At 72.3% G+C, this 110557-nt stretch carries 113 protein-coding genes, 2 tRNA genes, 2 pseudogenes and 1 riboswitch (2 of these 118 cut by a window edge); of the genes and pseudogenes, 57 read left to right on the top strand and 60 right to left on the bottom strand.

Features of this window, described 5'->3' with window-relative positions:
• Window positions 1–1555: the 3' portion of a DNA repair helicase XPB gene (locus EES41_RS16865; protein ID WP_073775117.1), read on the top strand. It extends 89 nt beyond the left edge of the window; only the last 1555 of its 1644 coding nucleotides appear in the window; its start codon lies off the left edge, out of view; it ends in the stop codon at window positions 1553–1555.
• On the opposite strand, the gene EES41_RS16870 is transcribed toward EES41_RS16865, so the two are convergent.
• Entirely contained in the window at window positions 1513–2496 is a 984-nt protein-coding gene (locus tag EES41_RS16870) for a glycosyltransferase 87 family protein (RefSeq protein WP_254211474.1), read from the bottom strand. The two genes, EES41_RS16865 and EES41_RS16870, sit on opposite strands and share 43 nt — an antisense overlap.
• 134 nt (window positions 2497–2630) lie before the next feature.
• A complete protein-coding gene (locus tag EES41_RS16875; protein ID WP_008743812.1) occupies window positions 2631–2819 on the bottom strand; it encodes a hypothetical protein in 189 nt (62 codons plus the stop codon).
• Between the two features lie 400 nt (window positions 2820–3219).
• Here EES41_RS16875 and EES41_RS16880 point away from each other — a divergent pair, with 400 nt between their 5' ends.
• Window positions 3220–5244 (top strand): AAA family ATPase, encoded by a 2025-nt coding sequence (locus EES41_RS16880; RefSeq protein ID WP_123082523.1) that lies wholly within the window; start codon window positions 3220–3222, stop codon window positions 5242–5244.
• A 46-nt stretch (window positions 5245–5290) separates the two neighbouring features.
• Here the strand turns inward: EES41_RS16880 and EES41_RS16885 are convergent, their stop codons facing one another.
• Window positions 5291–5725, bottom strand: coding sequence for a VOC family protein (locus tag EES41_RS16885; RefSeq protein WP_123079304.1), 435 nt, complete (start codon window positions 5723–5725; stop codon window positions 5291–5293).
• A 207-nt stretch (window positions 5726–5932) separates the two neighbouring features.
• Entirely contained in the window at window positions 5933–6619 is a 687-nt protein-coding gene (locus EES41_RS16890; RefSeq protein WP_123079306.1) for a copper homeostasis protein CutC, read from the bottom strand.
• A gap of 96 nt (window positions 6620–6715) precedes the next feature.
• Here EES41_RS16890 and EES41_RS16895 point away from each other — a divergent pair, with 96 nt between their 5' ends.
• The 3 genes from EES41_RS16895 (at window position 6716) to EES41_RS16905 (ending at window position 10058) form a co-directional block, all read left to right on the top strand.
• The gene (locus EES41_RS16895) at window positions 6716–7375 is read left to right on the top strand and encodes a hypothetical protein (RefSeq protein ID WP_037795366.1); all 660 of its coding nucleotides are present in this window, start codon (window positions 6716–6718) and stop codon (window positions 7373–7375) included.
• Window positions 7376–7503: 128 nt separating this feature from the next.
• Window positions 7504–8724, top strand: a complete 1221-nt coding sequence (locus EES41_RS16900) for a Cmx/CmrA family chloramphenicol efflux MFS transporter (RefSeq protein WP_123079308.1) — start codon at window positions 7504–7506, stop codon at window positions 8722–8724.
• A 101-nt stretch (window positions 8725–8825) separates the two neighbouring features.
• Window positions 8826–10058: a serine hydrolase gene (locus EES41_RS16905; protein WP_123079310.1), complete on the top strand. Its 1233-nt coding sequence runs from the start codon at window positions 8826–8828 to the stop codon at window positions 10056–10058.
• A gap of 83 nt (window positions 10059–10141) precedes the next feature.
• Here EES41_RS16905 and EES41_RS16910 read toward each other — a convergent pair whose 3' ends face one another.
• Both EES41_RS16910 and EES41_RS16915 read right to left on the bottom strand, forming a co-directional pair.
• Window positions 10142–10408: a DUF4031 domain-containing protein gene (locus tag EES41_RS16910; protein ID WP_073775285.1), complete on the bottom strand. Its 267-nt coding sequence runs from the start codon at window positions 10406–10408 to the stop codon at window positions 10142–10144.
• Between the two features lie 7 nt (window positions 10409–10415).
• Entirely contained in the window at window positions 10416–10799 is a 384-nt protein-coding gene (locus tag EES41_RS16915) for a hypothetical protein (protein ID WP_073775131.1), read from the bottom strand.
• 248 nt (window positions 10800–11047) lie between these two features.
• Here EES41_RS16915 and murQ point away from each other — a divergent pair, with 248 nt between their 5' ends.
• A complete protein-coding gene (murQ, locus tag EES41_RS16920) occupies window positions 11048–11989 on the top strand; it encodes an N-acetylmuramic acid 6-phosphate etherase (protein WP_123079312.1) in 942 nt (313 codons plus the stop codon).
• 71 nt (window positions 11990–12060) lie between these two features.
• Entirely contained in the window at window positions 12061–13554 is a 1494-nt protein-coding gene (locus tag EES41_RS16925) for a PTS transporter subunit EIIC (RefSeq protein WP_123079314.1), read from the top strand.
• A gap of 9 nt (window positions 13555–13563) precedes the next feature.
• On the opposite strand, the gene EES41_RS16930 is transcribed toward EES41_RS16925, so the two are convergent.
• Window positions 13564–14181 (bottom strand): phosphoribosylanthranilate isomerase, encoded by a 618-nt coding sequence (locus EES41_RS16930; RefSeq protein WP_123079316.1) that lies wholly within the window; start codon window positions 14179–14181, stop codon window positions 13564–13566.
• A 117-nt stretch (window positions 14182–14298) separates the two neighbouring features.
• Between EES41_RS16930 and EES41_RS16935 the strand changes: the two are divergent.
• Window positions 14299–14496, top strand: a pseudogene (locus tag EES41_RS16935) (helix-turn-helix domain-containing protein); the annotation flags it as partial.
• Between the two features lie 85 nt (window positions 14497–14581).
• Here EES41_RS16935 and groL read toward each other — a convergent pair.
• The 4 genes from groL to thrC all read right to left on the bottom strand — a co-directional run bounded on the left by groL (window position 14582) and on the right by thrC (window position 18831).
• Window positions 14582–16204 carry a chaperonin GroEL gene (gene groL / locus EES41_RS16940; protein WP_008743605.1) on the bottom strand — a complete coding sequence of 541 codons (1623 nt, stop codon included), beginning with the start codon at window positions 16202–16204 and terminating at the stop codon, window positions 14582–14584.
• A gap of 390 nt (window positions 16205–16594) precedes the next feature.
• Window positions 16595–16801, bottom strand: coding sequence for a cold-shock protein (locus EES41_RS16945; RefSeq protein ID WP_008743607.1), 207 nt, complete (start codon window positions 16799–16801; stop codon window positions 16595–16597).
• Window positions 16802–17217: 416 nt separating this feature from the next.
• Window positions 17218–17496 carry a MoaD/ThiS family protein gene (locus EES41_RS16950; protein WP_123079320.1) on the bottom strand — a complete coding sequence of 93 codons (279 nt, stop codon included), beginning with the start codon at window positions 17494–17496 and terminating at the stop codon, window positions 17218–17220.
• Between the two features lie 36 nt (window positions 17497–17532).
• Window positions 17533–18831 (bottom strand): threonine synthase, encoded by a 1299-nt coding sequence (thrC, locus tag EES41_RS16955; RefSeq protein ID WP_123079322.1) that lies wholly within the window; start codon window positions 18829–18831, stop codon window positions 17533–17535.
• A riboswitch (SAM riboswitch) is annotated at window positions 18825–18982 on the bottom strand. It overlaps the preceding gene by 7 nt.
• A gap of 186 nt (window positions 18983–19168) precedes the next feature.
• Between thrC and EES41_RS16960 the strand changes: the two genes are divergently transcribed.
• The gene (locus tag EES41_RS16960) at window positions 19169–20119 is read left to right on the top strand and encodes a glucosyl-3-phosphoglycerate synthase (protein WP_123082524.1); all 951 of its coding nucleotides are present in this window, start codon (window positions 19169–19171) and stop codon (window positions 20117–20119) included.
• A gap of 47 nt (window positions 20120–20166) precedes the next feature.
• Window positions 20167–21537 (top strand): trehalose-6-phosphate synthase, encoded by a 1371-nt coding sequence (locus tag EES41_RS16965; protein WP_123079324.1) that lies wholly within the window; start codon window positions 20167–20169, stop codon window positions 21535–21537.
• Window positions 21538–21549: 12 nt separating this feature from the next.
• Here EES41_RS16965 and otsB read toward each other — a convergent pair whose 3' ends face one another.
• The 3 genes from otsB to EES41_RS16980 form a co-directional block, all read right to left on the bottom strand.
• Window positions 21550–22398: a trehalose-phosphatase gene (otsB, locus tag EES41_RS16970; protein ID WP_037795216.1), complete on the bottom strand. Its 849-nt coding sequence runs from the start codon at window positions 22396–22398 to the stop codon at window positions 21550–21552.
• 73 nt (window positions 22399–22471) lie between these two features.
• Window positions 22472–22708, bottom strand: coding sequence for a DUF3263 domain-containing protein (locus tag EES41_RS16975; RefSeq protein ID WP_123079326.1), 237 nt, complete (start codon window positions 22706–22708; stop codon window positions 22472–22474).
• Window positions 22709–22751: 43 nt separating this feature from the next.
• A complete protein-coding gene (locus tag EES41_RS16980) occupies window positions 22752–23996 on the bottom strand; it encodes an extracellular solute-binding protein (protein ID WP_174261818.1) in 1245 nt (414 codons plus the stop codon).
• A 237-nt stretch (window positions 23997–24233) separates the two neighbouring features.
• On the opposite strand from EES41_RS16980, the gene EES41_RS16985 reads away from it, so the two are divergent.
• From EES41_RS16985 to EES41_RS16995, 3 genes are all read left to right on the top strand, one after another.
• A complete protein-coding gene (locus EES41_RS16985; RefSeq protein ID WP_123082526.1) occupies window positions 24234–25166 on the top strand; it encodes an ROK family protein in 933 nt (310 codons plus the stop codon).
• Window positions 25166–26317: an N-acetylglucosamine-6-phosphate deacetylase gene (gene nagA, locus EES41_RS16990; RefSeq protein ID WP_123079328.1), complete on the top strand. Its 1152-nt coding sequence runs from the start codon at window positions 25166–25168 to the stop codon at window positions 26315–26317. Before EES41_RS16985 ends, nagA begins: the two co-directional genes overlap by 1 nt.
• Window positions 26318–26442: 125 nt before the next feature.
• A complete protein-coding gene (locus EES41_RS16995) occupies window positions 26443–27372 on the top strand; it encodes a 1-phosphofructokinase family hexose kinase (RefSeq protein WP_123079329.1) in 930 nt (309 codons plus the stop codon).
• Window positions 27373–27394: 22 nt separating this feature from the next.
• Here EES41_RS16995 and EES41_RS17000 read toward each other — a convergent pair whose 3' ends face one another.
• Window positions 27395–28414, bottom strand: coding sequence for a carbohydrate-binding protein (locus EES41_RS17000; protein WP_123079331.1), 1020 nt, complete (start codon window positions 28412–28414; stop codon window positions 27395–27397).
• Window positions 28415–28482: 68 nt separating this feature from the next.
• A complete protein-coding gene (gene cdgB, locus EES41_RS17005) occupies window positions 28483–30213 on the bottom strand; it encodes a diguanylate cyclase CdgB (RefSeq protein ID WP_123079333.1) in 1731 nt (576 codons plus the stop codon).
• A gap of 265 nt (window positions 30214–30478) precedes the next feature.
• Between cdgB and EES41_RS17010 the strand changes: the two genes are divergently transcribed.
• On the top strand, window positions 30479–31078 hold the full coding sequence (locus tag EES41_RS17010) for a flavin reductase family protein (RefSeq protein ID WP_123079335.1): 600 nt from the start codon (window positions 30479–30481) through the stop codon (window positions 31076–31078).
• Between the two features lie 90 nt (window positions 31079–31168).
• Here EES41_RS17010 and arfB read toward each other — a convergent pair whose 3' ends face one another.
• A complete protein-coding gene (gene arfB / locus EES41_RS17015; protein WP_008743623.1) occupies window positions 31169–31594 on the bottom strand; it encodes an alternative ribosome rescue aminoacyl-tRNA hydrolase ArfB in 426 nt (141 codons plus the stop codon).
• A gap of 147 nt (window positions 31595–31741) precedes the next feature.
• Between arfB and EES41_RS17020 the strand changes: the two genes are divergently transcribed.
• Together EES41_RS17020 and EES41_RS17025 are read left to right on the top strand one after the other, a co-directional pair.
• Window positions 31742–32317, top strand: coding sequence for a TerD family protein (locus EES41_RS17020; RefSeq protein ID WP_008743624.1), 576 nt, complete (start codon window positions 31742–31744; stop codon window positions 32315–32317).
• 59 nt (window positions 32318–32376) lie between these two features.
• A complete protein-coding gene (locus EES41_RS17025; protein WP_123079337.1) occupies window positions 32377–32886 on the top strand; it encodes an N-acetyltransferase in 510 nt (169 codons plus the stop codon).
• Window positions 32887–32945: 59 nt separating this feature from the next.
• Here the strand turns inward: EES41_RS17025 and EES41_RS17030 are convergent, their stop codons facing one another.
• Both EES41_RS17030 and EES41_RS17035 read right to left on the bottom strand, forming a co-directional pair.
• Window positions 32946–34376 carry a M1 family metallopeptidase gene (locus EES41_RS17030; protein ID WP_254211475.1) on the bottom strand — a complete coding sequence of 477 codons (1431 nt, stop codon included), beginning with the start codon at window positions 34374–34376 and terminating at the stop codon, window positions 32946–32948.
• Between the two features lie 94 nt (window positions 34377–34470).
• Complete coding sequence (locus EES41_RS17035) at window positions 34471–35028, bottom strand: heme-binding protein (RefSeq protein ID WP_123079339.1); 558 nt, start codon at window positions 35026–35028, stop codon at window positions 34471–34473.
• A gap of 273 nt (window positions 35029–35301) precedes the next feature.
• On the opposite strand from EES41_RS17035, the gene EES41_RS17040 reads away from it, so the two are divergent.
• The 3 genes from EES41_RS17040 (at window position 35302) to EES41_RS17050 (ending at window position 38077) form a co-directional block, all read left to right on the top strand.
• On the top strand, window positions 35302–36471 hold the full coding sequence (locus tag EES41_RS17040) for a sensor histidine kinase (RefSeq protein ID WP_037797819.1): 1170 nt from the start codon (window positions 35302–35304) through the stop codon (window positions 36469–36471).
• The gene (locus tag EES41_RS17045) at window positions 36468–37088 is read left to right on the top strand and encodes a response regulator transcription factor (RefSeq protein ID WP_037797821.1); all 621 of its coding nucleotides are present in this window, start codon (window positions 36468–36470) and stop codon (window positions 37086–37088) included. Before EES41_RS17040 ends, EES41_RS17045 begins: the two co-directional genes overlap by 4 nt.
• A 485-nt stretch (window positions 37089–37573) precedes the next feature.
• A complete protein-coding gene (locus EES41_RS17050) occupies window positions 37574–38077 on the top strand; it encodes a hypothetical protein (RefSeq protein WP_037797822.1) in 504 nt (167 codons plus the stop codon).
• A 58-nt stretch (window positions 38078–38135) separates the two neighbouring features.
• Here the strand turns inward: EES41_RS17050 and EES41_RS17055 are convergent, their stop codons facing one another.
• Window positions 38136–38810 (bottom strand): pentapeptide repeat-containing protein, encoded by a 675-nt coding sequence (locus EES41_RS17055; RefSeq protein ID WP_123082528.1) that lies wholly within the window; start codon window positions 38808–38810, stop codon window positions 38136–38138.
• 105 nt (window positions 38811–38915) lie between these two features.
• Between EES41_RS17055 and EES41_RS17060 the strand changes: the two genes are divergently transcribed.
• From EES41_RS17060 to EES41_RS41450, 3 genes are all read left to right on the top strand, one after another.
• On the top strand, window positions 38916–39908 hold the full coding sequence (locus EES41_RS17060; RefSeq protein ID WP_123082529.1) for a zinc-binding dehydrogenase: 993 nt from the start codon (window positions 38916–38918) through the stop codon (window positions 39906–39908).
• A gap of 99 nt (window positions 39909–40007) precedes the next feature.
• Window positions 40008–41387: an FAD-binding oxidoreductase gene (locus EES41_RS17065; protein WP_123079343.1), complete on the top strand. Its 1380-nt coding sequence runs from the start codon at window positions 40008–40010 to the stop codon at window positions 41385–41387.
• A 363-nt stretch (window positions 41388–41750) separates the two neighbouring features.
• Window positions 41751–42872 (top strand): DUF5677 domain-containing protein, encoded by a 1122-nt coding sequence (locus tag EES41_RS41450; RefSeq protein ID WP_164495866.1) that lies wholly within the window; start codon window positions 41751–41753, stop codon window positions 42870–42872.
• A 114-nt stretch (window positions 42873–42986) separates the two neighbouring features.
• On the opposite strand, the gene EES41_RS17070 is transcribed toward EES41_RS41450, so the two are convergent.
• On the bottom strand, window positions 42987–43430 hold the full coding sequence (locus EES41_RS17070) for an NUDIX domain-containing protein (protein ID WP_254211476.1): 444 nt from the start codon (window positions 43428–43430) through the stop codon (window positions 42987–42989).
• A 29-nt stretch (window positions 43431–43459) separates the two neighbouring features.
• Between EES41_RS17070 and EES41_RS17075 the strand changes: the two genes are divergently transcribed.
• The 9 genes from EES41_RS17075 to EES41_RS17115 all read left to right on the top strand — a co-directional run bounded on the left by EES41_RS17075 (window position 43460) and on the right by EES41_RS17115 (window position 50694).
• Complete coding sequence (locus EES41_RS17075) at window positions 43460–44257, top strand: GntR family transcriptional regulator (protein WP_123079347.1); 798 nt, start codon at window positions 43460–43462, stop codon at window positions 44255–44257.
• 605 nt (window positions 44258–44862) lie between these two features.
• On the top strand, window positions 44863–45132 hold the full coding sequence (locus tag EES41_RS17080) for a DUF6284 family protein (protein WP_123079349.1): 270 nt from the start codon (window positions 44863–44865) through the stop codon (window positions 45130–45132).
• Window positions 45129–45455 (top strand): DUF6303 family protein, encoded by a 327-nt coding sequence (locus tag EES41_RS17085; protein ID WP_123079351.1) that lies wholly within the window; start codon window positions 45129–45131, stop codon window positions 45453–45455. Before EES41_RS17080 ends, EES41_RS17085 begins: the two co-directional genes overlap by 4 nt.
• Window positions 45452–46483 (top strand): DUF2637 domain-containing protein, encoded by a 1032-nt coding sequence (locus tag EES41_RS17090; protein ID WP_123079353.1) that lies wholly within the window; start codon window positions 45452–45454, stop codon window positions 46481–46483. Before EES41_RS17085 ends, EES41_RS17090 begins: the two co-directional genes overlap by 4 nt.
• Window positions 46480–46815 carry an RRQRL motif-containing zinc-binding protein gene (locus EES41_RS17095; protein ID WP_123079355.1) on the top strand — a complete coding sequence of 112 codons (336 nt, stop codon included), beginning with the start codon at window positions 46480–46482 and terminating at the stop codon, window positions 46813–46815. The genes EES41_RS17090 and EES41_RS17095 overlap by 4 nt, the downstream gene beginning before the upstream one ends.
• 16 nt (window positions 46816–46831) lie before the next feature.
• Window positions 46832–47224: a DUF3307 domain-containing protein gene (locus EES41_RS17100; RefSeq protein WP_123079357.1), complete on the top strand. Its 393-nt coding sequence runs from the start codon at window positions 46832–46834 to the stop codon at window positions 47222–47224.
• A 14-nt stretch (window positions 47225–47238) separates the two neighbouring features.
• Window positions 47239–47835, top strand: a complete 597-nt coding sequence (gene traA / locus EES41_RS17105) for a plasmid transfer protein TraA (RefSeq protein ID WP_123079359.1) — start codon at window positions 47239–47241, stop codon at window positions 47833–47835.
• 41 nt (window positions 47836–47876) lie between these two features.
• Entirely contained in the window at window positions 47877–49895 is a 2019-nt protein-coding gene (gene traB / locus EES41_RS17110; RefSeq protein WP_123082530.1) for a plasmid transfer protein TraB, read from the top strand.
• A 316-nt stretch (window positions 49896–50211) separates the two neighbouring features.
• Entirely contained in the window at window positions 50212–50694 is a 483-nt protein-coding gene (locus tag EES41_RS17115) for a hypothetical protein (protein ID WP_254211477.1), read from the top strand.
• A gap of 75 nt (window positions 50695–50769) precedes the next feature.
• On the opposite strand, the gene EES41_RS17120 is transcribed toward EES41_RS17115, so the two are convergent.
• Window positions 50770–51753: an HNH endonuclease gene (locus EES41_RS17120; protein ID WP_123079361.1), complete on the bottom strand. Its 984-nt coding sequence runs from the start codon at window positions 51751–51753 to the stop codon at window positions 50770–50772.
• Window positions 51754–51886: 133 nt separating this feature from the next.
• Between EES41_RS17120 and EES41_RS17125 the strand changes: the two genes are divergently transcribed.
• The 6 genes from EES41_RS17125 (at window position 51887) to EES41_RS17150 (ending at window position 56980) form a co-directional block, all read left to right on the top strand.
• Entirely contained in the window at window positions 51887–52546 is a 660-nt protein-coding gene (locus EES41_RS17125) for a DNA cytosine methyltransferase (protein ID WP_123079363.1), read from the top strand.
• A gap of 89 nt (window positions 52547–52635) precedes the next feature.
• Complete coding sequence (locus EES41_RS17130; protein WP_123079365.1) at window positions 52636–53541, top strand: bifunctional DNA primase/polymerase; 906 nt, start codon at window positions 52636–52638, stop codon at window positions 53539–53541.
• Window positions 53538–53897, top strand: a complete 360-nt coding sequence (locus EES41_RS43015; RefSeq protein WP_254211478.1) for a hypothetical protein — start codon at window positions 53538–53540, stop codon at window positions 53895–53897. Before EES41_RS17130 ends, EES41_RS43015 begins: the two co-directional genes overlap by 4 nt.
• Before the next feature lie 554 nt (window positions 53898–54451).
• The gene (locus EES41_RS43020) at window positions 54452–55033 is read left to right on the top strand and encodes a DUF3631 domain-containing protein (protein WP_254211767.1); all 582 of its coding nucleotides are present in this window, start codon (window positions 54452–54454) and stop codon (window positions 55031–55033) included.
• Between the two features lie 274 nt (window positions 55034–55307).
• On the top strand, window positions 55308–55508 hold the full coding sequence (locus EES41_RS17145; protein ID WP_123079369.1) for a helix-turn-helix domain-containing protein: 201 nt from the start codon (window positions 55308–55310) through the stop codon (window positions 55506–55508).
• 74 nt (window positions 55509–55582) lie between these two features.
• Window positions 55583–56980 (top strand): tyrosine-type recombinase/integrase, encoded by a 1398-nt coding sequence (locus EES41_RS17150; protein ID WP_123079371.1) that lies wholly within the window; start codon window positions 55583–55585, stop codon window positions 56978–56980.
• A gap of 48 nt (window positions 56981–57028) precedes the next feature.
• On the opposite strand, the gene EES41_RS17155 is transcribed toward EES41_RS17150, so the two are convergent.
• A tRNA-Thr gene (locus EES41_RS17155) sits at window positions 57029–57103 on the bottom strand.
• A 203-nt stretch (window positions 57104–57306) separates the two neighbouring features.
• On the opposite strand from EES41_RS17155, the gene EES41_RS17160 reads away from it, so the two are divergent.
• The 3 genes from EES41_RS17160 (at window position 57307) to EES41_RS17170 (ending at window position 59879) form a co-directional block, all read left to right on the top strand.
• A complete protein-coding gene (locus EES41_RS17160) occupies window positions 57307–58395 on the top strand; it encodes an ABC transporter ATP-binding protein (RefSeq protein WP_037797828.1) in 1089 nt (362 codons plus the stop codon).
• Between the two features lie 182 nt (window positions 58396–58577).
• Window positions 58578–58991, top strand: a complete 414-nt coding sequence (locus tag EES41_RS17165; protein ID WP_123079373.1) for a hypothetical protein — start codon at window positions 58578–58580, stop codon at window positions 58989–58991.
• A gap of 72 nt (window positions 58992–59063) precedes the next feature.
• A complete protein-coding gene (locus EES41_RS17170; protein WP_254211479.1) occupies window positions 59064–59879 on the top strand; it encodes a nucleotidyltransferase family protein in 816 nt (271 codons plus the stop codon).
• A 111-nt stretch (window positions 59880–59990) separates the two neighbouring features.
• Here the strand turns inward: EES41_RS17170 and EES41_RS17175 are convergent, their stop codons facing one another.
• From EES41_RS17175 to EES41_RS17200, 6 genes are all read right to left on the bottom strand, one after another.
• Entirely contained in the window at window positions 59991–61562 is a 1572-nt protein-coding gene (locus tag EES41_RS17175) for a DoxX family protein (protein WP_123079375.1), read from the bottom strand.
• Between the two features lie 144 nt (window positions 61563–61706).
• Window positions 61707–62678: a 23S rRNA (guanosine(2251)-2'-O)-methyltransferase RlmB gene (rlmB, locus tag EES41_RS17180; RefSeq protein ID WP_008743941.1), complete on the bottom strand. Its 972-nt coding sequence runs from the start codon at window positions 62676–62678 to the stop codon at window positions 61707–61709.
• Between the two features lie 124 nt (window positions 62679–62802).
• Window positions 62803–64203, bottom strand: coding sequence for a cysteine--tRNA ligase (gene cysS / locus EES41_RS17185; RefSeq protein WP_008743940.1), 1401 nt, complete (start codon window positions 64201–64203; stop codon window positions 62803–62805).
• 128 nt (window positions 64204–64331) lie between these two features.
• Entirely contained in the window at window positions 64332–64838 is a 507-nt protein-coding gene (ispF, locus tag EES41_RS17190; RefSeq protein WP_123079377.1) for a 2-C-methyl-D-erythritol 2,4-cyclodiphosphate synthase, read from the bottom strand.
• Entirely contained in the window at window positions 64828–65583 is a 756-nt protein-coding gene (ispD, locus tag EES41_RS17195; protein WP_123079379.1) for a 2-C-methyl-D-erythritol 4-phosphate cytidylyltransferase, read from the bottom strand. The genes ispF and ispD overlap by 11 nt, the downstream gene beginning before the upstream one ends.
• Window positions 65584–65896: 313 nt before the next feature.
• Window positions 65897–66379, bottom strand: coding sequence for a CarD family transcriptional regulator (locus EES41_RS17200; protein ID WP_003953493.1), 483 nt, complete (start codon window positions 66377–66379; stop codon window positions 65897–65899).
• Window positions 66380–66955: 576 nt separating this feature from the next.
• On the opposite strand from EES41_RS17200, the gene EES41_RS42150 reads away from it, so the two are divergent.
• The gene (locus EES41_RS42150) at window positions 66956–67651 is read left to right on the top strand and encodes a DUF461 domain-containing protein (protein ID WP_174261696.1); all 696 of its coding nucleotides are present in this window, start codon (window positions 66956–66958) and stop codon (window positions 67649–67651) included.
• 93 nt (window positions 67652–67744) lie between these two features.
• Here EES41_RS42150 and EES41_RS17215 read toward each other — a convergent pair.
• The 3 genes and pseudogenes from EES41_RS17215 to EES41_RS17225 all read right to left on the bottom strand — a co-directional run.
• A pseudogene (locus EES41_RS17215) lies at window positions 67745–67816 on the bottom strand (DNA-binding response regulator); the annotation flags it as partial.
• Window positions 67817–67926: 110 nt separating this feature from the next.
• Window positions 67927–68607 (bottom strand): response regulator transcription factor, encoded by a 681-nt coding sequence (locus EES41_RS17220; protein ID WP_037795450.1) that lies wholly within the window; start codon window positions 68605–68607, stop codon window positions 67927–67929.
• On the bottom strand, window positions 68604–69842 hold the full coding sequence (locus EES41_RS17225) for a cell wall metabolism sensor histidine kinase WalK (protein ID WP_008743934.1): 1239 nt from the start codon (window positions 69840–69842) through the stop codon (window positions 68604–68606). Before EES41_RS17225 ends, EES41_RS17220 begins: the two co-directional genes overlap by 4 nt.
• A gap of 217 nt (window positions 69843–70059) precedes the next feature.
• On the opposite strand from EES41_RS17225, the gene phoU reads away from it, so the two are divergent.
• The 3 genes from phoU (at window position 70060) to EES41_RS17235 (ending at window position 71213) form a co-directional block, all read left to right on the top strand.
• Window positions 70060–70737 (top strand): phosphate signaling complex protein PhoU, encoded by a 678-nt coding sequence (gene phoU / locus EES41_RS17230; RefSeq protein WP_008743932.1) that lies wholly within the window; start codon window positions 70060–70062, stop codon window positions 70735–70737.
• A 157-nt stretch (window positions 70738–70894) separates the two neighbouring features.
• The gene (locus tag EES41_RS41455) at window positions 70895–71044 is read left to right on the top strand and encodes a hypothetical protein (RefSeq protein ID WP_008743931.1); all 150 of its coding nucleotides are present in this window, start codon (window positions 70895–70897) and stop codon (window positions 71042–71044) included.
• 94 nt (window positions 71045–71138) lie between these two features.
• Window positions 71139–71213, top strand: a tRNA-Trp gene (locus tag EES41_RS17235).
• Between the two features lie 9 nt (window positions 71214–71222).
• Here EES41_RS17235 and EES41_RS17240 read toward each other — a convergent pair.
• Window positions 71223–71960 carry a VOC family protein gene (locus EES41_RS17240; RefSeq protein ID WP_123079381.1) on the bottom strand — a complete coding sequence of 246 codons (738 nt, stop codon included), beginning with the start codon at window positions 71958–71960 and terminating at the stop codon, window positions 71223–71225.
• A gap of 106 nt (window positions 71961–72066) precedes the next feature.
• Window positions 72067–72828 (bottom strand): phosphoglyceromutase, encoded by a 762-nt coding sequence (locus EES41_RS17245; RefSeq protein WP_123079383.1) that lies wholly within the window; start codon window positions 72826–72828, stop codon window positions 72067–72069.
• A 177-nt stretch (window positions 72829–73005) separates the two neighbouring features.
• Between EES41_RS17245 and EES41_RS17250 the strand changes: the two genes are divergently transcribed.
• A complete protein-coding gene (locus EES41_RS17250) occupies window positions 73006–74349 on the top strand; it encodes an MFS transporter (RefSeq protein WP_254211480.1) in 1344 nt (447 codons plus the stop codon).
• A gap of 137 nt (window positions 74350–74486) precedes the next feature.
• Here EES41_RS17250 and EES41_RS17255 read toward each other — a convergent pair whose 3' ends face one another.
• On the bottom strand, window positions 74487–74987 hold the full coding sequence (locus EES41_RS17255) for a YbjN domain-containing protein (RefSeq protein WP_008742417.1): 501 nt from the start codon (window positions 74985–74987) through the stop codon (window positions 74487–74489).
• Window positions 74980–76317: a D-inositol-3-phosphate glycosyltransferase gene (gene mshA / locus EES41_RS17260; RefSeq protein ID WP_214348299.1), complete on the bottom strand. Its 1338-nt coding sequence runs from the start codon at window positions 76315–76317 to the stop codon at window positions 74980–74982. The genes EES41_RS17255 and mshA overlap by 8 nt, the downstream gene beginning before the upstream one ends.
• 276 nt (window positions 76318–76593) lie before the next feature.
• Between mshA and EES41_RS17265 the strand changes: the two genes are divergently transcribed.
• From EES41_RS17265 to EES41_RS17275, 3 genes are all read left to right on the top strand, one after another.
• A complete protein-coding gene (locus tag EES41_RS17265) occupies window positions 76594–77418 on the top strand; it encodes a class I SAM-dependent methyltransferase (RefSeq protein WP_123079386.1) in 825 nt (274 codons plus the stop codon).
• Window positions 77419–77632: 214 nt separating this feature from the next.
• Window positions 77633–78694 carry a C40 family peptidase gene (locus EES41_RS17270; protein ID WP_164495867.1) on the top strand — a complete coding sequence of 354 codons (1062 nt, stop codon included), beginning with the start codon at window positions 77633–77635 and terminating at the stop codon, window positions 78692–78694.
• Between the two features lie 327 nt (window positions 78695–79021).
• A complete protein-coding gene (locus tag EES41_RS17275; RefSeq protein ID WP_123079388.1) occupies window positions 79022–80323 on the top strand; it encodes a PP2C family protein-serine/threonine phosphatase in 1302 nt (433 codons plus the stop codon).
• 17 nt (window positions 80324–80340) lie between these two features.
• On the opposite strand, the gene EES41_RS17280 is transcribed toward EES41_RS17275, so the two are convergent.
• The 8 genes from EES41_RS17280 to EES41_RS17315 all read right to left on the bottom strand — a co-directional run bounded on the left by EES41_RS17280 (window position 80341) and on the right by EES41_RS17315 (window position 87141).
• Complete coding sequence (locus EES41_RS17280) at window positions 80341–80679, bottom strand: DUF2516 family protein (protein ID WP_073775190.1); 339 nt, start codon at window positions 80677–80679, stop codon at window positions 80341–80343.
• Window positions 80680–80793: 114 nt separating this feature from the next.
• On the bottom strand, window positions 80794–81375 hold the full coding sequence (locus tag EES41_RS17285; RefSeq protein ID WP_123082533.1) for a hypothetical protein: 582 nt from the start codon (window positions 81373–81375) through the stop codon (window positions 80794–80796).
• Window positions 81376–81399: 24 nt separating this feature from the next.
• Complete coding sequence (locus tag EES41_RS17290; RefSeq protein ID WP_073775192.1) at window positions 81400–81792, bottom strand: helix-turn-helix domain-containing protein; 393 nt, start codon at window positions 81790–81792, stop codon at window positions 81400–81402.
• A 22-nt stretch (window positions 81793–81814) separates the two neighbouring features.
• The gene (rox, locus tag EES41_RS17295; RefSeq protein WP_123079389.1) at window positions 81815–83275 is read right to left on the bottom strand and encodes a rifampin monooxygenase; all 1461 of its coding nucleotides are present in this window, start codon (window positions 83273–83275) and stop codon (window positions 81815–81817) included.
• Between the two features lie 159 nt (window positions 83276–83434).
• Window positions 83435–84208: a putative protein N(5)-glutamine methyltransferase gene (locus EES41_RS17300; protein WP_123079390.1), complete on the bottom strand. Its 774-nt coding sequence runs from the start codon at window positions 84206–84208 to the stop codon at window positions 83435–83437.
• A complete protein-coding gene (locus EES41_RS17305; RefSeq protein ID WP_123079391.1) occupies window positions 84202–85119 on the bottom strand; it encodes a sigma-70 family RNA polymerase sigma factor in 918 nt (305 codons plus the stop codon). The genes EES41_RS17300 and EES41_RS17305 overlap by 7 nt, the downstream gene beginning before the upstream one ends.
• A gap of 85 nt (window positions 85120–85204) precedes the next feature.
• Window positions 85205–86446, bottom strand: coding sequence for a GNAT family N-acetyltransferase (locus EES41_RS17310; protein WP_123079392.1), 1242 nt, complete (start codon window positions 86444–86446; stop codon window positions 85205–85207).
• A 74-nt stretch (window positions 86447–86520) separates the two neighbouring features.
• A complete protein-coding gene (locus tag EES41_RS17315; RefSeq protein ID WP_123079393.1) occupies window positions 86521–87141 on the bottom strand; it encodes an AmfC protein in 621 nt (206 codons plus the stop codon).
• Between the two features lie 161 nt (window positions 87142–87302).
• Here EES41_RS17315 and dtd point away from each other — a divergent pair, with 161 nt between their 5' ends.
• Window positions 87303–87728 (top strand): D-aminoacyl-tRNA deacylase, encoded by a 426-nt coding sequence (gene dtd, locus EES41_RS17320; protein ID WP_037794041.1) that lies wholly within the window; start codon window positions 87303–87305, stop codon window positions 87726–87728.
• Between the two features lie 38 nt (window positions 87729–87766).
• On the opposite strand, the gene EES41_RS17325 is transcribed toward dtd, so the two are convergent.
• From EES41_RS17325 to EES41_RS17390, 13 genes are all read right to left on the bottom strand, one after another.
• On the bottom strand, window positions 87767–88735 hold the full coding sequence (locus EES41_RS17325; protein ID WP_123079394.1) for a folate-binding protein YgfZ: 969 nt from the start codon (window positions 88733–88735) through the stop codon (window positions 87767–87769).
• Window positions 88736–88768: 33 nt separating this feature from the next.
• Window positions 88769–89224, bottom strand: a complete 456-nt coding sequence (locus EES41_RS17330) for a Fur family transcriptional regulator (RefSeq protein ID WP_254211481.1) — start codon at window positions 89222–89224, stop codon at window positions 88769–88771.
• A gap of 96 nt (window positions 89225–89320) precedes the next feature.
• Entirely contained in the window at window positions 89321–89893 is a 573-nt protein-coding gene (locus EES41_RS17335) for an FABP family protein (RefSeq protein ID WP_008742399.1), read from the bottom strand.
• Window positions 89894–90169: 276 nt separating this feature from the next.
• Window positions 90170–91201: a hypothetical protein gene (locus tag EES41_RS17345; protein ID WP_254211482.1), complete on the bottom strand. Its 1032-nt coding sequence runs from the start codon at window positions 91199–91201 to the stop codon at window positions 90170–90172.
• The gene (locus EES41_RS17350) at window positions 91198–92049 is read right to left on the bottom strand and encodes a hypothetical protein (protein WP_254211483.1); all 852 of its coding nucleotides are present in this window, start codon (window positions 92047–92049) and stop codon (window positions 91198–91200) included. The genes EES41_RS17345 and EES41_RS17350 overlap by 4 nt, the downstream gene beginning before the upstream one ends.
• Window positions 92046–92837: a hypothetical protein gene (locus EES41_RS17355; protein WP_254211484.1), complete on the bottom strand. Its 792-nt coding sequence runs from the start codon at window positions 92835–92837 to the stop codon at window positions 92046–92048. The genes EES41_RS17350 and EES41_RS17355 overlap by 4 nt, the downstream gene beginning before the upstream one ends.
• 116 nt (window positions 92838–92953) lie before the next feature.
• Window positions 92954–93217 (bottom strand): DUF3099 domain-containing protein, encoded by a 264-nt coding sequence (locus tag EES41_RS17360; protein WP_250568668.1) that lies wholly within the window; start codon window positions 93215–93217, stop codon window positions 92954–92956.
• Between the two features lie 132 nt (window positions 93218–93349).
• On the bottom strand, window positions 93350–93640 hold the full coding sequence (locus EES41_RS17365) for a DUF1416 domain-containing protein (RefSeq protein WP_008742393.1): 291 nt from the start codon (window positions 93638–93640) through the stop codon (window positions 93350–93352).
• 58 nt (window positions 93641–93698) lie between these two features.
• Window positions 93699–94544, bottom strand: coding sequence for a sulfurtransferase (locus EES41_RS17370; RefSeq protein WP_008742392.1), 846 nt, complete (start codon window positions 94542–94544; stop codon window positions 93699–93701).
• 244 nt (window positions 94545–94788) lie between these two features.
• Window positions 94789–94878 (bottom strand): Ms5788A family Cys-rich leader peptide, encoded by a 90-nt coding sequence (locus EES41_RS44195; protein ID WP_350875872.1) that lies wholly within the window; start codon window positions 94876–94878, stop codon window positions 94789–94791.
• A gap of 156 nt (window positions 94879–95034) precedes the next feature.
• Window positions 95035–95763, bottom strand: coding sequence for a DUF2993 domain-containing protein (locus EES41_RS17380; RefSeq protein WP_123079398.1), 729 nt, complete (start codon window positions 95761–95763; stop codon window positions 95035–95037).
• A gap of 122 nt (window positions 95764–95885) precedes the next feature.
• Window positions 95886–97304, bottom strand: a complete 1419-nt coding sequence (locus EES41_RS17385) for a hypothetical protein (protein ID WP_164495868.1) — start codon at window positions 97302–97304, stop codon at window positions 95886–95888.
• A gap of 10 nt (window positions 97305–97314) precedes the next feature.
• The gene (locus EES41_RS17390; RefSeq protein ID WP_123079399.1) at window positions 97315–97569 is read right to left on the bottom strand and encodes a MoaD/ThiS family protein; all 255 of its coding nucleotides are present in this window, start codon (window positions 97567–97569) and stop codon (window positions 97315–97317) included.
• Window positions 97570–98061: 492 nt separating this feature from the next.
• Between EES41_RS17390 and EES41_RS17395 the strand changes: the two genes are divergently transcribed.
• The 5 genes from EES41_RS17395 (at window position 98062) to EES41_RS17420 (ending at window position 103498) form a co-directional block, all read left to right on the top strand.
• Complete coding sequence (locus EES41_RS17395; RefSeq protein WP_123079400.1) at window positions 98062–98877, top strand: response regulator transcription factor; 816 nt, start codon at window positions 98062–98064, stop codon at window positions 98875–98877.
• A gap of 24 nt (window positions 98878–98901) precedes the next feature.
• Complete coding sequence (locus EES41_RS17400; protein ID WP_123079401.1) at window positions 98902–99924, top strand: LacI family DNA-binding transcriptional regulator; 1023 nt, start codon at window positions 98902–98904, stop codon at window positions 99922–99924.
• Between the two features lie 244 nt (window positions 99925–100168).
• A complete protein-coding gene (locus EES41_RS17410; protein WP_123079402.1) occupies window positions 100169–101284 on the top strand; it encodes a S1C family serine protease in 1116 nt (371 codons plus the stop codon).
• 40 nt (window positions 101285–101324) lie between these two features.
• Complete coding sequence (locus EES41_RS17415) at window positions 101325–102056, top strand: response regulator transcription factor (RefSeq protein WP_123079403.1); 732 nt, start codon at window positions 101325–101327, stop codon at window positions 102054–102056.
• Window positions 102053–103498, top strand: a complete 1446-nt coding sequence (locus tag EES41_RS17420; RefSeq protein WP_123079404.1) for a cell wall metabolism sensor histidine kinase WalK — start codon at window positions 102053–102055, stop codon at window positions 103496–103498. Before EES41_RS17415 ends, EES41_RS17420 begins: the two co-directional genes overlap by 4 nt.
• On the opposite strand, the gene EES41_RS17425 is transcribed toward EES41_RS17420, so the two are convergent.
• Both EES41_RS17425 and EES41_RS17430 read right to left on the bottom strand, forming a co-directional pair.
• A complete protein-coding gene (locus tag EES41_RS17425) occupies window positions 103478–104353 on the bottom strand; it encodes a phosphatidylinositol-specific phospholipase C (protein ID WP_123079405.1) in 876 nt (291 codons plus the stop codon). The genes EES41_RS17420 and EES41_RS17425 overlap by 21 nt on opposite strands.
• Window positions 104354–104457: 104 nt before the next feature.
• Entirely contained in the window at window positions 104458–105027 is a 570-nt protein-coding gene (locus EES41_RS17430; protein ID WP_123079406.1) for a TetR/AcrR family transcriptional regulator, read from the bottom strand.
• Between the two features lie 136 nt (window positions 105028–105163).
• Between EES41_RS17430 and EES41_RS17435 the strand changes: the two genes are divergently transcribed.
• Window positions 105164–105946: an alpha/beta fold hydrolase gene (locus EES41_RS17435; protein ID WP_123079407.1), complete on the top strand. Its 783-nt coding sequence runs from the start codon at window positions 105164–105166 to the stop codon at window positions 105944–105946.
• 100 nt (window positions 105947–106046) lie between these two features.
• Here EES41_RS17435 and EES41_RS17440 read toward each other — a convergent pair whose 3' ends face one another.
• Window positions 106047–107861, bottom strand: a complete 1815-nt coding sequence (locus EES41_RS17440; RefSeq protein ID WP_123079408.1) for a bifunctional UDP-sugar hydrolase/5'-nucleotidase — start codon at window positions 107859–107861, stop codon at window positions 106047–106049.
• 196 nt (window positions 107862–108057) lie between these two features.
• Here EES41_RS17440 and mshD point away from each other — a divergent pair, with 196 nt between their 5' ends.
• Together mshD and EES41_RS17450 are read left to right on the top strand one after the other, a co-directional pair.
• On the top strand, window positions 108058–108987 hold the full coding sequence (gene mshD / locus EES41_RS17445; protein ID WP_123079409.1) for a mycothiol synthase: 930 nt from the start codon (window positions 108058–108060) through the stop codon (window positions 108985–108987).
• A 407-nt stretch (window positions 108988–109394) separates the two neighbouring features.
• Window positions 109395–110557 carry the 5' portion of an RNA degradosome polyphosphate kinase gene (locus EES41_RS17450; protein ID WP_174261697.1) on the top strand. The gene runs 1102 nt beyond the window's last position, so 1163 of the gene's 2265 nt are visible here — the first part of the coding sequence; the start codon lies at window positions 109395–109397; the stop codon falls past the right edge of the window.

Consider the following 110557-nt stretch of genomic DNA (forward strand, 5'->3'; position numbering starts at 1 on the left):
GCCCTTCGCCGAGCTGGAGCGGGCGCCCGAGCACATCCACACCTACCGGATCACCCCGCTCGGTCTGTGGAACGCCCGGGCGGCCGGGCACGACGCCGAGCAGGTCGTCGACGCGCTCGTCGAGTTCTCCCGCTACCCCGTCCCGCACGCGCTGCTCGTCGACGTCGCCGAGACCATGGCCCGCTACGGCCGGCTCACCCTCTCCAAGCACCCCGTGCACGGGCTGGTCCTGACCAGCACCGACCGGCCCGTGCTGGAGGAGATCCTGCGGTCGAAGAAGGTCGCCCCGCTGGTCGGGGCCCGGCTCGACCCCGACACCGTCGCCGTGCACCCCTCCGAGCGCGGACAGATCAAGCAGACCCTGCTCAAGCTGGGCTGGCCGGCCGAGGACCTCGCCGGGTACGTGGACGGCGAGGCGCACCCCATCGACCTCGTCGAGGACGGCTGGGCGCTGCGCCCGTACCAGCAGCAGGCCGTCGAGGGCTTCTGGCACGGCGGTTCGGGCGTGGTCGTCCTGCCCTGCGGCGCCGGCAAGACGCTGGTCGGCGCCGGCGCGATGGCGATGGCCAAGGCGACGACGCTGATCCTGGTCACGAACACCGTCTCGGCCCGCCAGTGGAAGCACGAGCTGGTCAAGCGGACCTCGCTGACGGAGGAGGAGATCGGCGAGTACTCCGGCACCCGCAAGGAGATCCGGCCCGTCACGATCGCCACGTACCAGGTCCTGACGACGAAGCGGAAGGGCGTCTACCCGCACCTGGAGCTCTTCGACTCCCGGGACTGGGGCCTGATCCTCTACGACGAGGTGCACCTGCTGCCGGCGCCGGTGTTCAAGTTCACCGCCGACCTCCAGGCGCGCCGGCGGCTCGGCCTGACGGCGACGCTGGTCCGCGAGGACGGCCGCGAGTCGGACGTGTTCTCCCTCATCGGCCCGAAGCGGTTCGACGCGCCGTGGAAGGAGATCGAGGCGCAGGGCTACATCGCCCCCGCCGACTGCGTCGAGGTCCGCGTGAACCTCACGGAGAGCGAGCGACTGGCGTACGCGACCGCCGAGACCGAGGAGAAGTACCGGTTCTGCGCGACCACCGCCACCAAGCGGAAGGTCACCGAGGCGCTGGTACGCAAGCACCAGGGCGAGCAGACCCTGGTCATCGGGCAGTACATCGACCAGCTCGACGAGCTCGGCGAGCACCTGGACGCACCGGTCATCAAGGGCGAGACCTCCAACGCGCAGCGGGAGAAGCTCTTCAACGCCTTCCGCGAGGGCGAGATCAGCGTGCTGGTCGTCTCGAAGGTCGCGAACTTCTCGATCGACCTGCCGGAGGCCACGGTCGCCATCCAGGTGTCGGGCACCTTCGGCTCGCGCCAGGAGGAGGCGCAGCGCCTCGGCCGCGTCCTGCGCCCGAAGGCCGACGGCCACGAGGCGCGGTTCTACTCGGTCGTCGCGCGCGACACCATCGACCAGGACTTCGCCGCGCACCGGCAGCGCTTCCTGGCCGAACAGGGCTACGCCTACCGGATCATGGACTCCGACGAGCTGCTGGCCGACGGCTGACCGGCGCCGGGGCCCGGGCGGCCGGCCCGGGCCGCCCGGGCCGCCCGGGTCAGGATCGCGAGGAGCGGTACGGACCAGACCCACAGGTGCGACCAGGGCCAGTCCAGCGGCAGGGCCCGGCCGGTCGCGGGCAGGTGCCGGGCCCAGAACTCGGCGGAGGCCTGCGGGAGCACGAGCAGGCCCAGCAGGGCGGTGCCGGTGAAGGCGGCGAGCGCCGTCAGCCCGGCCCGGGCCCGGCCGGTGAGCAGCAGGTACGGGACGAGGAGCGCCGGGGTCAGGGTGATCCCGGCGGCGGTACCCAGGGCGAACCCCTTGCCGAGGGCGGAGCGGGGCCGGCCCAGGTCCCAGACGGCGAGGCAGGCCAGCGCCAGGTTGATCTGACCGGTCAGCGGGGTCTGGAACAGGGGCTCCAGCCACAGTCCGGCGGTGGTGGCGGCCAGGACGGGTCCCGGCCGGGCCGGCAGCCCCGCGAGGCGGCAGGACAGCAGGACGAGCAGCGCGAGCAGACCGGCGCTGCCGAGGACGATGACGGCCTTGAGCACGGCCGCCGGCAGCCAGGCGGCCGGGGTGAACAGGATCGCCGCGAACGGCGGGTACGCGGTCGGCGGGTGCCACTCGGCGGCGCGGAATCCGCGGACGAGGGCGTCGGCCACCGGAATGCGCAGGGCGACGCAGAGCACGCCCAGCAGGAGCAGCGGGCCGGTGACCAGCCGGCCGGAGAACGACCCGGAGAACAGCCCCGTCGCGGCCCCGGACAACAAACCGGACGACGACTCGGGGGACAGCCCGGGCGATGACCCAGGCGACGGCCCGGACGACAGACCGGACGACGACTCGGGGGACAGCCCGGGCGATGACCCGGACGACAGCCCCGACGACAGCCCGGGGGAGGCGCCGAAAGGGGGCACCGGCGAGCGGTCGGGGGCGGGTCTGCGGGTCACGCGCGTGACCCTAGTGGATCACTGGCGGCGTACCGCCGGGTTCAGGCCACGGCTCGGCGCCGGCCCCTCGGGGCGGGGCGCGCGCGGGTGTCGCCGTACCGGAGGGCGGACCCCCGGATGGCCGAACCAGCAGGTCAGCGGCGTATGACTCCGGCTTCCTCAGCGTATTCGCCCATGACGACGACGCTGACGGCGGTGGCCGCGAAGACCTTCGCGGCATGCAGCAGGCCACCGACGCGGTGACGGGGACGGTAGTCGGGTGAAGTGGCGGTGGCGCCGCTCGGGCGGCCGCCCCGGATCGGGGTGAAGGTTGCGGTGCTCATACATCCATGGTGCGTTTCCGCGCCGGATTTCACATCGCTCTGGGGGCTGAACCCGGGGCCGCGCGGCGTCCTCCTCACGACCCATGGCGTCCCCTAGTGGCTCTGCCGCGGGTCTGACACTCCCGGGTATGACCCGTACGGCGCTCCTGCCCCGCAGGTATTCACCCGGGGAGGGAGCGGGCGGTAAAACCGTTCGCGCGAACCGGCCGCCCTGACTAGAATCTCCGCTCTTGCCGCCTCCCACCGCTCGCCGGGGAGTGCCGCCCGCCGGACGGAAACCGGCGGGCATCCACCACGCAGACCAGCAGCTGGAGGCAGTCCCGTGCCCGCGCACGCCCCCGAGTCCGACACCGCCACCGACACCGCTCCGTCCCCGGCCCTCCTCGACGGACCGGGCCCGCTGGCCCGCGAACGGTCGCACCTCACCGCCTCCCGCGCCGCGCTCCGCGCCATGCGCGAGGACGTCGAGGCGCTCGACATCCGCGACGTCACCGCGAACTGGGTCAACGCGATCGTCCTCCAGGCCCAGATCGACGACCGCATCAAGGCGCTGGCCGACCTGGCGCACACCCCGCTGTTCTTCGGCCGCCTGAACTACCTGCACGCCCCCGGCGCGGAACTGGCCGAGGGCGCCGAGGGCGAGCAGTTCTACATCGGCCGCCGCCACGTCCACGACGCCGACGGCGACCCGATGGTGATCGACTGGCGCGCGCCGGTCTCCCAGCCGTTCTACCGGGCCTCCAAGAACGACCCGCAGGACATCGCGCTGCGCCGCCGCTTCGGTTACACCGGCGGCGAGCTGACCGCCTACGAGGACGAGCACCTCTCCGACCCGGCAGAGGCCGCAGCCGTCAGCAAGCTGCTCCAGCAGGAGATCGAGCGCCCGCGCGTCGGCCCCATGCGGGACATCGTCGCGACGATCCAGCCCGAGCAGGACGAGATCGTCCGCTCCGGGCTGTCCGGCTCCGTCTGCGTCCAGGGCGGCCCCGGTACCGGCAAGACGGCGGTCGGCCTGCACCGGGTCGCGTACCTGCTGTACGCGCACCGCGACCGGCTCGCCCGCACCGGCACGCTCGTCATCGGGCCGAACCGTTCCTTCCTGCACTACATCGAGCAGGTGCTGCCGGCGCTGGGCGAGCTGGAGGTCAAGCAGGCCACCGTCGACGACCTCGTCGCCCGTGAGGGCCTGGAGGTACGCGGCGCCGACCAGGCCGAAACCGCCGTCATCAAGGGCGACGCCCGGATGGCGCAGGTGCTGCGGCGCGCGGTCCGCTCGCACGTCAGCCTGCCCGTCGAGCCGCTGATGGTGGTGCGCGGGTCGCGGCGGTGGCGGGTGCCGGCGTACGAGCTGGAGCAGATCGTCACGGAACTCCAGGGCCGGGACATCCGTTACGGCGCCGCCCGCGACGCGCTGCCGCAGCGCATCGCGCACGCGGTGCTGGTACGGATGGAGCAGGCGGGCGAGGCCCCGGACGACCGGGTCCAGGACGCGGTGGCGCGCAGCGCGGCCGTGAAGGCGGTGGTCAAGGCGGTGTGGCCGCCGGTGGAGCCGGCGAAGCTGGTGCTGCGGCTGCTGTCGGACCCGGAGTTCCTCGCGGCGCACGCGGAAGGCGTCCTCTCGGAGGAGGAGCAGGGGCTCCTCCTGTGGCCGAAGCCGCTGCGGAGCGTGAAGTCGGCGAAGTGGTCGGCGGCGGACCTGGTGCTGATCGACGAGGCGGCGGACCTGGTGGAGCGCACGCATTCGCTCGGCCACGTCGTGCTCGACGAGGCGCAGGACCTGTCGCCCATGCAGTACCGGGCGGTGGGGCGGCGCTGCACGACGGGCTCGGCGACGGTGCTGGGCGACCTCGCGCAGGGCACCACCCCGTGGGCCACCCGCAGCTGGGCCGAGGCCCTGACCCACCTGGGCAAGCCGGAGGCGGTGCTGGAGGAGCTGACGGCGGGCTTCCGCGTGCCGCGCGAGGTGATCGCGTACGCGTCGCGGCTGCTGCCGGCGATCTCCCCGGGGCTCGCCCCGGTCTCCTCGGTCCGCGAGACCCCGGGCTCGCTGATCGTCTCGCCGACGTCGGACCTGACGGCCTCGGTGATCGAGGCGTGCCGCGGCTCGCTCGGCCACGAGGGCTCGATCGGCCTGATCGCGGCGGACGCGCGGATCCCGGAGCTCGGGGAGGCGCTGGTGGCGGCGGGCCTGCCGTACCTGTCGCCGGGCGAGGAGACCACGGCGGAGTCCCGCCTGACGCTGGTCCCGGCCTCGCTGGCGAAGGGCCTGGAGTACGACTACGTCGTGCTGGACGAGCCGGCCGCCATCGTCTCGGGCGAACCGGACGAACGCACCGGCCTGCGCCGCCTCTACGTCTGCCTCACCCGGGCCGTCTCCGGCCTGACGGCCCTGCACGCGGCCCCGCTGCCGGCGGCCCTGGCCTGAGGGCCGCGGCCGCGACGGCGCGGCACCGCGTCGCGCCGTCGCGCCGTCAGTCGAGACAGAACTCGTTGCCCTCGACGTCCTGCATCAGGATGCAGGACTCGTTCTCCTCGTCGGCGAGCAGCGTGCGCACGTGCACGGCGCCGAGCGCGACCAGGCGTGCGCGTTCGGCGTCGAGCGTGGCCAGGCGCTCCTCGCCCACGAGGCCGGTGCCGGCCCGGACGTCGAGGTGCATCCGGTTCTTGGCGACCTTGCCTTCGGGGACGCGCTGGAAGTACATGCGCGGGCCCTCACCCGCCGGATCCATGCAGACGAACCACGCGTTCCGCCGCTCGGGCGGCAACGAGCCGTTGTAGTCGTCCCACGTGGCGAAGCCCTCCGGGGGCGGCGGCACGACGTACCCGAGCACCTCGCACCAGAAGCGGGCGACGCGCTCGGGTTCCGCGCAGTCGAAGGTCACCTGGAACTTCTTGATCATTGACATCGGCGCACCATAGCAGCGGCCCTGCCGCCCATCTCCCGCCAGGGAGCTACGTGTTGGCGGGGCTCCCAGCCCAGCCAGGCCCGGCCGCCGACGGCCGGGGCCGGGGCGCGGGTGCCCTGCGGGGCTGGTCCCCTGCCCGCCCTTCCACCGTTCCCCGGGCTCCGCCCGGACCCGCGCCTCAAACGCCGGCGGGGCTGAAGGCGGGGCCTAGGAGAGGGCTTCGCGCCAGGTGGCGACCGCCGTCGCGGAGACCGGGCCGGCCCACCCGGAGGGACGGGCCGCGCCGCCGATGTGGAACGCGTCGATGCCCGCCGCCCGCAGCTCGGGAAGGTGCGCCAGCGTCAGCCCGCCCCCGGCCAGGATCCGCGGCTCGTACCCCGGCTCCCCGCGCCGCGCCGCCTCCGCGACCAGCACCGGCAGGCCGTCGGACACCCCCGCCGCCGCCCCGGCCGTCAGGTACGTGTCCAGCCCCGGCAGCTCCGCCAGCGCCTTGCGCAGCCCGTCCCGGTCGGCGGCCCGGTCGATCGCCCGGTGGAACGTCCACCGGCAGCCGCCCAGCTCCGCGACGACCGCCCCGAGCGCCGCCAGGTCGGGCGTGCCGTCGGGGTTCAGGAACCCGAGGACGAACTCCCGCGCGCCCTCCGCCCGCAGCGCCCGCGCCTCCTCGACCAGCGGGGCCACCGCCCCCGCCGCGAACCCGTCCGTCCGGCGGAGCATCACGCGCAGCGGGATGTCCACGGCCGCCCTGATCGCCGCGAAGGTCTCGCGCGCCGGGGTGAGCCCGTCGGCGGCCATGTCGGTGACCAGTTCAAGGCGGTCCGCCCCGCCGGCCCGGGCCGCGACCGCGTCCTCCACGTCGAGGGCGATCACCTCCAGGAGCGCACGGTTGCTCATTCGATCCCATCCTTAGGAAGACTGCTCGTACGAAATAGGTCTAGTCCAATATCAGGGTACGGGTCCACGGCCGCACACCACCAGCACAATGAGCCCATGGACACCGACTCGCCCGACGCGCCCCGCCACGACACCGCGCCGCTCCTCGCCCGCTGGCACGCCACCGCCGCCGCCGCGGGCGCCGACCGGGACCCCGCGCCCTACGCCGACCGGCTCCTCGCCGCCTGGGCCGAGCCCCAGCGCCGCTACCACACCACCGCGCACCTGGCCGACGTACTCGCGCGGATCGACGTACTCGCCGGCCACGCCGAGGACCCCGCCGCCGTCGAGCTCGCCGCCTGGTTCCACGACGCCGTCTACCGCCCCGACCGCTCCGAGAACGAGGAGCGCAGCGCCGCCCTCGCCGAGCGCGCCCTGCCCGAACTCGGCATCGGCCCCGCCCGTACCGCCGAGGTCGCGCGGCTGGTCCGGCTCACCGTCAGCCACGACCCCGCCCCCGGCGACACCAACGGGGAGGTCCTCTGCGACGCCGACCTCGCCGTGCTCGCCGGCGACCCGGCCGCCTACGCCGGCTACGCCGCAGCCGTCCGCGCCGAGTACGCGTTCGTGCCCGAGGACGCCTTCCGCGCCGGCCGCGCGGCCGTACTCCGCCAGCTGCTGGAGCTGCCCCGGCTGTACCGCACCCCGTACGGCGCGGAGCACTGGGAGGGCCCGGCGCGCCACAACCTCGCCACCGAGCTCGCGCTGCTCGCATAGCGGAGCCGACCGCGCGGGCGCAACACTCCTGACACATTCGTCCGGGAATGCGATCACGTTCACCAGGGTTGGTGAAGGACATGCCCTCAGCCGCCGAAGCACGTTCCCGCGCCCGCGTCCGCACCCGTATGCCCGTCGCCGTCTACGTCCTCGGCCTGTCGGTGTTCGCCCTCGGCACCAGCGAGTTCATGCTCTCCGGGCTGCTGCCGCCCATCGCCGAGGACATGGACGTCACCATTCCGCAGGCGGGCCTGCTGATATCCGCCTTCGCCATCGGCATGGTCATCGGCGCCCCGCTGCTGGCCGTGGCCACCCTGCGGCTCCCGCGCCGCACCACCCTCGTCTCCCTCATCAGCCTCTTCGGCCTCGGGCAGATCGCGGGCGCGCTGGCCCCCTCGTACGAGCTGCTCTTCGCCTCCCGCGTCGTCTCCGCGCTCGCCTGCGCCGGCTTCTGGGCGGTCGGCGCGGCCGTCGCGATCGCCATGGTCCCCGTCGACGCCCGGGCCCGCGCGATGGCCGTCATGATCGGCGGGCTGTCCATCGCCAACGTCCTCGGCGTCCCCGCCGGCGCCTTCCTCGGCGAGCACCTCGGCTGGCGCTCCGCGTTCTGGTCGGTCGGCGCGGCCTCCGCGGTCGCCCTCGTCGGCATCCTGACGCTGATCCCGAGGATCCCGCTGCCCGCCGAGAAGCCGTCGCTGGGGCGGGAGCTGCGCATCTACCGCGACCGGCAGGTCTGGCTGGCCATCGGCATCACCGCGCTGGCCGCCGGCGGCGTGTTCTGCGCCTTCAGCTACCTCTCCCCGCTGCTCACGGACGTGGCCGGGCTGGACTCCGGCTGGGTGCCGTGGATCCTCGGCCTCTTCGGGATCGGCGCGCTGGCCGGCACCACCGTCGGCGGCCGGGTCGCGGACGCGCACCTGTTCGGCGTCATGCTGTGGGGGATCACGGCGTCGACGGTGTTCCTGGCCGCGCTGGCCCTGCTGGCGTCGGCCGCGGCCGCCGCGATCGGGCTCTCCTTCCTGATCGGCTTCTCGGCGTTCTTCACGGCGCCCGCGCTCAACGCCCGCATGTTCAACGTGGCGGGCGCCGCCCCGACCCTGGCCGGCGCCACCACCACGGCGGCCTTCAACCTGGGCAACACCGGCGGCCCCTGGCTCGGCGGCGCCGTCATCGACGCGGGCCGCGGCTTCGCCGCCACTGCCTGGGCGGGCGCGGCCATGACGGTCACCGCCATCGCCCTCGTGGCCCTCGCCCTGCGCCTGGAGCGCCGTACGCCGCAGGGCCCGGCCCGCGTGGTCGCCTCGGGCGGCGCCGCCGCCACCCCGGCCGCGGAGCCCGCCCGCGCCTGACCGCGGGCCCGGTCGCCGCCCCCGACCCGGCTTCCTACGATGGGAAGGTCCGCTCGGGGAGCCGGGAACCGCTCGGGGACGCGCGTCAGAGGTGATCCTCCATGGGCCGGTACCGCACGCCCACCGCGCTGGCAGCCGCCTCGCTGCTGCTGACCGCGCTGTGCGCGGGCCAGGCCCCCGCCGCCGCCCCGCCGGGCCGCGTCGACATCGACCCGGTGGTCGCCGAGCGGCTCGACGACGCGATCACCGCGGCCATGCGCGAGGCCGCCATCCCCGGTGTGGGCGTCGGCCTGTGGATCGACGGCGACGACTCCTACGTGCGCTCCTTCGGCACCGCCGACAAAGCCACCGGCGTCCCCCTCAAGACCGACATGCACACCCGCATCGGCAGCGTCACCAAGACCTTCGCCGTCACCGCCGTCCTCCAGCTCGTCGACGACGGGAAGGTACGGCTCGACGCGCCGGTCTCCACGTACCTCGACGGCGTGCCCGGCGGCGAGAGGATCACCGTCCGCCAGCTCGCCGACATGCGCAGCGGCCTCTACAACTACACCGAGGACCCGCGCTGGCTGGCCACGTTCAAGGCCGACCCGCACCGCGCGTGGACCCCGCGGGAGCTGCTGGGCATCGCCTTCCGGCACCCCGCCGACTTCCCGCCGGGCGCGCGCTGGGAGTACTCGAACACCAACACCGTCCTGCTCGGCGTGCTCGTCGAGAAGATCAGCGGGCAGCCCCTGCACACCTACCTGAAGCAGCACGTCTTCGAACCGGCCGGCCTGGCCGCGACCTCGCTGCCGACCGGCGCGGAGATCGCGTCCCCGTTCGTGCACGGCTACACGAACTTCACCCCGGACGGCGCGACCGTCGACGCCTCCACCTGGAACCCGTCCTGGGGCTGGGCGGCCGGCGCGGTGACCTCCACCATGGACGACCTGCGCTCCTGGGTCCCGACCCTGGTCAGCGGGCGGCTTCCGGACGGCGAGCGGCTGCTGGAGCCGGCCACCCAGGCCCAGCGGCTGCGCGTGCTGCCGACCGGCCACCCCGACGTGCGCTACGGGCTCGGCATCGCCGACATCGACGGCTGGGTCGGCCACAACGGCGAACTGCCCGGCTACGAGACCATCGCCGTCCGGCTCCCGCAGGCCCGCGCCACGCTGGTGATCGTGGTGAACTCCGACGTCGACGGCAAGTTCGGCAGCCTGAGCGGCCTCATCGCCAACGCGGTCACCAAGATCGTGACCCCGGGGCACGTCTGGGCGCTCCCGGCGGCGGCCCAGCCCAGCGCCGTCCCGGAGCCGTCGACCCCGGCACCGGCGCCCAAGCCGAGCTCCTAGGCCGGGCTCCTAGACCGGGCTCCAGGCCGGGCTCCAGGCCGGGCTCCAGGCCGGGCTCCAGGCCGGGCTCCTGGACCGGGCTCCTAGGCCGGGCGCCCCTTCGGCCGTCGCAGGCCGGCCGCGGTGAGGCGGCGGACCAGTTCCTTGCTGCCGATCTCGACCGCGCCCGCCGCCACCGCGCCCGCGTAGCGGTGCTCCGGCACGTCGTAGTGGTCCCGCTCGAACGCCCGCGGCGGACAGCCGATGCCCGCCGCGAAGGCGTGCAGCTCCTCGTACGACACGTCGCTGACCAGGTGTGACCACATGCGGCCGTGGCCCGGCCAGGTCGGCGGGTCGATGTACACCGTCACCGGCGGCTCACCGGCCGCCACCGGCACCGAAGACCGCCCCGAGGCCGCCCACCGGAGCGACCTTGACCACGGTCTTCGCGCACACCCAGTGCGGATCGGGGCCCAGCTCGGGCTCCACGTCCAGCGCGTGCGGGTCGCCGTGCGAGCAGACCGGGCACAGCGGCCAGCGCCCGTACTTCTCCAGCAGCGCGTCCTGTACGTCCTGGGCGACGAGTCCGGCGAGGTAGTCGACCCCCTCCGGCCACTGCTCCACCCACCACCGGCGGTGCGTGACCGAGTCCTCGACGAGGGAGACGACATCGGCTTCGGCGACCTCGCCCGCGACGAGATCGGCGAGTACAAGGGCACGGGCGGCGTGCAGCGCCTGCTCCAAAGGGGTCGCGTGGTCCATGGGGACATTGTGAACCCGCGGCGGCCCAGAGTCGAAGGCCTGCCTGCCGCTGCCCGACGCCCGCCCGCCGCTCCGCCCGCCGCCTCGTCCACCATTTCGTCCGAAAATCGGGTTTTCGGGGGATGTGCGCACGCGCGCGACGGCGGGCATCGGCGCGTCCTCCCCCGTACACCGGGACCTCGCGCGGAAACTGCTGCGCACCGGGCTCACCGCCCCGTCCCGCGCCGAACCGTCAGGAGCCGCCGCCCATGACCGCGTCGTACGCCGAACTCCGCGCCCAGCTGGACACCCTGACCACCGAGGCCTTCCGCCCCGAGCTGGCGGACATCGACCGGATGACCACCCTCGACATCGCCCGCGTCATGAACGCCGAGGACGCCACCGTCGCGGCCGCCGTCGCGGAGCGGCTGGAGGAGATCGCCGCCGCCATCGACGGGATCGCCCCGCGGATGGCACGCGGCGGGCGGCTGGTCTACGCCGGCGCCGGTACCGCCGGGCGCCTCGGCGTGCTCGACGCCAGCGAGTGCCCGCCCACCTTCAACACCGGCCCCGGCCAGGTCATCGGCCTGATCGCGGGCGGCCCCACCGCCATGGTCAAGGCCGTCGAAGGCGCCGAGGACTCCAAGGAGCTGGCCGCCGAGGACCTGACCGCCCTGGCGCTGACCGAGGCCGACACCGTGGTCGGCGTCTCCGCCTCCGGCCGTACCCCGTACGCGATCGGCGCCGTCGAGTTCGCCCGTACCCGCGGCGCCCTCACCGTCGGGCTGTCCTGCAACGCCGGATCCGCGCTCGCGGCGGCCGCCGAGCACGGCATCGAGGTGGTGACCGGCCCCGAGCTGCTGACCGGGTCCACCCGGCTGAAGGCCGGTACCGCCCAGAAGCTGGTGCTGAACCTGATCTCGACCCTCACCATGATCCGGCTCGGGAAGACGTACGGGAACCTCATGGTCGACGTACGCGCCTCCAACGAGAAGCTGCGCGCCCGCTCCCGCCGCATCGTCGCGCTGGCGACCGGGGCGTCCGACGCGGAGACCGAGGCCGCGCTCACCGCCACCGGCGGCGAGGTCAAGAACGCCATCCTCGTCGTCCTCGGCGGCGTCGACGGCCCCACCGCGGCCGCGCTCCTGACCGCCTCGGGCGGCCACCTCCGCGCGGCCCTCGCGCGGAGCACCAGCGGCGCCGGCGGCTGACTCCGCGGCCGACGGCCAACGACACCGACGACACCGACGACCGACGACCGACTCCGAGGCGAAAGACCACGATGTCCCCTGACACGCACCGCGCCACCGCCGCCGCGATCCTCCCGCTGGTCGGCGGCCCGGACAACATCACCTCCGTCGCCCACTGCATGACCCGCCTGCGCATCGGCCTGCGCGACCGCTCGCTGGTCCAGGACGAGGCGCTCAAGGCCCTCCCGGCGGTCCTGGGCGTGGTGGACGACGACACGTACCAGATCGTGCTCGGCCCCGGCGCCGTCGCCCGGGTCACCCCCGAGTTCGAGGCGCTGGTGGAGGAAGGCCGGGCCGGGGAACCACGGGCCGCCGAGCCCCCGCGCCCCGTCACCGCCGCCGGGCTCGCCGACCGCGGCGCGGCGCTGCGAGAGGACCGGAAGGCCCGCAACGCCACCCCGCTCAAGCTGTTCCTGCGCCGCGTCGCGAACATCTTCGTCCCGCTGATCCCGGCGCTGATCGGCTGCGGCATCATCGCGGGCCTGGCCGGCGTGCTCACCAACCTGGGCTGGCTGCCCACCCTGGTCCCCGCGCTCGCCGCCATCGCCTCGGGGTTCATGTCCCTCATCGCCGTCTTCGTCGGCTACAACACCGCCAAGGAGTTCGGCGGCACCGCGATCCTGGGCGGTGCGGTCGCCGCGATCATCGTCTTCCCGGGGGTCGCGAAGATCGACGCCTTCGGCGAGCACCTCTCCCCCGGCCAGGGCGGCGTCCTCGGCGCGCTGGCGGCCGCGTACCTCGCGGTCCGCGTGGAGCGGCTGTGCCGCCGGTGGGTCCCCGGGGCGCTGGACGCCCTGGTCACCCCGACCCTCACCGTCCTGGTCGCCGGCCTGGCCACCCTCTTCGGCCTGATGTTCCTCGCCGGCGAGGTCTCCGCCGCCATCGGCGGCTTCGCCACCTGGCTCCTGGCCCACGGGGGCGCCTTCGCCGGTCTGGTCCTGGGCGGCCTGTTCCTCCCGCTGGTGATGCTGGGCCTGCACCAGGCCCTGATCCCCATCCACACCACCCTGATCGAGCAGAACGGGTACACCGTCCTGCTCCCCATCCTCGCCATGGCGGGCGCGGGCCAGGTCGGCGCCGCCATCGCCGTCTACGTCCGGCTGCCGCGCAACCGCTCGATCCGTACGACGATCAGGTCCGCCCTCCCGGCCGGCTTCCTCGGCGTCGGCGAACCGCTGATCTACGGCGTCTCGCTGCCGCTGGGCCGCCCCTTCGTCACCGCCTGCGCGGGCGGGGCGGCGGGCGGGGCGTTCGTGGGCCTGTTCAACCAGCTGGGGGTGGCCTTCGGCTCGACCGCCATCGGCCCGTCGGGCTGGGCCCTGTTCCCGCTGCTGCACGGCGGGTCGGGGATGGGCCCCACCCTCGCGATCTACGGGGGCGGGCTGGCCGTCGGCTACCTGGTGGGGTTCCTCGCCACGTACTTCTTCGGCTTCACCCGGCAGATGCTCGCCGACCTCGACACCGACCCGGACCCGGAGGCCACCTCCGCCACCGCCGAACCGCCGAAGCAGCCCGCGCTGACCTGACAACAAGCCCTAGCCGCGCGCGGCCTCGATGAACGCCCGGATCAGCTCCGGCGACTTCACCCCGCGCGCGCGTTCCACCCCGCTGGACACGTCCACGCCCCACGCCCCGGTCGTCTCGACGGCCCGCCGCACGTTGTCCGGGCCCAGCCCGCCCGCCAGCAGCCAGCGGCCGCCGGGCGCGGTGAACTCCGCCGCCGCCCAGTTCCACGGCTTGCCCGAACCCGGGTCCGGGGCGTCGATCAGCAGCAGGTCCTCCCCGTACTCCCCGCACCGCTCGACGTGCCGGGCGGTGGCCCGCAGCAGCGTGCGGCCCCCGGCGCGCAGCGCCTCGTAGTACTCGGGCCCCTCGTCCCCGTGCAGCTGCACGCCGCGTACGCCGCTCTCCTCGGTCAGGCGCCGCACCTCGGCCACCGGCTGGCCGCGGAACACCCCGACGGTGAGCACCCCGGCCGGCACCCGCGCGGCCAGCTCCCGCGCGACGGCGGCGTCGACGGTACGCGGGCTCCCCGCGGCGAACACGAACCCGACGGCATCCGCCCCGGCGGCCACCGCGGCGTCGACGTCCGGCCCGGTCTTCAGCCCACAGATCTTGATGAACACGTCCGCCCCGCCCGCCACCTCAGTCATGCCAGCAGTCAACCACCCTCCGCGCACCACGCAAGGTTCCGTCCCGCGAGAACGGCCGGGCGACGGCCGGCGGCAGTTTCATCCGATGAGGTGTACGGACCCACACTGGTTCGCAAGGAGCTCGGGCTGTCCCAGAGCCGGCTGGCCGAGCGGTCCGGCCTCACCCAGGCGAAGATCTCCCGCGTGGAGGGCGCCGACGCCGTACCCACGCTGCCGCTCCTGCGCCGACTCGCTCGCGCGCTGGACGCCTCTTTGAACATCGCCTTGGGCGACGACCACGAAGAAGTCACCTTCATCGCGCGCCCCGCCGCCTGAACCACGATGCCCCGCGAACGCCCGAGGGCGGCACCCCCGTGGGGTGCCGCCCTCGTTCGAGAACAGCCGATCAACCAGAGGTCGATCAGAAGTCCATGTCACCGCCCGGCATGCCGCCGCCGGCAGCGGCGCCGGCCTTCTCGGGCTTGTCGGCGATGACGGCCTCGGTCGTCAGGAACAGCGCGGCGATGGACGCGGCGTTCTGCAGAGCGGAGCGCGTGACCTTCGCCGGGTCGATGATGCCCTCGGCGATCATGTCGACGTACTCGCCGGTCGCGGCGTTCAGGCCCCAGCCGACGGTCAGGTTGCGGACCTTCTCCACGACGACGCCACCCTCAAGACCACCGTTGACGGCGATCTGCTTGAGCGGGGCCTCCAGCGCGAGCTTGACGGCATTGGCGCCGGTCGCCTCGTCACCGGTGAGCTCAAGCTTCTCGAAGACCGCGGAGGCCTGGAGCAGGGCCACGCCACCACCGGCGACGATGCCCTCCTCGACGGCCGCCTTCGCGTTGCGAACGGCGTCCTCGATGCGGTGCTTGCGCTCCTTGAGCTCGACCTCGGTCGCGGCACCGGCCTTGATGACGGCCACGCCGCCGGCCAGCTTCGCGAGGCGCTCCTGGAGCTTCTCGCGGTCGTAGTCCGAGTCGGAGTTCTCGATCTCGGCGCGGATCTGGTTGACGCGACCCTGGACCTGGTCGCTGTCACCGGAACCGTCGACGATCGTGGTCTCGTCCTTGGTGATGACGACCTTGCGGGCGCGGCCGAGCAGGTCGAGACCGGCGTTCTCCAGCTTGAGGCCGACCTCCTCGGAGATGACCGTGCCGCCCGTGAGGATGGCGATGTCACCGAGCATGGCCTTGCGGCGGTCGCCGAAGCCCGGGGCCTTGACGGCGACCGAGCGGAAGGTGCCGCGGATCTTGTTGACGACCAGGGTCGACAGGGCCTCGCCCTCGACGTCCTCGGCGATGATCAGCAGCGGCTTGCCGGACTGCATGACCTTCTCCAGCAGCGGAAGGAGGTCCTTCACGTTGCTGACCTTGGAGTTGACGATCAGGATGTACGGGTCGTCGAGCGACGCCTCCATACGCTCCATGTCGGTGGCGAAGTACGCCGAGATGTAGCCCTTGTCGAAGCGCATGCCCTCGGTGAGCTCAAGCTCCAGACCGAAGGTCTGGGACTCCTCGACGGTGATGACGCCTTCCTTGCCGACCTTGTCCATGGCCTCGGCGATGAGCTCGCCGATCTGGGTGTCAGCGGCGGAGATGGAGGCCGTCGAAGCGATCTGCTCCTTGGTCTCGACATCCTTCGCCTGCTCCAGCAGGGCGCCGGAGACGGCCTCGACGGCCTTCTCGATGCCGCGCTTGAGGGCCATCGGGTTGGCGCCGGCCGCCACGTTGCGCAGGCCCTCGCGGACGAGCGCCTGGGCGAGAACGGTGGCGGTGGTCGTACCGTCGCCGGCGACGTCGTCCGTCTTCTTGGCGACTTCCTTGACCAGCTCGGCGCCGATCTTCTCGTACGGGTCCTCGAGCTCGATCTCCTTGGCGATGGAGACACCATCGTTGGTGATCGTGGGGGCGCCCCACTTCTTCTCAAGGACGACGTTGCGACCCTTGGGGCCAAGGGTGACCTTGACGGCGTCGGCGAGCTGGTTCATCCCACGCTCGAGGCCGCGCCGGGCCTCCTCGTCGAACGCAATGATCTTGGCCATCTGAAGTGGTCCTCCAGGACTGGGGTTCCCCCTACGCCGCCAGGCGTGAGGGGAGGCTGGATTGCTCCGGACCGCGCCCGCGCCCGCGACGGACGGCCTGCGTGCCCGGCGGTTCCTTCCCGCCGGACCCTGCGGGCCTCACCGGCCCGGTCCTCGTCTTAGTAGCACTCTCACCAGGAGAGTGCTAACGCCAATGATTAGCACTCGACCCCTCCGAGTGCAAGCGGCTTGAGGCAATGCCCGGCCACCGGGACGGCTCCGGGCCCGGCACCGGCCCGGCACCGGCACGGCCCCGGCGTCGCGCCGGGCAGACGTACGAGGGGCCCACCTCCCGTCTCCGGGAGGTGGGCCCCTCGTATGTAAGTGCGTCGGTGGTCGATCGCTCTCGGACTAGCCGGCGGCGAGCTTGACCATGTCCGCCTGCGGACCCTTCTGGCCCTGCGAGATCTCGAACTCGACCCGCTGACCCTCTTCAAGGGTGCGGTATCCGTCCATCTGGATGGCGCTGTAGTGGACGAACACATCCGCACCACCGTCGACCGCGATGAAGCCGTAGCCCTTCTCCGCGTTGAACCACTTGACGGTGCCCTGAGCCATGCCTAACTCCCCTATTACTGGCCCTTGCGCAGGACCGCACTTCGCGGACCCGGGTCAGAACTTGCGCCGGAACGCCTCGACCGGGGCTGAATGTATCCGCACCGCTGCTGTCTGCAACAGGTCAATCCGACGAGAATTCCGGCCAGGGATAAAGATTGAAATAGAGTGAAAATCTGGCATCTTCCCGGGCAAGTCGGGCCGGGCAAATCTCGCCAATGCCCCATACCGCGCCCGCATATTGACTGAATGTCAACCCTCACGCGGCCCGTACATATGCGGCGGGCAAGAACAGCGGAGGGGACTTCCCCAACTCTACCGCGCCCAACCAAGCAGAATTGCCCCCTCCGCTTATTAGCGGAGGGGGCAATTTCGTTTACGCGTGCCACCTGGAGAAGCGGCGGGGAAGCCGTGAAGGGTCAGCAGCCGCCCGCGACGGCGGGGATGATCGAGACGCCCGCGCCGTCCGGCGTGACCGCCTCCAGGCCGCCCTCGAAGCGCACGTCGTCGTCGTTGACGTAGACGTTCACGAAGCGGCGCAGCTTGCCCTGGTCGTCCAGGACGCGGGCGGCGATGCCCGGGTGGTTCCGCTCCAGCGACGCGATGACCTCGGCCAGGGTGGCGCCCTCGGCCGCGACCTCGGCCAGGCCGCCGGTGTAGGTGCGCAGGATGGTGGGGATGCGGACGTTGACGCTCATGGCGCTACTGCCTTTCCGGGTGCGGGAGGACGGAGATCAGGCCAGGCCGGCGGCGCGGAACGCGTCCAGGCTCGGGCGGATGGTGGCGCTCTGCCCGCTGTCCGCGGCCACCGCCTCCAGGGTCTTGAGGCCGTCACCGGTGTTCAGGACCACGGTGGTCAGCGCCGGGTCGAGCTGCCCGTTCTCGATGAGCTTCTTCGTCACGCCGACGGTCACGCCGCCCGCGGTCTCGGCGAAGATGCCCTCGGTCTGAGCGAGCAGCTTGATGGCCTCGACGACCTGCTCGTCGCTGACGTCCTCGACGTAGCCGCCCGTGCGGCGGGCGATGTCCAGGACGTACGGGCCGTCCGCCGGGTTGCCGATGGCCAGCGACTTGGCGATGGTGTCCGGCTTCTGCGGGCGGACCACGTCGAGGCCGTCCTTGAAGGCGGTGGAGACCGGGGAGCAGCCCTCGGCCTGGGCGCCGAAGATCTTGTACGGCCTGTCCTCGACGAGTCCCAGCCTGATCAGCTCCTGGAGACCCTTGTCGATCTTCGTGAGCTGCGAGCCGGACGCGATCGGGATGACGATCTGGTCGGGCAGCCGCCAGCCGAGCTGCTCGCAGATCTCGTAAGCGAGGGTCTTGGAGCCCTCGCCGTAGTACGGGCGCAGGTTGACGTTGACGAAGCCCCAGCCCTCGCCCAGCGGGTCGCCGATGAGCTCGGAGCAGAAGCGGTTGACGTCGTCGTAGTTGCCCTCGATGCCGACGAGGTCGCCGCCGTAGACACCGGCCATGACGACCTTGCCCTGCTCCAGGTCGTGCGGGATGAACACGCAGGAGCGGAAGCCGGCGCGGGCGGCCGCGGCGCCGACGGCGCCGGCCAGGTTGCCGGTGGAGGAGCAGGACAGGGTGGTGAAGCCGAAGGCGCGGGCGGCCTCGACGGCGATGGCGACGACGCGGTCCTTGAAGGAGTGCGTCGGGTTGCCGGAGTCGTCCTTGACGTAGAGCTCGCCGGTGACGCCCAGCTCCTTGGCCAGGTTCCGGGCGTCCACGAGCTTGGTGAAGCCCGGGTTCAGGCTGGGCTTGGAGGCGACGTCCGCCGGGACGGGCAGCAGCGGCGCGTAGCGCCAGATGTTGGCGGGGCCGGCCTCGATCGCGGCCCGCAGGGCCTCGGGGTCGCCGGTCGGGAGGTCGTAGGCCACTTCGAGCGGCCCGAAGCACTCCACGCAGGCGAAGATGGGACCGAGTTCGAAGCGGGTACCGCACTCGCGACAGGAAAGGCCGGTGGCGGGTCCGAGATCGACAGAGGTGGCAACAGTCTGTGCAGCCATGATGGCGAGGCCCTTTCTCCTCATCTTCCCCATGGCGCACTTCGCCATGAGACGGAATTGGCACCTTCCCTAGCCGGGGACCTCGCTGGTGTCGCCGTGTGAGCGATCGCGAGAACCGACTGGAGGGTTGCCGGGGCTTCAACGGGCCGTGTCCCTCTGCCCCTCTGGATGAGCGGTATGGCACCGGTGCGCGCGCTCCATGGCGCGTCCGGGCATTTGTGCGCGGGGACCCCGGCATGCGGTGGTCCTTCGCGTTGTTCAAGACTGTAACCGAAGGTGCGGATGGTTGAGACAGCCGTCCGAACCGCGAGATGGATCACTTTTCGGACGAAACCCACGGATGAACCAGGGAGTGCAGAACGTGCTGGAAGAGGTGGAGCGCTGGCTGGCCGACCGCTCCTGGTCCGCAGCCGACCGACCGCTCGACCAGCTGCTGGAGCGGAAACGGGCGGCCGGGACCACGGTCAGCGTGGTGCTGCCCGCGCTCGACGAGGAGGCCACGGTCGGGGAGATCGTGTCGGTGATCCGGCGCGATCTGATCGACGGGCTGCCGGTTCCGCTGGTGGACGAGCTGGTGGTGGTCGACTCCGGATCCACGGACCGGACGGCGGAGGTGGCGGCCAAGGCGGGCGCCCGCGTGGTGCACCGCGACGAGATCCTGCCGCGGCTGCCGGCGCTGCCCGGCAAGGGCGAGGTCCTGTGGCGCTCGCTGCTGGCGACCAGTGGGGAGATCGTCTGCTTCGTCGACGCCGACCTGCGGGACTTCTCGTCCGCCTTCGTCTCCGGGATCGTCGGCCCGCTGCTGACCGACCCGGGCGTGGAGTTCGTCAAGGCGATGTACGACCGCCCGCTCGGGAACGCCCCGGGCCAGGGCGGGCGGGTCACGGAGCTGGTGGCGCGGCCCCTGCTGAACCTGCACTGGCCGCAGCTGGCCGGGTTCGTGCAGCCGCTGGGCGGTGAGTACGCCGTCCGGCGGTCCCTCCTGGAGCGGCTGCCGTTCCCCGTCGGGTACGGGGTGGAGCTGGGCCTGCTGGTGGACGCGCTGCACACGGTCGGGCTGGAGGCGCTGGCCCAGGTGGACGTGGGCGTACGGCTGCACCGCCACCAGGACGGCCAGGCGCTGGGCCGGATGGCCGCCGCGATCTACCGGACGGCGCTGGTACGGCTGTCGCGCGGGCACCACGTACGCCCGGAGCTGACGCAGTTCGAGCGGGGTCCGCAGGGCTTCGTACCGCGGACGTACCCGGTGGACACGGAGGAGCGGCCGCCGATGGCGGGCATCGAGGAGTACGCGGTCCGCCGCGTGGCGTGAGCGGGAGCTCACGTTTGAGCGGGGGCGGCCGGGGCTAGGTTGGCGGCATGGCCTTTTCGGTACTCGTCGCCGCGAACCGCGGCCCCCTCTCGTACGCCCTCGCCGCCGACGGCGCCCTCACGGCCCGGCGCGGCGGGGGCGGTCTCGTCTCCGGTCTCTCCGCGGCGCTGGCGAAACAGCCGGACGCGGTGTGGATCTGCGCGGCGCTCTCGGAGGCCGACCGGGAGGCGGTCCGCCGGGGCGTGTCCGAACCCGGCGTCCGGATGCTGGACATCGACGAGACGGTGTACGACGACGCGTACAACGGCATCGCGAACTCGGTGCTGTGGTTCACGCACCACCACCTGTACGACATCCCGACGGCGCCCGTCTTCGACGCGGAGTTCCGGCGCCGCTGGGACTCCTACGTGGCCTACAACCACGCGTTCGCGCGGGCCCTGGCCGAGGAGGCCGCCGAGGGCGCGGCGGTGCTGGTGCAGGACTACCACCTGGCCCTGGTCCCGGGCGCGCTGCGGGAGCTGCGCCCGGACCTGCGGATCAGCCATTTCACGCACACCCCGTGGGCCTCGCCGGACTTCCTGGACATGCTGCCGGGCGACGTCCGGGGGCAGCTGATGCGGGGGATGCTCGGGGCGGACGTGGCGGGGTTCCACACCCGGGCGTGGGCGGACGGCTTCCTGGCGTGCGCGGAGCCGCAGGGCCCCGGGAGCACGGAGGTGGCCGTGTACCCGCTCGGCGTGGACGGGGACGAGCTGCGGGAGCTGGCGCACCGGCCGGAGGTCGAGGACAAGCTGGCGGCGCTGCGGGCGGAGGTCGGGGACCGCAAGGCGATCGTCCGGGTGGACCGGACGGAGCTGTCGAAGAACATCGTGCGCGGGCTGCTGGCGTACCGGGAGCTGCTGACCGTCCACCCCGAGTGGCGGGGCCGGGTGGTGCACCTGGCGTCGGCGTATCCGTCACGGCAGGACCTGGCGGTGTACCGCGCCTACACGGAGGCGGTCGCGGAGCTGGCGGAGCGGATCAACGCGGAGTTCGGGACGGAGGACTGGCAGCCGGTGCTGGTGTCGGTGAAGGACGACTTCGCGCGCTCCCTGGCGGCGTACCGGATGGCGGACGTGGCGCTGGTGAACCCGGTGCGGGACGGCATGAACCTGGTGGCGAAGGAGATCCCGGTCGTCTCGGACGGGGGCTGCGCGCTGGTGCTGTCCACCGGGGCGGGGGCGTACGGGGAGCTGCGCGAGGACGCGCTGACGGTGAACCCGTTCGACGTGACGGAGACGGCGCGGGCCCTGCACACGGCCCTGTCGATGCCGGCGGCCGAGCGGGCGGAGCGCACCGGGCGCCTGGCCGCGGCCGCGACGGCCCTCCCCCCGTCGGCCTGGTTCGAGGCCCAGCTCACCGCGCTGCGCGGCGGGTGATCCGGGCCGGGCTCAGCCCTTGAGGGTGGCGGCCAGGTCGGCCAGGTAGGACGCGACCGCGGCCGGGCCGGGGAGCACCAGGTCGGCCCGGGCGGCGAGTTCGGGGACCTCCGCCGAGCCGCTGCAGACCAGCAGCCCCGGCAGGCCGTCCGTACGGAGCTTCTCGACGGCGGCGTAGGCGGCCAGGTCCCCGAGGTCGTCGCCGGCGTACAGCACCGCCTCGGCGCCCGTCTCGGCGAGGTATTCGGTGAGGGCGACGCCCTTGTCCATGCCGGGCGGCCGCAGCTCCAGCACCGCGCGGCCCGGCTCCACCATCAGCCCGTGCCGCGCCGCCAGCTCCGCCAGCGGCTCCCGCAGCGCGGCGAACGCGGCGTCCGGGTCGGCGGCGCGCCGGGTGTGGACGGCCAGCGCCCGCCCCTTCTCCTCGATCCAGGTGCCGCGCCAGGCGCCGATCCCGTCGAGGAACCCCGGCAGCTCGGCGCGTACGGCGGCGACCCCGGGGTGCTCGGCCGGCGCGTGCACGATCCCGCTGACCGCGTCCCACCGCTCGGCCCCGTAGTGGCCGAGGACCACCAGGTGCTCCAGCCCCGGCACGCCCGCGAACCCTCCGTAGCGCACCGCGACCCCGGCGGGCCGGCCGGTGATCACCGCGACCGACGCCACCTCGGGCGCGAGCGCGGACAGGGCCGGCACCGCCGCGGCGTGGGCCCGCGCCTGGTCCGGGTCGGGCACGATGTCGGCGAGGGTGCCGTCGAAGTCGAGGGCGACGACGGACCGGCGGGGCACTCTGAGCAGGGCTTCGAGCCCCTCGCGCCCGGCGGCGGTGACGGGCATCGGCAGGCTGTGCGGATGGCTCCCCATACGGACGACCCTAACGGCCCAGCGGGGCGACGGCTACGGCGCGCGGCGAACCCGGGGCCCCCGCGGCCGCCCGCTACCGCCTCGCGCGCTGCGCCTCGCGGATCCGGCGCAGGCGGTTGACCGTGCCCGGCGCGTGGGCCAGCGCCCGGGGGTCGTCCATCAGCGCGTTGAGCAGCTGGTAGTACCGGACCGGGGCCATGCCCAGCCCTTCCCGTATGGCCCGTTCCTTCGCGCCGGGGCCCGGCCAGGTGCGTCCCTCGTACGCGAGCACCGCGGCCTCCGTGGCCGTCAGCTGCCCCTCGTCCGTCATACGGCCAGGTTAACGCCGCCCACCGACAGGCGGCGCGGGTGCCTCAGCGGCCCCCGTCCTGCGCCCGCGCCGACGCCGCGATGTCCTCCAGGACCTTCTCCGGCTGTCCGCCCGGCTGCACGGCCTTGCCGATCTTCGTCTTCACGTCCTCGCTGACACCGGCCCAGGACTTCTTGCCGGCCGGGTACAGCCGCGAGTTCGGCAGGGCCGTCAGGAAGGTCTTCAGCTGGGCCGAGGAGCCGCCCGCGCTGCCTTCCACGGCCCGGTAGCCGCTCGTGGTGACCGGCAGCAGGTCGTACTTGTTCGTGAAGGTGGTCACGTTCTTCGACTCGTAGAGGTAGTCGAGGAACTTCCCGGACTCCTTGCGGTGCCCGTTCTTGAACGCCATGACCCAGTCGGCGACGCCCATCGTCGGGTGCTCGGTGCCGTCGGCGGTCGGCATGGCGACCATGCCGAACTTCACGCCCTTCGCCGCGGCCTGCTTCAGCAGCGTGGGGTGCCCGTTGAGCATGCCCACCTCGCCGCGCGTGAACGCGTCGAAGGCGTCCTGCCGGTTGAGCTTGCCCGGCTCCGTCGGCCCGGTCAGACCCTGGCCGACCAGCTTGTCGCGCAGGTACTCGAAGGTTTTCACGTTCTCGGCGGAGTCGATGGCGTACGACTCCTCGTTGTCGGTGTAGCCGCCACCGCCGGACAGCAGCCACATCATCGTCTCGGCCTGCGCCTCCTCGCGGCCCAGCGGCAGCGCGAAGGGGGTCTGGACGTTCGCGGCCTTGAGCTTCTTGGCCGCGGCCTCCAGCTCGGCCCAGCTCTTGGGCTGCCAGCCGCCCTTGGCGTCCTTGCCGAGCACGCCCGCGTCCGTCAGCAGCTTCTCGTTGTAGAAGAGCAGCCGGGTGCTGGCCACGAACGGCATGCCGTACTGGTCCCCCTTGACCTTGCCCGCGTCGGCGAGCGGCGCGAGGAAGTCGGCCTCGGTCTGTACGGAGAGCAGTTCCTCGGCCGTGTACAGCTTGTCGGCCTCCGCGTAGTCGGCGTAGGCGCCGATCTGCGCGATGTCGGGGGCCTTGCCGGCCTTGACCATGGCGGCGACCTTGGCGTCGACCTCCGACCAGGAGTAGACGCTCACCTCGACCTTGACGCCGGGGTGGTCCTGCTCGAAGCCGGCGGCGAGGTCCTTCCAGTAGCCCTTCGAGGTGTTCTGCGGATTGTCCCCGTAGTCGGCCGCCACGACCCGCAGGGTCACCTCGTTGTCCCCGGAGAGGCCCGGCAGGCTTCCGCAGCCCGTCAGCATCACGGCGGTCAGGCTCAGCGCGACGCCGGTCGCGGCCGGCCTCAGGTAACGGCCCTTCACAGTTCTCGTTCCACTCCCTGTTGTACGTACGATCAACGTAAGGTCTACACCACTTTGGCGTCTCGGCCACATCGGGCTCCGATTTTGTATGGCGCCTCAACAATCACCCCCCAATGGACTAGACCTTTCCCCGCCGAGCACGCGAGACTGTCCTCTGTGAAACCCGTGAAACACGTCATCGCGCACGTCATCGCCCTCGATGTGGGCGGCACCGGGATGAAGGCCGCCCTCATCGCCGGGGACGGCACCCTGCTGCACCAGGCGCGCCGCGCCACGGACCGCGAGCGCGGTCCCGAGGCCGTCGTGGAGACGATCCTGGACTTCGCCGCCGAGCTCCTGGAGCTCGGCAGCGAACGCTTCGGCACGGCCGCCTCGGCCGCCGGCGTCGCCGTCCCCGGCATCGTCGACGCCGACCGCGGCATCGCCGTCTACGCGGCGAACCTGGGCTGGCGCGACGTCCCGCTGCGCGAGCGGCTCAGCACCCGCCTCGGCGGCATCCCGGTCTCCCTCGGCCACGACGTCCGCACGGGAGGACTCGCCGAGGGCCGCATCGGCGCCGGCCGCGGCGCCGACCGGTTCCTGTTCGTCCCCCTCGGCACCGGCATCGCCGGCGCCATCGGCATCGCCGGCCGCATCGAGGCCGGGGCGCACGGCTACGCGGGCGAGATCGGGCACATCGTGGTGCGCCCCGGCGGCCCCGCCTGCGGCTGCGGCCAACACGGCTGCCTGGAGACCCTGGCCTCCGCCGCCGCCGTCAGCCGCGCCTGGGCCGCCGCCTCCGGCGACCCCGATGCCGACGCCGCCGACTGCGCCAAGGCCGTCGAGTCCGGCGACGACCGGGCCCGCTCGGTGTGGCACACGGCGATCGGCGCCCTCGCCGACGGCCTGGTCACCGCCATCACCCTGCTGGACCCCCGCACGCTGATCATCGGTGGCGGGCTCGCCGAGGCCGGGGAAACCTTGTTCACACCGCTTCGGGCCGCCGTCGGGGAACGCGTCACGTTCCAGCGGCTGCCCGAGATCGTTCCGGCGGCCCTCGGGGACACCGCCGGATGCCTGGGCGCAGGGCTGCTCGCCTGGGACCTACTCGCCACGGAGGTACCTGCCTGATGTCCGGAAGCGCACACAGCACCGTTCTCTCCGGCGCCAGGGTGGTGCTGCCCACCGGAACCGTGGCGAACGGCCGCGTCATCGTCGAAGGCGAGCGCATCGCCGGCAGCGCCCACGAGGGAGCCCGCACCGTCGACCTGACCGGGCACTGGATCGTCCCCGGCTTCGTGGACATGCACAACCACGGCGGCGGCGGCGCCTCCTTCACCTCCGGCACCGCCGAGGACGTCCTGCGGGGCGTACGGACCCACCGCGAGCACGGCACCACCACCCTCGTCGCCTCCACCGTCACCGACGACCTGGCCGAGCTGGCCCGCCGCGCCGCGCTGCTCGCCGAGCTCACCCAGCAGGGCGAGATCGCCGGCGTCCACTTCGAGGGCCCCTTCATCAACGCCTGCCGCAAGGGCGCCCACAAGGCGGACCTGCTGCGCGACCCCGACCCGGCCGAGGTGCGCAAGCTCGTCGACGCCGCTCACGGCACCGCCAAGATGTTCACCCTGGCCACCGAACTCCCCGGCGGCCTGGACTCCGTACGCCTGCTGGCCGAGCACGGGGTCATCGCGGCGATCGGGCACACGGACTCCACCTACGACCAGACCCGCCAGGCCATCGACGCGGGCGCGACCGTCGCCACCCACCTCTACAACGCCATGCCGGGCCTGGAACACCGCGCGCCCGGTCCGATCGCCGCGCTGCTGGAGGACGAGCGGGTCACCGTCGAGCTCATCAACGACGGTACGCACCTGCACCCGGCGATGCTGGAACTGGCCTTCCACCACGCGGGCGCGCACCGGGTGGCGCTGATCACCGACGCCATGGACGCGGCCGGCTTCGGCGACGGCACCTACCACCTCGGCCCGCTGGAGGTCGAGGTCAAGGACGGGGTCGCCCGCCTCGTCGAGGGCGGCTCGATCGCCGGCTCCACGCTGACCCTGGACACCGCGTTCAAGCGGTCGGTCACCGTCGACAAGCTGCCCGTCGAATCGGTGGTCCAGGCGATCTCCGCGGGCCCCGCCCGGCTGCTCGGCCTGTACGACCAGGTCGGCTCCCTGGAACCCGGCAAGTACGCGGACCTCGTCGTCCTCGACGCCGGATTCGGGCTCAAGGGCGTCATGCGGCGCGGCGAATGGGTCGTCAGCCCGCCGGTCTGAGCGGGCCGGTGAGGACGGCGGCCGGCCCTCGTGACGGGGCGCCAGGACGGCGGCCGGCCCTCGGGACTGGGCGGACCGCCGTCTGTTTGGCATGATCCCGGCACACACCGAGACCGAGGCCTGCCATGATCCTGACCGTGACGCTCAACACCGCGCTCGACGTCACCTACCGCGTACCGCGACTGCGCCCGCACACCTCGCACCGGGTCACCGAGGCGGCCGAACGCCCCGGCGGCAAGGGCCTGAACGTGGCCCGCGTGCTGGCCGCCCTCGGCCACGAGGTGACCGCGACCGGCTTCGCGGGCGGCCCGGTGGGCGCGCTCGTACGGGAGTTGCTCGCCGCCGGATCACCCGGCGTGGTGGACGCCCTGGTCCCCTGCGCGGGCAGCACCCGGCGCACGGTGGCCGTGACCGACGGGACCTCGGGTGACACCACCCAGTTCAACGAGCCCGGCCCGCTGATCAGTTCCGCGGAATGGGCCGCGTTCCTCGACCGCTACGAGGCGCTGGCCGCCGGCGCCCGGGCCGTGGCCCTGTGCGGCAGCCTCCCGCCGGGCGTCCCCGTCGGCGCGTACGCGGCCCTCGTACGGACGGCCCGCGCGGCCGGCGCCCCGGTGCTGCTCGACACCAGCGGCGAGGCGCTGCGCCGCGGGATCGCCGCCCGCCCCGAGATGATCAAGCCGAACGCCGCCGAGCTCGCGGAGCTGACCGGGTCCCGCGACCCGCTGCCCGCCACCCGCGACGCCCGCCGCCGGGGCGCCCAGGCGGTGATCGCCTCCCTCGGCGCGGACGGCCTCCTCGCCGCCACCCCGCAGGGCACCTGGCGGGCGGCCCCGCCCCGCGCCCTGAGCGGCAACCCCACCGGAGCCGGCGACTCCGCCGTCGCGGGCCTGCTCTCGGCCCTGACGGAGGGCCTGGACTGGCCGGGCCGCCTGGCCCGCGCGGTCGCCCTCTCGGCGGCCACGGTGCACGCCCCGGGCGCGGGAGAGTTCGACCCCCGCACCTACGAGGAGATACGGGGGTCGGTGAAGGTGCTGGCCGGTCAGGAGGCGTAGCCCCCGGCCGACTTGGCGGGCATCAGCCCGCTTCGAGCCACAGCTGGTCGAGGTTGACGTCGCACTGGTTGCCGTTCTCGCACGAGATCCGGACCGTGTTCGTGCCCTTCTTGAGCTGCACGCTCGACCAGGTGTTGGTCCAGCCCTTGTCCCACTCGCCGGGCTTGGCGTTCGAGAAGTTCCGCATGTTGATCGGCCGGGTCTGCACCTCGCCGTTGATGGTCAGCGTGGTGCTGGCGTCCTTGCCCGGCACCCCGTAGGTCATCTTCAGCTTGTACGAGCCCGCCTCGGGAACGTCGAGCGTCCACGTCGCGGCCGCGCCGAGCTGGTTCAGGCCGCCCACGTACTGGCCGCCCGCGCTCTTCGCGCCCGGCACCGTGTTCTGCAGGGACGCGCCGCCCGTCAGGCTCATGCCCGAACCGGCGAAATCGGCCTTCGGCAGTGCGCTCTGCGCGGGCTCCGGCGAACCGCTCGCCTTCGGACCGTCGGACTTCTTCGGGGAGGCGGACTGCTGCTGCCCGCCCGCCTGGTCCTTGCCGGCCTTGGCCTTCTCGCCGTCCTTGTTGCCGAAGGCCAGGGCCGCGCCGATGCCGATGGCGACGGCGGCGACCACCGCGACCGCCGCGATCAGCAGGCCGCGACGGCTGGAGCCACCGCCCCCGCCACCGCGCCCGCCGGGGGCCTGTATGGCCTGCGTCACTTGCGGGGCCGGCTGCTGCGGCGGAACGCCGTAGCCGCCCGCCTGGAGGGCTTCGGGGGCCTGGTACTGGGCCTGGTAGGCCGGCGGCTGCTGCGGCACCTGGCCGCGCCCGCCGCCGTACGTCCGCTCACCGACCGTACGCACCTGGTTGTACGAGGTACGGGGGACACCGGGCTGCGCGCCGGGCTGCCCACCGACCGTCTGGCCGGGGTAGCCGTATCCGCCTGACGTGGGCGGGGTGGCACCGGCGGCCTGGCCGTCCGCGTAGAGGTAGCCGAACGGGTCGTCGTCCTCGGGCTTGTTCGCCCCACCGTGCGGGCCGTTGTTCGCGGGCGTCGTCATCGCAGGTCACTCCTTTCGACCCCCGGGAGCCTACCCCGAACAGGTGCACCCACGGGCGATCGATCGCCTCAGCCCGCCCTGCGGTGGGCCTTGGAGCGCGACCTCTTCTCGATGTACATGCGCTGGTCGGCGGAGCGCAGCACCTCGTCCGCGGACATCCCGCAGCTCGCCCAGCCGATGCCGAAACTGGCTCCCACCCGCACCGGACGGCCGTCCACCCGGATCGGCGGGATGATCGCGTTGCGCAGCCGGACCGCGAGGTCGGCGGCGTCCGCCGCACCCAGCCCGTCCGCGAGAACGACGAATTCGTCACCACCCAGCCGGGCGACGGTGTCACCGTCCCTGACGCCCGTCGTCAGCCGCCGGGCCACCTCGATCAGGACCGCGTCACCGGTGTGGTGCCCGAACCGGTCGTTGATCGACTTGAAGCCGTCGAGGTCGCAGAAGAGCACCGCGAGCCCCTTCGTCCCGTCGTCGACGTCCGTCGCGGGCGCCACCGCGTGCACGTGGTGGTCGTACGGGCCCGCCTCGCCCGGACCGCCCCCCGGCGGGCCGAGACCGGCGGGCCCCCCGGGGAAGTCGAAAGGGTCCGGCCCTGCGAACGTGTGGGGGCCGTCCGGCCGGAACCCGTGCTCGCCGGCGCCGCCGGCCGGCTCGGGTACGGGGCCGCGCCCCTCGTAGGCGGCGTCGAGCGCCTCGATCGCCGTCGCCCGCGCGGACTGCGGCCGCCGGCACAGCCGGGCGCCGAGCCGCGAACGCAGCTCGGCGCTGTTGGGCAGGCCGGTCAGCGAGTCGTGGCTGGCCCGGTGCGCGAGCTGCAGCTCGTGCCGCTTGCGCTCCTCGATGTCCTCGACGTGCGTGAGCAGGAAACGCGGCCCGTCGGCGGCGTCCGCGACCACGGAATTGCGCAGCGAGACCCAGACGTACGTGCCGTCGCGCCGCCCGAGGCGCAGCTCGGCGCGGCCGCCCTCGGCGGAGGTCCGCAGCAGCGTGCCGATGTCCTCGGGGTGGACGAGGTCGGAGAACGAGTACCGGCGCAGCACCGACGCGGGGCGGCCCAGCAGCCGGCACAGCGCGTCGTTGGTGCGCAGCAGCCGCCCGTGCTGGTCGCCGCCCATCTCGGCGATGGCCATCCCGCTGGGCGCGTACTCGAACGCCTGCCGGAAGGACTCCTCGCTCGCGCGCAGCGCCTGCTGCTCGCGCTCCAGCCGGACCAGGGCCCGCTGCATGTTCGCGCGCAGGCGTGCGTTGCTGATCGCAATCGCCGCTTGGAAGGCGTACATCTGGAGCGCCTCGCGGCCCCAGGCGCCGGGGCGGCGGCCGTTGCGGGGTCTGTCCACCGAAATGACACCCAGAAGTTCCCCGCCGGTCGCGTACATGGGCGCGTAGAGCCGGTCCTCGGGGTGCCACTCGTCCTCGAACCGCGGGTCGGGGCCGTCGGTGTGCCACTGCGGGACGTCGTCCTCCAGCAGGATCCAGCCCTCGCTGTGCGGGATGAAGCGGAGCCCGTCCCAGTTCTCACCCATCGTCAGACGGCGGTCCCAGGAGGCGCGGGAGCCGACGCGGCCGGTGATGAGGGCCTCGGCGGCGGGGTCGCCGGCGAAGGCGGCGACGACGAGATCACCGTCGGGGCGGACGAGATTGACGCAGGCGAGTTCGTAGCCGAGCCCCACGACGATGCCGTCCACGACGGTCTGCAGAGTGTCCGCCAGGCTCCTGGCCGTGTTGAGTTCGGCCACCACCCGGTGCAGCTGCCGCAGGGTCGCAAGACGGACGTACGGCTCCGACTCGGTCTCCATTGTTCGCTCTCCCCGAGACCTCGACAGCAACTCCAGGATTGTCATCGGCGTTTCGTTGCGGTGTCCCGCCCACTGAATCACAGTGAGCTGTGCGGCAGGTACACAGGGTCAACAAATCTTGCCGTCTGTGACTCAAGTCACATGAGATGAATAAAGGTGCGTACCTGGGCAGTCGCGACTGGGAGCGCTCCCCCTCCTTCTCGGGAGCAAACGCTACGCCCGGGCCTAGGCCGAGGGGCGGGGACACGGCTCGTACCAGGGCCCGATGTGCGGCGCGAGGGGCGAGACTAGCGTTCCGAGGGTGCCGAACACGACCCTTGTACCGAACCCAGTACCGACCCCCCATCCTGAGGGGGTGAGCAACGACGAGTTCCGGGCGGCGATGTCCCGGCTGGCGGCGGGCGTATGCCTGATCACCGCGCACGAGCCCCCGCTGACGGGGGACGGCCCGCGCGGCGAGGACGTCGGCATGACGGCGACCGCGTTCCTGTCGGTCTCCCTGGACCCGCCGCTGGTCCTGGTGAGCCTGCGCGAGGGCTCGCGGATGGACGACCTGCTGGAGGAACAGCCGCTGTGGGCGGTCTCCGTCCTGGCGGACAGCCAGGTCCAGATCGCGGGCCGCTTCTCGATGAAGAACCGGATCAGCGACCGCCTGCTCTTCGAGGACCTCCCGCACGTCCGGGGCGAGGTCTCCGGCGCCCTCCTGCTCACGGGCTCCCTGGCCACCCTGGAATGCCGTACGGAGTCCCGCGTCCGGGCCGGCGACCACACCCTCGTCGTCGCCCGCGTCCTGACCTCCACCCTCCCGAACCCGGACGCGCCCCCGCTGACGTACTTCCGGGGCCGCTACCGGCACCTGGCGTAGCGCGGCGGGAACCCGGAACCGGCTACGGTTCCCGGCCACGGTTCCCGGCCACCGGAACCGGCCGCCAGCCCCGGCCGCCGGTCCCCGCCGCTACCAGTCCCGGCCGGTGCGGCCCCGCTTGGTCTCGCCCCGGGCCTTCTTCTCCCGGAGCCGGCGCTCATTGATCCCGCGCGGGATCTTCGTGGCCCTGCGGGCCTTCGGCGGCGGAGCAGTGGCCTCCGCCAGCAGCGCCGCCAGGCGGACGGCGGCCATCTCCCGGTTGCGGAACTGCGACCGGTGCTCGGACGCCCGGACCGTCAGCACCCCGTCCACCAGGCGGGACGCCAGCCGCTCCAGCGCCCGTTCCTTCCACACCTCCGGCAGCGCCTTCGTCGCGGCGACGTCGAACAGCAGCTCCACCCGCGAGTCCGAGGTGTTCACGTGCTGCCCACCCGGCCCGGAGGAACGCGAGAACCGCCAGGCGAGCTCCCCCTCGGGGAGCACGACGGAACCGCGGATGACATAGGGACCAGGCATACCCCCTATGATCGGCCCCCGCCCGGCCCCCCGTCACGCGCATTTCCGGAGCGCCGGAACCCGGCGACCCCCTCCCCGCGTTATGAAGGACAGCGGTAACTTGGCCACATCTCGCGGTCATGCGACGAGGAAGGGACACCAGTCAAAATGGCAGTAAGCCTGTCCAAGGGCGGCAACGTCTCGCTTTCCAAGGAGGCCCCCGGCCTCAGCGCCGTCACGGTCGGCCTCGGCTGGGACACCCGCACGACCACCGGCGTCGACTTCGACCTGGACGCCTCCGCCATCGCGGTCAACGCGACCGGCAAGGTCGTCTCCGACGGCCACTTCGTGTTCTTCAACAACAAGAGCACGCCGGACGGCACCATCGTCCACACCGGTGACAACCGCACCGGCGAGGGCGCCGGCGACGACGAGGCCATCAAGGTCAACCTCGCCGGCCTGCCCGCCGACGTGGACAAGATCGTCTTCCCGGTGTCGATCTACGACGCCGAGTCCCGCAGCCAGAACTTCGGCCAGGTCCGCAACGCGTACATCCGCGTCGTGAACCAGGCCGGCGGCGGCGAGATCGCCCGCTACGACCTCTCCGAGGACGCCGCGACCGAGACCGCCATGGTCTTCGGCGAGCTCTACCGCAACGGCGCGGAGTGGAAGTTCCGCGCAGTCGGCCAGGGCTACGCCTCGGGCCTGACGGGCATCGCGCAGGACTTCGGCGTCAACGTCTGATCCGCCGGTGGTGAAGCCCCCTCCCCCCACCGGGAGGGGGGCTTCGCTACCGTTCGCGGGTGATCCTGCAGCCGCTCGTCCCCGCGGACGGCGCCCTCCCGGGCCCGGTCCTCACCGAAATCGCCGCGCTCTACGCGACCAACCACGCGTTCTTCGAGCTCAGCGGTGATTTCCCCGACCCCCACCGGATCACCGCCCGGCAGGTCGCCACGGCCCTCGCCGACGAACTCGCCCACGACGGCGCCGAGATCCTCCTGGCCCGCTCCGCCGGCCGCCTGACCGGCCTCGCCGTCACCCTCGCGCACCACCCCGCCGCCGACGATCCGGACCCGTGGATCGGCCTGCTGCTCATCGACGCCACCGCGCACCGCCAGGGCCACGGCGCTGCCGTCGCCGCCCTCGTCGAGGAGCGCTTCCGCGCCGCCGGACGCGACGGCGTACGCATCGCCGTACTCGACAACAACCCGCGCGCCCTCGCGTTCTGGCGGGCCCAGGGGTACACCGTGCTGCGCCACGGCGAGGACCGCGAGCTCAAGCGGCCCTGCACCGTCCTGCGCAAGGCCCTCTGAAACCGGCCGGAACGACCGGCGACCGGCGACCGGCGACCGGCCGGACGACTCCGCCGGCGCTAGCGGGGCCGCGCCTCCCCGTACAGCCAGACGTCCCAGACCTTCTTCAGGTCGTGCCCCGTCTTCTTCTCCGCGTAGGCGGTGAAGTCGGCCGTGCTCGCGTTCCCGTACTTGTGGTCGGCGACCCAGCCGCGCAGCAGGGCGAAGAACTTCTCGTCGCCCACCTCCTGGCGGATCCGCTGCAGGACCATCGCGCCCCGGAGGTAGACCGGGCTCTCGGAGAGCTGCTCCGGCCCGGGCGGCGCGGCCGGCGGGAAAGCCGACCAGTCCGAGCCGGCCTCGCCGTCGACCGCCGTGTCACCGGCGAGGAGCGCGTCGAAGTGCTGCTGCGCCGTCGGCCCGCCGTGGTCCTCGCTCCACAGCCACTCCGCGTACGTCGCGAAGCCCTCGTTGAGCCACATGTCCTTCCACGACTTCGGCGACACCGCGTTGCCGAACCACTGGTGGGCGAGCTCGTGCACCACCAGCGCGTCCTCGGAGGGCGCACCGGAGAAGACGGGCCTGGTCTGCGTCTCCAGCGCGTACGCCAGGGTCTCGGCCGGCACCACGATCGCCCCGGTCGTGGAGAACGGGTACGGGCCGAACCGCCCGCCGCCCCACTCCACGATCTCCGGCACTCGCGCCAGCCGGGGCGCGCTGCGCGCCTCCTCGCCGGGCGACACCGCGTTGTAGACGGCGACCCCGGAGGGCGTCTTCCCCGTCGTCACCTTGAACTTCCCGATCGCGGCGGTCGCCAGGTAGCTCGCCATCGGTTCGGCGCTGTGCCACACGAACTCCGTCTGCCCGTCACCGGTGTCGGTGCGGGAGGTCAACTCGCCGTTGGATACGGCCTCGTAGCCCTTGGGGACGGTCAGCTTGATGTCGTACGTGGCCTTGTCGCTCGGGTGGTGGTTGCCGGGGAACCAGGCCATCGAACCGACCGGCTCACCGACCCCGACGGCCCCGGCCGCGCCCGCCGCCCCGTCGTCCGTGCGGATCCAGCCCTCCTGGGAGCCGTCCGGGTCGGTGACCGCCTTCGGCTTGCCGGTGTAGTCGACCTCCGTACGGAAGACCTCGCCCTTCTTCAGGTCCTCGGCCGGGCGCACCGTCAGCTCGTTGCCGGACCGGTTGAACCGGGCCCCGGCCCCCTCGACGGTGACGCCCTCCACGCGGAGCCCGCTGAGGTCCAGGTTGAAGGAGCTGAGCCCCTGCGTGGCGCGGGCGGTGATGACGGCCGTCCCGTCCAGCTGCCCGTCGGCGGGGTCGTAGTCGAGGTCCAGGTCGTAGTGCTCGACCTGGTAGCCGCCGTTCCCGGCCTTCGGGAAGTACGGGTCCCGAAGCCCCGACGCACCCGGCCGCCCCTGCACGGTGGCGCCCGTACACCCCGTGGTGAGGGCGATCAGGGCGGCGGCGGCAGAGGCGGCGAGGCGGGGCAGAGCGCGGTGTTCCACGCCCTCGATCCTATGCGGGGCGGGCATCGCGGACCGGTGACGGCGGCGCGATCCGGCCTTGCCCGACCACTGGCTACCGGCTACCGGCTACCGGCTACTTGGCGAGGGAGTCGACGCCGGCCTTCGCGAACTTCTCGTCCAGGTCACCGCTCGGGGCGCCGGCCACGCCGATGCCCGCGACCGGGGCGCCGGAAGCCTGCACCGGGGCGCCGCCGGCGAGGAAGAGGGTGCCGGGGATGTCCTTCAGGTTCGGGGCCTGGGCGAGGCGGCCGGCGAGCACCGAGGTCGGGGCGTTCCAGGACACGGCGGTGAAGGCCTTGCGCTCCGCCGACTCGTAGGACTGCGGGCCCGCGCCGTCGCCGCGCAGGGTGACGAGCGTGTTGCCGTTCCGGTCCACCACCGCGACGGTCACCTTCTGGCCCTCCTTCTCGGCGGCGTCCAGCGCTGCCCGGGCGGCGCGGGAGGCGGCGTCGATGGTGAGGTGGGTCGAGGTGGTGAAGTTCTTGTCCTTCGCCGGGGCGGCGGGCGCGGACTCGGCCCGCGCGGTGGGCGCGGTGCTCGCGCTCGCGCTGGCGCTGACGGCGCCGAAGGTCCCGGCGCCGAGCGCGAGGGCGAGGGCGGTACCGGTGAGAACGCGGGTGCGGGTCTGCATGTCTGCTCCTGAGAACGTCGGCGCGGTGCCGGGGGCTCTTGTTGCCGGGGTACTGCTCTTGCTTGCTGCTCTTTTCTGCTGCTCCAAGCCTGTGGCCGGGACCCGCCCGCGCCCGTCCCCGTACCGGCTCGCGACGGCCACCGCACCGGTTGACCCCGGGGTCAGCCGATCGGTCGATGCGGACCGGGTGCCCGTACGGATTGGCTGGTCAGCGCCGTCGCCCCCGTCCAGGCAGGATGGGAGGCGCAAGCACCACCACCCCGGGAGCCCGCCGTGCCAGCAGTGCCCGCCGCGAAGTCCGACACCCGCGCGCTGGCCGCCGTCACGCACACCGCGTTCTTCCTGCTCCTCGGCGCGTCCCTGGCCCGCTTCCTGCTGCGCCACCCCGGCGAGCCCCGCACCCCGTGGATCATCGCCCTCAGCATCACGCTGGCCCTGCTGTACGTCCTCGGCCCCGCCCTCGGCGCCGCGCCGACCCTGCGGCGGCTGCTCTGGCTCGGGCTGGTCGTCGCGACCTGGGTGGTCCTCGTCGTCCTCGCCCCCAGCTTCGCCTGGTGCGCCGTACCGCTCTTCTACACCGCGCTGCGCACCCTGCCCCCGCGGGCCGCGATCGTCCTCGTCGCCCTCCTCACCGTCTTCGTCGTCACCGCCCAGCTCCAGCTCGCCACCGCCTTCGACCCGAACCTGCTGCTGGCCCCGCCGGCGGTCGCGGCCCTCGCGACCGCCGTCCTCGTCCACATGGAGCGCCAGGCGCAGGCCCAGCGGGACCTCATCGACGACCTGATCCGGACCCGTCGCGAACTCGCCGCCACCGAACGGCGCGAAGGCACCCTCGCCGAACGCCAGCGGCTGTCCATGGAGATCCACGACACCCTGGCCCAGCACCTGTCCAGCCAGCAGATGCTGCTCCAGGCCGCCGACCGCACCTGGGACAGCGACCCCGCCACCGCCCGCGCGCACGTCCGCACCGCCAACGACATCGCCGCGCGGGGCCTCGCGGAGGCGCGCCGCCTCGTCCACGACCTGGCGCCGCCGGAGCTGGCGGGCGGCGCCGGCCTCGCCGACGCGCTGCGCACCCTCGACGCCGGCCCGCACACCGAGGTCCGCTTCCACCTCGAAGGCACGCCCGCCCCGCTCCCGGACCGCGTCCAGTCCACGCTGCTGCGGATAGCGCAGGGCGCGCTGGCCAACGTCCGCGAGCACTCCGGCGCCCGCACCGCCGCGCTCACCCTGAGCTTCCTCGGCGACCAGGTCGTCCTGGACGTCGCGGACGACGGCCACGGCTTCACCGAAGACGCCCGCGGCTCCGCCGACGACCGCGGCCACGGCCTCCCCGCGATGCGCGCCCGCGTCAGCCAGCTCGGCGGCACCCTGACGATCGAATCCACCCCGGGCGAGGGCACCGTCCTCTCCGCCTCGATCCCCCTGGAGCCCACCGGATGACGACGATCCTGCTCTGCGACGACCACGTGGTCGTCCGCGCCGGCCTGCTGGCCCTGCTGGGCAGCGAACCGGACATCGAGGTCCTCGGCGAGGCCGGCAGCGGCGAGGAGGCCGTGGCGCTGGCCGCGAAACTCCGACCCGACGTCGTCCTGATGGACCTCCAGCTGGGCGAGGGCATCGACGGCGTCGAAGCCACCCGCCGCATCACGGCCCTCCCCGCCCCGCCGCACGTCCTGGTCCTGACCACCTACGACACCGACGCGGACATCACCCGGGCCATCGGCGCGGGCGCGACCGGATACCTCCTCAAGGCGGAACGCCCCGAGGAGCTCTTCGCTGCGATCCACTCGGCCGCCGCCGGCCGCACCACCCTCTCCCCACCCGTCGCCAGCCGCGTCATGGCCCACATGCGCGGCAGCCGCCCCACCCTCACCGACCGCGAACTCGACATCCTCGGCCAACTGGCCCGCGGCCTCGGCAACCGCGACATCGCCCGCGCCCTCTTCATCAGCGAGGCCACGGTCAAAACCCACCTGGGCCGCATCTACGACAAGCTCGGCGTAGACACCCGCGCGGGCGCGGTCTCCGTAGCCAAAGAACAACGCCTCCTCCCCTAACCCACCACCGCCCCGCCCAGCCCGGCCCGGCCACCGACCGGGGGCCGCCCGGGCGCAGCCCCACCGGCCCACGCATCCCCACCAACGCCCGCCCACCCAGCCCCGCCGGCGTTTGAGGCGCGGGGTCCCGGGGCGGAGCCCCGCCTTGCCCGCCCAGCCCGGCCCGCGCACCCCCACCAACGCCCGCCCATCCAGCCCCGCCGGCGTTTGAGGCGCGGGGTCCCGGGGCGGAGCCCCGGGCCCCGGCAGGGGCCACCCCCGCCAGCCCGGCCGCCACCCGGGGCCGGGGGCCGCACCCCCACCAACGCCCACCCCATCCAGCCCCGCCGGCGTTTGAGCCCCGGGCCCCGGCAGGGGCCACCCCCCGCCGGCCCGGACGCCACCCCGGGGCCAGGGGCGGAGCCCCGAAGGTCCAGCCCGCCGGCGCTGAGGCCCCGGGGAGGGCACCGGCACCGCGCAGCGGACCGGCGTGACACCATCAAGGCGTGCTCGACATCGGCTACTCCCTCTCCCGGCGCTTCCCCGACCCCCCGCAGACCGACTACCGCTCGGCGGACGTCCACACCCTGCGCCACGACCTGTTCTGCGGGGACGTCTACCTCGCCGACACCAACGCGGACCGGGAAGTGTCCACAGCCTGGGGATGGGTCCCCGTACTCGACTTCGCCTGGGCGCTCTGCGACATCGTCGAGCAGCTCGACCAGGACCCCCGCGGCAGCCGCTCCTCCAACCGCCAGTACGCGGAGCTCGACTTCACCGAGTCCACCGACCGCATGCTCTTCGAGCGCCGCTTCGGCTGGGTCGACATCGAGGCCGACTGGATGCCGCCCGAGGAGGACCCGCTGACCTTCAGCCACCGCCTCCTGCGCCGCGAGGCCCGCGACTTCCTGCACGACGTCATCGCCGACCTCGTCGACATGCACGACGGCCTCGCCGACAACCCCGTCATCTGGACCCTCCAGGCCCGCTTCCCCCGCGTCCCGGCGTAACGGGGCACCGGGGCACCGCCAAGACCGCCCGCCCGCCCGCGCAGCGGAATCGCACCCCCTACCCCACCACCCGCACTCCCATCTGCGCCGCCAACGCCGGTGCCAGGTCGAACAGCTGCCCCGGGCTGATCACCGCTCCGGCCAGCGCGTCCACACCCCGCGCGATGTCCAGCTCCACGGCCCCCCGCAGGTCCACGTCCGCCATCCGCACCCCCGTGAAGTCCGCCCCCCGCAGCGCGCAGCCTCTGAACTCCACCCGCTCCAGCACCGCACCCCCGAAGTCCGGCTCCACCAGCACGCACTCCTCGAAGACCACGTCCTTGAGCCGCGCCGTCCGCAGGTTCAGGTAGTCGATCTTCCCTCCGCGCACCACCACCCGCTCCAGCGCCGCCCCGTGCAGCTGCACCCCGCCGAGCCGGGCCTCCACCAGCTCCACGTCCCGGAACGACGCCCCGGACAGGTCCGTCCCCACCCCCCGGACCCCCTCCAGCACCGCGTCCAGGAACCGCGCCTTCGCCAGCCCCGCCTCGTCCAGCGCGCAGCGCCGTACCGCGCAGTCCATGAACCGGGCCCCCGCCCCGTCCTGCCCGGCCAGGTCCAGGTCGGCGAACTCCAGCCCGTCGTAATCCCCGTCCGGCTCCAGCTCGCCGCCCTCCCACGCGACCAGCTCCGGCAGCCGCACCTCCGCCCGCCGCGCCGCCTTAACCGTCTGCGCCTGCCCTTTTCGCACCATCTCCCCATCGTGACCCACCCCACTGACAACACGGCCGGACCTTGACCTCAAGTCCACTTGAGGTCACACCCTGACCCCATGACCGCCCCCGCGAACGCCCCCGCCATGAACGCCGTCCGCCTCCACGCCTTCGGCCCCGCCGAGAACCTCTCCTACGAGCGCGTCCCCCGCCCCGTCCCCGCCCCCGGTCAGGTCCGCATCGCCGTCGCCGCCGCCGGGGTCCACCTCCTCGACACCACCCTCCGCCGAGGCGTCCAGGGCCCGCCCGCCCCGCTCCCCGAACTCCCCACGATCCCCGGCCGCGAGGTCGCCGGCACCGTCGACGCCCTCGGCCCCGGCACCGATCCCGCCTGGCTCGGCCGCCCCGTCGTCGTCCACCTCGGCTTCGCCCCCGGCGGCTACGCCGAGTACGCCGTCGCCGACGCCCAGCGCCTCCACCCCATCCCGCCCGGCCTCGACCCCGCCCGGGCCGTCGCCATGATCGGCACCGGCCGCACCGCCCTCGGGATCCTCCAGTTCGCCGACCTCGGCCCCGCCTCCACGGCCCTCGTCCCCGCCGCCGCCGGCGGCATCGGCACCCTGCTCGTCCAGTACGCCAAGAACGCCGGAGCCACCGTCATCGCCCTCGCCGGCGGCCCCGACAAAACCGCCCGCGCCGCCGCGGGCGGCGCCGACCTCGCCGTCGACTACACCGAGCCCGGCTGGCCCGACACCGTCCGCGCCCACCACCCCGACGGCGCCACCGTCCTCTTCGACTCCGTCGGCGGCCCCGCCGCCCGCGCCGCCCTCGGCCTCCTCGCCCCCGGCGCCCGCCACCTCGTCTTCGGCTGGTCCGACGGCCCGCTCACCCTCACCGACGCCGAACGCGCCGACCTCACCGCCCGCGGCATCACCACCCAGGGCGTCCTCGGCCCGGTCATGCTCCAGCGCGCCGGCGGCGACGACCCCCTGCGCCTCCTCGAAACCCGCGCCCTCGCCGAAGCCGCCGCCGGCCGCCTCCGCCCGGCCCTCCAGCGCTACCCCCTGTCCGAAGCCGCCGCCGCCCACCACGCCCTGGAAACCCGCGGCACCACCGGCAAGGTCATCCTGCACCCCTGACCCACCCCCGCCGCATCAGCCAGAAGGCCTGCGATCTCGCCCCGAAACCCGGCACCGCGCACATGGACACCCCCGCGGAACCCCGTGTACCAAACCCCCATGACGATCAACGGCGGCACCTCCTTCTGGTACGCGACCGACCCCACCGCCACCCGGCCACCCCGCCCGCCCCTCACCGGCGACACCACCGCCGACGTCGTCATCGTCGGCGGCGGCTACACCGGCCTGTGGACCGCCTACTACCTGAAGGCCGCCGCCCCCGACCTCCGCGTCACCGTCCTGGAGCAGAAGTTCTGCGGCTACGGCGCCTCCGGCCGCAACGGCGGCTGGCTCTACAACGGCATCGCCGGGCGCGACCGCTACGCCGCCCTCCACGGCCACCAGGCCGCGCTCCGCCTCCAGCGCGCCATGAACGAGACCGTCACCGAGGTCATCGACACCGCCGCCAAGGAGGGCATCGACGCCGACATCCACCGCGGCGGCGTCCTCGAAGTCGCCCGCACCCCGGCCCAGCTCAGCCGCCTCAAAGCCTTCCACGCCGCCGAGCTCGCCTTCGGCGAGAGCGACCGCGAGCTCTTCGACGCCACCGAGACCCACCGGCGCATCGGCGTCGCCGACGCCGTCGGCTCCTCCTGGACCCCGCACGGCGCCCGCATCCACCCCCTCAAGCTCGTCAAGGGCCTCGCCGCCGCCTGCGAGCGCCTGGGCGTGGTCCTCCACGAGAACACCCCCGTCACCGAGATCGCCCCGCGCCGCGCGATCACCCCGTACGGCACGGTCCGCGCCCCGTACGTCCTGCGCTGTACGGAGGGCTTCACCGCGGCCCTCAAGGGGCACAAGCGCGCCTGGCTCCCGATGAACTCCTCGATGATCGTGACGGCCCCGATCCCGGAGTCCACCTGGGAGGCCCTCAACTGGTCCGACGCCGCCACCCTCGGCGACATGGCCCACGCCTACATGTACGCCCAGCGCACCGCCGACAACCGCATCGCGATCGGCGGCCGCGGCGTCCCGTACCGCTACGGCTCGCGCACCGACAACGACGGCACCACCCAAGAACGCACCATCACCTCGCTCACGGCGCTGCTGACCTCCTTCTTCCCGGTCCTCGCCGGTACGGAGATCACCCACGCCTGGTCGGGCGTCCTCGGCGTCCCCCGCGACTGGTGCGCCACCGTCACCCTGGACGCCACCACGGGCCTCGGCTGGGCCGGCGGCTACGTCGGCTCCGGCGTCGCCACCTCGAACCTCGCGGCCCGCACCCTGCGCGACCTGGTCCTGGGCGAGCGGACGGACCTGACCACCCTCCCGTGGGTCAACCACCGCGTCCGCCGCTGGGAGCCGGAACCCTTCCGCTGGCTCGGCGTCCAGGCCCTCTACGCCGCCTACCGCGAAGCGGACCGCCACGAAACGGCCACCCACACCCCGACCACAACCCCCCTGGCCCGCCTGGCCGACCGCGTCTCGGGCCGCCACTGACCCCCCTCCGGACACGACGAAGGCCCCGGACCGCAACGGTCCGGGGCCTTGGCGCGCGGAGCCCCCTGTCGGATTCGAACCGACGACCTACGCATTACAAGTTGTCCGATCCCGTTCCTCAGACGTCCGTCCATGCCTGTTTGCCTACTGTCGTGCCTGATTGGAGGGCATCGGCATCTTCGACAGCTCCCTACGGACATCCCCGGATCGAGGGCCGTCTGAGACCACCACTGAGACCGCGCGCGGAGTCGACTGGCGCGATCGGTGTCGACCCACCGCGCCTTCAATGCCACTGCTTTGCAAATCACGGGACAAAAAGGCCACCGACATCTACCCTAGCCTTCACTGTATGGGAGATGCCTGATGCGACTGTTCACTCGACGTGAAAAATCCAGCATTGAGGAAAAATTCGAAAGCTACGTAGTGCAAGCACTACACGACTCGAACGTCGATGAGAGTGATGAGGATCGCATCAAAGAAATCTCCTCCGAATCGATTGCACCTTTCGCCGCAAAAGTGGGAGCGCAGATATGCGCCTCAATAACTCGCGATCGAAAATCCTTCAGAATCAACAACCGTACCGATCGAGGATTCAACAAGCGCCTCAATCGCCGATATCGAAAGGCGTTTGAGGCGTACATCATTTCTACCGCATGCGCGCTAGAAGCAGGCGCAGCACAGGAGGTAGATTCGAACACTTCGCTTGACGAAAATGAGCAGGCAACCAGATTTGCCCTGGTGGGTCTCCACGCCAAGGGGTGCAGAGTAGCTGGAGAGGTGTACGCGCTTCTTTGCAACGGGTACCCTGAAGGCGCCCTAGCTCGTGCTAGAACCTTGCACGAATTGGCTGTCGTCGCAGGCGCCCTAGCCGATTCCACGAACGACCCCACTCACGCAAACCTGGCAGTGAGGTATCTGGAACATGAAGTGATCGACGCCCGACGAAGCGCGATTCGATACCAGGAAGACCACATCCGCCTAGGGATGAAACCCCTGGACCAGGATTATATGGATGAACTGGAGGATCGATTCCAGTCCGTCATCACCAAATACGGACGGGAATTCCAAAAGGAATATGGGTGGGCGAAAGAATACTGCCCGGACGCTAATATTGCAGGCCTCGAAAGCAAGGTCCGAATGGGCCATATGAGGGGCTACTATAAGCTAGCGAGCAACGAAGTTCACGCCGGTTCACGCGGCATCTTCCTAAACAGGCATGAATTCATGGGAGACACGGCGTGGCGAGCAGGCAAAACAAACGCTGGACTTGCCGAACCTGCATCAATGGCGCTGAATTCTGTACATCAGATTACAGTGATGCTCCTGGTTAAGGGCGCACGCGACAGCACAGACCTAACAACATTGGCGATCCTCTATGCTCTCGATGAGCTACGGACACGCGCAGGAGAACTGTTCCTCAAGGTGGCTAGGGAGATCGGGGAGGCTGAACTGGAGGTTCGCGCCTCTCTCCGCAAAACCCTGTAAAGGAAGCAGGCCCGCAGCATTTGGGAACCTGCGGCAGCACTGCCCACATTCGGCCTGTTCCCTGCACACCGGGTCCCGCACATACATGGAGCGGAGTTGCTCCGAAATCCTGCCTTAGGCTGTGAGCATCCGAACTCCGTCATGCGACCGGACGTGCGGCGCCTCGCCGTCCAGGGCGTCAGCAACGCGAACCGCGAAGACCTCCCTCATTGCACCCTCGACCTCGTCGGGCGTTAGCCAGTGGATCGCGGTCGACTCATCCGACAGCCGTTCCACCCCTCCAACAGGCCGACACCGGAAGACCAGAGCGATAACGCCCAGCGTCAAGTTCTTGTAGACCCCGGTGAGTCGCTCCACCTCGACTGCGATCCCGGTCTCCTCGGCGACCTCCCGCAGTACGCCCTCTTCAGGACGCTCATCCCGTTCGAGGATGCCGCCGGGCGGCTCCCAAGCGCCGTTGTCCGCACGCTGGATCACGAGGACACGCCCGTCCTCCCGGACGACGATTCCAGCAACCGAGACGGAGTGCAGCGGCCTCGCAGCGGTAGCGTTAGTCATATACATGAGTCTAGGAGAATCAGCAGAGTATGCCCTTCTCGCCAGCACGTGACGCAGGCCGCCCGCGCTACCTCCAGATCGCCGACGACCTCAGCCAGCAGATTCAGGAAGCCGTGGGGGACCCCGAGGCCAAACTCCGCCCCGGAGAGAAGGTGCCTAGCGAGGCCGACCTCATGGACCGGTACTCGGTCGCTCAGGGAACCGTTCGCAAGGCCATGACTGAGCTGCGCGTGCGCGGCCTGGTTGAGACGCACCATGGCCGTGGCTCGTTTGTCCGCAAGGCCCCGCCGGTTCAGCGAAAGTCCAGCGACCGCTTCCGCAGGTCGCACAGGAAGGCTGGCAAGGCCGCATACCTGGCCGAGGCCGAGCAGGCGGGCTCCAAGCCCAGCGTCCGTGTTCTCTTCGTCGGTCAAGTTGAAGCCCCCACAGAGGTGGCCGCCCGGCTCGGGCTGGACTCCGGAGCCAGGGTCCTGGCGCGTCGCCGGCTGTACTACAGCGACGGCATCCCCACCGAAGAAGCGACGTCGTATCTCCCCTGGGACCTGGCGGAGAGCATCCCACTACTCAGGGAAGAGAACCCGGGACCAGGTGGGATCTACGCCCGCATCGAGGAGCGCGGCGACCTGCTGAAAGAGTTCCGGGAGACGGTCCGTGTTCGCCTGGCCAGCAAGGAAGAGCAGAGCGCACTGAGCCTCAGCCCCGGGGCGCCTGTCATCCACCTCACGCGGGACGCTCAAATTGAGTCAGGTCGAGTGGTCGAGGTCTGCGACACGCTCATGAGTGCTGAACAGTTCGTTCTGGAGTACCGCATCCCTGCTGGAGACTGACGGAGCGCCACATTCAAGCCACCTCACACGACGACACGTCAGCCGACGGGTTGACTCCTCTACATGAGTACAGCACTCTCATGTCATGCACTCCTGCACAGGAGTGCATGACTCCAGGAGCCGTGAGGCCCCTCGGGGCTGTTCGGCAGTAGAAGGCGGGGACGCTGCAATCCCGCTGAAGGCCAGGTGGAACAGGGCTACGGCCCGTACTGGCGAGGTGGCCCGGCGACCGCGAGCAACGGCCGGAGGGTGGGGACTTGGTCCCCCTTGCAGTGCTTCATCCCAGCTGGAGACGTAGGAGGAAACAGTGATCCGCTCAAGAATTCGGGCCTCGGCCGCGCTTGACCGGCGTGGGCGGGAACGCCCTTCGCGTCATCCCCTGAGCCGCCGCGTCAGCGCACCGGGATAGCCGGTGCTTTGCGGCTGCTAGGCCGCAGCTACGCGCTGCGGCCGGTTGCCTCCTCCGTCCGTCCGGCCCCCGGGTCGTACGGACGGGGTTGCAGGGAGCCGAGTACCTCCCGCTCCACCTCCAACACAGTGCAGCCCCCGGCGTTCCCGCGCCGAGGGCTGCTGAGTCCCGTTCCTCTCTAGAAGGAGCAAGACCCGTGAAGTCCATCGCTGCACTTCAGAGCATCGTTACCTCGTGGTCGGACGGTTTGGAGCCGTCGGACGCGGAGCTGGGGGCGATCGAGGTCGAGTTGCCGCTGATCCTGGCGGAGCGCGACCTCCTCGACGCCCTGATCGCCCAGCTGGACCGGCCGGCGTCGGAGTTCGACGCCCGCCGGATCCGCCGGGCCCGCAACCGCGTCCTCGCCGCCCGCCGGTGCCTGGCCAACCGCGCCGCCGACACCGCTATGCCGGGGGATGCGGCATGAGCAAGCAGATCTTCCGCGCGCAGCTGTCGCTGCGCTGTTGCGGTACCACCGCCCCGGAGCGGACGGCCGGCCCGTGCTGGCAGCTGTACGTGGCCCAGACCGGTCTGGTCGTCAAGTGGCCCACCTTCACCTGGCCCACCTCCCCCGAGATCCCGACCATGGAGGCCCGCCAGACGGCTCTGGCCTGCCTCGGGTTCACGCTCGCCGAGGACGCCGAGTGGGAGTGGACGGAGCACACCGGCCCCGAGTACCACCCCCACCCGGTACGGGTTCTTCTGCTGGGTGCGGTCAAGGTCCGTCCGCTGGAAGGCGGGGCGGCATGAACAGCGTTCACGTCGGTTCAGCGGAACGCGCGCTGGCCGTGGGTACGTGGCTGATCGTGGGCGGGGCGATGCTCTACTCCGTCCTCACCGTCACGCCGCTGATGGCCGCGCACACTGCCGCCGCCTGGCGGTGGACGGCGCCGATCCTGCCGCTCGTCGTGGACGCGGCGGTCGTGATCGTGGTCCGTCTCGATTCCGTCCTGGCCCGCCTTGGCGGGCACGGCGGCCCCTGGCCGGTCGCCCTGCGGTGGATGACCGGTGCCATGACCCTGGCCCTCAACATCGGCGCGTCCGCCCTGGTCGGGGACCTGGTCGGGGTCGCGATCCACTCGGTGGCGCCGCTTCTCCTGATCGTGACGGCGGAGGCCGGGCTCGCCTACCGGCGGGCCATCACCGCCGCCGTGCAGGGGCTGGAGGAGCGGGCCCGGGCAGACCGGAAGGCACGCGAGAAGGCCGCTCAGGATCGGGAGGATGCCCGCGAGCGGCGGGCCCGTGAACGCCGCGACCATGAGGCGGCCGTCGCTCGTGAACAGCGTGAACATGAGGCCCGGCTCATTCGCGAGGAGGCCGAGCGTCAGGAGCGGATCCGCCGTGAGGAACGGGACCGCGCCGAGGCCGCCGCTGCTGCCGAGCGGGAGTCCCGTGAACGCCGTGAACGCGAGCGTGAACAGGCACAGGCCGAGCGTGAACGCCTTGAACGCCAGGCCGCGCAACAGCGCGACTTGGAGGCCCGGCAGGAGGCCGAGCGGGAACGCAGGGAGCGCGCCGAGCAGGCCGAGCGTGAACGCCGTGAACAAGCTCGTGAACAGGAGCGCATCGAGCGTGAACGCGCCGAGCTGCTGGCCTCCGGCCCGCCCCCGGAGAAGCTCCCCGAGGACCGGGCCCGCGCGGTCGTGCAGTCCGCGTTCACGGCCGGCCTCGCCGTCCGGGTCGCCGCCGAGCTGACCGGCTGGTCCGTCGGCTGGGCCTCCGCCCGCTACCAGGAACACCGCGACGCCATCGCCCCCGCTCCGGCCCTGGGCCGGTGAACACCGTCCCGGTCTACCGGTGGCGCCTGGCCCCCGACGGCATGGCCACCCGCCGTCAGCTTCGTGCCGCTGGGCTTCGGCCCGGCGGCCAGGAGGTCGTGGCCCAGTTGGAGCGGCCTCGCCGGCGGCGGGGTCCGCTGGTCGCCTACCTGTATCTGGTTGAGCGGGCGAAGCCCGTCCGGCCGATGACCGTCCGCCGGGCCGCCGCCCTCGCCAAGGCGAACGCGGCCCGCCGTACCTGCCCCGCCTGCCGCCGCGACGCCGGATACGTCATCCCGGCCGCCCTCGGCATGTGCGTGGCCTGCGCCGACACTCCCTCGTCGTCTTCCTGACCGGAAGGACACCGCCGTGTTCGCCTCGCTCTTCGTGCTGCTCTACGTCGGTCATCTGCTGGCTGACTACCCGTTCCAGACCGACCACCAGGCCACCCACAAGGCGGGGTGCGGGCGGGAAGGCTGGACGGCCAACCTCGCCCACGCCGCCACCCACGTGCTGATCTGCGGGCTTCTCCTCACGGTCGGGTCGGCCGCGCTGGGCTGGGATCTGCCGTTCAGGCCGGCCGCTCTGGCCGTGTTGTGGATCGGTGCCACCCACGCGTTCATCGACCGCCGCTGGCCCGTCGCCGCATGGATGCGCATCGCCCGCCAGCCCAAATGGGCCGCCACCGGCGGCGCCGCGCACGTCGACCAGACCGCCCACATCCTCGTCCTGACCCTCGCCGCGCTCACCCTCTCTGCCTGAAAAAGGGGATCACCATGGCAAGCAACAGCAACAGCAGTAGCCGTCGGGTCAACGACTTCAGGCGGGAGCAGGCGGACCGCCCGTTCACGCCGCCGCCCCGCCAGGGCGGGGCGAGCAAGGGTGACAAGTTCGCCAGCGGCGTCGGTGCCGCGGCCGGAGGATTCGTCGGCGCGATGGGCGGAAGCTTCGTCCCCCCGATCAACCTGACGATCAACAACGGCAACAAGATGCCGAAGCACACCGCCGCCAACGGTACTCAGGGCCTGCTTCCGGCTCCGGAGTTCAGCAGCCCCGCGCAGATCCGCAACTACTGCAACACCCTCCGGGCCGCCGCCGTGATGCTCAGCTTCGAGGTCGCGATGGGAGCGGAGATCCTCAAGGCCGTACTCGGCACCGTCCCCGACCCCGAGGGCCGGATGGGCGGAGCGAAGATCCGCGCGTTCAAGGTCTCCCGGAAGATGCAGCGGGCCGCCGACGAACTGCGCAACGCCGCCAAGCTCGCCGCCGCCTGCTACGCCCAGTTCCAGCAGGAGTTCGAGGGCGAGCTGAACACCCACCGCCACCGCGCCCGCCCCGCCGCTCAGCCGCGCATGAACTGGGGCCAGCAGTGAGCCAACGCCAGACAGTCGACGAGAACGAAAGGGACCTGGACATGACCGCTGTCCTCGCGACACGCGGCGGCGGACGCTCCGGCGGTTCGGGGATCGGCGGATACCTGGTGCGCCGGGCGATGCCGCACCTGCCGCCGTGGCTGGGCGTGGCCGGGGTTGGCGTCGCCGGGTCCGGCGCGCACCTGATGTGGGCGGACTCGGTCGGTGCCGGAGTCGGCCTGACGTTGTCGGCCGTGGCTCTGACCGGGGCGACCTGGTGGGCCGGGCGCGAGACCAGCGCCCAGCGCCGCCTGCACTCCGCGATCACCGTGGCAGCCGGATCGAGCTGGTTCGCCGGGGCGGCGCTCGCGGGTCCTCTGGCCGGGATTCTGCCGGATGCCTTCCTGATGGGCGGTGCGGTCCTCGCGTTGTCCTGGAACGTGAGGATGGCGCTGCGCACGACGGACGGTGCGGTGAGCGGGTCGGCGGACAAGAGCCTTCTGGAGAAGGTCGGCCTGGCGAAAGCGAAGATCGGCCGGACCGAGGTCGAGCCGAACCGGGTCACCGCCAACCTGCTGCTGGAGGGCGGCGAGCAGACCAACGACGACGTGGCCCGCGCCCTGGTGCGGATCGCCTCGGCGCTGGACCTGCCGCAGTCGGCGGTCCGCTACCAGGCCGACCCGGACTCCGCCCGGCGCGGCGAACTGGTCATCGTGCCCAAGGACAGGCTGACCGAGCCGCAAGAATGGGCGGGCCCCTCCAACGTCGGCGGCTCGATCATGGAACCGCTCATCATCGGCCGGTACGACGACGGCACCCCGCTGGTGATCTGGCTGCCCGGCGACCCCGCGCAAGGCCGCAACGCCCAGCACTTCCTGATCGCGGGCGGCACCGGATCGGGCAAGGGCGACACCGCGCTGAACATCCAGACGGAAATCCTGTCGCGCCGCGACGTGATCATGTGGCTCTCGGACCCCAAGAGCTTCCAGGACTTCCGGCCGCTGCTACCCGCCTACGACTGGGCGGTAGAGGGCGGGTCCGGCACGGAAGCGATGGTCGCCGCACTCCAGCACGTCATCCCGGCCCGGACCGGGTGGCTCGGCAAGCACTCCTACCGGCAGTGGACGCCCCAGGCCGCCCAGCCGCAGACCGACCCGGCGCACTCCTGCCGGCCGGACGGCACGGCCTGCGGCTGCGAGGGCATGCCCTACATGGTCGCGTGGATGGAGGAGGCCGCCAACACGCTCCGCGCGCTGGGGGATGACGCGTTCACCGGCATCGCCCAGGAAGCCCGGTCCGCCGGGTGCTCGCTGATCGTGTCGCTCCAGCGGCCCAGTTACGACCAGATGTCCACCAGCACCAGGGCCTCGCTGCCGTCCGTGATCGCACTCGGCTGCGACCCCCGCGACGAAGGGTTCAGCCTCCCCGAGGCGGTCATCAACGCGGGTGCCCACCCCGGGGCGTGGGGCAACCGCCGGCCTGGCTACTGCTACGTCGTCGCGGGCGGCGTCGACCCCGACCGGTACGCGGCCCCTGCCCGCACGCAGCAGTTCACCCAGGCCGCCACTGCGGTCATGGAGATGCTCGCGCAGTGGACCGTCCGCAACGGAGCGAGCGCCGACCCGGTCACAGCCGCAGCGGCCAAGGCGATCGTCGGCCGCGCCTACACCGGCCGCCAGCCCAACGAAACGGAGCACACCACCATGCAGCACGAGCAGGAGCACAACAAGGAGGAGCTGATCGACGGCGAGCAGCTCGACCCCGAGGACGCCGACATCGACCCGGACGCCGAGCTTCCCGCGGCCGCCGAGGGCGACGACGCCCCGCTGTTCGCCCTGAGCTCCGGCTACAAGCCGTCCCCGGAGGAGGCCCGGGAGCTGTTCGCCCGCGCCCTCGATGAGTTCGAGGAAGCCGGGCAGATGATCGTCGGCCCGAAGGACTTCCTCGACTGGTGTGACACCAACGGCTACAGCCGCCCCTGGGTCTCCGCCCGCCTCAAGGACGCCGCCATGGAAGGCCGCCTGGAGCCCACGACCCAGACCGGCCGGTGGCGGATCGTCCCCGCCCTGGCCGCCGCCTGACACCACCCCTGGAGGAGAGATGGACTCGATCGACCGCGAATGACGCGACCTCAACCTCGCGCAGATGATCGACGACTACGAGGAAGCCGACCAGGCCGAGTTCGCCGCCTTCATGGCGGAGACGGACGACCCCGACTGGGCCTGACACCTGACACCGTCACGGCCGCGTGACACCCAAACCCTTAGGCGGGAGCGGGTGTCACGCGCCCTGACACCCCCGCCTGACACCCCCTGACACCCACGCTCTGACACCTCACCCATCGGGCCCGCGCCACGTATCCGGCGCGGGCCCGACCCACACCCGGGAGGCGTCCACATGCCCCGCGAACCGGCCGTCCACCTCCCCACCCCGATCGCCTGGAACCCCGCCCCGAACCACCACGCCGCCTCGATGCCGGCGCTCCCCTCCGGTTCGGGCATCAGCTGGGTCACCCTCCCCGACGGCACCCGCACCCTCGCCTACACCCACCCCGCCCCCATCGGGGTCGCCCCCACCCCGGCCCCTCCGGTCACGGTGCCGACGTGGGCCAAGACCACCGCGCTGTTGGCCCCGACCGTCGGGGGAGGCATCGGCGCCGCCGGAATCGGAATCTCCTACGCCGCCCCCGGAGTCCTCGCCATGGCCGAAGCCCTCTGGGCCCTCGTCGCGCTCATCGCCGCCGGCACCGCCCTCCCCCTGATCCTCCGCACCGGCCGCGGCAGGGGCGGCCGGGGCGGGGCGCCGGTCCAGCACATCACCCAGAACATCAGCGCCACCGGCCTCTTCGGCCGCGCCACCGGAACCCTCAACAACCGCTGACCGGTGTCCAAGGCCGAGGGCGGCAGCAAGCACTCCGGCCCCCCGGACGGATGCTGCCGCCGGCCGTCGATGTTGTCAGACGGTGATGGCGGTCTGTTCGACGCTCGCCTGCTTGGGCAGCACGACCTGGTGGGATGCGCGGTGCAGGTCCCAGTGGGCGCCGAGCCAGGTCCGGTGGTCCTTGTTGAGGACGGCCTGGACCGGCTGGCCGTGCAGCTGGGCGTAGTGGGGGTAAGCGGCCAGCTGGGCAGAGATGTCCAGCGTCCCGGTCGTCGGGTGGACCGCGATGAGTCCCAGGTCGAACAGGCGGTGCAGGTCGCGCCGCAGCAGCAGTCCGCCGCTGGGGTGGTGCTGGCCGTCTGCGGCGTAGCTGTAGAGGTGGGCGGCTTCCAGGACCGTGGCGGGTGCCGGGCCGGTGAAGGCGCACATCTGGCCGTGTTCGTTGAGCAGGCGCCGCCGGAACGCGGCCTGTCCGACCCGGGCGCGGACCATGGTGGTCTTGTGGCCGCCGGGGATGGCGGGCTGCTGGGCGGCGTCGGCGATGTCGACGCTGGTGGGCTGGCCGGTGGCCAAGATCGCGGCCCGCATCTTGTCCCAGGCGAACGGGCGCAGGCTCTGCTGGGACTTGGGTGAGTCGCACAGGCTGCGCAGTTCGGCGCCGGTCAGCAGGCCGGCCATGTCGACCCAGTTGATGCCGTGCCGGGACCGGTAGGTGGTGACCTGCTTGGTCTGGGTGATCGGTGTGTCGAACTCGGCCTTGCAGTCCCAGCACAGGTAGGTGGGCGTCTTGGTGCGGCGGGCCTTGAAGCTGGCCCGCATGCAGGCCGGACAGCTGTAGGTGTCCTTCACCGCCGAGCCCACGTCGATTCCCTCGATGACGGAGACGCCGAGCAGGGACTTCTTGTCCCACAGGGCGATCACGTCGCCGACGGCGATGGCCGCGTGGTTGGGGACGGTGCTGTCCCAGCTGTAGTGCCGCGACGGCTCGTCGTCGTAGCCGTCGTTCCCGCCGTGCGTCCGATCGTCGTCGGCCACCGCCAGCACCAGCCACGCGCCCATCGCTACCCCCTCACTGCGGCCGTACACACGGGCCGCACAAGATCCACGGTCGCGACAAATCTAACCGCCCCCTCCGACAACGCCCCCAGCCTGCAAAGGCGAGGAGTCGTGCGAGGGGCTCACGAGGAGACACATGGACCTAGTCCTGGCCTTACCCACCCGACCGATACGCCGGAAACCCCGCGTGCTCGATCTGTGCTGCGGTGCCGGCGGCGTCTCGATGGGCTACCACCTGGCCGGGTTCGACGTCGTCGGCGTCGACAACCGGCCCCAGCCCAACTACCCCTTCACCTTCCACCAAGCCGACGCCATCGCCTACCTCACCGCGCTCATCGCCTCCGGCGAGATCGAGGTCTTCGACCTGGTCCACGCGTCTTGGCCCTGCCAACGCTTCGCCCGCGTCACGGCCTGGCGAGGGGATCGCGACGAGCACCCCGACCTCCTGACCCCCGGGAAGAAGCTCATGCAGGCCAGCCACCGCCCCTGGGTCATCGAAAACGTCCCCGAAGCCCCTCTACGCCCGGACTACCTCCTCTGCGGCAGCCAGTTCGGACTCAACGTCCGCCGCCACCGCACCTTCGAAACCTCCTGGGGCGGCGGGGGAGACCTCGTCCCGCCCTGCTGGCACCACAAGGGACTGCTTGCCTTCGAGCACAAGGGAGAGCGGGCCTACGCGGACGCCATGGGCTGCACGTGGATGAGCAACGTCGAGGCCCGCCAAGCCGTACCCCCGGCCTACGCCCACTGGATCGCCAGCCAATACCTCGCCCAGCGAGCCACAGCCGCCGCCTGAAAAGGCCTACACCACGTCACACACGAGGGCGGCCCCGTCTCGGCAAAGTCCGGGCCGCCCTCTTCCAGCTCTCACTGGAGGAATCAAGGATGACCTATCAACCCGCATCCGCGCTGCTGACCGCCGCGCTCGATGCCGCTGCCCTGGGTTGGAGCGTGTTCCCGCTCCGGCCCGGGCAGAAGCGTCCCGCTCTGCACGGGGAAGAGCACTGTCCCGGTCTGGGGGACTGTGCCGGTGGGCACCGCAAGTGGGAGGTACGGGCCACCAGCGACCCGGACCGGATCCGCCGCGCGTGGGACCGGATCGCCTTCAACGTCGGTATCGCCACGGGCCCTTCGTCCCTTGTCGTGGTCGACCTCGACGTGCCGAAGGGCAAGGGCAGTTCGGACGCGCCGTGCGGCGCGGACACCTTCCAGGCGCTCTGCGAGCGCGCCGGGCAGCCCGTCCCGGCCACGCTCTCGGTGAGGACGCCCACCGGCGGATCCCACCTGTACTTCACCGCCCCGGCCGGGGTCCGGCTGGGGAACTCGGCGGGCAGGCTCGGACCGCTCATCGACACCCGCGCGTGGGGCGGCTACGTCGTCGCGCCCGGCAGCATCACGGCGGTAGGGGCGTACGAGGTCACCGATCCGACGGCCCCGGCGCCGTTCCCGACGTGGCTGTACTCCCTGCTCGCTCCCCGGCAGGCCCTGCGTCAGCTCACCGGCCGCCCCGCAACCACCCACCGCACTGGCCGGTACGCGGCCGCCGCCCTGAACGCCGAGACGGCGTCGGTCGAGTCGGCCCCGGACGGAGAGCGCAACGGGACGCTGCTGCGGGCCGCCCGGGCTCTGGGGCGGTTCATCGCCGCGGGCGACCTCGGCCGCGAGGTGGTGGAGGAGGCTCTTCAATGGGCGGGGGAGTCGGCCGGCCTGCCGTCTTCCGAGTGCCGCGCCACGATCCGCTCCGGTCTGAACTGGTCCATCGCCCGCAACGCGATGAGGCGGACGGCATGAACCACCGCCCCCGTTCCTCCTTGAAGAGCCTCACCCCCGCCCCCACCGGCCCCAGCTCCGCCGAACCGGCCCCGGCCACGGGCGGCGGTGGGGCGCCGAAGGTCGTCGCCGAAGGCGTCCCTTCTGCCCTTCTCCGTGACCCGCGCCCTGCGGACGGCCGGTACGTCGTCGCCGTCCTGCACATCTACGCCCCGCGCGGCGCCGTCCCCACCGCCACCTCGACGTGCGAGTGCGGGCACAACCGCTCCGCCGTCGGGCAGCGGCAGGTCCTCGCCCTGATCCAGCTCCACACCGACCACCGCGCCGCATGCCCACTGGGCCGCATCGCCACCGCTCACCGGAGGAAGGCCGCATGACCGCCGACACCCAGACCCTGCCCGCGTCCACCCCGACGGCCACGGACGGCTCCCGCCTGCTGGACGAGGTGGAGGCCTTCCACCGGCGCTTCAACGTCTTCCCCACCGAAGCCGCGTACGTCGCCGTCGCCCTGTGGGACGCTCACGCGCACCTGCTGGACTGCTTCGACTCCACCCCGCGGCTCGCGTTCCTCTCCCCCGAACCCGGGTCGGGGAAGTCCCGCGCGCTGGAGATCGTGGAGACCCTGGTACCTCAGCCGCTGGTGGCCGCGAACGCGTCCGCCCCGGTCCTGTTCCGGGCCGTTTCCACCCTGGAGAACCGGCCCACGATCCTCTTCGACGAGGTCGACACGATCTTCGGCCCCAAGGCCGGGGACAACGAGCCCCTGCGCGGGTTCCTGAACGCCGGCCACCACCGGGGCGCCGGCATGTGGCGGTGCGTCGGCGACGGCACCAACCAGACCGTCCAGGAGTTCCCCAGCTTCTGCGTGGTCGCCATGGCCGGGCTCGGCTCGCTGCCGGACACGATCCTGACCCGGTCGGTCATCATCCGGATGCGCCGCCGGGCCCGCAACGAACGCGTACAGCCCTTCCGTCGCCGCCTGCACGCCCCCGAGGGTCACGCCCTGCGCGACCGGCTCGCCGCCTGGGCAGACAGCGTCCGGCATCTGGTCGACGGGGTGTTCCCCGATATGCCCGACGAGGTCACCGACCGTCCCGCCGACGTGTGGGAGCCGCTCATCGCCGTCGCCGATGCGGCGGGGGGCGACTGGCCGGCCCGGGCCCGCGCCGCCTGCGCGCAGATCGTCGCCGCGTCCAAGCAGGACGACAAGGGCAGCATCGGAATCCGCCTGCTCACCGACCTGCGCGACCACGTCCTCAACGGGATCGAGCGACTGCCCACCATCTCCGTCCTGGACCGCCTCTACGCGCTGGAGGAAGCGCCGTGGGCGGACATGGGCGGCAAGCCGCTGACCTCCCGGGGCCTGGCCAAGATGCTCGGCGAGTACATGACCGGGGACAACAAGCCCATCGAGCCCCGCAACATCAAGACCGGCGGAGCCGTCCTCAAGGGGTACTACGCGGCCGATCTCGCCGACGCGTGGACGAGGTACTGCCCTCCCCCCACCCCCTGAGAATCCGCTACTTCCGCTACCTCCGCTACCGCGCAGGTCACAGGCCCTGCGGAGGTAGCGGATAGCCCGAAACCATCCGCTACCCGAACAGCACCTCCCGCTACCGGCCCGGCCCCCAACGGCCGGGCCGGTCGCGCGTCTATCCGCTACCGCTACCCAATCCGCTACCTCGATCAAGCCCCTGACCAGGGCGGTAGCGGAGGTAGCGGCAGTAGCGGATTCCCACCAACGGGGATGAGAAGCCCCGTCAGTCCGTCGCCGTGGAGGCACTCAGATGACCACCGCCGTCACCCCCTCCGCCCGCGTCCTCTGCACCGTGGACGTCGCCGCCGAACTGCTCTCCCTCGGCCGCTCCACCGTCTACGAGCTGATGGCCGCGGGCGAGCTGCCGTTCGTCAAGGTCGGCCGGGCCCGCCGGATCCGCCGGTCCGACGTCGACGCGTTCGCCGCCCAGCTCCCGCCGCAGTCCGTCTGATCGCTCAGCGCCACCCGCTGGCGGCCCCGGGGACTCCCCGGGGCCGCCTTCCGCATGGAGGAACACAAGAGCCCATGAGCACCCGCAAGCCGAACATGGAGTCGTCCATCTACCTGGGCAGTGACGGGTGGTGGCACGGCCGCGTCACGATGGGCGTGAAGGCGGACGGTGGGCCCGACCGCCGGCACCGCCGGGCCAAGACCGAGGCTGCCGTCGCCAAGAAGGTCCGCGAGCTGGAAAAGCTGCGCGACGAGGGCCGGGCCACGAAGGCCGGGCGAAAGCCGACCGTCGCGCAGTGGATGGACACCTACCTGTCGACCATCGCGAGCCTGAAGCTCAAGCCGCGGTCCCTGGACGACTACTGGTCGAAGACCCGCAACGACATCGTCCCGGGCATCGGCAAGCACCGGCTCGACAAGCTCGCCCCGGAGCACCTGGAGGTGATGTACGCGGCGATGCTGAAGGAGGGGCACGCCGCGTCCCACGTGGTGAAGGTGCACCGGATCCTCTCCCGGGCCCTGAAGATCGCCCAGCGCCGCCGGATCATCAACGAGAACGTCGCCACCCTCGTGGACCCGCCCTCCGTGGACGAGACCGAGGCCAACCCCTTCTCGCGCGACGAGTCGAGGGCGTTTCTCGCGGCCGCCGCCAAGCGTCCGACGTTCATGCGGTGGGCGATCGGGGTCGGCATGGGCTTCCGGCAGGGTGAGGCGCTGGGCCTGCGCTGGCCGTACGTGGACCTGGAGCAGGGGCTGTTCCATCCCGCGTGGCAGCTCCAGCGGCTCACCTGGAAGCACGGGTGCGCGGACGCCCGCGCCTGCGGGGCCCGGCTCCACAGGTTCGAGCCGTGCCCGCCCGGCTGCTCGACGCACAAGAACTACGTCCGCGGGTGCCCGCCGCCGTGCCCGCCCACGTGCCGGCGGCACGCCAGCGCCTGCCCGGAGCGGAAGGGCGGGGGTCTCGCCTTCACCCGGCCCAAGACGAAGAAGAGCCAGAACCCGGTGCCGATCCCGCCGCCCTTCCTGCCCTACCTGCTGGAGCACCGGACGAAGCAGAAGGAGCAGCGGCGGGCCGCCGGGGAGCTGTGGGAGGAGTGCGACGCGGTGTTCACCCGGGAGGACGGCCGGCCGCTGGACCCGCGGGCCGACTGGGCGGAGTTCAAGGAGCTGCTCGCCGAAGCCGGAATCAGCGACCGCCGCCAGCACGACGGAAGCCGTCACACGGCCGGCACGATCCTGAACGAGCTGGGGGTGGACATGCCCACGATCATGGAGATCCTCCGGCACACCCAGATCAGCCAGACCCGCCGCTACGTGAAGGGCCGCTCCGAGCTGTCCCGAGAGGCAATGCGGCGGATGGGAGAGACCTTCATGCCCGGTCCCGCACCCGCTCCCATGGGCCCCACTGAGACCAGAACTGAGACAGAGAGCACCCATGCGGCCCGTGCCCGGCGCCGCCGCAAGATCCGCTGAAACAAGAAAATCCCAGCTCAGAACGGATCTGAGCTGGGATCCCAGCAGAGCCCCCTGTCGGATTCGAACCGACGACCTACGCATTACAAGTGCGTTGCTCTGGCCGGACTGAGCTAAGGAGGCGAGGCCGTCCTCACTTTACACAGAGCGCCATTCCCGGGGCCATCACGTTGCGGGCCGCCGCCGGCCGCCCGGGAAGTCACCGCCGTGCGGGGGCTGACAGGAGGCGGATCGGGGGGTAGCGTCGGGCGGAAGTCCGATTACTGGACTAGACCTTCCACTCGGATCGTCCGGCACGTTCCTGCCGGTAGAAGGGATTCATCACCATGGCTTCTGTCACCTTCGACAAGGCGACCCGGCTGTACCCCGGCGGCGACAAGCCCGCCGTCGACCAGCTGGAGCTGGAGATCGAGGACGGCGAGTTCCTCGTCCTCGTCGGCCCCTCCGGCTGCGGCAAGTCCACCTCGCTGCGCATGCTGGCCGGCCTGGAGGACGTCAACGGCGGCGCCATCCGCATCGGCGACCGCGACGTCACGCACCTGCCGCCCAAGGACCGGGACATCGCGATGGTGTTCCAGAACTACGCGCTGTACCCGCACATGTCCGTCGCCGACAACATGGGCTTCGCGCTCAAGATCGCCGGCGAGGACAAGGCCACCATCCGCCGCAAGGTGGAGGACGCGGCGAAGATGCTGGACCTGACCCAGTACCTCGACCGCAAGCCGAAGGCGCTCTCCGGCGGTCAGCGCCAGCGCGTCGCCATGGGCCGCGCGATCGTGCGCAAGCCGCAGGTGTTCCTGATGGACGAGCCGCTGTCGAACCTGGACGCGAAGCTGCGCGTGTCCACGCGCACGCAGATCGCGGCGCTCCAGCGCGACCTCGGCATCACCACCGTCTACGTCACCCACGACCAGGTCGAGGCCATGACGATGGGCGACCGCGTGGCCGTCCTCAAGGACGGGCTGCTCCAGCAGGTCGACACCCCGCGCAACATGTACGACCGCCCGGCGAACCTGTTCGTCGCCGGCTTCATCGGCTCGCCCGCCATGAACCTGGTCGAGGTCCCGATCACCGACGGCGGCGTGAAGTTCGGCGACAGCGTCGTCCCGGTGTCCCGCGAGGCGCTTACGGCCGCGGCCGACGCCGGCGACCGCACCGTCACCGTGGGCGTCCGACCCGAGCACTTCGACGTCGCGGACTCGGGCGGCCTGACCATCACCGTCAACGTCGTCGAGGAACTCGGCGCCGACGGGTACGTCTACGGCGTCACCCCGGCCGAGAAGGGCTCGCAGGACATCGTCGTGCGCGTCGGCGGCCGCCAGGTGCCGGAGAAGGGCTCGACCCTGCACGTGGTGCCGCGCCCCGCCGAGATCCACGTGTTCTCGACGTCCTCGGGTGCGCGCCTCTCCGACTGACCGGGTACCGGCGTGACATGAAGGGGCGCTCCGCCAAGGGGCGCCCCTTCGTGGTGAGTTCCGGGCGGACCGGGCCATTCGGCCCCGCCCGTCAACCCTTTATTCGAAAAACCACGTCGAACCATCCCCCGACCGGGTGACTAATTGTCTCCAAAACTTCACCGAGCGCTACTCTCGCCCTCGTGACCCACACTGCCCGCCGTATCGGCCGTTCCCTCGCCCTGGTCCTGCCCGTCGTCCTGGTCCTGTCCGGGACCCTCGCGGTCACGATGGTCCCCTGGGCGGACAACACTCCCTCCCAGATCCTGACCGCGTCCGCCGAGGACGTCTCCGTCCCCGCGAAGCCGCGCGCCGCGCAGGACGTGCTCCGCGACAAGCTCATGACCGAGCTGCAGCAGGGCGAGGCGCCCGGCGTCGTCCTGACGCACCTCCAGCAGGAGGTGGACCGGCGGCCGTCGCTCACCGACCACTGCGTGGGCATCGCGCGGGCGCTCGGCCGGGCCGCCGTGGAGGCGTACGGTCCGACGAAGGCGCAGTCCTTCGCGCGGCCCGTGTGCGACACCGCGTACGCGTCCGGCGTCGCCTCCATGGGCTGACGACGGCCGACGCCGGTTGACGCACGTCGCGTCGGCGGCCGCCGGAGCCCGGCGCTCCCTACTCTGGCCGCCATGACCGACGTTCCCTCCGCATCCCCCGTACCGCCCGCATCACCCGCATCACCCGTACCGCCCCCCGCCCCTACGTCCACCGATTCCGCGGCCGCGTTCCCGGCCTCCCCCACCCAGGCCGTCGTCCTGGCGGGCGGCCAGGGCTCGCGGCTGCGGCCGTACACGGACGACCGGCCCAAGCCGATGGTCGAGATCCCCGGCACGGGGACGCCGATCATCGGGCACCAGCTGGCCTGGCTGGCCGCCGAGGGGGTCACGGACGCCGTCGTGTCCTGCGGGCACCTCGCCGAGGTGCTCCAGGAGTGGCTGGCGCGGGCCCGGTTGCCGCTCCGCGTGACCACCGTGGTCGAGGAGGAGCCGCTGGGGCGCGGCGGGGGCCTCAAGTACGCCGCGCGCCACCTCCCGCACCCGGACCGGCCCTGGTACGCGACGAACGGAGACATCTGGACGCGGTTCTCGCTGCGCGAGATGGCGGCGTTCCACGCGGAGCGCGGGGCGGTGGCGACGCTGGCGCTGGCCCGGCCGCGGATCCCGTGGGGGGTGGTGGAGACGAACGAGTTCGGGCAGATCCTGGACTTCATCGAGGCCCCGCCGTCGCCTTATCTGATCAATGCCGGGGTGTACGTCTTCGGCGCCGAATTCGCCGCGCTGCTCCCGGACTTGGGGGACCACGAGCGGACGACGTTCCCTCGGCTGGCCCGGGAGCGGCGCCTCGCGGGCTTCCCGCTGCCCCAGGGGGCCTACTGGCGGGCGATCGACACCGCGAAGGACCTCACCGAGGCGGCACGGGAGTTGGCCGCGCAGAACGCCTCCTGAGCCCACGCGCCGGCCGCACCGGCCAGACCGGCCGCACCGGCCAGACCGGCATACGGAAGGGCCCGGCGCGCTCCTCGCGCGCCGGGCCCTTCCGCGTACGTACGACGGGACTCAGCCGAGCAGTCCCCCGACCAGGCCGGGCTTCTTGGCCGGGGCCTCGCCGCCCCCGCCGCCGCTCCCCGACGACGAGGACGGCCGCTGCTGCGGGGCGGACTGCCGCGGCGCGCTGCCGCGCGGGGTCTGGCCGCCGCCGCTGCCCCGCGTCGCGGTGGGCGACTGGGAGCCGGCGCCGGCGCCCTTCTGGGCGGTGCCCGGGCCGGAGGTGGAGGCGGCGGTGCGGCCCGGCTTGGCGGAGGCGGACTTGGAGGCGCTGGCGGAGGGTTCCGCGGCCGCCTTGGAAGGCTGCTGCTCCTGCTGCCGCTGGGGCTGCGCGGACGGCTGGCCGGCCGGCGTCCGCGGCAGCGGGGTGCCGGGCAGGTAGTTGCTCGGGGGCTCCCCGGGCCCGGGGACGGTGACCACGGTGGTGGAGCGGACCGCCCCGCCGAGGACGGAGCCGATGATCAGGGTGAGCCCGCAGGCGATGGTCGCCATGACGGCCCCGCGGCGCAGCACCCGGCGCCGCAGCCGCCAGACCTCGGAGCGCGGTCCGAGGGTCCGCCAGGCCTCGCCGGCGAGGCGGCCGTCGAGGGAGTAGACGGGGGCCCCGGCGATGATCAGCGGGCTCCAGGCGGCGAGGTAGATGATGTCGGGCGCGTCGTAGGCCGGGACGGTCTTCCAGCTCACGGTCATCAGCAGCGCGGCGGACAGCAGGGCGCCGATGCAGGCGGCGAACCGCTGCCACAGCCCGAACACGGTCAGCACGCCCACGATGACCTGGAGGAACGCCACGGTGAGCCCGGCCCCGACGGGGTGGGCGAGGGCGAAGTCGCGCAGCGGTTCGGCGAGCGCCCAGGGGTGCAGGGTGTGGAGCCAGGTGACCATGGAGCCGCGTTCGCCGCCGTCGAAGTAGACGGGGTCGCACAGCTTGCCCATGCCGGCGTAGATGGAGATGAAGCCGAGGAAGACGCGCAGCGGGAGCAGCACGACGCCGAGGTTCATCCGGCGGCCCGGGTAGTACGAGGCCTGCGCGCGGCTGTCGCCGGAGGCCTGGCGGGAGTCCGCCGGGGCGCCGGGGCCGCCGGGGCCCGCGGGTCCGCCGTAGTACGGCTCGCGCGGCAGGTCCCGTACGGCGGACAGCGGACGGGTCTCGTCCGGGTCGCCGTAGGTGCGCTGGCCGATGACGGTCGGCGTGGGGAGGGTGTCCTCGGCGAGGTCGTGGGCCAGGTCGACGCGGGGGATGACCTGGGTGCCGCCGCCGCCCTCGAAGGCGTCGTAGCCGCGGCCGGCCTCCCGGACGGCCTGGAGGAGTCCGCCGGTGGCCGCGGCGTCACCGGGGGCGGACTTGCCGCTCCAGACGACGGGGGCTCTGCGGCGGGTGGCGCCGGCCGCGGCGGCCACGGCACCGCCGAGGACGGGCGCGCGGCCGGGGGCGTACGCGGGCTTGGAACGCGCGCTCGTGCTCGGTGCGAGCCGCACGCGGAAGCTGGCGTGGTTGACGATGACCTGTGCGGGGTCGCACGGCACCTTGACCATGCTCAGCGCGGGCTGGTCGTCGAACCCTGACGTTCTGGTGTCCACACTCATCTAACCGAGTGACGAGTCTTTAGGACACTGCCTTGACATCAGGGATGTGTCCGAGACCCGTCAAGATCAAGTCACCCCGCCCGGAACGGGCGGGGTGACACGCTCACGGGTCAGGTTCCGTGGGCCAAGTGGATCAAGCTCGCCTCAGAGGCGCGGGGCCTCGGCGCGGCGGCGCGCGGCCTCGTACAGCACGACGCCCGCCGCGACACCGGCGTTGAGCGACTCGGCGCCGCCCGGCATCGGGATGCGGACGAGGTAGTCGCAGTTCTCGCCGACGAGGCGGCCGAGGCCCTTGCCCTCGGAGCCGACGACGATGACGACCGGGCCCGCGAGCTCGGCGAGGTCGTTGACCGTGTGCGTGCCCTCGGCGGCGAGGCCGACGATGGTGATGCCGGCCTTCTTGTAGTCCTGGAGGGCGCGGGTCAGGTTGGTGACGCGGGAGACCGGCGTACGGGCGGCGGTGCCGGCCGAGGTCTTCCAGGCGCCGGCGGTCATGCCGGCGGCGCGGCGCTCGGGGATGACCACGCCGTGGCCGCCGAAGGCGGAGACGGAGCGGACGATCGCGCCGAGGTTGCGCGGGTCGGTGACCCCGTCGAGGGCGACGATCAGCGGGTCCTCGCCGTTGTCGTACGCGGCGGCGGTGAGGTCCTCCGGGTGCGCGTACTCGTACGGCGGGACCTGGAGGACCAGGCCCTGGTGGTTGAGCCCGTTGGTCAACCGGTCGAGCTCGGGGCGCGGGGCTTCCATCAGGTTGATGTTGCCGCGCTCGGCCGCGAGCTGGAGGGCCTCGCGGACGCGCTCGTCGTTGTCGATGAACTGCTGGACGTAGAGGGTGCTGGCGGGCACGCCGTCGCGCAGCGCCTCGAAGACCGGGTTGCGGCCGACGACCATCTCGCTGGTGCCCTTGGGGCCGCCGCGGCGCGGGGCCGGGCGGCGCTTGGCGGCCTGGCGCGCCATGGCGTTGCTGATGCGGTTGGCCTTGTGCTTCTTGCGGTCCTCGGCCTTGGGCGTGGGGCCCTTGCCCTCCAGGCCCTTGCGCCGCTGGCCACCGCTGCCGACCGTGGCGCCCTTCTTGTTGGACGTGCGGCGGTTCCTGCGCTGGCTGTTCCCGGCCATGACCTCTACCTGTTTCGTTGGTGCTGCGATATGTACGTATGAAGAGTGTGCCGCCCGGAGCGCCGGGCGGCACACCGTGCCTGCCTGCCCGCCCGGGCCGACCTGCCCGGCCGGGCCGCTTGGCTCAGCGCGGGCCGAGTGTCCAGCGCGGTCCGCTCGGGCTGTCCTCGATGACCAGCCCGGACTGCTGGAGCTGGTCGCGGATGGCGTCGGCCGTGGCCCAGTCCTTGCGGCCCCGCGCGGACTCCCGCTGCTCCAGGACCAGGCGTACGAGCGTGTCGACGGCGCCGTGCAGGTCCTCGCCGCGGTCCGCCTCGCCCGCCCAGTGCGGGTCGAGCGGGTCCAGGCCGAGGACGCCCAGCATGGCCCGTACCTCCGACAGGCGCGCGATGGCCGCGTCCTTGTCGTCGGCGGCGAGGGCGCTGTTGCCCTGCCGGACGGTGGTGTGGACGATCGCGAGGGCCTGCGGGACGCCCAGGTCGTCGTCCATCACCTCGGCGAAGGCGAGGGGGACCTCGGCGGCGGGTTCGACGGGACCGCCGGCCTTCTCCACGACGCGCTGGCAGAAGCCCTCGATGCGCGCGAACGCGGACTCCGCCTCGCGCAGCGCCTCCTCGCTGTACTCGATCATCGACCGGTAGTGCGGGGTGCCGAGGTAGTAGCGCAGGACGATCGGGCGCCAGGCCTTGACCATCTCGGAGACGAGCACCGAGTTGCCGAGGGACTTGGACATCTTCTCGCCGGACATGGTGACCCAGGCGTTGTGGACCCAGTACTTCGCGAACTCGTCGCCGTATGCCTTGGCCTGGGCGATCTCGTTCTCGTGGTGCGGGAAGATCAGGTCGAGGCCGCCGCCGTGGATGTCGAAGGCGGCGCCGAGGTACTTGTGCGCCATGGCGGAGCATTCGAGGTGCCAGCCCGGGCGGCCGCGGCCCCACGGCGTCTCCCAGGACGGCTCGCCGGGCTTGGCGGACTTCCACATGGCGAAGTCGCGCGGGTCGCGCTTGCCCGTCTCCCCCGTGCCCGAGGGCTGCATGAGGTTGTCGAGCTCCTGGTTGGAGAGCGCGAGGTAGCCCGGGAAGGAGCGCACGTCGAAGTAGACGTTGCCGTCCGCCTCGTACGCGTGACCGCGCTCGATCAGGCCGCGCATCATCTCGACCATCTCGGTGACGTGGCCCGTGGCGCGGGGCTCGTAGGTGGGCGGGAGGCAGCCGAGGGCGGTGTAACCGTCGTTGAAGGCCCGCTCGTTCTCGTAGCCGATGGACCACCAGGGGCGGCCCTGCTCGGCCGACTTCGTGATGATCTTGTCGTCGATGTCCGTGACGTTGCGGATGAAGGTGACGTCGTAGCCGCGGTAGGCGAACCAGCGGCGCATGATGTCGAAGTTCAGGCCGGACCTGATGTGCCCGATGTGCGGGGCGGCCTGCACGGTCGCGCCACAGAGGTAGATCGAGACGCAGCCCGGAACGAGCGGGGTGAAGTCGCGGATCTGCCGGGCGCTGGTGTCGTACAGGCGAATAGTCACGGCATCCAGGGTAGTGGCCCTGTAGCAGTGCCCCGCGACCCTTTCGGGACGCGGGGTTGCTTTGTTGCCGAAGCGGAGCGGTGCGGCGCGCCGGCGCGCTCCCCGCTCGGACGGATTTATCAGGTTTGTCAGGATGCGTCCCGGTACACCAGCGCCGTGGCGATGGCGGCGAGGCCCTCGGCGCGGCCGGTGAGGCCGAGGCCGTCGGTGGTGGTGCCGGAGACGGAGACGGGGGCGCCCGCGGCGGCGGCGAGCGCCTTCTGCGCTTCCTCGCGCCGCTTGCCGATCTTCGGGCGTACGCCGATCACCTGGATGGCGATGTTGCCGATCTCGAAGCCCTCGGCGCGGACGATCCGGGCGGCCTCCGCCAGCAGGGTGACACCGGCGGCGCCGGACCACTCGGGGCGGGAGGTGCCGAAGTGCGCGCCGAGGTCGCCGACGCCGGCGGCGGAGAAGAGGGCGTCGCAGGCGGCGTGCGCGGCGACGTCGCCGTCGGAGTGCCCGGCGAGGCCGTCCTCGCCCTCCCACAGCAGACCGGCGCACCACAGCTCGCGGCCGGCCTCGAAGGCGTGCACGTCGGTGCCGATGCCGACGAGCGGGATCAGGGGGGCCGGGGCGTCGGGGCTAGTAGGCATCGGTGGCCCTCCTGCGGGCGAGTACGGCCTCGGCGAGGACCAGGTCGAGCGGACGGGTGACCTTGAAGGCCTCTTCGTGGCCGGGGACGACCACGACGGTGACGCCGAGGCGTTCCACCATTCCGGCGTCGTCGGTGGCGCCCTCCCCGCCCACGGTGTCACCGGCGAGCTCGTCGTGGGCCCGCTTGAGCGTGACGAGGTCGAAGCCCTGCGGGGTCTGTACGGCGCGCAGCCGGGCCCGCTCGGGCGTGGCGACGACCGGCTCGGCCTCGCCGGGCCTGCCGGGCTCGACCTCCTTGACGGTGTCGGCCAGCGGCATCGCGGGCACCACGGCGGGCGCGCCGTCGCGGACGGCTTGGGCGACGGCGTCGACCGTGTCCACGGGGACCAGCGGGCGGGCGGCGTCGTGGATGAGCACGGTGGTGACGCCGTCGGGCAGCGCGTCGAGGCCGGCGCGCACCGACTCCTGCCGGGTGTCGCCGCCGGGGACGACGAGGATCTCGGTGCGTTCGGGCAGCGCGTGCTCGTCGAGCAGGTTGCGCACCTCGGCGGCGCCGTCGGGCGGCGCGACGACGACCACGAGGGACACCGCGCGGGAGCGGGCCATGGCGCGGACGGCGTGGATGAGCATGGGCGTGCCGCCGAGGCCCCGCAGGGCCTTGGGGGCACCGGGGCCGAGGCGTACGCCGCGGCCGGCGGCCGGGATCACCGCGGCGGTGCGGTGGGGGCGCGATTCGTCAGACATCAAGGAGCTCCGGGAGTGTGACTCCGGTTTGGCGACCAGGTTTGTGACTTCGGCCGACGTGGGTATGGCCTGAAGGGTGCCGGGTGCGACGCCCCTCGCCCCTTCCGTGACGACCGGACGAGTCGGCTGCCCGGACCCGGCACGTCAGTGGCACGACCTGCGCGGCCGGTGGCTGCGCGGCCGGGCGAAAGGCGGGGAGGGCGGGGATCGGGGGCGGCGGAGCCGGCGGGGATACAGACATGCCGCAGCGCCCGGCAACAAGTCTCCTTGTCATCGGGCACCGCGGCACAGCTGTGTACGGCTGGTCGTCGCGTCAGGACGCGAGAACCTCGTCGAGGAGGGCCTCAGCCTTGTCCTCGTTGGTGTTTTCGGCGAGCGCGAGCTCGCTCACCAGAATCTGGCGCGCCTTCGCGAGCATCCGCTTCTCGCCCGCGGAAAGCCCGCGCTCACGCTCACGACGCCACAGGTCACGCACCACTTCGGCGACCTTGATGACATCGCCAGAAGCGAGCTTCTCCAGATTTGCCTTGTAGCGCCGGGACCAGTTCGTCGGCTCTTCTGCGTACGGTGCGCGAAGCACCTCGAAGACCCGGTCCAGCCCGTCCTGGCCGACTACGTCGCGAACACCGACGAACTCCGCATTGTCCGCAGGCACACGAACCGTCAGGTCGCCCTGGGCGACCTTGAGCACCAAGTAGGTCTTGTCCACGCCTTTGATCTGACGAGTCTCAATGGCCTCGATCAGCGCGGCCCCGTGATGGGGATAGACCACGGTGTCGCCAACCTTGAACGTCATGTGACAGGTACCCCTTCCGTGGCTATCCAGGGTAACACGAGAACTGACCGTAATGAATGGCGTTTTCGCAGGTCAGGGCCCATCTCAGGGCTTGACAACTGCGATGCGAACGTGCTGCGGAGGGCCTGCGGAAGGGGGTATTCGCAGGTCGGAGGCGCTGCGCGGACCAGCGGAAACGGCCACGTTACACCTGCCGTCCGACCGGTTCCGTGTGACGTACGTCCCGTTTTGCCGGTTTCGGAGCGGGTAAACCGAACTACTCCGTTCGACTGGCGACCACCCGTACGGAGCGGTTCCGGCCCAATCGGGAATTGATCACGGAGTGGCGTTCGGGGGAATCCCGGAATTCGATCACCGGCCACCCGGCGCGCGATATGCGAGGGGCACATGAACGGCGGGCGGAATACAAGATCGCGGGGCGGCCGCAGGGCGGGCCGGGTACTGCGGAGGGTCGGGTGCGGGGGCGGGGCGGCGGCTCGGTAACCTAAGCCCGCTGACACACCCTTAGGGCGGCTCTACCTCGGCCGTCCCGAGAGCCCACCCTCCCGTCCGTACGTCCTAGGAGTTGCCGCCGCCGTGAGCCGCAGCCTTCGACGCGGCGCCCTCGCCGCTTCCGCCGTCGTGTTCTCCATCGCCTCGCTCGCCGCGTGCGGCGCGGGCAACGACGCGCAGACTCTCCAGATCAAGCCGGACAACGCCGCCGTCACCAAGGGCGACATCAAGGTCCAGAACGCACTGGTGATCACCCAGGGCGAGAAGGACGCGAAGGGCCCCGCCGCCGTCTCGGCGACGGTCTTCAACTCCGGCACGACCGAGCAGACGCTCGACGCCATCACCCTCAAGGGTGGGGGCAAGGTCGTACTGAAGGGCGCGACGGGCAGCGGCAAGGTCGTCGTGCCGGCCGGCGGGTCCGTGGTGCTCGGCGGCAAGGGCAACGCCGCCGCCGTGATCGAAGGCGGCCGCGAGGCGGTCCAGGACGGCAACGTCCAGGACGTCGTCTTCCAGCTGAGCAAGACGGGCGACGTCGCCCTGCAGGCGTTCGTCGTCCCGGGCTCCGGGATGTACGCGAACTACGGCCCGACCGAGGCCCCGGCCGCCGGCGCCAGCCCGTCGGGCAGCCCGTCCGGCTCCCCCTCCGGCAGCCCGTCCGGCGCCCCCTCGGGCGGCCCCTCCGGCACCCCCGCGGGCAAGCCGTCGGGCAGCGCCTCCGCCCCGGCGGGCGCCACCTCGGGCACGCCGTCGGGCTCCCCGTCGCACAGCGCCGGTCACTGACACACCGGAAGGGCCCCGTCCGCTCGGTGCGGACGGGGCCCTTCCGTCATCCCGTGGAACCAGGGTCAGGGCCTGCGGCCCGGCCCCTTCGGTTTACGGCTCGAACTTGTAGCCGAGGCCCCGGACCGTGACCAGGTAGCGCGGCGCGCCCGGGTCCGGCTCGACCCCATCCCGCGTGCGCCCCTCGCACCGCTCGGCCCCAGGGGGCCTCACGGGCTTCGAGGCGCCGTGCCGGCCTCCGGCCGACCGCTGCGCGCCGGGGCGGCCCCTTCGGTTTACGGCTCGAACTTGTAGCCGAGGCCCCGGACCGTGACCAGGTAGCGCGGCGCGCCCGGGTCCGGCTCGATCTTGGCGCGCAGCCGCTTCACGTGGACGTCGAGGGTCTTGGTGTCACCGACGTAGTCGGCGCCCCAGACCCGGTCGATGAGCTGCATACGGGTCAGCACGCGGCCCGCGTTGCGCAGCAGCATCTCCAGCAGGTCGAACTCCTTCAGCGGCAGGTCCACCTTGCCGCCGCCGACGGTGACGACGTGGCGGTCCACGTCCATCCGTACGGGGCCGGCCTCCAGGGCCGCCGGGGTGACCTCCTCCGGCTCGCCGCGGCGGCGCAGGACCGCGCGGATGCGGGCGACCAGCTCCCGCGAGGAGAAGGGCTTGGTGACGTAGTCGTCGGCTCCTATCTCCAGCCCGACGACCTTGTCGATCTCGCTGTCCTTGGCGGTCACCATGATCACGGGGACGTTGGAGCGGCCGCGCAGCTGCCGGCAGACCTCCGTACCGGGCAGGCCGGGGAGCATCAGGTCGAGCAGGACGAGGTCGGCGCCGTTGCGCTCGAACTCGTCGAGCCCGTCGGGCCCCGTCGCCGCGATCGCGACCTCGAAGCCTTCCTTGCGGAGCATGTAGGACAGGGCGTCGCTGAAGGATTCCTCATCCTCGACGACGAGCACTCGGGTCACGGAAGGACCTCCGGGGCAGGGATGACTGGTTCTGGGTCGAGCAGGGGTCGGGCGGGTGCGGGGGCCGTCGCGGGGGTCTGGGCTGCTGCTTCGGGGAGTCGCAGGGTGAACGTGGAGCCCTGGCCCTCCGAGCTCCATACCGACACCTCCCCGCCGTGCGACGCCGCCACGTGCTTCACGATCGCGAGGCCGAGCCCGGTTCCGCCCGTGGCGCGGGAGCGGGCCGGGTCCACGCGGTAGAAGCGCTCGAAGATGCGCTCGCGGTCCTTTTCGGGGATGCCGATGCCCTGGTCGGTCACGGCTATCTCGATCAAGTCTCCACCCGGCGCGGTGACCCGGCGCGCGGCGATGCCGACGCGGGTCCGGGCCGGACTGTAGTTGACGGCGTTCTCCACCAGGTTCCCGAGGGCGGCCGCGAGCTGCCCCCGGTTGCCCCAGACGCGCAGGTCGGCGGTGCCGCCGGCGGCCATGGTGATCTGCTTGGAGGTGGCCGTGTGGCGGCATCGGTCGATGGCCTCCGCCACGAGCGTGTCCACCCGTACGGGCTCCGCGTCCTCCAGGGGGTCGTCGTTCTGTACCCGGGAGAGGTCGATGAGCTCCTGTACGAGGCTGATCAGGCGGGCCGCCTCGATCTGCATCCGGCCCGCGAAGCGGCTGACCGCCTCGGGGTCGTCCGAGGCGTCCATGACCGCCTCGGAGAGCAGCGAGATCGCTCCGACCGGGGTCTTCAGCTCGTGCGACACGTTCGCGACGAAGTCGCGGCGCACCGCCTCGATGCGGCGGGCCTCGGTGAGGTCCTCGACGAGCAGCAGCACGAGCCGGGAGCCGAGCGGGGCGACGCGGGCGGAGACCGCGAGGGCCTCGCCGCGGCCGGTGCCGCGCCGGGGCAGGTCCAGTTCGACCTGGCGTATCTCCCCGTCACGGCGGGTGTCGCGGGCCATGTGGAGCATGGGCTCCACGGACAGCTTCCCGCCGCGGACCAGCCCCAGGGCGTACGCCGCCGAGCTGGCCTTGACCACCGCGTCGCCTTCGTCGAGTACGACGGCGGAGGAGCGGAGTACGGAGAGGACGGTGTCCACGCCGGGCGGGAGCACCGCGTTGATGTCGGGGCGCATGGAGCTCCGGGTGGGGCGGGCCTGGTCGCGCTCGCTCCAGCGGAACGCCAGCATCGCGATCACACCGGTGCACAAACCGGCGATCGCTGCAGCTGCGGCGACCGCCGCGTTCACGTCCATGTATCCAGGTTAAGCAGGCATGACGACACTTCCACAGCCGTTCGGGTGGCACCTCGAACACTCGTCGCCCAGAGTTCACCCTGGCGACGGGGTTGATTCACTTGTGATGCCGGAGTCGGACGCGTTCACGGCCGAACGTGTCAACGTGGGGCCATGAGGCCGCCCCGGCCCGGCCCACGGGCAGGAAGCAGTAGGCAGTAGGCAGAGAGGGACACCCATGCGTGACGCGTACCACGAGGAACTGGACTCGATCGGAGAAGGCCTGGTCGAGATGGCCCGGCTGGTCGGTTCCGCGATCGGGCGGGCCACGACGTCCATGCTCGACGCCGACCTGAAGCTCGCCGAGAGCGTCATCGCCGCCGACCAGAAGGTCGACGACCTCCAGCACGACCTGGAGGCGCGCGCCATCGCGCTGCTGGCCCGCCAGCAGCCGGTCGCCACCGACCTGCGGATCGTCGTCACCTCGCTGCGGATGAGCGCGGACCTGGAGCGCTCCGGCGACCTGGCGCAGCACGTGGCGAAGCTCGCCCGGCTGCGGTTCCCGGACACGGCGGTGCCGCGGGACCTGCACGCCACCATCCTGGAGATGGGGCAGCTGGCGCAGCGCCTGATGGCGAAGGCCGCCGAGGTGATCATCACGAAGGACGTCGACCTGGCGCTCCAGCTGGAGCAGGACGACGACGAGATGGACCAGCTGCACCGCACGCTGTTCCAGCACCTGATGGACGACCGCTGGAAGCACGGCATCGAGACCGCCGTGGACGTGACGCTGCTGGGCCGCTACTACGAGCGCTTCGCGGACCACGCGGTGTCGGTGGCCAAGCGCGTCGTCTACCTGGTGACGGGCGAGCACGCGGACGAGCTCCAGCCCCCGACGGTCGTCGAGGGCGTCTGAGGCCGGGGTGAGGCCGGGGTGAGGCCGGGGTGAGGCCGGGGAGGCCCTCCTGCGCTTCTGCGCCAATGCGCCGTTGACGCGCCGGTATGGCTGGGCATGAATGAGGCGAAGGCACTCCCACGTTCGTCATCCCGTATGCCGCCTGCGAGGAGGAACCATGCCCGATTCCCCCGTTCCCATCACCCCGGAGCAAGAGCAGCAGCCGAGGCCCGAACCGCTGCGCCTGCCGCTGCTCGCCGCCTGCGGCTGCGGCTCGGGCTGCGGCTGCGGCTGCCAGTCCGGCGCCCCGTGCCAGTGCGGCGGCTGACCCGCCCACCGGTACCCGTACGCGAGAGGGCCCCGTCCGGCACACCCACGCCGGCCGGGGCCCTCACCCGTACCCCTAGGATGCCGACGGGGGCGGGGCCGTAGCGCAGAGGTCGTCGCGCGCGGTCTCCAAAACCGCGAGGACGCCGGTTCGATCCCGGCCGGCTCCGTCCCTCTCCTCAGCGCGGCGTGAGGAGGCAGAACTCGTTGCCTTCCGGGTCGGCCAGAACCGTCCAGTGGATCGCGGACCGGTCGAAAGCGGGGTCGGTGGCGCCCAGGGCGCGCAGTCGGGCCGCCTCCGCGGCCAGGTCGTCGCCGGGGTAGGGGCGGACGTCGAGGTGGACGCGGTTCCACTCGCTCTTGGTGTCGGGAGTGCGGAGGAACTCCAGGTAGGGCCCGACGCCCTTGGCGGAGCGCATGGTCGCCTGGTCGTCGGTGACCTCGTGCAGCGTCCAGTCCGTCGCCTCGCCCCAGAAGCGGGCCATCCCCCGTGGGTCGGCGCAGTCGACCACCACCGCGGCGATCGGGCCGGTGTCCCGGTAGACCGGACGGGGCTCCAGGACGCAGAACTCGTTGCCTTCCGGGTCGGCCATGACCGTCCAGGGGACGTCGCCCTGCCCCACGTCGGCGAGCGTCGCGCCGAGATCCTTCAAGCGCGCGACCAGCTCCGCCTGATGGGCGGTCGAGGTGGTGGCCAGATCGAGGTGCACGCGGTTCTTGACCGTTTTGGGTTCCGGGCGGGCGACGATGTCGATGCAGACGGCCACGGGATCGGGGTAGGCGAAGCCCACGGGTTCGAGGTTGGTCACCCCGGGCCCCTCGCTGTCGACACCCCAACCGAGCGCCTCCGCCCAGAACCGGCCGAGCGCGGAGTCGTCATGGGCCTTCATGTTGATCTGCACGAGTCGTGTTGCCATGCCGCAGATCCTAGAAGCACCGCCAGCAGGGCCCGGGGCGGACCCAGGGCATGAAAAGGCCCCTGAGTCGCGCCGTATGCGCAGCTCAGGGGCATGATCACAAAACTTACTTCTTCTTGCCCTGGTTCTTGACGGCCTCGATGGCGGCCGCGGCGGCCGCCGGGTCGAGGTAGGTGCCGCCCAGGTTGAGGGGCTTGAAGTCGGCGTCCAGCTCGTAGGCGAGGGGGATGCCGGTCGGGATGTTGAGGCCCGCGATATCGGCGTCGGAGACGCCGTCCAGGTGCTTGACCAGGGCGCGGAGGCTGTTGCCGTGCGCGGCGACCAGGACCGTGCGGCCCGCGAGGAGGTCCGGGACGATGCCGTCGTACCAGTACGGGAGCATGCGGACGACGACGTCCTTCAGGCACTCCGTCTTGGGGCGGAGCTCCGGCGGGATGGTCGCGTAGCGCGGGTCCTCGGACTGGGAGAACTCCGTACCGTCCGCGAGGGCCGGCGGCGGGGTGTCGTACGAGCGGCGCCACAGCATGAACTGCTCCTCGCCGAACTCGGCGAGGGTCTGGGCCTTGTCCTTGCCCTGGAGGGCGCCGTAGTGGCGCTCGTTCAGGCGCCAGGAGCGGTGGACCGGGATCCAGTGGCGGTCGGCGGACTCCAGGGCCAGCTGCGCGGTGCGGATCGCGCGCTTCTGGAGGGACGTGTGGACCACGTCGGGGAGGAGGTCGGCGTCCTTCAGGAGTTCGCCACCGCGGACTGCCTCCTTCTCGCCCTTCTCGTTGAGATTCACGTCCACCCAGCCGGTGAACAGGTTCTTCGCGTTCCACTCGCTCTCGCCGTGACGGAGGAGGATCAGCTTGTACGGTGCGTCGGCCATGCGTACGAGCCTAATGGACGCGCCGGAGCCCTCGCGCGCGCCGTTCACAGGGTGGTCAGGCGGCGTCGATTGACGGGGCCCGTCAATTCGCTGGCGTGCGCGCGCGGGCGCTCGTACGGTGCGGGGAGCTCAAGAGACGCTTACATCACCGGGGGATTCCGTATGTTTTTCGGCAGTTTGACACGGGTCGTCCGGGAAAGCGTGTCGGGTCTGCCGCGCGCTTTCTGGTGGCTCTGGACGAGCACGCTGATCAACCGGCTCGGGGCCTTCGTCGCCACGTTCATGACCCTGTACCTGACCCTGGAGCGGGGCTACTCGGCCTCCTTCGCCGGGCTCGTGGTGGCCCTGCACGGGCTGGGCGGGGTGATCTCCTCACTGATCGCCGGCGTGATGACCGACCGGCTGGGGCGGCGGCCGACGCTGCTGGCGGCGCAGGCGTCGACGGCGTTCTCGGTGGCGCTGCTCGGGTTCATGGAGCACCCGGCGGCGATCGCGGCGGTGGCGCTGCTGGTCGGCATGACCTCGAACGCGTCGCGCCCGGCGGTGCAGGCGATGATGGCGGACATCGTCCGCCCGGAGGACCGGGTCCGGGCCTTCTCGCTCAACTACTGGGCCATCAACCTCGGGTTCGCGGTGAGCGCGACGGCGGCGGGCGTGATCGCCGAGTACAGCTACCTGGCCGGGTTCCTGGGCGAGGCGGCGCTGACGCTGGTGTGCGCGGTGCTGGTGTACCTCAAGCTGCCGGAGTCGCAGCCGGCGGCGGTGCCGGTCGCCCCGGGGACGGCCCTCGCGCCCGAGACCCGGCTGGGGACGGTGCTGCGCGACGGGCGGTTCATGGGTGTGGTCGGGCTGTCGTTCCTGATCTCGCTCGTGTTCACGCAGGGGTCGGTCGGGCTGCCGGTGGCGATGGGCGCGGCCGGGTTCTCGCCCGGGGACTACGGGCTGGTCATCGCGGTGAACGGGCTGCTGATCGTGGTGCTGCAGATCCCGGTCAGCCGGTTCATCGAGCACCGGGACCCGCAGCTGCTGCTGGTCGCCTCGGCGTTGCTGGCCGGGTACGGGTTCGCGCTGACGGCGTTCGCCGGGTCGCTGTGGGCGTACGCGCTGACGGTGTGCGTGTGGACGCTCGCGGAGATCGTGAACTCGCCAACGCAGATGAGCCTGGTGGTGCGGCTGTCCCCGGCGGACGGACGCGGGCGCTACCAGGGGGTGTACACGATGTCGTGGGCGGTGGCCTCGCTGGTGGCTCCGCTGATGGCGGGGTTCGTGATCGACCGCTGGGGGGCGGGGTGGCTGTGGGGGGCCACGGGTGTGGTGGGGACGGGGGCGGCGCTGGGGTACTGGCTGCTGATGCGGGGGGTTCCCGTGGGTGCGGGGGGCGGGGCGGCTGCCGCCGATGCCCTGGTCGGTGAGGTTCCGGTCGGCGAGGTTCCGGTCGGTGAGGTTCCGGTTGCCCCGGTGGCCGTCGCTCCCGTGGCCGCGGAGACGGTGGCCGCTGCGGATGTGCGGCCCGTCGTCTGACGCGAGTGGCGGTGGGAGGGCGGGCGGGTGGCGGGGCCCTGCGGGGCTTGTCCCCTACCCGCCCTTCCGCCGTTCCCCGGGGCTCCGCCCCGCACCCGACGCCTCAAACGCCGGCGGGGCTGACATGGCGGGGCCCGTCAGCGGGACGGGTGGGTGAGGTGTTTGAAGGCGTCCAGGTTGCGGGTGGATTCGCCGCGGGAGACGCGCCAGTCGTACTCGCGCTTGATCGCCCCCGCGAAGCCCAGCTCCAGCAGGGTGTTGAAGGCGCCGTCCGCCGCTTCCAGGACGGTGCCGAGCAGCCGGTCCAGGTCCTGCGGAGTCACCACCGACAGCGGGAGCCGGGCCGTCAGGTAGACGTCGCCGAGAGGGTCGACCGCGTACGCCATCCCGTACAGCTTGAGGTTGCGCTCCAGCAGCCAGCGGTGGACCCCCGCCTCGTTCTCGTCGGGGTGGCGGATGACGAAGGCGTTCACCGACAGGGAGTGCCTGCCGATGCGGAGCGAGCAGGTGGTGCTCAGCTTGCGGGTGCCGGGCAGCTGGACCACGTACGAGCCCGGGTCCGGGCTCTCCCAGGCCAGTCCGGCCTCGGTCAGCGTGCCCTCGACGATCGCGGCGGTTCCAGCGTCAACGTCAGCCATGGTGGGAGCGTACGCGACGGCGATGATCAAGCATCGCCGCGGTGTACACGTCCGCGGTGCCGGCGGCCGCCGTGTCCCAGCCGAAGAACTGCGCGTGCCGGGCCGCCTCGCCGCCCATCCGGTCCGCGAGCCCCGGGTCGTCCACGAACCGCCGCAGCTCCCGCGCGTAGTCCACCGGGTCGTGCCCGGGTACGAGGATCCCCGTGACCCCGTCGTTGACGGCCACCGGCAGGCCGCCGACCGCCGCCGCGAGCACCGGGGTGCCGGTCGCCTGCGCCTCTATGGCGACGAGCCCGAAGGACTCGTTGTACGAGGGCATGACCAGCACGGACGCCGCCCGGAACCAGTCGGCCAGCCGGTCCTGCGCCACCGGCGGCTGGAAGTGGACGAGGTCGGCGATGCCCAGCCTCGCGGCGAGCTTCTGGAGCCCCTCCGGCTTGGCGAGGCCGCTGCCGCTGGGGCCGCCGACGACGGGTACGAAGAGGCGGTGGCGCAGCGACGGATCGCGGTCCACCAGCTCGGCGACCGCCCGCAGCAGGATGTCGGGGGCCTTCAGGGGCTGGATGCGGCCGGCGAAGAGGGGGATCACCGCGTCCTGCGGGAGGCCGAGCCGGGCGCGGGCGGCGGCGCGGCCGTCGCCCGCGGTGAAGCGGTCGAGGTTCACGCCGGGGTGGACGACGGCCACCTTCGCGGGGTCCGCCTCGTAGTGCCGTACGAGTTCTTCCGCTTCCTCGGCGGTGTTGGCGATGAGCCGGTCCGAGGCCGCGACGATCTGGGTCTCGCCGATGACGCGGGCGGCGGGCTCGGGCGTGTCGCCCTCGGCCAGCGCCGCGTTCTTGACCTTGGCCATGGTGTGCATCGCGTGGACGAGCGGGACGCCCCAGCGCTCGGCGGCCAGCCAGCCGACGTGGCCGGAGAGCCAGTAGTGGGAGTGGACGAGGTCGTAGTAGCCGGGGCGGTGTCCGGCCCAGGCCTGCATCACGCCGTGGGTGAAGGCGCACAGCTGCGCCGGGAGCTCCTCCTTGGCGAGGCCCTCGTACGGGCCCGCGTCCACGTGGCGCACGAGGACGCCGGGGGCGAGCTCGACCACGGGGGCGAGGCCGCCCTCGGTGGCCCGGGTGAAGATCTCGACCTCGATGTTGATCGCGGCGAGGCGCTTGGCGAGCTCCACGATGTACACGTTCATGCCGCCGGCGTCGCCGGTGCCGGGCTGGTGCAGCGGTGAGGTGTGCACGCTGAGCATGGCGACGCGGCGCGGCTTGCGGTGGTGGCCGACGGCCGGGAGGCGGAGCCTCGGCGGGTCGTGCCGGGTGGAGCGGGCGGCGGCGATCCTGCCGCTGAGGCTGCCACCGAGGCGGGACACGTACTGGCTCAAGGGAGCGGTTCCTCTCGCTCGGACGGGCGTGACGGTGGCGCGACGACGGCATGACGACGGCAGAGCGACGGCACGACGGCGAAGAGCGCGTTCGGCGCCCTTCAAGGAGTGCAACCCGAATGGCCGTGCCCCGCATTCCGGGCTCCCGGATTTGCTCCCTGATTTGTCGGAGAGTTGCCGGAAAGTTGCCGGATTTTCATCCGTCGCGACCGCTCCGCTTACTCTCGCCTCATGGCCTCCCGCACCACCCCGCCCCCGAGCCGCCCCGGCCGCCCCGTGGGCACGGTGACGCGCGGGACCACGAACCCGAACCGGTTGCGCCGGATGGACCGCTGGATCGCGGCGACGCACGGGGCGGCGCTGCGGCGGGCGCAGGCACCGGTCGCGGTGGACCTCGGGTACGGGGCCGCGCCCTGGACGGCGGTCGAGCTGCTGGCCCGGCTGCGGGAGGCGGCGCCGCGGGTACGGGTGGTCGGCATCGAGATCGAGCCGGCCCGGGTGGCGGGGGCGAAGCCGTACGAGCGGGAGGGCCTGAGCTTCCGGCACGGCGGCTTCGAGGTCCCGCTGGAGGGCGGGATCCGGCCTTCGCTGATCCGGGCGGCGAACGTACTGCGCCAGTACGACGAGCAGCAGGTCGAGGAGGTCTGGGCGCGGCTGTGTGCCCGCCTGGCTCCGGAGGGACTGCTGGTGGAGGGCACCTGCGACGAGATCGGGCGGCGCCACGTCTGGGTCGCGCTGGGGCCGGAGGGGGCGCGCACGGTGACCTTCGCCACCCGGCTGGGCTCCCTGGAGCGCCCCTCGGACCTGGCGGAGCGGCTACCGAAGGCGCTGATCCACCGCAACGTGCCGGGCGAGCCGGTGCACGCGTTCCTGCGGGACTTCGACCGGGCGTGGGCGGCGGCCGCGCCCTACGCCTCGTACGGGGCGCGGCAGCGCTGGATCCGGACGGCGCGGGCCCTCGGCGCGGACTGGCCGCTGGCGGACGGGCCGGGGCGGTGGCGGCAGGGGGAGCTGACGGTGCGGTGGGAGGCGCTGCGCCCGGCGGGGCCCTCGTAACGGGAGCGGCCGAAAGCAGGACGGTGGGGAACCGGTGGTGTGGGCTGCCCGTTGAGTCGTCGGGGTGGGCGTTGGCGGCGGTGTACATGATCGGAAAGAGCCCCACAAGGGTGTTGGAATTCACCGTCTCGTGGCACCATCCCGAAGGCAGTAGCAAGTTACTGATGAATAGTCAGATCTGATGCGGGATCTGACACGGGCGCCTGGGGGGACCATGGGGACCGAGAAGCGATCGCGGTGGCGGGGCGCGTCCGCCCTCACGCTGCTGTGCGCGATGGCGATACTGACGGCCCCCGGCCTCGCGACCGGCGCCGCGTACGCCGCCCCGACCCCGGAACCGGGCACCAAGTCCCTCGAAGACGTCCGCAAGAACATCGAGGACCTGTACCGCCAGGCCGGTTCCGCCACGGACGCGTACAAGCTCGCCGACGGCGAGGCGAAGGCGCAGTCCGAGCGGATCGTCGAGATCGCCCGGCAGATCGTGGCGGGCGAGGAGAAGATCACCTCGCTCAAGGGCCGCGCGGGGGCCGCGGCCCGCGCCCAGTACCGCTCGGGCGGCCTGCCGCCGGGCGCGCAGCTGGCGCTGAGCGGCAGCCCGACGCAGTACCTGGACGGGGCGGACCGGCTGCGGCAGGGCGAGAAGGCGACGACGGACCTGCTGTCGGACCTGAACCGCACGCAGGACGATCTGGCGGGGTACGCGAAGGACGCGAGCGACCAGTGGCGCAAGCTCGAAGCCAACCGCCTGAAGCAGGAGACCTCGAAGAAGCAGATCGAGGAGAAGATCAAGGCGGCGGAGGAGCTGGAGAGCAAGCTGGAGGCCGAGGAGAAGGCCCGGCTGATCCAGCTCGAACAGCAGGCCCAGTACAAGGCGCAGACGGCGTGGCTGTCGTCGGGCGCGCTGAAGGGGGCCGGCGCATCCGCGACGGACGCCGGGAAGCGGGCCGTCCAGTACGCCACGGCGCAGATCGGCAAGCCGTACGTGTGGGGCGCGGAGGGTCCGGACGCGTTCGACTGCTCGGGCCTGACCTCGCAGGCCTGGCTCTCGGGCGGGCGGCGCATCCCGCGGACCTCGCAGGAGCAGCTGCGGCTGCTGCCGAAGGTGGCGGTGAAGGACATGCGGCCGGGTGACCTGATCATCTACTTCGACGACGCCACCCACGTCGGCATGTACATCGGCGACGGCGCGATGATCCACGCCCCCCGCCCGGGCCGCAACGTCACGATCGCGGGCGCGGGCTCCATGCCGATCAAGGCCGTGGTCCGCCCGGACTGACCCCCGCGCGTGCCGCGGGGCCGCCGGGGCTCGCCGGGGCGGAGCGGAACCGCAGCGGAAGCGGGGCGGGCCCGCAGCGGAAGCGGGTCGCGCCCGCAGAGAACCGCAGCGGGCCCGGGGCGGAACCGGGGCGGTCTCGCGCACGTCTCGGCAGTGGGGACCATCACGTCCCCACCGTGACCTTGGTCATCCCATGCGCCCGCATTTCCCCCGCGATAACGGCATATGACGGAGGCCCCCGCCCGAGCCGCCATTCCGCTCTGCCCGTACCGACCGTTAGGGTCGGGCGAATGCGCACCCTCGGGGGGAGGGAAGGAACCGGAAACGATGCCCGTACCCGTACCGAGGCAGAGGGACACCCCCGCCGCGGAGAGCGGTCAGGCCGTTCTGTCGATCACCACCGACCGGCCGGCGAGCCACCCCGCCGCCCACCAGGCGCTCAACCTGCTCGTGATCGAGGACGACCCCGCGGGCGGCCTCACCGTCCCCGAAATACTCGACGCCGACGGCCACCGCATCCGGCTCCGCAGCGCCCGCAACCTCACCGAGGCCGCCCGGCTGCTCACGCCCGACGTGCACTGCGTCCTGCTGGACCTGTCGCTCCCGGACGCCGCCTTCCGGGGCGCCGGCGCGGCCGCGGCCGACACCGACGCCGACCAGCTGGCCACCCTCCGCCAGGTCCTGCGGCTCGCCCCGCGCCACGCCGTCCTCGTCCTCACCGCCGAGGACGACGCCGAGCGCGCCGCCGAGGCGGTCCAGATCGGCGCCCAGGACTTCCTCTTCCGCGACGAGCTCGACGGCCGGCTGCTGAGCCGCGCCATCCGCTACGCGGTGGAGAGAAAACGGGCCGACATCGCCCAGTACAAGCTCGCAGAATCGAAACTGCGCGCCCAGGAGAACGCCCGACTGGAACGCGGACTGCTGCCCAACCCGCTCCTCGAAGGCTCCGACCTCCGCTTCGCGGCCCGCTACCGCCCCGGCCGCAGCCGGGCCCTGCTCGGCGGGGACTTCTACGACACCGTCCGCACCCCCGACGGCACCGTCCACGCGATGATCGGCGACGTCTGCGGCCACGGCCCCGACGAGGCCGCCCTCGGCGTCGAGCTCCGGATCGCCTGGCGCGCGCTCACCCTCGCCGGCCTGTGCGGCGACGAGCTCCTCGCCACCCTCCAGGAGGTCCTGGAGGTGGAGCGCCCCTGCGACGAGATCTTCGCGACGCTGTGCACCGTCGACATAGCCCCGGACGGCCGCCGCGCGGGCCTGTGCCTGGCCGGCCACCCGGCCCCGCTGATATCCCGGCCCGGCCGCCCCGCCCGGCTGCTCCCGTACGAGAACAACGGCCCGGCACTCGGCCTGCTGCCGCGCGCCCGCTGGCCGCGCCGCCAGGTCGAGCTGGGCGGCAGCTGGAGCCTGATGCTCTACACCGACGGCCTGATCGAGGGCCACGTCGGCGCCGGCAAGGAGCGCCTCGGGCAGGACGGCATGGTCGAGATGATCAACCGGCACCTGGACCGCGGGCTGCGCGGCGAGGACCTGCTGGAGGCCTCCGTCACCGAGGCCCGCCGCCTCAACGGCGGGGAGCTCACCGACGACGTCGCCGTGGTCCTGCTCTCACGCGCCGAGGGCTGAGCCCGGGGCGCGGTGCGTCAGCGCCCGCCGTTGTAGGGCCCGTACGGCCCGTCACTGCTGCTGCCGCCACTGCGCCGGCCGCCGCCCGAGACCTGCTTGAGGGCCGGGCGGACGTCGACGAGGAAGACGATGGTGGCGACCAGGCCGGCGATCTCCAGGAACAGCATCCCGAGGAAGAAGTCGACGACGACCGTGACGCCGAGGATGACCAGCCAGAAGGTCTTGCTCTGCTTGTCGGCGGCGCGGTACGCGTCCTCGCGCGCCAGCAGGGCCAGCACGAAGGCCACGACGGCGAGCGCCAGCATGGCGAAGCCGATCAGCGGGAGGACCCCGTTATCGAATCCGTTCATCAACATCGCTCGACCGCCTTCTCACGCTTCAGGTGCCGCCCGTCTCCACGCTACCGGTAACGACGGGCCGGACACCTCGCTGGTGCCCGGCCCGTCGTCCGGATATGCGGATTCCGGAGATCAGCTCTCGTCGCCCGTCGTGGCGCCGACGGTCTTCTTCGCGGGGCTCTTGCGCACGGTGGTCTTCCGCGCCGCGGACTTCTCCTCGGCGGCCGCCTCGGCCACCACCGGCTCCGGCTTCGCCTGCGGCTCCAGCTTCGCCTGCGGCTCGGGCTCGACGGCCTCGGCGATGTCGACGATCTCCTCGACGAGCTCGCCGCGCCAGGCGCGCACGGCCTGCTCACCGTGCTCGGCGACCTTGTCGTAGGTCTCCTTGGCGCGCACCGCGTACTCGGCGGCCACACCGACCCCGCGCAGCGCCAGGTCCTGGGCGGTCTCGCCGAGCTTCTTCGGGTCGATCGCGCCGAGCACCTCGGAGACCTTGGCGGTGACGGCCTCCTGGGCCTCCTTCGCCTTCTCCTGCACGACCTTCGGGTCGGTGTTCTTCACGGCCTCGATCCGCGCGGGAGCCTCGGCGCGGAGCTGCTCGAAGAGCCCGGGCACCTTCTTGGCCTGCTGGACGGCCAGGTCGGCCGTACCCGCGGCGAAGTAGAGGGGGGTCGGGTCGGTGAGGGTCTTCTTCAGGTCATCGGCGATGGCCATGTGCTGGTCCTCCCGGATCACAGTTCAGTTCGTGTGGGGCATCGCGTCACGCGCTTCGTCGCGCGCTTCGTCGTGCGCGTTCTCTTTGCGGAACGAGTCGTAGATCTGGAGCAGCACCTGCTTCTGCCGCTCGTTGATCGACGGGTCGGCGAGTATGACGGCCCGCGTCTCCACCTCGTCCGGGTCCCGCTCGTCGAGGATCCCGGCCTGCACGTACAGCGTCTCCGCGGAGATCCGCAGCGCCTTGGCCAGCTGCTGGAGGATGTCCGCGCTCGGCTTGCGCAGCCCGCGCTCGATCTGGCTCAGGTACGGGTTCGACACCCCCGCGGCCTCGGCCAGCTGACGCAGCGACAACTGGGCCTGCCGCCGCTGCTCCCGCAGGTACTCGCCGAGATTGCCGACGTTGAGCGATGCCATGCCCCGATCCTGCCCCACCCTGCTAACTATTGCAAGCACCTGCTTGCAACTGCTCCCACCGCGCCGCGGCGCCGAACCACGTGGGGAGGGCGGCGAGCAGGTCTTGCTGGTCCTGCCCTACCCAGGCCACGTGGCCGTCCGGGCGCAGGAGCACCGCGGGGGCGTCCGGTTCCGTGTCGGTGACGTCGGTGACGTGGTCCACCCGGTCGGCCCATCCCGTCACCGAGAGCCGGCCGGTGCGGTCGAGCAGGAGTCCGCGGCCGCCGTGCGTCAGCTCGTAGAGGCGGCCCTGCTTCAGCCGCACGTCCCGCATCCGCCGGCCGAGCAGTTCGTGGCCCTCGCCGAAGTCGTAGCGGACGTCCACCGCGGTGATCATCCCGGTCACGTACCGGTTCACCTCCTCGAAGTCCATCAGCTTCGAGAACAGCTCCCGCAGCGCGCTCGCCCCGGGATCGGTGCCCATCAGCGCGATCTGCGCGCGGGTGTTGGCGAGCACGGCGGCGCCCACCGGGTGCCGTTCGGCGTGGTAGCTGTCCAGCAGGCCCTCCGGGGCCCAGCCGCCCACGGCGGCGGCCAGCTTCCAGCCGAGGTTGAACGCGTCCTGCACACCGAGGTTGAGCCCCTGACCGCCGGTCGGCGGGTGGATGTGCGCCGCGTCTCCCGCCAGCAGCACCCGGCCGACCCGGTAGCGCTCCGCCTGCCGGGTGGCGTCGCCGAACCGGGACAGCCAGCGCGGCGAGTGCACGCCGAAGTCGGTGCCCGCGGTGGCCCGCAGCCGCTGCTTGAACTCCTCCAGGGTCGGCGCCGCCCGGTCCTCGGACACCCCTTCGCCGGGCACGACGGCGCGGTAGCCGCCCTCCTCCAGGGGAACGAGGCCGAAACGCCGCTGCGTCTGGTTGACCTCCGCGACGACGGCCGCGATCGTCTCCGGGTCCTCGGTCGCCTCCATGACGCCCAGCAGCGTCTCGACCGTGGCGGGCTCCCCGGGGAAGCCGACGCCGAGCAGCTTGCGCACCGCGCTGCGGCCGCCGTCGCAGCCGACCAGGTAGCGCGAGCGCAGCCGGGTGCCGTCCGCGAGCTCGACGCCCACCCCGTCCTCGTCCTGGTTCAGCCCGACCACTTCGCGGCCGCGCCGGATCTCGGTGCCCAGTTCGAGGGCCCGCTCGACCAGCAGCCGCTCGGTGACCGGCTGCGGGGTGGCCAGCCCGTACGGGTGGGCCGTGTCCAGCAGGTCCGGCCACGATTTCGCGATCCCGCCGAAGAGGCCGCCCACCTGGAACTTCTTGCTGACCGCGAGGAACCGCTCCAGCAGGCCGCGCTGGTCCATCACCTCGACGCTGCGCGCGTGCAGACCCTGCCCGCGGGACTCCCCGGTCGGCTCGGTCAGCTTCTCCAGCACCACCACGTGCACGCCGTGGAGCCGCAGCTCGCAGGCCAGCATCATGCCGGTCGGCCCGCCGCCGACCACGATCACGTCAATCATTCAGATCCCCCGATTCCACCGGCTCAGAGGGGAGATTCTGCGGCAGTACGGGGGCCTTGCCGCAAGCCCCCCTGTGCGCTATAAGTTGAGAGTGGCAAGGAGTGGTACCGGGTACCAAGCTCCTTGCCTTTGTTGTGTGCCGGCCCGTTCCGGCGCCCGTCAGGGCGCGGCCGCGCCGATGACCACCGTCGCGTACAGCTCCTGCGAAGTGACCGTACGGGTCGTCAGACCCGCCGCCGTCAGGGCCGCCGCCGTGACCGGGTGCTGGTGCTCGCCCGTCTCGATCAGCAGGTGCCCGCCCGGGGCGAGCCAGTGCGCGGCCTGCGCCGCCACCCGGCGGTGGATGTCCAGGCCGTCCGCCCCGCCGTCCAGGGAGACCAGCGGCTCGTGGTCGCGGGCCTCCGCCGGCAGCAGCCCCAGCTCCCCCGTCGGCACGTACGGGGCGTTGACCACCAGCACGTCCACCCGGCCCCGCAGGGCCGCGGGCAGCGCCGCGTACAGGTCGCCCTCGTGGACCCGGCCCCCGTACGGGGCGACGTTGCGCCGCGCGTACGCCAGCGCCACCGGGTCGATGTCGGCCGCGTGGAGCTCCACCCCGCCGCCCGCCCGGTCCGCCACCGCCGCGCCCAGCGCGCCCACCCCGCAGCACAGGTCCACGACGACCGCGCCCGCCCGGGGGGTGAGCGCGGCCGCCTCGGAGGCGAGGAACTCGCTGCGCCGGCGCGGTACGAAGACCCCCTCGCCGACCTCCATGCGCAGCCCGCAGAACCCCGCCCAGCCCACGACGATCTCCAGCGGCTCGCCGGCGACCCGGCGGGCCAGCATCCGCGACAGGTGCCCGTCGTCCCTGGCGGCGCCGACGAGCAGGTCCGCCTCCTCCTCCGCGAAGACGCAGCCGGCCGCGCGCAGGCGTTCCACCAGTGAGATCAACAGTCCAGTCCTTCCAAGACCGTGACGTCCAGGCCCTCCAGTCGGGCCGGATCCGCGACGATGTCGATGGCGACGATACGGCCGCCCGCGATGGTGAAGCCCTGGACCGCCACCGCCCTGCCGCCCGGCGGGATCGTGACGACGCCCAGCGCCCCGTTGACGAGCGCGGGCCGCGCGTACGGCGCCAGCCGCTGGAACGTGAGCGCCTGCCGGGCCACCGCCTCCGCGCCCAGCGCCGTCTCCCGCAGGTCCACGCGCAGCACGCAGTCCGGGTCGAGGACGGAGATCAGGCCGTCGAAGCTGCCGCCCCGCGCCGCCGCCAGGAACGCGCCGACGATCTCCTTCTGCCGACCCCGGTCCGTGTCCGGGGCGGGCGCCTGCCCCCGCACCCGCCGCCGGGCCCGGCTGGCGAGCTGCCGGGTGGCCGCCGGGGTGCGCTCCACGATGGGCGCGATCTCGTCGAAGGGCACCCCGAACATGTCGTGCAGGACGAACGACAGCCGCTCGGCGGGCGCCAGTTGCTCCAGTACGACGAACAGCGCGAGCCCGACCGAGTCCGCGAGCAGCACCTCCTGCTCGGGATCGAGCCCGTCCGGCGGGCTCAGCAGCGGCTCCGGGATGCCGACGGGCGTCTCCAGGGAATCCTCGCGGCGGGCCTTGCGCGCACGCAGCTGGTCCAGGCAGACGCGGGCGACGACGGTGGTCAGCCAGCCGCCCAGGTTCTGCACCTCGCCGGTGTCGGCGCGGTCGAGCCGGATCCAGGCCTCCTGGACGGCGTCCTCGGCCTCGGTCAGCGAACCGAGCATCCGGTACGCCACGGCCCGCAGGTGGGAGCGCTTCTCCTCGAAGCGCTCCGCCAGGAAATCCCCCCGGTCCGCGCCGTTCGCCGCCGCGCCGTTCGTACTGCCTGTCATCGTCCTGTTCCCTCGTCTCGTCCGGTCGTTCCCGCCCCTGCCTCTCTGACGGACGCCGGCCCGTCCGTGTGACAGCCCGGCCGGATCAGAAGATGTCGGGGGACCACGGCTTGCTCGACGTACGGAACACCGCGTCCGCCAGCGCCAGCGCCCCCGGCCGCTGCTCCGTGATCTGCCCCAGCGCGCCCAGCCGGACCGCCGAGCCGTCCCCGAGGTACAGCGAGCCCAGCGCGGCCACGTCGAGCCGCAGGTCGGCGGGGTCCCCGGTGGCCTCGCACCGCCCCGTGCCCGCGTCCAGCCGGAAGCGGCCCCCGGACAGGCCCACCGGGTCGGTGACCTCCAGGACGAGGACGCCCGGCACCTCGTACGTCCGCGCGCCCAGCGCCCGTACGACGTCCAGCACGCGCACCCAAAGGAAGTCGGCGTGGGTCAGGATCGCGGCGGCGCGCGGATCGGGCAGCAGGCCCGGCGCGAGGTCGTCGGTGGCGCGCAGCCCGGTGCGGATCCTCAGCGCCCAGTCGACGGAGCACAGGAAGTGCCACAGCGCCCGCTCCGCCTCCGGGGTGGCCGCGAGCAGCTCCTCGACGCGGAGGGTGTTCAGCGGGACCTTCGCGTCCGTCCAGTGGTCATCGCTCCGGTAGGAGACCAGGCCGGCGACCTCGCCCGCCGCCGTCCGGTACACGGCGTGCAGCTTCGGCCTGTACGGGCGGAAGGAGAACTCCTCCTCCCCCGTGGCCAGTCGCCACCAGCGCGCGTCACGACCGGTCATGCCGTGCCGGGTCACCCGGATCCGCTCGTGCAGGGCGGGACCGATCCGCCGGACCTCGGCCACGTCCACCAGCTCGATGCGGCCGCCGGCGGGTGCGGCCCGGTGCGAGTCCAGGCCGGTGCGCGGTACGTCGATCTCCCACTCCGCGACGTACACGGCGGGCCCGTACCCGTACCGCCCGTAGATCGGGTACTCGGCGGCGATCAGGGTCGACAGCACGTCGCCGCGCGCCGTGGCGGCGGCGAACTCGGCGGCCATCATCCGGGTCAGCAGGCCCTGGCGGCGGTGCGTGGGCAGCACGCTGACGTTGGTGACGGCGCTGGCCGTGACGGTGGCGCCGCCCGGGACGGTCAGCTCCTGGGTGAAGGACCGGAAGGTGCCCACGCAGCCGCCGGTCTCGCTGTCGAAGGCGCCCTGGACCCGGCCGAGTTCGCCGGCCGCGGCCCTGAGGGCCACGTCGCCGGGCGTCACGGGCTCCGCACGCAGGAACCCCCTGTTCAACGTCTGTGCCCACGCGGAATGTTCGGTGGCGGTGATCTGCCGGACCTCGGTGCTCATGACCGGCCACGCTAACCGCCGCCCCGGCCCCGAGTCCCGCGATTTACCGGGAGACAGGCCCCGGGAGACAGGCCCTAGGCCAGCAGGTCGTCCACCTGAGCCTCGCCCTCGCGGTAGCGCCGGGTGATCTCCGCGCTGGAGTCGTCGGCGGTGCGCTGGAGCTGCTGGCGGCGCCGCGAGACCTGCTGTTCGTACCGCACCAGCCGGCCCATCGCGTCGTGGAGTTCGGCGTCGGTGCGCGCGGCGAGGTCGGAGAGCTCCACCTCGGCGAGCATCTCCGAGGCCAGCAGCCGGAACTCCTCGCTGTGCGGGGTGCCGAGCGTGACGTGCCGGGCCGAGACGCTGCGCCGCGAGGGGGCGTCGGCGAGGATCTCCGAGAGCCGCTCCACCACCGAATCGGGATCCGCCGCCGGGACCGCCCCGGGCACCGCCGGGAGGCGGTCGCGGCGGCGGGCCAGTTCGGCGCGCAGGATGTCGATCCGGCCCTGGAGGAGTCTGCGGATGTAGCTCAGGTCGGCCTCGTCGCGCTGCGCGTCGCGGCGCAGGGCGCGCAGCTCCGGGAGGCCGAGCGCGGTGGCCGGGGTCAGCGGCTCCTGCGGGTCGCCGGTGCGCTGCGCGGGCGGTCGTACCGCGGCAGTGGTGGTTCCAGTGGGTGCAGCGGGTGATGCAGGTACGGAGGTACCAGAGGTATTCATACGAACGGGTCCGTCCCCTCGACCGGTGAATGGGGTCTCCCCGGGGCCTGAGGGCCGTGGGAAGCACCGCCTGCGTGCATCGTGCCACTCTCCGTGGTACCGGTGCAGTCTCAGTGCACCCGATCGGCCCCGGACGGGTGCACGCCTGGTACACAGGTGGTATGCGAGCAGTGGTGCAGAGGGTGGACGGCGCGAGCGTCGTGGTGGCCGGCGAGACGGTGGGCGAGATCGTCGGCGAGGGACTGTGCGTGCTGGTGGGGGTGACCCACGACGACACCCCGGAGAAGGCAGCGCTGATGGCGCGCAAGCTGTGGTCCGTGCGGATCCTGGAGGCGGAGAAGTCCTGTAGCGACGTGGCCGCGCCACTGCTGGTGATCTCCCAGTTCACGCTCTACGGGGACGCCCGCAAGGGCCGCCGCCCCACCTGGAACGCGGCGGCGCCCGGGCCGGTGGCCGAGCCGCTGGTCGACGAGGTCGTGGCGCAGCTGCGGGCGCTGGGGGCGACGGTGGAGACGGGCCGGTTCGGCGCGGACATGCGGGTCTCGCTGACGAACCACGGCCCGTTCACCATCGTCATCGACGTCTGAGCGGTCTGAGGGTCTGAGGGTCTGAGCTGTCCGGGCGCTCAGGGCGCCACGACGACCTCCTGCGCGGCGGCCGTCTTCCCGGCCAGCAGCGGTGCGTCCACCGGCACGTTCCGCTTGACCAGCGCGAGCGCGATCGGGCCGAGCTCGTGGTGGCGGACCGCGGTGGTCACGAAGCCCAGCTGGCGGCCCTCCTCCCCGTCGGCGGCGAGCCGGACCGGCGTGCCGTGGGCGGGGAGCAGCACCTCGGAGCCGTCCAGGTGCAGGAAGACGAGCCGGCGCGGGGGCTTGCCCAGGTTGTGGACGCGGGCCACGGTCTCCTGGCCGCGGTAGCAGCCCTTCTGGAGGTGGACGGCGGTGCCGATCCAGCCCAGCTCGTGCGGGATGGTGCGGTGGTCGGTCTCCTGGCCCAGGCGCGGCCGGTGCGCCTCGACGCGCAGCGCCTCGTAGGCGAGCAGGCCGGCGGCCGGGCCGTGGCTCGCGGCGAAGGCCTCCAGCTCGGCGCGCGGCAGGAAGACGTCGCGGCCGTACGGGGTCTCGCGCACGACGAGTTCCTTGGCCACCTCGGCGATGGAGCCGGCCGGCAGGTGCACGACGGCGAAGTCGGCGGTGCGGTCGGCGACTTCGACGCGGTAGAAGAACTTCATCGACTCCAGGTAGGCCAGCAGCGCCTCCTGGGTGCCGGGCTCGACGTGCGCCCAGACCGTCTCGCCGTCGTCGACGAGGTAGAGGGCGTGCTCGATGTGCCCGTTCGCGGAGAGGATCAGCGCTTCGGTGGCCTGCCCGGCGGGCAGCTCGGTGAGGTGCTGCGTGAGCAGCAGGTGCAGCCAGCTCAGCCGTTCGGGTCCGGTGACGGTGATGACCCCCCGGTGGGAGAGGTCGACGAAGCCGCGGCCGTCGGCGAGGGAGCGCTGTTCTCCGTACAGCTCGCCGTAGTGGGCGGCGACGCCCTCGTCACGGCCTTCGGCCTGGACGGCACCGGGGAGATGGAGCAAGGGGCTGCTGGTCATGGCACCAAGCGTACGACCCCGCCCGGATCTGCCCTAGGCCTGCCCGGCGCGGTGCTTCGCGGCGCACTTCGCGCAGAGCCCGAAGATCGCGAAGTGCTTCATGTCGGTCTCGAAACCGAAGGTGGCGCGCAGTTTCGCGGTGAACTCGGCGGCGATGTCCACGTCCGCCTCGATGACCTCGGTGCAGTCGCGGCAGACCAGGTGGATGTGGTGGTGCCGGTCGGCGAGGTGGTACGTGGGCGCGCCGTGCCCGAGGTGGGCGTGCGAGACGAGCTTCAGCTCCTCCAGGAGCTCCAGCGTGCGGTAGACCGTGGAGATGTTCACGCCGGAGGCCGTCTTGCGCACCTCGGCGAGGATCTCGTCCGGAGTGGCGTGCTCCAGGTGGTCGACGGCTTCGAGCACGAGCTGGCGCTGCGGCGTCAGGCGGTATCCGCGCTGCCGCAGGTCGCTCTTCCAGTCAGAGCCTTCGGTGTCCACGCTGCTGCCCACCCGGCCAGTGTAAGCGCGGGAAGGGAACCGCGGCCCTGGCCGTGGTCCCCTTCCCGCACAGTCTGTGGATATCGCCCGATACGGGCCGTGGCCGCCTCAGCGGAAGAAGGCGATGCCGTCGTCCGGCATGTCCGGGAGGTTGCGCGCCATCTCGGCGACCTCCTCGGGCGTGACGACCTTCTTCAGCTGCGCCGACATGTAGGGGCGCAGCTCGACGTCCGGCGTGGACTTCTCGCCGACCCACATCAGGTCGCCCTTGACGTAGCCGTAGAGCCGCTTGCCGCCGCTGTACGGGCCGGAGGCCGCGGTACGGGCGACGGCGTCGGTGACGATGTCGATCTGCGGCTTCTGGTCGGCGAGCGCGCCGTACCAGACCTCGACGACGCCCTGGTCGCGGACCATGACGATCTCGACCTGGCGGTCCTTGTCGATGCGCCAGTAGCCGGACTCGGACTCCAGCGGCCGCACCTTGTTGCCCTCGGCGTCGAGCGCCCAGGTGTGGGAGGTGTACTCCAGGAAGTCCCGGCCGTCGTGGCTGAAGACGACTTCCTGGCCGAAGTTGCACTTCTCTTCACCGGGGAAGTCGAAGACGCCCGCACCTTCCCAGGTACCGAGGAGGAAGGCGAGCGGGACGAGGCCCGGGTTCAGGTCGGACGGGATCTGGATCATGAATGGCTGCTCAGGCGATCTGTAGGGAGGGGTTCCGGCATCCGGGGCGGGGCGAGCGGCTGATCAGGTGACGATCAGCGCTGACCCTGGTACAGCTTCTTCACGGCGAGTCCGGTGAAGGCGAGGACGCCGACGCAGACCAGGACCAGCAGGGAGGTGAAGACTGCCTCAAGCACGGTGTGCTCCTCGCGATGATGTGGGCGTGTACGGGGCCGGTCCCCAAGCCTACTGGCCCGGGGACCGGAGCACTCCGTGAGGTGGGCCGTACGCCGTTCCTCAGCCCAGCAGCTGGTTCTGCAGGATCACCGTCTGGTGGAAGGGAACGGCCGCCACCGCGTCCTTGCGGCTCTGCAGGATCACGGCCTGGACGTCACCGGACTGGATGCACCCGGCCTTGATCTGCTCGTCGCCGACCGGCGGGACCTCCTCGAAGAGCTGGCGCTCGTTGCTGTCCGGCGCCGACTGGGCCAGCTTGGCCTTGCTCCAGTCGGGATCCGCCTCGACCCGGTTGACTCCGCTGAGGTTCATGTCCCGGCCGCAGCCGGTGAAGGCGTTCACGAAGCCGGACGAGTGGAAGCGCAGCAGGTAGACGCGGGTGCGGGTGCCGTCGGGGGTGGTCCAGCCGCGGCCCACGATCTGGCGCAGCCCCTCGTCGGTGAACGCCTGCTTCATCTTCTCGCGGGCGGTCGGCTCGTACTCCTCCAGGAAGGTGTCCACGGTCACCACGGAGTCCTTCTCCAGCTTGAGCTTCGCGTCCGGCGTGGCGCCCCGCGGGGCCGGCAGGAGCAGCTGGGTGAGGCCGGCGTAGTGGATGCCGTCCGCGTTGTCCGCGGCGAAGGGCACGGCCGCGCCGGGGGGCGGGGTCGGCCTGACGAGCGCGGGGTAGTCCCAGCGGCCGTCGGACCGGGTGGAGAGCCCGGGGACGTCGGTGCGGTCGGACCGGACGATCCCGTACGCGCAGGCGGCGCCGACGGCGGCGAAGACGACGACGACGGCCGTCCAGCGGAGCGCGGCCAACAGGCTCCGCCGGTCTTTCGGCGCGGGCACGGGCGCCGGGGCGGCGGGTGCCGGGGCCTCGGGGGCCGGGGCGGCCGGCGCCGGAGCCTCGGGCGCCAGGGCGGCCGGTGCCGGAGTCTCGGGGGCCGGGGCGGCCGGTGCCGGGGCCTCGGGCGCCGTAGCCGGTGCCGGGGGCGCCGGTGCCGGAGTCTCGGGCGCCGGAGCCGGTGCCGGGGCGGCCGGGGCCGGAGTCTCGGGCGCCGGAGCCGGTGCCGGGGCGGCCGGGGCTCCGGTGGTGTTCTGCTCGGTCACGCGGACTCCCCGGGGGACTTCAGGTGGCTCATCTGGTTCCGGAAGAACTGGACGGCGGTGGACTGGGAGAGCGGCTTGGGCCCGTACGCGCGGAAGGTGACCATCACATCGCCTTCGACGGCCACGCAGAAGACCGATTCGATCTTCGCTTCCTTCTTCTCGCCGACGTTGAAGAGCCCGCACTTGGCGTCGGGGAACCCCTCCACCTTCGGCGCCTCGCGCCCGTCCTTGACCTGGTCGAGCACCTTCTTGGACACCTCGGAGAACTTCCCCACGGCCTTCGGGTCCGCCTGCATGATGCGGACCTCGGCGACCATCTTGGCGCCGTCCCTGTCGGCGTACGTCCGGCCGGCGAGGCCCTTGAGCTTCAGCTCCGCGAGCATCTCGTCGCGCTTCTTGCGGTCGCTGCTGGAGAGCCCCTTGCGGGACTCCTTGAAGCCCTCGACGGCCTTCTCGCCGGCGATGAAGAAGTTGTTGCCGTCCGCGTCCAGGTCGGGTCCGAGGACGTAACCGGGCGGGACCGGCAGCAGCTTGCCGGAGAGCTCGTTGGCGGGGACGGCGTCCGGCGTCTTGCGGAGCGGCGTGAGCTTGCCCGCCGCCTCCCAGTAGCGGGTCGGCGCCTCGCGGTCGGCCCCGGCGAGCGCGGACCGCGCCCACACGCCGGCGCCGGCGAGGACCCCGAGGACGACGACACCGGTGACGAGGGCGAACACCCGGCGCCGGCGGCCGGGGCGTGCGGCGGGGGTCCCGGCGGCGGGGGTCCCGGCCGCCGCGGGGGTCCCGGCCGCAGGGGGCTCGACGGCGGGGGGCTCGACGGCGGGGGTCCCGGTCGCTGGAGTCTCGGTCACAGTCGCTCCAGCTGTCGCTTGGCCAGTTCGATGACGTCGCGCTCCGCGATCTTGCCGCGGTTGTCGTAGTAGTCGATGTCCATGACGATGTCCCCCCGGCGGGCGATGACCCGGGCCCCGCGAACGGGGAGGTAGCCCGGCGTCTCCTCGGCCTTGGAGTCCACCCAGACGCGGCCCAGGTCTCCGGAGAGGCCCGGGACGGCGACGCCGTCGTTGCCCGCGCGGTCCTTGTCGGACATGTAGGCGGACTGCTGCGCCTGGTAGTCGTCCGCCCCGGAGCGGTCCTGGAACTGCAGCAGCCGGACCTTGACGAACACCTTGTCGTCCTGCGCCCACACGGTGGAGGCGACCCGGCGGAACCTGGTCTGCACCAGGCTGGTGAGGGCCCGGTCGGGGGCCGTGAAGAACTCCGCGGCGAACGCGTCGGCGGGCTCGTAGCCCGTGCCCGCGACCTTCGCCCCGCCGGGGGCCTCGACCAGCAGCTTGCCGAGGTCGTCGTCCGTCTTGTGCCAGCGGTTGGCGTTGATCGTCTTGTTGGTCGTGGTGTCGTCCGGCGCGAGTGCCTTCGGCCCGGCCGGCAGCGGCTGCGCCAGCGGCGGCAGCGGGGTGGGCTCGCGGTCGTACTGGACCGCGTACCCGGTGACCGTGCCGGCGAGGACGCCGAGCACGGCGGCTCCGGCGATCAGGAGCGCGGTACGGCCCCGGCGGCGGCGCGGGAGGGCGGATGCGGTTTCCGGGTCGGTCCCTCCCCCTTCGCGCGCCTCGGGAATGGTCTGTGCGTGTTCCAAAAGAGAGTCCCCCACACGGCTGTGCGCACCGGGTGTGGATACCCGGGCACACACATGACCCGCCCCGGCGGAACCCGGTTGTACGCACCCTCATCACGGTTTGGTGTAGGGGCCCGTCAGTCTTTGTGACGCCGCTTTCCGTCCAGTTCGTCCCACCACTCGTCGGACTTCGGATCGCCCGAGGGGTCGTCCCACCAGCGGTCTTCCGGTCCGCGCCGGTTCGCGACCATCGCGGCGACCGGGGGGATGACCATCGCGACGACGCACATCGCGACGGCCGCCTCCACCGACAGGAGGCGCACGAAGGACCAGGCGGAGACGAAGAGGAACAGGCATCCGCCCATGAGCAGGAAGTAGACGCGGCGACGCCGGGCGTACATGCCTCCAGGGTAGAGCCGCCGACGCCCGGCCGGAACGGCACGGAGGGCCGCACCCCGTTCCAGTGGCGTCCAACCCCTGGGGTGCGGCCCTCCGGCCGGCCATTCAGCGCACGCGGCGCACGCGCGGACGGCTCAGACCGCGATCGCCACGTCCGTCACTCCGCCGGCCTGGGCGACCACGACGGCGCGGTCGGCCTGGGCGCCCGGGACCAGCGCCCGCAGCGTCCAGGTGCCGGTGGCGGCGTAGAAGCGGAACTGGCCGGTCGCCGTGGTGGGGACCTCGGCGGTGAACTCGCCGGTCGAGTCCAGCAGGCGGACGTAGCCGCTGACGGGCTCGCCGCCGCGGGTCACCTGACCCTGGATGGCGGTCTCACCGGGCTTGAGCGTGGCGAGGTCGGGCCCGCCGATCTGTGCTCCACACATGTTCTCTGTCCTGTCCTGGAGGGGTCGTACTGCCTACGGGGCGTCGCGTGCCCGGGAGTTACTTGTTGGCGCCGAGCTCGATCGGCACGCCGACGAGCGAGCCGTACTCGGTCCAAGAACCGTCGTAGTTCTTGACGTTCTCCTGGCCCAGGAGCTCGTGCAGCACGAACCACGTGAGCGCGGAGCGCTCGCCGATGCGGCAGTAGGCGATGGTGTCCTTCGCCAGGTCGACCTGCTCGGCCTCGTAGAGGGCGGTCAGCTCTTCGTCCGACTTGAAGGTGCCGTCGTCGTTGGCGTTCTTCGACCACGGGATGTTGCGGGCGCTCGGCACGTGGCCGGGGCGCTGCGACTGCTCCTGCGGGAGGTGGGCCGGGGCGAGCAGCTTGCCGGAGAACTCGTCGGGCGAGCGGACGTCGACCAGGTTGAGCGAGCCGATCGCGGAGACGACGTCGTCGCGGAAGGCGCGGATGGAGGCGTCCTGGGCCTTGGCCTTGTACTGGGTGGCCGCCCGGTTCGGGACGTCCTTGCCGTCGACCAGGTCGCGGGAGTCGAGCTCCCACTTCTTGCGGCCGCCGTCGAGGAGCTTGACGTCCTGGTGGCCGTAGAGCTTGAAGTACCAGTAGGCGTAGGACGCGAACCAGTTGTTGTTGCCGCCGTAGAGGACGACGGTGTCGTCGTTGGAGATGCCCTTGGCGGAGAGGAGCTTCTCGAAGCCCTCCTGGTCCACGAAGTCGCGGCGGACCGGGTCCTGGAGGTCCTGCTTCCAGTCGATCCGGACGGCGTTGGTGATGTGGTTCTTGTCGTACGCGGACGTGTCCTCGTCCACCTCGACGATCACGACGTTGGCGTCGTTCAGGTGGGCCTCGACCCAGTCGGCGTCTACGAGGACGTCGCTGCGGCTCATGATGTTCTCCTCCGGGGCAGTGTGCGGCGGGGCGGTGCTGGTGCTGCTGCGGGGTGGTGCTGGTGCGTACGTCTCCGGATCGCGCTCGGAGCCTGCGCGGGGACGCGTCAGGGGCGGAGGCGGGAGTCGTCACGCGGGAGGGCCTGAAGGGCCGTCGTCCGGTCGATGGAGCGGGATCCGTCGGGGGCAGTCTCCGAGTTCCGGGGCGCGGAGTCTCGGATGCCGCACGCGACGCGCTCAGCTGTCACATGGATCGACAGAGCATGGCGGCGACGCGACACAGGTCAACTGCCCGCCGCTTCGTGAGGTCCGCCTGCTGATGCTTCATAGCCATGGATCGTAGGGACGAATCGGCCGCCCTGTCACCGGTGTGTCATATATCGAGACAGGATCGTCCGGATAGTGGGATCAGAAGACCCGGAGAGGCCGCGGGGTGCCCCCCGGGGGCACCCCGGGCGGTCCGGCCATCTGCGGATCGGACCGCTCCGTCTCACGATCCGGCCAGGGATACGTCCTTACCGGCCAGCGTGAGGTGGACGCCGCTCTCGTCCGAGGTCAGCGCGGACAGCTGGAGCCCGCTCGGCAGGCCCTCGTCGAGGCGCCGGTCGAAGTCCGTCTTCTTGCGGATCATGCCCTCGATCCCGGGGATGCCCTCGCCCGGAACCTGGTCGGCGCGCACCCGCACGACCTTCTCGCCGCTCGCGCCCTTGGCCCCCGGGGCGTCCACGAGCGTGACGGTCGACACCACGCTGCGGGTCAGCTTCTTGCCGAGCACGTCCACCGTCGCGGTCACCTTCACCTTGCCCGGCGCGCCGCCGTAGGTCAGGGTCACGCCGTTCTGCGAGGCCTCGGTGAGGTCCGCGTACGTGAGGAGCGCGGTGCCCTCCGCCCGCTCGGCGGTGCCCCCGCTGTAACTCCCGTTGAGCTTCACCCCGCGGAAGCTGGCGTCGACCCGCGAGAGCCTCGTCTTGCGGCCGTCGGCGGTCGCCTCGACGTCCTTGAGCCTCAGGTCGACCTGGTCGAGGTCGTGGCTGAGCGCCTGCGTCAGGAAGGGGAACCCGTGGATCTCCACCTCCGCGCCGCCCACCTGCCCCGGCCGGGCCTGCTGTATCCGCTCGGCCAGCCGGTTCTCGGCGTAGCCGACGGCCCAGCGGTCGGCGCCCGCGAAGAGCGCCCCCAGGATCACTCCGATGATCACAACGACACGCAGTGCACGCACGTGTCCCTCCCCCTGTAGATCGATACGTGCGCCCTAGTGGACCACGCCGTGACCGTGCCGTGACCTTGGGGGGTGGACGGACCGGCGGCGCACCGCCGGTCCGGACCCGAGGGCCGCGGCCCTCAGGCCACCACCCGGCCGATGAGGTACACGGCGGGCGCGGCCACGGCCAGCGGCAGCGCGACCCCGGCCGTCATGTGCACGAACTTCGACGGGTAGTCGTACGCGGCCACCCGTAGCCCGACCAGCGCGCACACCCCGGCGGCCAGGCCGAGCAGCGCCCCGCCCGCCCCGATGCCGGTGAGGGTGCCGAGGGCGATGCCGGCGCCGGCCGCCGCGGCCAGCGAGACGCCGACGGAGGGCGCGGTGGGCAGCGGCAGCGCGCGGGCGAAGACGGCCACCGCGACGGCGGCGGCGCCCACGCTGACGGCCTCGGACTCGGCCGCCAGGTACCCGGCGCAGACGATCGCGAGGGCGGCCGAGGCCACCGAGGCCATCAGGCCGTACATCCGCTCGTCGGGATCCGCGTGGCTGCGCAGCTGGAGGACCAGCGTGAGCAGCACCCAGGCACCGAGGGTGCCGATGATCGCGCCGGGTCCGTACTCGTGGTCCACCGCGAGCACCGCGACATCGCTGACGAGGGCTCCGAGGAAGGCGAGGGCGATCCCCTGGCGGGCGGGCCACATGCCGTTGAGGCGGAACCAGCCGGCGGCCGTCAGGCCCTGGAGGGCGATCAGCGGCACCAGCAGGGCGTACTCCCCGAGGGCGGCGGCCACCGCGAGCAGGATCCCGAGCGCGGCGGTCAGCAGCGCCGGCTGCGGACCGGGGTCGATGATGGGCGAGCGGCCCTCGGCGCGGGCCTGTGCCGGGTCGACGGCGCGCAGCGTGTTGCCGCCCAGCGTGGGCGGCGAGTACTCGGCCTGCTCAGCGCTCTGCGCCGCCGGGACGACCGGCTGCGCGGGCGCGGCGGCCTGCGGCGGGAGGTAGGCGGTCTCGGCCCACTCCTGTCCGGGGGCCGGTGCGGGCGCCGCCGGTGCGGGCGCCGCCGGAGCGGGCGCCGCCGGAGCCGCGTCGCGGAACCAGCCGTCGGGCGCGGCCGTCTGCTGCTGCGGCTGCTGGTACGGCTGCGGCTCCTGGTACGGGGGCAGGTACGCGGTCTCGGCGGAGGCCTGGGCGGGTGCGGGGGCCTCCTCGCGGTACCAGCCGTCGGGCGCGCCCGTCTGCGGCTGCGGCTGCGGCTGCGGCTGCGGCTGCGGCTGCGGCTGCTGGTACGGGGCCTGGTACTGCTCCTGGTACGGAGGCAGGTACGCGGTCTCGCCGGCCGCCTCCGGCCACGGCGCGGGGGCCTCTTCGCGGAACCAGCCCTCGGGCGCCGCGGGCGCCGCCGGCCGACCGGGGACGCCGCCGAGCGGCGGGTGGACCGGCTGGTAGCTGGTGTCCCAGGTCTCCGACTGCCAGGTCTGGGTCCCGTACGGGTCCTGCTCCGGGGGCCGCTGCTGCTGGTTCTGGTGGTTCCGGTGCTGCTCTTCGGGAGTGCTCATCGGCTTCCGCTCACCCGCCCGCGAACGGCGGGAGCACCTCTACGGTGCCCCCTTCGCTCAGCAGGACGGCATCGTGCGGGCGCTTGCCCACAGGCTCGTCGTTCACGAGGAAGGAGCAGCGCAGCAGGACTCGGGTCAGCTCCCCGGGGTGGCGTTCGCGCACCTCGTCGAGGGCCTCGGCCAGTGTCCGCGCCGAGTACGGCTCCTCCGCCGTCCTGGCCGCGGCCTTGGCCGCCGCCCAGTAGCGGATGGTTCCGGTTGCCACTGCAGCTCCTATCGTCGGCTCTCTACCGTCGGCCTCCATCATGAACCCTCCGGCCGGCCGGCCCGGCGTGCCTCCACCCGCCCCGTGTGCGCCGGGGCACCCCGACCGGAGCACCCGCCAAGCCGCCGATCCGGTGAAAACGGGGCATAGCCTGATATCGGGCGTGGCGGGAACCACAGAACAGGGACGGAGAGACCTCGGCCCGGGAAGGCGCGGTGGGCTATTCTGGCGGCGTAGAGGATCCGGGCAACGTAGCCCCCGGGTCCTTTTGTGCTTTCAGACCGTTGAACGGAACGAGAACAGTGGTGCCGATCCGGGCCTCAGGGCGCGGGGCCGGGCGGGCACCGGGCAGGACGCAGCGCACGGGCAGGACGCGGTGCGCTGCGAACGTACGAAGCAGTACCGCGAACGTCCTCGACGGGACCGAGGAGGAACCGACGTGATGGACCAGCGAACCGTGCAGAACCGTCCGACTTGGGCAGGTGTTCGGGCATGAGCTCACTCCTGCTGCTGACCAACGCCCTGCAGCCGTCGACCGAGGTGCTGCCCGCCCTCGGCCTGCTGCTGCACAACGTACGCGTGGCGCCCGCCGAGGGGCCGGCCCTCGTGGACACCCCCGGCGCCGACGTGATCCTCGTCGACGGCCGCCGCGACCTGCCGCAGGTGCGCTCCCTGTGCCAGCTGCTGCGCTCCACCGGGCCCGGCTGCCCGCTGATCCTCGTGGTCACCGAGGGCGGGCTGGCGGCCGTCACCGCAGACTGGGGCATCGACGACGTCCTCCTCGACACCGCCGGTCCCGCCGAGGTCGAGGCGCGGCTGCGGCTGGCCACCGGCCGCCAGCAGCTCGGCTCGGACGACTCCCCGATGGAGATCCGCAACGGAGACCTCTCGGTCGACGAGGCGACGTACTCGGCGAAGCTGAAGGGCCGGGTCCTCGACCTCACCTTCAAGGAGTTCGAGCTGCTCAAGTACCTCGCGCAGCACCCGGGCCGGGTCTTCACGCGCGCCCAGCTGCTCCAGGAGGTCTGGGGCTACGACTACTTCGGCGGCACCCGGACGGTCGACGTCCACGTACGGCGGCTGCGCGCGAAGCTGGGCCCCGAGCACGAGTCGCTGATCGGCACGGTCCGCAACGTCGGCTACCGCTTCGTCACACCGGAGAAGGTGGAACGGGCCGCCGCGGAGGCGGCCGCGCAGGCGGAGCGGCAGGCGGCCGCGCAGAGCGCCCGGCAGGCCGCGGCGTCCGTCACCCGGACGGAGGAATCACCCGCGATCGTCCCGTCCGCAGGACGGCCTGCCCAGAGGTAGGTCACCCCGCGTAGACTGCCGCGCGTGGCCAAGGTGACGCGGGATGACGTGGCGCGACTTGCGGGTACCTCTACCGCCGTCGTGAGCTACGTCATCAACAACGGACCCCGGCCGGTTGCCCCGGCCACGCGCGAGCGTGTACTCGCCGCGATCAAGGACCTGGGCTACCGCCCGGACCGGGTCGCGCAGGCGATGGCGTCGCGGCGCACCGACCTCATAGGCATGATCGTCCCGGACGCCCGGCAGCCGTTCTTCGCGGAGATGGCGCACGCGGTCGAGCAGGCCGCCGCCGAGCGCGGAAAGATGGTGCTGGTCGGGAACTCCGACTACCGCGACGAGCGCGAGGTCCACTACCTGCGGGCGTTCCTCGGCATGCGGGTGTCCGGGCTGATCCTGGTCAGCCAGGGCATGAGCGAGCGGGCCGCCTCGGAGATCGAGGCGTGGGACGCGCGGGTGGTGCTCCTGCACGAGCGCCCGGAGGCGATCGACGACGTCGCGGTCGTCACGGACGACATCGGCGGCGCCCAGCTCGCGACGCGGCACCTGCTGGAACACGGGCACGCGTACGTGGCCTGCATCGGCGGCGTCGAGAACACCCCCTCCGTCGGCGACCCGGTCGCCGACCACGTCGAGGGCTGGCGCCGGGCCATGCAGGAGTCGGGCCGCTCGACCGAGGGCCGGCTCTTCGAGGCCCCGTACAACCGCTACGACGCGTACACCGTCGCCCTGGAGGTCCTGGCCCGGCCGGACCGCCCGACGGCCATCTTCTGCGCCACCGACGACCAGGCGATCGGCGTCCTGCGGGCCGCGCGCGAGCTGCGGATCGACGTGCCGGGGGAGCTGGCGGTGGCCGGCTTCGACGACGTCAAGGAGGCGGCCCTGACGGATCCGCCGCTGACGACGGTCGCCTCGGACCGCCCCGCCATGGCGCGCGCCGCGGTGGACCTGGTGCTGGACGACGGCCTCCGCGTCGCCGGCTCCCGCCGGGAGCGCCTGAAGCAGTTCCCGTCGGCCCTGGTCATCCGCCGCTCCTGCGGCTGCCGCTGACCCTCCGTCCCCACCCGCTCCTTCGGCCCCGCCGGTGCTTGAGGCGCGGGTCCGGGCGGAGCCCGGGTGGGGGTCTCCCCGGACGAAGTCCGGGGGAGGGGAAAGGGCGGGTCGGGGACGGCCCCGCAGGACCGCCCCGTACGGGTACACGGCGCCACGCGCTTATATCCGGCATACACGGTTCTGTCGGGCTTCTCAGCGGGCGCTCAGGAAGCTCTCATCATTCGCGAGCAGAGTCATAGCCATGACCGAGAGCTTCCGCCGCGAAGGCGAGTACCCGCAGCACCCGCAGGAGAACTCCCCGGCCCAGCCCGCGCCGTTCGGCGACGACTGGCAGCGCGGACGCGACCGGCTCGCCCAGGACGCCGCCTATCCGCCGCCCCCCGCCTACGCCCCCGGCTGGCACGAGGCGCACGAGACGCACGAAACGCACGGTCCCCCGGCCGGCCCGGCGCACGCCGCCCGCGCCAAGCGCCCCGTCACCCTCCTCGCCACCGTCGCCCTCGTCGCCGCCCTCGTCGGCGGCGGCGCCGCCGCGGCCGTCGAGCAGTTCCTCGGCGACAAGGCCCCCGCCGCCGCCGGCGGCTTCCCCGGCACCAACGTCTCCCAGTCCAGCGCCGGCTCGGTCGCCGGCGTCGCGGAACAGGTCAGCCCCTCCGTCGTCCGCATCGACACCCGCACCGCCCAGGGCACCGGCACCGGCTCCGGCATCGTCCTCACCGCCGACGGCGAGGTCGTCACCAACAACCACGTCGTGAGCGGCGCCACCCAGATCCAGGTGACGATGAGCGACGGCAAGAAGTACGAGGCCAAGCTCGTCGGCGCCGACCCCGGCAAGGACCTCGCGCTCGTCAAGGTCCAGGGCGCGAGCGGCCTGAAGCCCGCCAGGCTCGGCGACTCCGACGGCCTCAAGGTCGGCGAGGAGGTCGTCGCCATCGGCTCCCCCGACCGCCTCACCGGCACCGTCACCAGCGGCATCGTCTCCGCGCTGAACCGCGAGGTGAACGTCCCGAAGTCCGAGGAGCGCACCCCCCAGAACCGCCAGAACCGCCAGGGCTCGGGCGGCGGCGGCTGGCCCTTCTCGTACGACGGCCAGGAGTTCAACGGGGACACCGGCTCGGACACCACCTCGTACAAGGCCATCCAGACGGACGCCTCCCTCAACCCCGGCAACTCCGGCGGCGCCCTCGTCAACCTGAACGGCGAGATCGTCGGCATGCCCTCCGCGATCTACTCCCCCTCCAGCGAAGGCTCCACCGCGGGCAGCGTCGGCCTCGGATTCGCCATCCCGGTGAACACCATCAAGGCCGACCTGGACTCCCTCCGCAACAGCAGCGGCGGGACCGGCACCGGCGCCTAGCCTGTAACCCCGACCGCACCCCGCACCCCGAAGGACCGAGATGACCGCCGAAGGCGACCCGCAGCGCATCCTCGTCGTCGACGACGAACCGGCCGTCCGCGAGGCCCTGCGCCGCAGCCTCGCCTTCGAGGGATACGGGGCACAGACCGCCGTCGACGGCCTCGACGCCCTCGACAAGGCGGCCTCGTACGCCCCGGACCTGATCGTCCTCGACATCCAGATGCCCCGTATGGACGGTCTGACGGCGGCCCGCCGGCTGCGCTCCGCCGGCAGCACCACCCCGATCCTGATGCTGACCGCCCGCGACACCGTCGGCGACCGCGTCACCGGCCTCGACGCGGGCGCCGACGACTACCTCGTCAAGCCCTTCGAGCTGGACGAGCTGTTCGCCCGCGTCCGCGCCCTGCTGCGCCGCAGCGCCTACTCCGCCCCGGCGGCCGGCGGCGCCGAGCCCGAGGACGCGCTGACCTTCGGCGACCTCCGGATGGACCTGGCCACCCGCGAGGTCACCCGGGCCGGCCGCCCGGTGGAGCTGACCCGCACCGAGTTCACCCTGCTGGAGATGTTCCTGGCGCACCCCCGCCAGGTCCTGACCCGCGAGCAGATCCTGAAGACCGTCTGGGGCTTCGACTTCGAGCCCAGCTCCAACTCCCTGGACGTGTACGTGATGTACCTGCGCCGCAAGACCGAGGCGGCCGGCGAGTCCCGTCTCGTCCACACCGTGCGCGGGGTGGGCTACGTACTGCGCGCCGGGGAGAGCGGTCCCGAGTGAGTCCCGTCGCCCGGTTCCGCGCCCTCCCCCTGCGGTCCCGCCTCGCGCTGCTGGTCACGGTCGCGGTCGCGGTCGCCGTCGCCGCCGTCGCCGCCGTCTCGTGGGTGATGGTGCGCACCCAGCTGCGCGACCAGCTCGACCGCTCCCTGATGGCGACCAACCCCAACGCCCAGGTCGTACGGGTGCTGCGGGAGGGGTGCGTCACCGCGCCCGCCCGGCCGACCCAGGAGATCGCGGGGAACCTGAACGCGACCGTCCAGATCGTCACCGCGGACGGCGGCCACTGCTGGGTGGGCGGCAGGTCCACCCTCCCCGTCACCCCGGTCGACCGGGAGGTCGCCGCGGGCAAACGCCTGCCCACCCTGCACGACGTGGCGACCACCGACGGCACCGCGATGCGCGTCTACACGCTGACCGCGCAGACGAACGGCCAGCTGTTCGCGATCTCCATCGCCAAACCGCTCGCCGACATCGACGACCCGCTCTCCACCCTGGCCTGGGTGCTGATGCTGGTCAGCGGGATCGGCGTGGTCGGCGCCGGCGCGGCCGGCCTGTGGGTGGCCCGGACGGGGCTGCGGCCGGTCGACGAACTCACCGACGCCGTCGAGCACATCGCCCGCACCGAGGACCTCACCGTACGGATCCCCGTGGAGGGCGAGGACGAGATCGCCCGCCTCTCCCGGTCCTTCAACGCGATGACGGCCGCGCTCGCCTCCTCCCAGGAGCGGCAGGCGCAGCTGATCGCCGACGCCGGGCACGAGCTGCGCACCCCGCTGACCTCCCTGCGCACCAACATCGAGCTGCTCGCGCGCAGCGAGGACACCGGCCGGGCCATCCCGCCCGAGGACCGCAGGGAGCTGCTGGCCTCGGTGAAGGCGCAGATGACCGAGCTGGCCTCGCTCATCGGGGACCTCCAGGAGCTGTCCCGCCCGGACGCGCACGGCCACGGCCCGCTCCAGGTGGTCGCCCTGCACGAGGTGGCGCGCAGCGCCCTCTCCCGCGCCCGGCTGCGCGGCCCCGAGCTGCGCTTCACCGACGAGCTGGCGCCCTGGTACGTACGGGGCGAGGCGGCGGCGCTGGAGCGGGCGGTGGTCAACGTGCTGGACAACGCGGTGAAGTTCAGCCCGCCCGGCGCCGTGGTCGAGGTGTCGCTGCGGGCGGGCGAGCTGACCGTACGGGACCACGGGCCCGGCATCCCGGCCGAGGACCTGCCGCACGTCTTCGAGCGGTTCTGGCGTTCCTCCTCGGCCCGCGCCCTGCCCGGCAGCGGGCTGGGCCTGTCGATCGTGGACCGTACGGTGCGCCGCGCGGGCGGCAGCGTGGAGCTGCGGGCGGCCCCGGACGGCAGCCCGGGCACGGAGGCGGTGCTCCGCGTCCCGGGCGCCCCGGCGCCGCCGCCGGAGCAGGCGCCGGAGCGGCCGTCAGTTGTGCCGGATCAGTGAGGCCACCAGGCCCGACCGGGTGTTCGGGAAGTCCATCGGGACGATCCCGAGCCCGGTGCGGCCGGCCAGCTCCCCGCCGTCGACGAAGGAATGCACCTGCGGATTGAGCCGGTCGGAGTTCCAGCGCGGCGGCATGTAGGCGGCGGTGCTGACGTAGTTCACGAACAGCTTCCCGGGCTGCTGGACGGCCTTGCGGAAGTGGTTCTCGATCCGGCCCCGCTTGGCGAAGGGCTCGGTGTTGTAGTCGTCCTGGATGTCGAAGACGTTGCCGTCGCCGTAGCGCAGGCCGGGCAGACCGCCGTTGTCGGCCAGCAGGACCACCTTGCCGCGGGCCTGGCCGAGGGTGGGCAGCGCGTCCGCGATCCGGAAGAGCGGGCGCCAGCCGCGGTGGTCGAGGTAGTCGTCGAAGACGGCCCGGAAGGCGGCGTCGCTCTCCCCCGAGTACTCCTGCTTGAGGCGCATCAGCACCGTCTCGGACGGGTGCGCGGCGAGGAAGTTCCAGCAGGCGACGAGGACGTCGCCGAACATCAGGTCCTGGAAGAACGCCGCGTGGTGGATGGCGAAGGAGCCGCCGGTGACGCGGCAGCGGACGTCCAGGAACCGTATCCCTGAGTCGAGCTGCTGGGCGATCGAGGTGTTCTGGCAGGCGACGTAGAGCCCGCCCTTGGTGGCGCCCGAGTCGTGGGTGCCGGGGATGGTCATCCGCTGGAGCGCGGTGGCGTCCGGGAGCCCGGCCATCCAGTCCTGGGTGCCGAGGGTGCGGGCCGACGCCGTCCCCGCCGCTCCGAGTCCCGCGGCCGCGCCCGCTCCCGCCGCCATCGCCCCGACCAGAAATGCCCGACGATCCAGTGCCATGCCCGCCCCTTTGCGTACCCGGTGATGGACTCCCAGCCTCCGCTGGGGTGCTGCCTCCGGGATTCTGGCGTGCGGGACGCGCCTTTACTACCCTCCGGTAGCGCTCAGCTTTCGAGCAACTCGGCCATGGCGCGGAGCCCTTGGGCGAGTTCGCGTCCGGTCGGCGCCTGCCCGGGGTCGGTCAGCGCCTGCACCATCACCCCGCTCAGCAGGGCGATGTGGAACGACCCGAGGGCGCGCACGTCCTCCTCCGCGACCTCGTCCACGGGGACCCCGCGCAGCTGCGCGGCCACCATGCGCCGGGCCTGACGCTGGTTCTCGGCGAGGGTCGCGAGCAGTTCGGGCGAGGACTGCGCGTGGACGAAGGCCTCGACGGAGGCGGTCCACAGCCAGCGCATCTCGCCGAAGTCCCGGATCTTGCGGTCCCAGGTGTCGGCGTACCGCTCCTCGGCGGTGTCGCCCTCGCCGGCGAGCCGACCGGATCCGGCGGCCCACTCGTCCATGGCGGCGGACAGCGCGAGGTTGAGCAGGGCGTCACGCGAGCCGAAGTGGTAGCCGATGGCCGCCATGCTCACGTCCGAGGCCGCCGCGATGTCGCGCACGGTCGTGCGGAGGTAGCCCTTCTCCTCCAGGCAGCGGCGCGCTCCGGCCAGCAGGTCCTCGCGATTTCCCATGCCGGGATCGTATCCGCGCCCCGTTTTGGGCAACCGCCCAAGACGAACGTATTGCGCAAGCGCCCAAATCCTGTCAGGCTCGTACCCGTACCGCACCGTCACCGCAGGACACGGACACACAGGGGAGAGCGGAACCATGCGCCACACGCTGACGATCGACGGCCGCACACTGTCGTACCTGGACTTCGGGGGCCCGGGCCGTCCGCTGCTCGCCCTCCACGGGGGCATGTCCGAAGGCCTCGCCTTCGCCGGCCTCGCCGAGACCCTCGGCGGCGGGTGGCGGGTGATCGCCCCCGACCAGCGCGGGCACGGGGACTCCGACCGGGCGCCCGACTACCGCCGCGAGGGATACGTGGCCGACGCCGTCGCGCTGCTCGACCACCTCGGCCTCGAAGCCCCCGTCGCGGTCCTCGGCTACTCCCTCGGCGGGTTCAACGCCTACCACTTGGCCGCCGCCCACCCCGGCCGGGTCGCCGCCCTCGTCAACGTGGACGCCACCGTGGAGATCGACCCCGACACGGCGGGCGCGCTCTTCGGCTTCCTGCGGGGCATGCGGTACACCGCCGCCACCCGCGAGGAGCTCCTCGCCGCGGCCGGGCCGGCGGGCTCGCCCTTCGTCGAGCAGGCGCTGCGGCCGCTCCCCGACGGGGGCTGGCGGCTGCCGTTCCACCCGCAGGACATGCTCGACTCCGCCGAGGCGTGCCGCGGCGACCACTGGGACGCCTGGCTCGCGAGCGACTGCCCGGCGCTGCTGGTCCACGGCGCCCACAGCCGGTCCCTCCGGCAGGACACGGCCGACGCGATGGTCTCCCGGCGGCCCGGGACCTCGTACGCGCCCGTGGCCGGGGACCACTTCCTGCCGTTCACCCACCCCGGGGAGTTCCACGGGGCCGTCGCGAAGTTCCTCGGCGGGCTGTGAGAACGCCGAAGGGGCGGCGGGCCGGGAAGGCCCACCGCCCCTTCGGGCGTGCTCTACGCGGGTGTTGCGCGTGTTGCGGGTACTGCGAGTACTGCGGGTGTTACTTGACGACGGTGATGCGGTCCGCCGCCGGCGGGGCGATCGGGGACGCCTCGGTGGACTTCGCCAGGAAGGCGTTGAAGGCCTCCAGGTCGGGCACGCCGACCAGCTTGTTCTTGTGGTCCTTCAGGACGGTGAAGCCGTCACCGCCGCCCGCGAGGAACTCGTTCATCGCGACCCGGTAGGTCTTGGCGGGGTCGATCGCCGCGCCGTTCAGCTTCACCGAGTCCACGACGATGCGGTCCGCACCCGTCTTCGTCATGTCCAGGGTGTAGGTGAAGCCCTTCGAGACCTGGAGGATCTTCGGGTTCGGGCCGTTGACCGCGCCGGTGACCTGCTGCTGGAGCGCGGTGATCAGCTGGGCGCCGGTCAGGTCCACGATGTTCATCAGATTGTTGAACGGCTGGACCGTGTAGGACTCGCCGTACGTCACGACGCCGTCGCCCTCGCCGCCCGCGGCCTTGTAGGCCAGGTCGGCGCGGATGCCGCCCGGGTTCATGATGGCCAGCTGGGCACCGCCCTTGGCGGCCGGGGCCGTGGCCTCCAGCTGGGCGTCGGCGATCAGGTCACCGAGCGGCTTCTCGGGCGCCTCGGAGCCGCGGCCCGCGATGTCCGCCGAGATGAAGCCCATCGGGCGGCTGGCGACCGGGGCGGCCAGCGCGTTCCAGCGGGTGATCAGCTCGGTCATGTCGGGCGCCTTGGGCAGGTCCCGGCTGACGATCTTGTTGACCGGCTTCGGCGCCACGGCCGCCGTGCGGACGATGTCCTTGGTCTGGCGGTCGTACGTCAGCGTGGTGTCCGTGAACAGACGGCCGTACGAGGCGGCCGAGGTCACCATGCGCGGGTTGCCCGCCGGGTCCGGGATGTTGCAGGCGTACGCCTGGTGCGTGTGGCCGGTCACCAGCGCGTCGACCTTCGGGTCCACGTTCTTGGCGATGTCCACGATCGCGCCCGAGACGCCGGCGCCGGCGCCGGGGACGTCACAGTCGTAGTTGTAGGCGCCGTTCGCGGGCAGGCCGCCCTCGTGGATGAGCGCGACGATCGACTTGACGCCCTGCTTGTTCAGCTCGGCGGCGTACTTGTTGATCGTCTCGACCTCGTCGCCGAACTTCAGGCCCTTGACCCCGTCGGCGGTGACGACGTCCGGCGTGCCCTCCAGGGTGACGCCGATGAAGCCGATCTTCACGTCCCCCTTCTGCCAGATGAAGGTCGGGTTCAGCAGCGGACGCTTGGTCTTCTCGTCCGTGACGTTCGCGGCGAGGTACTTGTACTCGGCGCCCGTGTACTCCTTGCCCGGCTCGAAGCAGCCCTCGGTCGGGTGGCAGCCGCCGTACGCCATGCGGCGCAGCTCGGCCTTGCCCTCGTCGAACTCGTGGTTGCCGACGCTGCTGACGTCCAGCTTGAGCTTGTTGAGCGCCTCGACGGTCGGCTCGTCGTGGAAGAGACCGGACAGCATCGGGCTGCCGCCGATCATGTCGCCGGCCGCGGCGGTGACGGAGTACTCGTGGCCCTTGCGGGCCTCGCGCAGGCCGGTCGCGAGGTACTCGACGCCGCCCGCGGGTATGGCCTTGGTGGTGCCGTCCGCCTGACGTTCCATCACGGTGCCCGAGGAGCCCTGCGGGGCCTCCAGGGTGCCGTGGAAGTCGTTGAACGACAGGAGTTGCACATCGACGGTCCGGCTCTTGGCGGCACCGCCACCACTCGCGGCCCCGGCCGGCAGTGCGGCGGCGACCATCGCCCCGGCCCCGGCCGTGACGGCGAGAGCGGCAAGGGTCAACCGGCGGGCTCGGCGGTTCCGTTGTGGCGTCGCTGACATTTAGTCCCCTTATCTGACAGCGGTAAAACATGGAGGTCCGCCGCAGCCTATGGTCAACGCGCGTAGCACGACAGGGGTCCCGGGTATCGAGCTGGTTACATGCACAAGTCGGTTCCCCGCCAAACAGTTCGGATCCGGACGGATCCGCCCCAGGGGCAACACTCCCGCGCACCCGTCACGGTCGTACGCTCGTGGCATGACTGACGCAGCAGCGGCCCCCGAGCCGGGACGGCAGATTGTGACCCTCGACGAGCTGACGGAGGAACAGGCCGCGGCCGTACTGACCCTGATCGAGGAGGCGGCCCGTACGGACGGCACCACCGCCGTGTCCGAACAGGGCCGGCTCCAGCTGCGCGGCGGACCGCGCGAGGGGATCCGGCACCTCCTGCTCACCGACGGGGGCCGGCTCTGCGGATACGGGCAGCTGGAGGACACCGACCCGGTGGAGGCACCCGCCGCCGAGCTCGTCATCCACCCGGCGCTGCGCGGGCGCGGCCACGGCCGGGCGCTCGGCCAGGCGCTGCTCGCCGCCTCCGGCAAGCGGATCCGGGTGTGGGCGCACGGCGGCAAGTCCGCCGCCCGCCACCTCGCCCAGGTGCTCGGGCTGACCCTCTTCCGCGAGCTGCGACAGCTGCGCCGCCCGCTGGGCGCGCAGGCGGCCCCGCTGCCCGATCCGGCGCTCCCGGCCGGCGTGACGGTCCGCACCTTCGTGCCCGGCGCCGACGACGCGGCCTGGCTCGCTGCGAACGCGGCCGCCTTCGCCCACCACCCCGAGCAGGGCGCGCTGACGCAGCGGGACCTCGACGACCGGATCTCCCAGCCCTGGTTCGACCCGAAGGGCTTCTTCCTCGCGGAGCGCGACGGGGAGCTCGTCGGCTTCCACTGGACGAAGATCCACTCGGCGGAGCGGCTCGGCGAGGTCTACGTGGTGGGCGTACGGCCCGGCGCCCAGGGCGGCGGCCTCGGCAAGGCCCTCACCGCGATCGGCCTCCGGCACCTCGAAGCGGCCGGCATGCCGACGGCGATGCTGTACGTGGACGCCGACAACCCGGCGGCGCTCGCGGTCTACGAGGGCCTCGGCTTCACCACCCACGAGGTCGACCTCATGTACCGCACCGAAAGCTGACCCGCCCCGGCACCGGCCCGGCGCCCGCACCGGCACCCGCACCCGACCGACGCAGCACCGGCACCCGCACCCGACCGACAGCCGCACCCGCCCGACCGGCCCCGCACCGGCACCCGCACCCGCACCCGCACCGCCGGGCTGGATTCCGTCCGGTTCCGGACAGAATCCACCCCGGACCGGGCCCCGGCGGGTGCCGACCCGGCCCGCGGGGACCCGTTTGGGGGCATCGGGGGCACGGCAGCCGCGCGCCCGCCGCATTTCGTGCGCCACCCGGACCCTGGAAGCCACACACCATTAACCGGGCATTCAGACGGCCTTGCGAGTCTCCCCCCATGCACCCCCGACTCCGCCTGACGGCCGACACTTCCGACGCGCCTGTCCTGCCGCGCGCGCGGAAGAATGGAGTCATGAGCCACAAGTCCAGCGCCGGCCCCACCGAGGTCCCCGCGCAGCACCCGTCTCACACGTCGGCCGCGGCCTCCGCGTCGCCCTCGGCCTCCGCCACCGCGCGCATCGGATCCATAGCCGCGCACCGGCCCCACGCCGATCTCGATCCCGACCTCGACGCCGATCTGGACGCCTACGAGGACAAGGGCGACGGCGAGCTGCCCCCCGGCCGGTTCCTCGACCGCGAACGCAGCTGGCTCGCCTTCAACGAGCGCGTCCTGGAGCTCGCCGAGGACCCGACGACCCCGCTGCTGGAGCGCGCCAACTTCCTGGCCATCTTCGCGAGCAACCTCGACGAGTTCTTCATGGTCCGCGTGGCCGGCCTCAAGCGCCGCATCGCGACCGGCGTCGCCACCCGCTCCGCCTCGGGCCTCCAGCCCCGCGAGGTGCTGGACCTGATCTGGACCCGCTCCCGCGAGCTCATGGCCCGGCACGCCGCCTGCTACCAGCAGGACATCGCCCCGCAGCTCGCCGAGGAGGGCATCCACCTCATCCGGTGGCCCGACCTCACCGAGAAGGAGCAGGCCCGCCTCTTCACGCTGTTCCGGAACCAGATCTTCCCGGTGCTGACCCCGCTGGCCGTGGACCCCGCGCACCCCTTCCCGTACATCTCGGGGCTGTCGCTCAACCTGGCCGTCGTCGTCCGCAACCCGGTCAGCGGTCACCGCCACTTCGCCCGGGTCAAGGTCCCGCCGCTCCTCTCCCGCTTCCTGGAGGCCTCCCCGCAGCGCTACGTCCCGCTGGAGGACGTCATCGCCGCGCACCTGGAGGAGCTCTTCCCCGGCATGGAGGTGCTCGCGCACCACATGTTCCGCGTGACCCGCAACGAAGACCTCGAAGTGGAGGAGGACGACGCCGAGAACCTGCTCCAGGCCCTGGAGAAGGAGCTCATGCGGCGCCGCTTCGGCCCGCCGGTGCGCCTGGAGGTCGAGGAGTCCATCGATCCCGGCGTACTGGACCTCCTCGTGCAGGAGCTGAAGGTGTCCGCCGCCGAGGTGTACCCGCTGCCCGGCCCGCTGGACCTGACGGCCCTCTTCGGGATCTCCTCGCTGGACCGGCCCGAGCTGAAGTACCCGAAGTTCGTCGCCGGCACGCACCGCGACCTCGCCGAGGTGGAGTCCGC

This window comes from Streptomyces sp. ADI95-16 (assembly GCF_003721495.1).
GTDB lineage: Bacteria > Actinomycetota > Actinomycetes > Streptomycetales > Streptomycetaceae > Streptomyces > Streptomyces goshikiensis.

What these genes read in the sequence shown, in the direction of transcription:
- EES41_RS16875 (WP_008743812.1), bottom strand. Translation starts at nt 2,819, where the DNA reads ATGAGCACCGCAACCTTCACCCCGATCCGGGGCGGCCGCCCGAGCGGC.
- EES41_RS16885 (WP_123079304.1), bottom strand. Translation starts at nt 5,725, where the DNA reads ATGTCAATGATCAAGAAGTTCCAGGTGACCTTCGACTGCGCGGAACCC.
- EES41_RS16890 (WP_123079306.1), bottom strand. Translation starts at nt 6,619, where the DNA reads ATGAGCAACCGTGCGCTCCTGGAGGTGATCGCCCTCGACGTGGAGGAC.
- EES41_RS16895 (WP_037795366.1), top strand. Translation starts at nt 6,716, where the DNA reads ATGGACACCGACTCGCCCGACGCGCCCCGCCACGACACCGCGCCGCTC.
- EES41_RS16900 (WP_123079308.1), top strand. Translation starts at nt 7,504, where the DNA reads ATGCCCGTCGCCGTCTACGTCCTCGGCCTGTCGGTGTTCGCCCTCGGC.
- EES41_RS16905 (WP_123079310.1), top strand. Translation starts at nt 8,826, where the DNA reads ATGGGCCGGTACCGCACGCCCACCGCGCTGGCAGCCGCCTCGCTGCTG.
- EES41_RS16915 (WP_073775131.1), bottom strand. Translation starts at nt 10,799, where the DNA reads ATGGACCACGCGACCCCTTTGGAGCAGGCGCTGCACGCCGCCCGTGCC.
- murQ (WP_123079312.1), top strand. Translation starts at nt 11,048, where the DNA reads ATGACCGCGTCGTACGCCGAACTCCGCGCCCAGCTGGACACCCTGACC.
- EES41_RS16925 (WP_123079314.1), top strand. Translation starts at nt 12,061, where the DNA reads ATGTCCCCTGACACGCACCGCGCCACCGCCGCCGCGATCCTCCCGCTG.
- EES41_RS16930 (WP_123079316.1), bottom strand. Translation starts at nt 14,181, where the DNA reads ATGACTGAGGTGGCGGGCGGGGCGGACGTGTTCATCAAGATCTGTGGG.
- groL (WP_008743605.1), bottom strand. Translation starts at nt 16,204, where the DNA reads ATGGCCAAGATCATTGCGTTCGACGAGGAGGCCCGGCGCGGCCTCGAG.
- EES41_RS16945 (WP_008743607.1), bottom strand. Translation starts at nt 16,801, where the DNA reads ATGGCTCAGGGCACCGTCAAGTGGTTCAACGCGGAGAAGGGCTACGGC.
- EES41_RS16950 (WP_123079320.1), bottom strand. Translation starts at nt 17,496, where the DNA reads ATGAGCGTCAACGTCCGCATCCCCACCATCCTGCGCACCTACACCGGC.
- thrC (WP_123079322.1), bottom strand. Translation starts at nt 18,831, where the DNA reads ATGAGGAGAAAGGGCCTCGCCATCATGGCTGCACAGACTGTTGCCACC.
- EES41_RS16965 (WP_123079324.1), top strand. Translation starts at nt 20,167, where the DNA reads ATGGCCTTTTCGGTACTCGTCGCCGCGAACCGCGGCCCCCTCTCGTAC.
- otsB (WP_037795216.1), bottom strand. Translation starts at nt 22,398, where the DNA reads ATGGGGAGCCATCCGCACAGCCTGCCGATGCCCGTCACCGCCGCCGGG.
- EES41_RS16975 (WP_123079326.1), bottom strand. Translation starts at nt 22,708, where the DNA reads ATGACGGACGAGGGGCAGCTGACGGCCACGGAGGCCGCGGTGCTCGCG.
- EES41_RS16980 (WP_174261818.1), bottom strand. Translation starts at nt 23,996, where the DNA reads ATGCTGACGGGCTGCGGAAGCCTGCCGGGCCTCTCCGGGGACAACGAG.
- nagA (WP_123079328.1), top strand. Translation starts at nt 25,166, where the DNA reads ATGTCCGGAAGCGCACACAGCACCGTTCTCTCCGGCGCCAGGGTGGTG.
- EES41_RS16995 (WP_123079329.1), top strand. Translation starts at nt 26,443, where the DNA reads ATGATCCTGACCGTGACGCTCAACACCGCGCTCGACGTCACCTACCGC.
- EES41_RS17000 (WP_123079331.1), bottom strand. Translation starts at nt 28,414, where the DNA reads ATGACGACGCCCGCGAACAACGGCCCGCACGGTGGGGCGAACAAGCCC.
- cdgB (WP_123079333.1), bottom strand. Translation starts at nt 30,213, where the DNA reads ATGGAGACCGAGTCGGAGCCGTACGTCCGTCTTGCGACCCTGCGGCAG.
- EES41_RS17010 (WP_123079335.1), top strand. Translation starts at nt 30,479, where the DNA reads ATGTGCGGCGCGAGGGGCGAGACTAGCGTTCCGAGGGTGCCGAACACG.
- arfB (WP_008743623.1), bottom strand. Translation starts at nt 31,594, where the DNA reads ATGCCTGGTCCCTATGTCATCCGCGGTTCCGTCGTGCTCCCCGAGGGG.
- EES41_RS17020 (WP_008743624.1), top strand. Translation starts at nt 31,742, where the DNA reads ATGGCAGTAAGCCTGTCCAAGGGCGGCAACGTCTCGCTTTCCAAGGAG.
- EES41_RS17035 (WP_123079339.1), bottom strand. Translation starts at nt 35,028, where the DNA reads ATGCAGACCCGCACCCGCGTTCTCACCGGTACCGCCCTCGCCCTCGCG.
- EES41_RS17045 (WP_037797821.1), top strand. Translation starts at nt 36,468, where the DNA reads ATGACGACGATCCTGCTCTGCGACGACCACGTGGTCGTCCGCGCCGGC.
- EES41_RS17055 (WP_123082528.1), bottom strand. Translation starts at nt 38,810, where the DNA reads ATGGTGCGAAAAGGGCAGGCGCAGACGGTTAAGGCGGCGCGGCGGGCG.
- EES41_RS17060 (WP_123082529.1), top strand. Translation starts at nt 38,916, where the DNA reads ATGAACGCCGTCCGCCTCCACGCCTTCGGCCCCGCCGAGAACCTCTCC.
- EES41_RS17065 (WP_123079343.1), top strand. Translation starts at nt 40,008, where the DNA reads ATGACGATCAACGGCGGCACCTCCTTCTGGTACGCGACCGACCCCACC.
- EES41_RS41450 (WP_164495866.1), top strand. Translation starts at nt 41,751, where the DNA reads ATGCGACTGTTCACTCGACGTGAAAAATCCAGCATTGAGGAAAAATTC.
- EES41_RS17070 (WP_254211476.1), bottom strand. Translation starts at nt 43,430, where the DNA reads ATGACTAACGCTACCGCTGCGAGGCCGCTGCACTCCGTCTCGGTTGCT.
- EES41_RS17075 (WP_123079347.1), top strand. Translation starts at nt 43,460, where the DNA reads ATGCCCTTCTCGCCAGCACGTGACGCAGGCCGCCCGCGCTACCTCCAG.
- EES41_RS17085 (WP_123079351.1), top strand. Translation starts at nt 45,129, where the DNA reads ATGAGCAAGCAGATCTTCCGCGCGCAGCTGTCGCTGCGCTGTTGCGGT.
- EES41_RS17090 (WP_123079353.1), top strand. Translation starts at nt 45,452, where the DNA reads ATGAACAGCGTTCACGTCGGTTCAGCGGAACGCGCGCTGGCCGTGGGT.
- traA (WP_123079359.1), top strand. Translation starts at nt 47,239, where the DNA reads ATGGCAAGCAACAGCAACAGCAGTAGCCGTCGGGTCAACGACTTCAGG.
- traB (WP_123082530.1), top strand. Translation starts at nt 47,877, where the DNA reads ATGACCGCTGTCCTCGCGACACGCGGCGGCGGACGCTCCGGCGGTTCG.
- EES41_RS17115 (WP_254211477.1), top strand. Translation starts at nt 50,212, where the DNA reads ATGCCCCGCGAACCGGCCGTCCACCTCCCCACCCCGATCGCCTGGAAC.
- EES41_RS17120 (WP_123079361.1), bottom strand. Translation starts at nt 51,753, where the DNA reads ATGGGCGCGTGGCTGGTGCTGGCGGTGGCCGACGACGATCGGACGCAC.
- EES41_RS17125 (WP_123079363.1), top strand. Translation starts at nt 51,887, where the DNA reads ATGGACCTAGTCCTGGCCTTACCCACCCGACCGATACGCCGGAAACCC.
- EES41_RS17130 (WP_123079365.1), top strand. Translation starts at nt 52,636, where the DNA reads ATGACCTATCAACCCGCATCCGCGCTGCTGACCGCCGCGCTCGATGCC.
- EES41_RS43015 (WP_254211478.1), top strand. Translation starts at nt 53,538, where the DNA reads ATGAACCACCGCCCCCGTTCCTCCTTGAAGAGCCTCACCCCCGCCCCC.
- EES41_RS43020 (WP_254211767.1), top strand. Translation starts at nt 54,452, where the DNA reads ATGCGCCGCCGGGCCCGCAACGAACGCGTACAGCCCTTCCGTCGCCGC.
- EES41_RS17145 (WP_123079369.1), top strand. Translation starts at nt 55,308, where the DNA reads ATGACCACCGCCGTCACCCCCTCCGCCCGCGTCCTCTGCACCGTGGAC.
- EES41_RS17150 (WP_123079371.1), top strand. Translation starts at nt 55,583, where the DNA reads ATGAGCACCCGCAAGCCGAACATGGAGTCGTCCATCTACCTGGGCAGT.
- EES41_RS17160 (WP_037797828.1), top strand. Translation starts at nt 57,307, where the DNA reads ATGGCTTCTGTCACCTTCGACAAGGCGACCCGGCTGTACCCCGGCGGC.
- EES41_RS17170 (WP_254211479.1), top strand. Translation starts at nt 59,064, where the DNA reads ATGACCGACGTTCCCTCCGCATCCCCCGTACCGCCCGCATCACCCGCA.
- EES41_RS17175 (WP_123079375.1), bottom strand. Translation starts at nt 61,562, where the DNA reads ATGAGTGTGGACACCAGAACGTCAGGGTTCGACGACCAGCCCGCGCTG.
- rlmB (WP_008743941.1), bottom strand. Translation starts at nt 62,678, where the DNA reads ATGGCCGGGAACAGCCAGCGCAGGAACCGCCGCACGTCCAACAAGAAG.
- ispF (WP_123079377.1), bottom strand. Translation starts at nt 64,838, where the DNA reads ATGCCTACTAGCCCCGACGCCCCGGCCCCCCTGATCCCGCTCGTCGGC.
- ispD (WP_123079379.1), bottom strand. Translation starts at nt 65,583, where the DNA reads ATGTCTGACGAATCGCGCCCCCACCGCACCGCCGCGGTGATCCCGGCC.
- EES41_RS17200 (WP_003953493.1), bottom strand. Translation starts at nt 66,379, where the DNA reads ATGACGTTCAAGGTTGGCGACACCGTGGTCTATCCCCATCACGGGGCC.
- EES41_RS17225 (WP_008743934.1), bottom strand. Translation starts at nt 69,842, where the DNA reads ATGGACGTGAACGCGGCGGTCGCCGCAGCTGCAGCGATCGCCGGTTTG.
- phoU (WP_008743932.1), top strand. Translation starts at nt 70,060, where the DNA reads ATGCGTGACGCGTACCACGAGGAACTGGACTCGATCGGAGAAGGCCTG.
- EES41_RS41455 (WP_008743931.1), top strand. Translation starts at nt 70,895, where the DNA reads ATGCCCGATTCCCCCGTTCCCATCACCCCGGAGCAAGAGCAGCAGCCG.
- EES41_RS17240 (WP_123079381.1), bottom strand. Translation starts at nt 71,960, where the DNA reads ATGGCAACACGACTCGTGCAGATCAACATGAAGGCCCATGACGACTCC.
- EES41_RS17245 (WP_123079383.1), bottom strand. Translation starts at nt 72,828, where the DNA reads ATGGCCGACGCACCGTACAAGCTGATCCTCCTCCGTCACGGCGAGAGC.
- EES41_RS17255 (WP_008742417.1), bottom strand. Translation starts at nt 74,987, where the DNA reads ATGGCTGACGTTGACGCTGGAACCGCCGCGATCGTCGAGGGCACGCTG.
- EES41_RS17265 (WP_123079386.1), top strand. Translation starts at nt 76,594, where the DNA reads ATGGCCTCCCGCACCACCCCGCCCCCGAGCCGCCCCGGCCGCCCCGTG.
- EES41_RS17270 (WP_164495867.1), top strand. Translation starts at nt 77,633, where the DNA reads ATGGGGACCGAGAAGCGATCGCGGTGGCGGGGCGCGTCCGCCCTCACG.
- EES41_RS17275 (WP_123079388.1), top strand. Translation starts at nt 79,022, where the DNA reads ATGCCCGTACCCGTACCGAGGCAGAGGGACACCCCCGCCGCGGAGAGC.
- EES41_RS17280 (WP_073775190.1), bottom strand. Translation starts at nt 80,679, where the DNA reads ATGTTGATGAACGGATTCGATAACGGGGTCCTCCCGCTGATCGGCTTC.
- EES41_RS17285 (WP_123082533.1), bottom strand. Translation starts at nt 81,375, where the DNA reads ATGGCCATCGCCGATGACCTGAAGAAGACCCTCACCGACCCGACCCCC.
- EES41_RS17290 (WP_073775192.1), bottom strand. Translation starts at nt 81,792, where the DNA reads ATGGCATCGCTCAACGTCGGCAATCTCGGCGAGTACCTGCGGGAGCAG.
- rox (WP_123079389.1), bottom strand. Translation starts at nt 83,275, where the DNA reads ATGATTGACGTGATCGTGGTCGGCGGCGGGCCGACCGGCATGATGCTG.
- EES41_RS17305 (WP_123079391.1), bottom strand. Translation starts at nt 85,119, where the DNA reads ATGACAGGCAGTACGAACGGCGCGGCGGCGAACGGCGCGGACCGGGGG.
- EES41_RS17310 (WP_123079392.1), bottom strand. Translation starts at nt 86,446, where the DNA reads ATGAGCACCGAGGTCCGGCAGATCACCGCCACCGAACATTCCGCGTGG.
- EES41_RS17315 (WP_123079393.1), bottom strand. Translation starts at nt 87,141, where the DNA reads ATGAATACCTCTGGTACCTCCGTACCTGCATCACCCGCTGCACCCACT.
- dtd (WP_037794041.1), top strand. Translation starts at nt 87,303, where the DNA reads ATGCGAGCAGTGGTGCAGAGGGTGGACGGCGCGAGCGTCGTGGTGGCC.
- EES41_RS17325 (WP_123079394.1), bottom strand. Translation starts at nt 88,735, where the DNA reads ATGACCAGCAGCCCCTTGCTCCATCTCCCCGGTGCCGTCCAGGCCGAA.
- EES41_RS17335 (WP_008742399.1), bottom strand. Translation starts at nt 89,893, where the DNA reads ATGATCCAGATCCCGTCCGACCTGAACCCGGGCCTCGTCCCGCTCGCC.
- EES41_RS17360 (WP_250568668.1), bottom strand. Translation starts at nt 93,217, where the DNA reads ATGTACGCCCGGCGTCGCCGCGTCTACTTCCTGCTCATGGGCGGATGC.
- EES41_RS17365 (WP_008742393.1), bottom strand. Translation starts at nt 93,640, where the DNA reads ATGTGTGGAGCACAGATCGGCGGGCCCGACCTCGCCACGCTCAAGCCC.
- EES41_RS17370 (WP_008742392.1), bottom strand. Translation starts at nt 94,544, where the DNA reads ATGAGCCGCAGCGACGTCCTCGTAGACGCCGACTGGGTCGAGGCCCAC.
- EES41_RS44195 (WP_350875872.1), bottom strand. Translation starts at nt 94,878, where the DNA reads ATGGCTATGAAGCATCAGCAGGCGGACCTCACGAAGCGGCGGGCAGTT.
- EES41_RS17385 (WP_164495868.1), bottom strand. Translation starts at nt 97,304, where the DNA reads ATGAGCACTCCCGAAGAGCAGCACCGGAACCACCAGAACCAGCAGCAG.
- EES41_RS17395 (WP_123079400.1), top strand. Translation starts at nt 98,062, where the DNA reads ATGAGCTCACTCCTGCTGCTGACCAACGCCCTGCAGCCGTCGACCGAG.
- EES41_RS17410 (WP_123079402.1), top strand. Translation starts at nt 100,169, where the DNA reads ATGACCGAGAGCTTCCGCCGCGAAGGCGAGTACCCGCAGCACCCGCAG.
- EES41_RS17415 (WP_123079403.1), top strand. Translation starts at nt 101,325, where the DNA reads ATGACCGCCGAAGGCGACCCGCAGCGCATCCTCGTCGTCGACGACGAA.
- EES41_RS17425 (WP_123079405.1), bottom strand. Translation starts at nt 104,353, where the DNA reads ATGGCACTGGATCGTCGGGCATTTCTGGTCGGGGCGATGGCGGCGGGA.
- EES41_RS17430 (WP_123079406.1), bottom strand. Translation starts at nt 105,027, where the DNA reads ATGGGAAATCGCGAGGACCTGCTGGCCGGAGCGCGCCGCTGCCTGGAG.
- EES41_RS17435 (WP_123079407.1), top strand. Translation starts at nt 105,164, where the DNA reads ATGCGCCACACGCTGACGATCGACGGCCGCACACTGTCGTACCTGGAC.
- EES41_RS17440 (WP_123079408.1), bottom strand. Translation starts at nt 107,861, where the DNA reads ATGTCAGCGACGCCACAACGGAACCGCCGAGCCCGCCGGTTGACCCTT.
- mshD (WP_123079409.1), top strand. Translation starts at nt 108,058, where the DNA reads ATGACTGACGCAGCAGCGGCCCCCGAGCCGGGACGGCAGATTGTGACC.